The 114,440-nt window shown below is 64.3% G+C and carries 97 protein-coding genes and 13 pseudogenes (1 of these 110 running past the window's edge); 41 read left to right on the forward strand and 69 right to left on the reverse strand.

Features of this window, described 5'->3' with window-relative positions; all coding sequences use genetic code 11:
- Positions 1-192: 192 nt before the first annotated feature.
- The 5 genes and pseudogenes from WKW80_RS10540 to WKW80_RS10560 all read right to left on the reverse strand — a co-directional run.
- A pseudogene (locus WKW80_RS10540) lies at positions 193-1,115 on the reverse strand (aldehyde dehydrogenase family protein); the annotation flags it as partial.
- A 14-nt stretch (positions 1,116-1,129) separates the two neighbouring features.
- Entirely contained in the window at positions 1,130-1,855 is a 726-nt protein-coding gene (locus WKW80_RS10545; RefSeq protein ID WP_340363525.1) for a haloacid dehalogenase type II, read from the reverse strand.
- A 19-nt stretch (positions 1,856-1,874) separates the two neighbouring features.
- Positions 1,875-3,239, reverse strand: a complete 1,365-nt coding sequence (locus WKW80_RS10550; RefSeq protein WP_340363526.1) for an aminotransferase class III-fold pyridoxal phosphate-dependent enzyme — start codon at positions 3,237-3,239, stop codon at positions 1,875-1,877.
- A gap of 15 nt (positions 3,240-3,254) precedes the next feature.
- Entirely contained in the window at positions 3,255-3,596 is a 342-nt protein-coding gene (locus WKW80_RS10555; RefSeq protein WP_340363527.1) for a tRNA-binding protein, read from the reverse strand.
- A complete protein-coding gene (locus WKW80_RS10560) occupies positions 3,593-4,774 on the reverse strand; it encodes an FAD-binding oxidoreductase (protein WP_340363528.1) in 1,182 nt (393 codons plus the stop codon). Before WKW80_RS10560 ends, WKW80_RS10555 begins: the two co-directional genes overlap by 4 nt.
- A gap of 359 nt (positions 4,775-5,133) precedes the next feature.
- On the opposite strand from WKW80_RS10560, the gene WKW80_RS10565 reads away from it, so the two are divergent.
- The 5 genes and pseudogenes from WKW80_RS10565 to WKW80_RS10585 all read left to right on the forward strand — a co-directional run.
- Complete coding sequence (locus tag WKW80_RS10565) at positions 5,134-6,720, forward strand: PucR family transcriptional regulator (RefSeq protein ID WP_340363529.1); 1,587 nt, start codon at positions 5,134-5,136, stop codon at positions 6,718-6,720.
- Positions 6,721-6,750: 30 nt separating this feature from the next.
- A pseudogene (locus WKW80_RS10570) lies at positions 6,751-7,620 on the forward strand (metal-dependent hydrolase family protein); the annotation flags it as partial.
- A 32-nt stretch (positions 7,621-7,652) separates the two neighbouring features.
- A complete protein-coding gene (locus WKW80_RS10575; RefSeq protein WP_340363530.1) occupies positions 7,653-7,826 on the forward strand; it encodes an ATP-binding cassette domain-containing protein in 174 nt (57 codons plus the stop codon).
- A gap of 84 nt (positions 7,827-7,910) precedes the next feature.
- Positions 7,911-8,054 carry a hypothetical protein gene (locus tag WKW80_RS10580; RefSeq protein WP_340363531.1) on the forward strand — a complete coding sequence of 48 codons (144 nt, stop codon included), beginning with the start codon at positions 7,911-7,913 and terminating at the stop codon, positions 8,052-8,054.
- Positions 8,055-8,198: 144 nt separating this feature from the next.
- A pseudogene (locus WKW80_RS10585) lies at positions 8,199-8,363 on the forward strand (DDE-type integrase/transposase/recombinase); the annotation flags it as partial.
- A 19-nt stretch (positions 8,364-8,382) separates the two neighbouring features.
- Here WKW80_RS10585 and WKW80_RS10590 read toward each other — a convergent pair.
- The 11 genes from WKW80_RS10590 to WKW80_RS10640 form a co-directional block, all read right to left on the reverse strand.
- On the reverse strand, positions 8,383-10,770 hold the full coding sequence (locus WKW80_RS10590; protein ID WP_340363532.1) for a penicillin-binding protein 1A: 2,388 nt from the start codon (positions 10,768-10,770) through the stop codon (positions 8,383-8,385).
- Between the two features lie 243 nt (positions 10,771-11,013).
- Positions 11,014-11,781 carry a type 1 glutamine amidotransferase gene (locus WKW80_RS10595; RefSeq protein ID WP_340363533.1) on the reverse strand — a complete coding sequence of 256 codons (768 nt, stop codon included), beginning with the start codon at positions 11,779-11,781 and terminating at the stop codon, positions 11,014-11,016.
- Positions 11,778-12,494 (reverse strand): ABC transporter ATP-binding protein, encoded by a 717-nt coding sequence (locus WKW80_RS10600; RefSeq protein WP_340363534.1) that lies wholly within the window; start codon positions 12,492-12,494, stop codon positions 11,778-11,780. The genes WKW80_RS10595 and WKW80_RS10600 overlap by 4 nt, the downstream gene beginning before the upstream one ends.
- The gene (locus WKW80_RS10605; RefSeq protein WP_340363535.1) at positions 12,487-13,245 is read right to left on the reverse strand and encodes an ABC transporter ATP-binding protein; all 759 of its coding nucleotides are present in this window, start codon (positions 13,243-13,245) and stop codon (positions 12,487-12,489) included. The genes WKW80_RS10600 and WKW80_RS10605 overlap by 8 nt, the downstream gene beginning before the upstream one ends.
- Positions 13,242-14,204, reverse strand: a complete 963-nt coding sequence (locus WKW80_RS10610) for a branched-chain amino acid ABC transporter permease (RefSeq protein ID WP_340363536.1) — start codon at positions 14,202-14,204, stop codon at positions 13,242-13,244. Before WKW80_RS10610 ends, WKW80_RS10605 begins: the two co-directional genes overlap by 4 nt.
- Positions 14,201-15,061, reverse strand: a complete 861-nt coding sequence (locus WKW80_RS10615; RefSeq protein ID WP_340363537.1) for a branched-chain amino acid ABC transporter permease — start codon at positions 15,059-15,061, stop codon at positions 14,201-14,203. Before WKW80_RS10615 ends, WKW80_RS10610 begins: the two co-directional genes overlap by 4 nt.
- Positions 15,062-15,100: 39 nt before the next feature.
- Positions 15,101-16,303: an ABC transporter substrate-binding protein gene (locus WKW80_RS10620; protein WP_340363538.1), complete on the reverse strand. Its 1,203-nt coding sequence runs from the start codon at positions 16,301-16,303 to the stop codon at positions 15,101-15,103.
- A 71-nt stretch (positions 16,304-16,374) separates the two neighbouring features.
- Positions 16,375-17,634, reverse strand: a complete 1,260-nt coding sequence (locus WKW80_RS10625; RefSeq protein ID WP_340363539.1) for an NAD(P)/FAD-dependent oxidoreductase — start codon at positions 17,632-17,634, stop codon at positions 16,375-16,377.
- Positions 17,631-17,957, reverse strand: coding sequence for a 2Fe-2S iron-sulfur cluster-binding protein (locus tag WKW80_RS10630; protein ID WP_340363540.1), 327 nt, complete (start codon positions 17,955-17,957; stop codon positions 17,631-17,633). Before WKW80_RS10630 ends, WKW80_RS10625 begins: the two co-directional genes overlap by 4 nt.
- Positions 17,958-17,965: 8 nt before the next feature.
- Entirely contained in the window at positions 17,966-19,405 is a 1,440-nt protein-coding gene (locus WKW80_RS10635) for a glutamine synthetase family protein (RefSeq protein WP_340363541.1), read from the reverse strand.
- Between the two features lie 11 nt (positions 19,406-19,416).
- Entirely contained in the window at positions 19,417-20,739 is a 1,323-nt protein-coding gene (locus WKW80_RS10640) for a Rieske 2Fe-2S domain-containing protein (RefSeq protein ID WP_340363542.1), read from the reverse strand.
- Between the two features lie 264 nt (positions 20,740-21,003).
- Between WKW80_RS10640 and WKW80_RS10645 the strand changes: the two genes are divergently transcribed.
- On the forward strand, positions 21,004-21,741 hold the full coding sequence (locus WKW80_RS10645) for a GntR family transcriptional regulator (protein ID WP_340363543.1): 738 nt from the start codon (positions 21,004-21,006) through the stop codon (positions 21,739-21,741).
- 230 nt (positions 21,742-21,971) lie between these two features.
- Here WKW80_RS10645 and WKW80_RS10650 read toward each other — a convergent pair whose 3' ends face one another.
- On the reverse strand, positions 21,972-22,427 hold the full coding sequence (locus WKW80_RS10650) for an RrF2 family transcriptional regulator (RefSeq protein WP_340363544.1): 456 nt from the start codon (positions 22,425-22,427) through the stop codon (positions 21,972-21,974).
- Positions 22,428-22,496: 69 nt separating this feature from the next.
- Entirely contained in the window at positions 22,497-22,901 is a 405-nt protein-coding gene (locus WKW80_RS10655) for a group III truncated hemoglobin (RefSeq protein ID WP_340363545.1), read from the reverse strand.
- Between the two features lie 101 nt (positions 22,902-23,002).
- Here WKW80_RS10655 and WKW80_RS10660 point away from each other — a divergent pair, with 101 nt between their 5' ends.
- A complete protein-coding gene (locus tag WKW80_RS10660; protein WP_340363546.1) occupies positions 23,003-23,416 on the forward strand; it encodes a PAS domain-containing protein in 414 nt (137 codons plus the stop codon).
- Positions 23,417-23,686: 270 nt separating this feature from the next.
- Here the strand turns inward: WKW80_RS10660 and WKW80_RS10665 are convergent, their stop codons facing one another.
- Entirely contained in the window at positions 23,687-24,172 is a 486-nt protein-coding gene (locus WKW80_RS10665; RefSeq protein WP_340363547.1) for a hypothetical protein, read from the reverse strand.
- 701 nt (positions 24,173-24,873) lie between these two features.
- Between WKW80_RS10665 and WKW80_RS10670 the strand changes: the two genes are divergently transcribed.
- The 4 genes and pseudogenes from WKW80_RS10670 to WKW80_RS10685 all read left to right on the forward strand — a co-directional run.
- Positions 24,874-25,854, forward strand: a complete 981-nt coding sequence (locus tag WKW80_RS10670; protein WP_340363548.1) for an ABC transporter substrate-binding protein — start codon at positions 24,874-24,876, stop codon at positions 25,852-25,854.
- A 449-nt stretch (positions 25,855-26,303) separates the two neighbouring features.
- Complete coding sequence (locus tag WKW80_RS10675; RefSeq protein WP_340363549.1) at positions 26,304-26,639, forward strand: hypothetical protein; 336 nt, start codon at positions 26,304-26,306, stop codon at positions 26,637-26,639.
- 11 nt (positions 26,640-26,650) lie between these two features.
- A complete protein-coding gene (locus tag WKW80_RS10680; RefSeq protein WP_340363550.1) occupies positions 26,651-26,989 on the forward strand; it encodes a hypothetical protein in 339 nt (112 codons plus the stop codon).
- A 391-nt stretch (positions 26,990-27,380) separates the two neighbouring features.
- Positions 27,381-27,494, forward strand: a pseudogene (locus WKW80_RS10685) (aldehyde dehydrogenase); the annotation flags it as partial.
- On the opposite strand, the gene amrS reads toward WKW80_RS10685, so the two are convergent.
- From amrS to WKW80_RS10700, 3 genes are all read right to left on the reverse strand, one after another.
- On the reverse strand, positions 27,495-28,571 hold the full coding sequence (gene amrS, locus WKW80_RS10690) for an AmmeMemoRadiSam system radical SAM enzyme (protein ID WP_340363551.1): 1,077 nt from the start codon (positions 28,569-28,571) through the stop codon (positions 27,495-27,497).
- Positions 28,568-29,368, reverse strand: coding sequence for an AmmeMemoRadiSam system protein B (gene amrB, locus WKW80_RS10695; protein ID WP_340363552.1), 801 nt, complete (start codon positions 29,366-29,368; stop codon positions 28,568-28,570). The genes amrS and amrB overlap by 4 nt, the downstream gene beginning before the upstream one ends.
- A gap of 206 nt (positions 29,369-29,574) precedes the next feature.
- Positions 29,575-30,078, reverse strand: coding sequence for a hypothetical protein (locus WKW80_RS10700; protein WP_340363553.1), 504 nt, complete (start codon positions 30,076-30,078; stop codon positions 29,575-29,577).
- Between WKW80_RS10700 and WKW80_RS10705 the strand changes: the two genes are divergently transcribed.
- Positions 30,058-34,803, forward strand: a complete 4,746-nt coding sequence (locus WKW80_RS10705; RefSeq protein WP_340363554.1) for a RecQ family ATP-dependent DNA helicase — start codon at positions 30,058-30,060, stop codon at positions 34,801-34,803. The genes WKW80_RS10700 and WKW80_RS10705 overlap by 21 nt on opposite strands.
- A 143-nt stretch (positions 34,804-34,946) precedes the next feature.
- Here the strand turns inward: WKW80_RS10705 and WKW80_RS10710 are convergent, their stop codons facing one another.
- The 7 genes from WKW80_RS10710 to WKW80_RS10740 all read right to left on the reverse strand — a co-directional run bounded on the left by WKW80_RS10710 (position 34,947) and on the right by WKW80_RS10740 (position 42,927).
- Entirely contained in the window at positions 34,947-36,257 is a 1,311-nt protein-coding gene (locus WKW80_RS10710; RefSeq protein WP_340363555.1) for a porin, read from the reverse strand.
- A 199-nt stretch (positions 36,258-36,456) separates the two neighbouring features.
- Complete coding sequence (locus WKW80_RS10715; protein ID WP_340363556.1) at positions 36,457-37,428, reverse strand: DUF1177 domain-containing protein; 972 nt, start codon at positions 37,426-37,428, stop codon at positions 36,457-36,459.
- Between the two features lie 20 nt (positions 37,429-37,448).
- Positions 37,449-38,204, reverse strand: a complete 756-nt coding sequence (gene pepE / locus WKW80_RS10720) for a dipeptidase PepE (RefSeq protein ID WP_340363557.1) — start codon at positions 38,202-38,204, stop codon at positions 37,449-37,451.
- Positions 38,201-39,430, reverse strand: coding sequence for an aminotransferase class V-fold PLP-dependent enzyme (locus WKW80_RS10725; protein WP_422822894.1), 1,230 nt, complete (start codon positions 39,428-39,430; stop codon positions 38,201-38,203). The genes pepE and WKW80_RS10725 overlap by 4 nt, the downstream gene beginning before the upstream one ends.
- Before the next feature lie 2 nt (positions 39,431-39,432).
- The gene (locus tag WKW80_RS10730; protein ID WP_340363819.1) at positions 39,433-40,974 is read right to left on the reverse strand and encodes an OPT/YSL family transporter; all 1,542 of its coding nucleotides are present in this window, start codon (positions 40,972-40,974) and stop codon (positions 39,433-39,435) included.
- Between the two features lie 91 nt (positions 40,975-41,065).
- Positions 41,066-41,794 (reverse strand): IclR family transcriptional regulator, encoded by a 729-nt coding sequence (locus WKW80_RS10735; RefSeq protein ID WP_340363559.1) that lies wholly within the window; start codon positions 41,792-41,794, stop codon positions 41,066-41,068.
- Between the two features lie 635 nt (positions 41,795-42,429).
- Complete coding sequence (locus tag WKW80_RS10740) at positions 42,430-42,927, reverse strand: winged helix-turn-helix transcriptional regulator (RefSeq protein ID WP_340363560.1); 498 nt, start codon at positions 42,925-42,927, stop codon at positions 42,430-42,432.
- A 72-nt stretch (positions 42,928-42,999) separates the two neighbouring features.
- On the opposite strand from WKW80_RS10740, the gene putA reads away from it, so the two are divergent.
- Positions 43,000-46,779 carry a trifunctional transcriptional regulator/proline dehydrogenase/L-glutamate gamma-semialdehyde dehydrogenase gene (gene putA, locus WKW80_RS10745; protein ID WP_340363561.1) on the forward strand — a complete coding sequence of 1,260 codons (3,780 nt, stop codon included), beginning with the start codon at positions 43,000-43,002 and terminating at the stop codon, positions 46,777-46,779.
- 708 nt (positions 46,780-47,487) lie between these two features.
- Here putA and WKW80_RS10750 read toward each other — a convergent pair.
- The 13 genes from WKW80_RS10750 to WKW80_RS10810 all read right to left on the reverse strand — a co-directional run bounded on the left by WKW80_RS10750 (position 47,488) and on the right by WKW80_RS10810 (position 61,920).
- Positions 47,488-48,273: an alpha/beta hydrolase gene (locus WKW80_RS10750; RefSeq protein WP_340363562.1), complete on the reverse strand. Its 786-nt coding sequence runs from the start codon at positions 48,271-48,273 to the stop codon at positions 47,488-47,490.
- A 75-nt stretch (positions 48,274-48,348) separates the two neighbouring features.
- On the reverse strand, positions 48,349-50,760 hold the full coding sequence (locus WKW80_RS10755; RefSeq protein WP_340363563.1) for a spermine/spermidine synthase domain-containing protein: 2,412 nt from the start codon (positions 50,758-50,760) through the stop codon (positions 48,349-48,351).
- A 13-nt stretch (positions 50,761-50,773) separates the two neighbouring features.
- Positions 50,774-51,511 carry a protein-L-isoaspartate(D-aspartate) O-methyltransferase gene (locus tag WKW80_RS10760; protein WP_422822889.1) on the reverse strand — a complete coding sequence of 246 codons (738 nt, stop codon included), beginning with the start codon at positions 51,509-51,511 and terminating at the stop codon, positions 50,774-50,776.
- Between the two features lie 542 nt (positions 51,512-52,053).
- Positions 52,054-52,989 carry a dioxygenase family protein gene (locus tag WKW80_RS10765; RefSeq protein ID WP_340363564.1) on the reverse strand — a complete coding sequence of 312 codons (936 nt, stop codon included), beginning with the start codon at positions 52,987-52,989 and terminating at the stop codon, positions 52,054-52,056.
- 76 nt (positions 52,990-53,065) lie between these two features.
- Positions 53,066-53,356, reverse strand: coding sequence for a muconolactone Delta-isomerase (gene catC / locus WKW80_RS10770; protein ID WP_340363565.1), 291 nt, complete (start codon positions 53,354-53,356; stop codon positions 53,066-53,068).
- Between the two features lie 7 nt (positions 53,357-53,363).
- Entirely contained in the window at positions 53,364-54,518 is a 1,155-nt protein-coding gene (locus WKW80_RS10775) for a muconate/chloromuconate family cycloisomerase (protein WP_340363566.1), read from the reverse strand.
- A 19-nt stretch (positions 54,519-54,537) separates the two neighbouring features.
- On the reverse strand, positions 54,538-55,929 hold the full coding sequence (locus tag WKW80_RS10780) for an MFS transporter (RefSeq protein WP_340363567.1): 1,392 nt from the start codon (positions 55,927-55,929) through the stop codon (positions 54,538-54,540).
- Between the two features lie 68 nt (positions 55,930-55,997).
- On the reverse strand, positions 55,998-56,489 hold the full coding sequence (gene antB / locus WKW80_RS10785; protein WP_340363568.1) for an anthranilate 1,2-dioxygenase small subunit: 492 nt from the start codon (positions 56,487-56,489) through the stop codon (positions 55,998-56,000).
- Positions 56,486-57,880, reverse strand: coding sequence for an anthranilate 1,2-dioxygenase large subunit (antA, locus tag WKW80_RS10790; protein WP_340363821.1), 1,395 nt, complete (start codon positions 57,878-57,880; stop codon positions 56,486-56,488). The genes antB and antA overlap by 4 nt, the downstream gene beginning before the upstream one ends.
- Before the next feature lie 55 nt (positions 57,881-57,935).
- The gene (locus WKW80_RS10795) at positions 57,936-58,403 is read right to left on the reverse strand and encodes a bacteriohemerythrin (protein ID WP_340363569.1); all 468 of its coding nucleotides are present in this window, start codon (positions 58,401-58,403) and stop codon (positions 57,936-57,938) included.
- A gap of 38 nt (positions 58,404-58,441) precedes the next feature.
- Positions 58,442-59,464 carry a benzoate 1,2-dioxygenase electron transfer component BenC gene (gene benC / locus WKW80_RS10800; protein WP_340363570.1) on the reverse strand — a complete coding sequence of 341 codons (1,023 nt, stop codon included), beginning with the start codon at positions 59,462-59,464 and terminating at the stop codon, positions 58,442-58,444.
- A gap of 385 nt (positions 59,465-59,849) precedes the next feature.
- On the reverse strand, positions 59,850-60,872 hold the full coding sequence (locus WKW80_RS10805; protein WP_340363571.1) for an AraC family transcriptional regulator: 1,023 nt from the start codon (positions 60,870-60,872) through the stop codon (positions 59,850-59,852).
- 460 nt (positions 60,873-61,332) lie between these two features.
- Positions 61,333-61,920: a hypothetical protein gene (locus tag WKW80_RS10810; RefSeq protein WP_340363572.1), complete on the reverse strand. Its 588-nt coding sequence runs from the start codon at positions 61,918-61,920 to the stop codon at positions 61,333-61,335.
- 1,063 nt (positions 61,921-62,983) lie between these two features.
- Between WKW80_RS10810 and phaP the strand changes: the two genes are divergently transcribed.
- On the forward strand, positions 62,984-63,586 hold the full coding sequence (gene phaP, locus WKW80_RS10815) for a TIGR01841 family phasin (protein WP_340363573.1): 603 nt from the start codon (positions 62,984-62,986) through the stop codon (positions 63,584-63,586).
- A 240-nt stretch (positions 63,587-63,826) separates the two neighbouring features.
- Here the strand turns inward: phaP and WKW80_RS10820 are convergent, their stop codons facing one another.
- Complete coding sequence (locus WKW80_RS10820) at positions 63,827-64,177, reverse strand: hypothetical protein (protein WP_340363574.1); 351 nt, start codon at positions 64,175-64,177, stop codon at positions 63,827-63,829.
- Between the two features lie 189 nt (positions 64,178-64,366).
- Here WKW80_RS10820 and WKW80_RS10825 point away from each other — a divergent pair.
- The 6 genes and pseudogenes from WKW80_RS10825 to WKW80_RS10850 form a co-directional block, all read left to right on the forward strand.
- Positions 64,367-64,471 (forward strand): annotated as a pseudogene (locus WKW80_RS10825) (hypothetical protein); the annotation flags it as partial.
- A 62-nt stretch (positions 64,472-64,533) separates the two neighbouring features.
- Positions 64,534-65,004, forward strand: coding sequence for an aspartate-alanine antiporter-like transporter (locus WKW80_RS10830; protein WP_340363575.1), 471 nt, complete (start codon positions 64,534-64,536; stop codon positions 65,002-65,004).
- A complete protein-coding gene (locus WKW80_RS10835; RefSeq protein WP_340363822.1) occupies positions 64,917-65,210 on the forward strand; it encodes a hypothetical protein in 294 nt (97 codons plus the stop codon). The genes WKW80_RS10830 and WKW80_RS10835 overlap by 88 nt, the downstream gene beginning before the upstream one ends.
- Positions 65,211-65,261: 51 nt before the next feature.
- Positions 65,262-65,549, forward strand: a complete 288-nt coding sequence (locus WKW80_RS10840; protein ID WP_340363576.1) for a hypothetical protein — start codon at positions 65,262-65,264, stop codon at positions 65,547-65,549.
- Between the two features lie 27 nt (positions 65,550-65,576).
- Positions 65,577-66,701 carry a sensor histidine kinase gene (locus tag WKW80_RS10845; RefSeq protein ID WP_340363577.1) on the forward strand — a complete coding sequence of 375 codons (1,125 nt, stop codon included), beginning with the start codon at positions 65,577-65,579 and terminating at the stop codon, positions 66,699-66,701.
- 501 nt (positions 66,702-67,202) lie between these two features.
- A complete protein-coding gene (locus WKW80_RS10850) occupies positions 67,203-67,409 on the forward strand; it encodes a hypothetical protein (RefSeq protein ID WP_340363578.1) in 207 nt (68 codons plus the stop codon).
- A 202-nt stretch (positions 67,410-67,611) separates the two neighbouring features.
- Here WKW80_RS10850 and WKW80_RS10855 read toward each other — a convergent pair whose 3' ends face one another.
- Entirely contained in the window at positions 67,612-67,767 is a 156-nt protein-coding gene (locus WKW80_RS10855) for a hypothetical protein (protein ID WP_340363579.1), read from the reverse strand.
- Positions 67,768-67,942: 175 nt separating this feature from the next.
- Between WKW80_RS10855 and WKW80_RS10860 the strand changes: the two genes are divergently transcribed.
- Together WKW80_RS10860 and WKW80_RS10865 are read left to right on the forward strand one after the other, a co-directional pair.
- Complete coding sequence (locus tag WKW80_RS10860; protein ID WP_340363580.1) at positions 67,943-68,665, forward strand: Crp/Fnr family transcriptional regulator; 723 nt, start codon at positions 67,943-67,945, stop codon at positions 68,663-68,665.
- A 113-nt stretch (positions 68,666-68,778) separates the two neighbouring features.
- Positions 68,779-69,468, forward strand: coding sequence for a Crp/Fnr family transcriptional regulator (locus WKW80_RS10865; RefSeq protein WP_340363581.1), 690 nt, complete (start codon positions 68,779-68,781; stop codon positions 69,466-69,468).
- A 34-nt stretch (positions 69,469-69,502) separates the two neighbouring features.
- On the opposite strand, the pseudogene WKW80_RS10870 reads toward WKW80_RS10865, so the two are convergent.
- From WKW80_RS10870 to WKW80_RS10900, 7 genes and pseudogenes are all read right to left on the reverse strand, one after another.
- Positions 69,503-69,598 (reverse strand): annotated as a pseudogene (locus WKW80_RS10870) (3'-5' exonuclease); the annotation flags it as partial.
- Positions 69,598-69,779, reverse strand: a pseudogene (locus tag WKW80_RS10875) (cyclic nucleotide-binding protein); the annotation flags it as partial. The pseudogenes WKW80_RS10870 and WKW80_RS10875, both read right to left, overlap by 1 nt.
- Before the next feature lie 32 nt (positions 69,780-69,811).
- Complete coding sequence (locus tag WKW80_RS10880; protein ID WP_340363582.1) at positions 69,812-71,545, reverse strand: cation acetate symporter; 1,734 nt, start codon at positions 71,543-71,545, stop codon at positions 69,812-69,814.
- Positions 71,542-71,850 carry a DUF485 domain-containing protein gene (locus WKW80_RS10885; RefSeq protein ID WP_340363583.1) on the reverse strand — a complete coding sequence of 103 codons (309 nt, stop codon included), beginning with the start codon at positions 71,848-71,850 and terminating at the stop codon, positions 71,542-71,544. Before WKW80_RS10885 ends, WKW80_RS10880 begins: the two co-directional genes overlap by 4 nt.
- A gap of 2 nt (positions 71,851-71,852) precedes the next feature.
- A complete protein-coding gene (gene acs / locus WKW80_RS10890; RefSeq protein WP_340363584.1) occupies positions 71,853-73,904 on the reverse strand; it encodes an acetate--CoA ligase in 2,052 nt (683 codons plus the stop codon).
- 78 nt (positions 73,905-73,982) lie between these two features.
- Positions 73,983-74,492, reverse strand: a pseudogene (locus WKW80_RS10895) (zinc-binding dehydrogenase); the annotation flags it as partial.
- Positions 74,493-74,498: 6 nt separating this feature from the next.
- Entirely contained in the window at positions 74,499-75,020 is a 522-nt protein-coding gene (locus tag WKW80_RS10900) for a universal stress protein (RefSeq protein WP_340363585.1), read from the reverse strand.
- 127 nt (positions 75,021-75,147) lie between these two features.
- On the opposite strand from WKW80_RS10900, the gene WKW80_RS10905 reads away from it, so the two are divergent.
- The 3 genes from WKW80_RS10905 (at position 75,148) to WKW80_RS10915 (ending at position 77,418) form a co-directional block, all read left to right on the forward strand.
- The gene (locus WKW80_RS10905) at positions 75,148-75,396 is read left to right on the forward strand and encodes a hypothetical protein (RefSeq protein ID WP_340363586.1); all 249 of its coding nucleotides are present in this window, start codon (positions 75,148-75,150) and stop codon (positions 75,394-75,396) included.
- A complete protein-coding gene (locus WKW80_RS10910) occupies positions 75,389-75,637 on the forward strand; it encodes a DUF1488 family protein (protein ID WP_340363587.1) in 249 nt (82 codons plus the stop codon). The genes WKW80_RS10905 and WKW80_RS10910 overlap by 8 nt, the downstream gene beginning before the upstream one ends.
- Positions 75,638-76,167: 530 nt before the next feature.
- A complete protein-coding gene (locus WKW80_RS10915; RefSeq protein ID WP_340363588.1) occupies positions 76,168-77,418 on the forward strand; it encodes an NAD(P)-binding domain-containing protein in 1,251 nt (416 codons plus the stop codon).
- Between the two features lie 1,179 nt (positions 77,419-78,597).
- Here the strand turns inward: WKW80_RS10915 and WKW80_RS10920 are convergent.
- Both WKW80_RS10920 and WKW80_RS10925 read right to left on the reverse strand, forming a co-directional pair.
- On the reverse strand, positions 78,598-80,289 hold the full coding sequence (locus WKW80_RS10920; protein WP_340363589.1) for a type VI secretion system contractile sheath domain-containing protein: 1,692 nt from the start codon (positions 80,287-80,289) through the stop codon (positions 78,598-78,600).
- Positions 80,290-80,330: 41 nt separating this feature from the next.
- Positions 80,331-80,468, reverse strand: coding sequence for a hypothetical protein (locus WKW80_RS10925; RefSeq protein ID WP_340363590.1), 138 nt, complete (start codon positions 80,466-80,468; stop codon positions 80,331-80,333).
- A 167-nt stretch (positions 80,469-80,635) separates the two neighbouring features.
- On the opposite strand from WKW80_RS10925, the pseudogene WKW80_RS10930 reads away from it, so the two are divergent.
- Together WKW80_RS10930 and WKW80_RS10935 are read left to right on the forward strand one after the other, a co-directional pair.
- A pseudogene (locus WKW80_RS10930) lies at positions 80,636-81,774 on the forward strand (IS630 family transposase).
- A gap of 146 nt (positions 81,775-81,920) precedes the next feature.
- Positions 81,921-83,036 carry an OmpA family protein gene (locus tag WKW80_RS10935; RefSeq protein ID WP_340363591.1) on the forward strand — a complete coding sequence of 372 codons (1,116 nt, stop codon included), beginning with the start codon at positions 81,921-81,923 and terminating at the stop codon, positions 83,034-83,036.
- Positions 83,037-83,331: 295 nt separating this feature from the next.
- On the opposite strand, the pseudogene WKW80_RS10940 reads toward WKW80_RS10935, so the two are convergent.
- From WKW80_RS10940 to WKW80_RS10970, 7 genes and pseudogenes are all read right to left on the reverse strand, one after another.
- Positions 83,332-83,575: pseudogene (locus WKW80_RS10940) on the reverse strand (IS3 family transposase); the annotation flags it as partial.
- Between the two features lie 3 nt (positions 83,576-83,578).
- Positions 83,579-84,631, reverse strand: coding sequence for an amidohydrolase family protein (locus tag WKW80_RS10945; RefSeq protein ID WP_340363592.1), 1,053 nt, complete (start codon positions 84,629-84,631; stop codon positions 83,579-83,581).
- Positions 84,632-84,640: 9 nt separating this feature from the next.
- Positions 84,641-85,642, reverse strand: coding sequence for a branched-chain amino acid ABC transporter permease (locus tag WKW80_RS10950; protein WP_340363593.1), 1,002 nt, complete (start codon positions 85,640-85,642; stop codon positions 84,641-84,643).
- A 9-nt stretch (positions 85,643-85,651) separates the two neighbouring features.
- Positions 85,652-86,536 (reverse strand): branched-chain amino acid ABC transporter permease, encoded by an 885-nt coding sequence (locus WKW80_RS10955; RefSeq protein ID WP_340363594.1) that lies wholly within the window; start codon positions 86,534-86,536, stop codon positions 85,652-85,654.
- 22 nt (positions 86,537-86,558) lie between these two features.
- Positions 86,559-87,788 (reverse strand): ABC transporter substrate-binding protein, encoded by a 1,230-nt coding sequence (locus WKW80_RS10960; protein ID WP_340363595.1) that lies wholly within the window; start codon positions 87,786-87,788, stop codon positions 86,559-86,561.
- A gap of 50 nt (positions 87,789-87,838) precedes the next feature.
- Positions 87,839-88,567 carry an ABC transporter ATP-binding protein gene (locus tag WKW80_RS10965; RefSeq protein ID WP_340363596.1) on the reverse strand — a complete coding sequence of 243 codons (729 nt, stop codon included), beginning with the start codon at positions 88,565-88,567 and terminating at the stop codon, positions 87,839-87,841.
- Entirely contained in the window at positions 88,560-89,315 is a 756-nt protein-coding gene (locus tag WKW80_RS10970) for an ABC transporter ATP-binding protein (RefSeq protein ID WP_340363597.1), read from the reverse strand. Before WKW80_RS10970 ends, WKW80_RS10965 begins: the two co-directional genes overlap by 8 nt.
- Between WKW80_RS10970 and WKW80_RS10975 the strand changes: the two genes are divergently transcribed.
- The 4 genes from WKW80_RS10975 to WKW80_RS10990 all read left to right on the forward strand — a co-directional run bounded on the left by WKW80_RS10975 (position 89,314) and on the right by WKW80_RS10990 (position 92,700).
- Positions 89,314-89,439 carry a hypothetical protein gene (locus WKW80_RS10975; protein WP_340363598.1) on the forward strand — a complete coding sequence of 42 codons (126 nt, stop codon included), beginning with the start codon at positions 89,314-89,316 and terminating at the stop codon, positions 89,437-89,439. The two genes, WKW80_RS10970 and WKW80_RS10975, sit on opposite strands and share 2 nt — an antisense overlap.
- A 95-nt stretch (positions 89,440-89,534) precedes the next feature.
- Positions 89,535-90,857 (forward strand): histidinol dehydrogenase, encoded by a 1,323-nt coding sequence (gene hisD, locus WKW80_RS10980; protein WP_340363599.1) that lies wholly within the window; start codon positions 89,535-89,537, stop codon positions 90,855-90,857.
- Entirely contained in the window at positions 90,854-91,630 is a 777-nt protein-coding gene (locus WKW80_RS10985) for an SDR family NAD(P)-dependent oxidoreductase (protein WP_340363600.1), read from the forward strand. Before hisD ends, WKW80_RS10985 begins: the two co-directional genes overlap by 4 nt.
- A gap of 104 nt (positions 91,631-91,734) precedes the next feature.
- Positions 91,735-92,700 (forward strand): Bug family tripartite tricarboxylate transporter substrate binding protein, encoded by a 966-nt coding sequence (locus WKW80_RS10990; protein WP_340363601.1) that lies wholly within the window; start codon positions 91,735-91,737, stop codon positions 92,698-92,700.
- Positions 92,701-92,753: 53 nt separating this feature from the next.
- Here the strand turns inward: WKW80_RS10990 and WKW80_RS10995 are convergent, their stop codons facing one another.
- From WKW80_RS10995 to WKW80_RS11010, 4 genes are all read right to left on the reverse strand, one after another.
- On the reverse strand, positions 92,754-93,719 hold the full coding sequence (locus WKW80_RS10995) for a 3-hydroxyacyl-CoA dehydrogenase (protein ID WP_340363602.1): 966 nt from the start codon (positions 93,717-93,719) through the stop codon (positions 92,754-92,756).
- Positions 93,720-93,954: 235 nt separating this feature from the next.
- Positions 93,955-95,373: an LLM class flavin-dependent oxidoreductase gene (locus WKW80_RS11000; protein ID WP_340363603.1), complete on the reverse strand. Its 1,419-nt coding sequence runs from the start codon at positions 95,371-95,373 to the stop codon at positions 93,955-93,957.
- A gap of 33 nt (positions 95,374-95,406) precedes the next feature.
- Positions 95,407-95,718, reverse strand: a complete 312-nt coding sequence (locus tag WKW80_RS11005) for a DUF4387 domain-containing protein (protein WP_340363604.1) — start codon at positions 95,716-95,718, stop codon at positions 95,407-95,409.
- Positions 95,715-97,118 (reverse strand): acyclic terpene utilization AtuA family protein, encoded by a 1,404-nt coding sequence (locus WKW80_RS11010; RefSeq protein WP_340363605.1) that lies wholly within the window; start codon positions 97,116-97,118, stop codon positions 95,715-95,717. Before WKW80_RS11010 ends, WKW80_RS11005 begins: the two co-directional genes overlap by 4 nt.
- Positions 97,119-97,225: 107 nt before the next feature.
- On the opposite strand from WKW80_RS11010, the gene WKW80_RS11015 reads away from it, so the two are divergent.
- Both WKW80_RS11015 and WKW80_RS11020 read left to right on the forward strand, forming a co-directional pair.
- Positions 97,226-98,215 carry a LysR substrate-binding domain-containing protein gene (locus tag WKW80_RS11015; protein ID WP_340363606.1) on the forward strand — a complete coding sequence of 330 codons (990 nt, stop codon included), beginning with the start codon at positions 97,226-97,228 and terminating at the stop codon, positions 98,213-98,215.
- A 68-nt stretch (positions 98,216-98,283) separates the two neighbouring features.
- Positions 98,284-99,267, forward strand: coding sequence for a flavin reductase (locus tag WKW80_RS11020; protein ID WP_340363607.1), 984 nt, complete (start codon positions 98,284-98,286; stop codon positions 99,265-99,267).
- A gap of 245 nt (positions 99,268-99,512) precedes the next feature.
- Here WKW80_RS11020 and WKW80_RS11025 read toward each other — a convergent pair whose 3' ends face one another.
- Both WKW80_RS11025 and WKW80_RS11030 read right to left on the reverse strand, forming a co-directional pair.
- A complete protein-coding gene (locus tag WKW80_RS11025) occupies positions 99,513-100,949 on the reverse strand; it encodes a coniferyl aldehyde dehydrogenase (RefSeq protein ID WP_340363608.1) in 1,437 nt (478 codons plus the stop codon).
- A 65-nt stretch (positions 100,950-101,014) separates the two neighbouring features.
- Entirely contained in the window at positions 101,015-101,920 is a 906-nt protein-coding gene (locus WKW80_RS11030; RefSeq protein WP_340363823.1) for a sterol desaturase family protein, read from the reverse strand.
- A 157-nt stretch (positions 101,921-102,077) separates the two neighbouring features.
- Between WKW80_RS11030 and WKW80_RS11035 the strand changes: the two are divergent.
- Positions 102,078-102,203: pseudogene (locus WKW80_RS11035) on the forward strand (LysR family transcriptional regulator); the annotation flags it as partial.
- Between the two features lie 202 nt (positions 102,204-102,405).
- Entirely contained in the window at positions 102,406-102,987 is a 582-nt protein-coding gene (locus WKW80_RS11040; protein ID WP_340363609.1) for a substrate-binding domain-containing protein, read from the forward strand.
- 215 nt (positions 102,988-103,202) lie between these two features.
- Here WKW80_RS11040 and WKW80_RS11045 read toward each other — a convergent pair whose 3' ends face one another.
- The 3 genes and pseudogenes from WKW80_RS11045 to WKW80_RS11055 form a co-directional block, all read right to left on the reverse strand.
- The gene (locus WKW80_RS11045) at positions 103,203-104,969 is read right to left on the reverse strand and encodes a di-heme-cytochrome C peroxidase (RefSeq protein ID WP_340363610.1); all 1,767 of its coding nucleotides are present in this window, start codon (positions 104,967-104,969) and stop codon (positions 103,203-103,205) included.
- 274 nt (positions 104,970-105,243) lie between these two features.
- The gene (locus WKW80_RS11050) at positions 105,244-105,792 is read right to left on the reverse strand and encodes a DUF2726 domain-containing protein (RefSeq protein ID WP_340363611.1); all 549 of its coding nucleotides are present in this window, start codon (positions 105,790-105,792) and stop codon (positions 105,244-105,246) included.
- A gap of 692 nt (positions 105,793-106,484) precedes the next feature.
- Positions 106,485-106,724, reverse strand: a pseudogene (locus WKW80_RS11055) (FAD-dependent oxidoreductase); the annotation flags it as partial.
- Between the two features lie 450 nt (positions 106,725-107,174).
- Between WKW80_RS11055 and WKW80_RS11060 the strand changes: the two are divergent.
- The 6 genes and pseudogenes from WKW80_RS11060 to WKW80_RS11080 form a co-directional block, all read left to right on the forward strand.
- Entirely contained in the window at positions 107,175-109,226 is a 2,052-nt protein-coding gene (locus tag WKW80_RS11060) for a PKD domain-containing protein (protein WP_340363612.1), read from the forward strand.
- A gap of 554 nt (positions 109,227-109,780) precedes the next feature.
- Positions 109,781-110,053 (forward strand): annotated as a pseudogene (gene mauJ, locus WKW80_RS37295) (methylamine utilization protein MauJ); the annotation flags it as partial.
- 584 nt (positions 110,054-110,637) lie between these two features.
- Positions 110,638-112,014, forward strand: coding sequence for an MFS transporter (locus tag WKW80_RS11065; protein WP_340363613.1), 1,377 nt, complete (start codon positions 110,638-110,640; stop codon positions 112,012-112,014).
- A gap of 111 nt (positions 112,015-112,125) precedes the next feature.
- Entirely contained in the window at positions 112,126-113,094 is a 969-nt protein-coding gene (locus WKW80_RS11070) for a LysR substrate-binding domain-containing protein (protein WP_340363614.1), read from the forward strand.
- A 108-nt stretch (positions 113,095-113,202) separates the two neighbouring features.
- Positions 113,203-113,775 (forward strand): carboxymuconolactone decarboxylase family protein, encoded by a 573-nt coding sequence (locus tag WKW80_RS11075; protein ID WP_340363615.1) that lies wholly within the window; start codon positions 113,203-113,205, stop codon positions 113,773-113,775.
- Positions 113,772-114,440, forward strand: partial view of an amidohydrolase family protein gene (locus tag WKW80_RS11080; RefSeq protein WP_340363616.1) — the 5' portion only. 165 nt of this gene lie beyond the right edge of the window; the window shows 669 of its 834 coding nt (coding positions 1-669); it begins with the start codon at positions 113,772-113,774; the stop codon falls past the right edge of the window. The genes WKW80_RS11075 and WKW80_RS11080 overlap by 4 nt, the downstream gene beginning before the upstream one ends.

Here is a 114,440-nt window from a genome sequence, read left to right on the forward strand (position 1 = left end):
GCGCCATTGCGCAACAGGGTCCAGATGGTGGTTTGTAGATGTGGCTTCAAGACGTTCAACCTGTGGGCTCCCTCGGGAATCGAGAGAGCAAGTAAACGTCCTGCCGGCCAGGCTCCGATCTACGACGACGCCGAAATCAGCGCCTCAAACACCGGTGGCCAGGTGGAGCAGTTTGAGTGGCCATCGGGGGTCAGCGAACCGATCGTAAATTCCCGCCTGAACGTAGATGCGATTGGCACACACGCAAGTCTGGCCGCTGCTGCGGAACTTGCTTGCCATCACGCCTGCAATTGCGGTGTCAAGGTTCGCATCATCGAAAATGATGACGGGCGCGTTGCCGCCGAGTTCAAGGCTGACACGCTTGACGGTATCCGCACATTGACGCAACAGCTTCTTGCCCACCGCCGTTGAACCCGTGAAGGTCAGCTTGCGGACGATCGGGTTGCCGCTGAGCTCCGCACCGATGCCTTCGGGTGCGCCTGTCACGATGTTCAGGACGCCTTTGGGAAATCCTGCGCGTTCGCCGAGCTCGGCCAGCGCCAGCGCGGAGTAGGGCGTCAGGTCGGAGGGCTTCACGACGACCGTGCAACCGGCAGCCAGCGCGGGCGCCAGCTTGCGCGTGATCATCGCGTTCGGAAAATTCCAAGGCGTGATAGCGGCACACACGCCCACGGGCATCTTGCGAACGAATATCCGTCTATTCGCCTGCGGCGCCGGAATCGTTTCGCCGTATGAACGCACTCCCTCTGCCGCAAACCACTGAACGAAAGATGCTCCGTACAGGATTTCGCCCCTGGACTCGCTCTACGGCTTGCCCTGCTCAAGGGTCATGAGCAACGCGAGGTCATCGGCATGCTCGAGCATCAGGTCATGCCATTTCATCAGCAACGAGGCCCGGTCCTGTGCTGTCAGGAATCGCCACGCAGGGAGTGCTGCGGCCGCGGCCTCGATGGCCTCGCGGGTGTCAACACCGTCGCAAGAGGGACGGTGCCAATGCGCTCGCCGGTGGCAGGATTCACGACTTCCAGCGTCGCTCCCGAACGCGCATCGCGCCACTGACCGGCGAAGTACGCGCTCTGACGCAAGAGCGCGGGGTCCCTGAGTTGCATTTGCATGGCGTTGCGATCCCTCAGGCGGCGGCTTCGGCCTGATGGGCTCTGGCCATGGCGATCATGCTATCGAAGGTGAAGTCGAGCTTTGGCGTGCCGGGAGGAGGCATGGTGGCCCCCCAACCCTTGTTGGCGTGACGGCGATCGATCCACGCCGAGGCGAGGCCAAATTCGTTCGCAGGCGCGTGGTCGTGAAAGAGGCTCTGCGCGGTGTGCAGGATGTCCTTCCTGGTCAGACCGAAATCCGCTTCCAGGCGCTTGAGCATGTACTCGAAATTGCGCGGGCTTGGCTTGTACGAGCCGATGTCCTGGGCGGTGTAGATTGCGTCGAACACGACCTGCAGCCGGGCATTGCTCGAGCGGAACGAGAGGCGATCGACATTCGACAGGATCACCAGCTTGTAGTGCTGCTTCAGGTACTTGAGCGCTTCGACGCTGTCGGCGAACTCGGGCCAGTCCGGCACGGAAGCGCCGAAGACGTTGGCTTCCTCATCGGTCACATCGACATCCCATTCCGTGGCCAGGCGCTTGTAGACCATGGAGAGAAGCTGCGAATACACCATCGCAGGTGTCTCGGCTTCCTGCGCCGCTTCGTGCTGGGCATAGTTTTCAAGCACTTCGTCGCGGGTCTTGCCGGCGGCGCCTTTGGTGCGCAACGGCTCAAGTGCGTTGTAGATGCCGGTTTCCCAATCAATCAGGGTGCCGTAGCAGTCGAATGTCAGTACTTTGAAGTCAGAGAGTCTCATGGTTGTCCTCGTTGTGTGATCAGGAAAAAACGTGAGAGATGGAGGCGCGTACGCGATCGACCAGAACGTCGATGTCTGCCTCCGTGTAATTGAGAGAAGGCGCGAAGCCCAGGATGTCGTCGTTGAAGGCGCGAAACACGAGCCCGTTTTCGAAAGCGTGTTCCAGAACGCGTTGGCCCATGCGAAGGGTGGCGTCGGGCTTGGCCTTGGTCTTCTTGTCGGCCACGAGTTCGACTGCGGCCAGCATGCCGCGGATACGGACTTCGCCAACACATGGAAGTTCTTCGAGTTCTTTCAGCTTCGCTTCGAAGTGCTGGCCAACTCGCTCGCCGTTCGTCAGCAGGCCACCGTCCGTGTAGAGGTCCAGAACGGCATTTGCGATGGCGGCGCTGACCGGGTGCCCCCCGTAAGTCTGACCATGACCGAATGCCGTGCCGTCACAGCCACCTTCGGCAATGCCCTGGTACAGCTCTTCGGAGATCAGCGTCGCACTCATGGGGGCGTAGCCTGCCGTCAAGCCCTTGGCCAGCGTCAGTACGTCAGGCCTCACGCCCTCGGCGGCGCACGCGAACATGGGACCGGTTCGCCCGAAGCCGGTGATGACCTCGTCGACGATCAGAAGGATGCCCAGCGTGTCACATGTCTTTCGCATCGCGGCCAGGAAGCCCTTGGGCGGGATGATCACGCCGCCCGAGCCCTGGATCGGTTCGCAGATGAACGCGGCGACGTTGTCGGCTCCCAGTTCCGCGACCTTGCTTTCCAGGGCCCGAACCGTGCTGGCGAGCACGGCCGCGTCGTCCGGCCCGTCCGCATGGCGGTACGGATTGGGCGAGGGGATGTGGTGTTGTTGCGGGCTCGGGACGTCGAAGTAGCGGTGGAACAGGGGCAGCGCTGTCAAGCCGCTGCCGGCTGCCGAGCTCCCGTGGTAGCCGCGTTGCAGGCCGATGAAGTGTTTCTTGTCGGGCCGGCCGGTCGCGTTGAAGAAGTAGCGCACGCAGCGGATCGCCGTGTCGACTGCGTCCGAGCCGCCCTGCCCAAACAGCACCCGCGTCAGGCCCTTCGGCGCGTGTGATACCAGTCGACCGGCCAGACGAATCGCAGGCTCGCTCGCGAAGTGGAAGTAGCCAGTGGCGTAGGGGAGCTTGCGCATCTGGGCCTGGGCTGCTTCGATGACCGACTGCTGCCCATAGCCCACGTTCACGCACCACAGGCCGGAGAACGCGTCCTGGACACGATGGCCGTTGACGTCGGTCAGGTGGATGCCATCGGCGGAATCCCAGATGGTCGCGCCGCGTCTTTCATGCTGCTGTAGGGCCACGACAGGATGCAGCCAATGACAGCGATCGATCTCGGTCAGTTCGGCGACGGTATTTGGAATGCTCATGGAAGATCCTTTGAGTTAGAAGATTTCGCAGCCGGGTGAAACGCCTTGCTCCGGGATCAACAGCACCGGTACACCGGAGTCACTGCGTGCGCCCAGCACCAGAACCTGCGATTCGAAGCCTCCGATGCGGATCGAGCCGAGATTCATTGCACAGACGACGTCGCGACCGATCAGCTCCGCGGTATAAAAGTCGGTGTACTGGCCGCTCGATGTGCGCTCGCCGAGGTCACCGAAGGAGATGCGCAACTTGAAGGCTGGCGCGCGCGCCTTGGCATTCAGCTGGGCGTCGACGATGCGGCCGATTCGTAGCTCGAGCCGCTCGAAGGCTGACGAGTCGATGGATTTTGAGGACGTCATGATTTCAGCGCCTCGACGCATTCCAGGCGCGGGAGAAACTTGCCGGGATTCATGAGATTCTTGGGATCGAATGCTTGCTTCAGGCGCCAGGCCATTTCGAGTTCGACGCGCGATTTCACGTGCAGGAGCTCATCTCGCTTCGCGACACCAACACCATGCTCTGCCGAGATCGAGCCGTTCATGGCCATCGCGATCGCATCGACGGAAGTCGTGATGGCCGTACTTGTTCGCTGGAGATAGTCGGCTGCCGACTCGAACACCGGGCGCAAGGGGTTGAAGTGCACATTGCCATCGCCTACATGTCCGTAGATGACCATGCGGGAGTCGGGCGCGATCTTGAGCACACTCGCGCAAGCCTCCTCGATGAATGCGGGAATCTTCGACAGCGGGACGGAGATGTCGCACCGCACGCTGCCACCAGCGCGTGTCTGCGCGTCAGAGATTTCTTCGCGTATGCGCCAGAACGCCATTGCGTGGGCCTCGGCTGCAGCGACAGCCGCATCGAGAATCGACCCGTCCTCCAGGCCTTCCTGCATCACTTCATGGAAGTCGTTCTCCAGGTCCTCCGGGGTCCGGCTCGATGCCAGTTCGACCAGGACGTACCAGGGCGCACGCAAAGACAACGGGGAGCGCGCAGTGGCGAGGTGCGCGAGTACGAGATCCAGCGCTGTCGAAGAAATCAGTTCGAAGGCGGCAACGTCCTGGCCGACACGCTGGCGAAGCAACGTGAAGAATGCGAGTGCCGAGTCGGGGGACCTGAAGCCCAGGAAAGCGGTGGTGACGGAACGTGGCTTTGGAAAGAGCTTCAGAACAGCCGCGGTGACGATTCCGAGCGTGCCTTCGCCGCCGATGAAGAGGTGCTTGAGGTCGTATCCCGTGTTGTCCTTGCGCAGCGCCCGCAGTCCGTCCCACACGTCGCCGTCGGGAAGCACCACTTCCACGCCCAGCACCAGGTCGCGCATGTTGCCGTAGCGCACGACCGTGGTGCCGCCGGCATTTGTCGACGGGTTCCCGCCAATCTGGCAGCTACCCTGCGATCCGATCTGCAGCGGGAAGACCCGGCCTTCGGCTCGAGCCTGCTCGCGCGCTTGCAGCAAGGTGTCACCGGCTTCCACGATCATGGTGTCATTGACGGCGTCCATCGAGCGCACTCGGTTCAAGCGCGTGAGGCTCAGCACGATCGCGTCGCCAGCATCACACGGGACGGCGCCGCCCAGCAGAGAAGTGTTGCCGCCCTAGGGAACCATCGGCAAGTCGTGCGTGTGGCAGTAGGCCACCACACCGCTGACTTCGGCGTTGGTCGCAGGCCGCACGACGGCCATCGCACGCCCGCGATACACGCCGCGATAGTCGGTCGTGTATTGCAGCGTGCTCTCTGCGCCGTGAAGGCAGTTGGAGGCGCGACGATGGCCGCCAGTTCTTGGCTGTGGGTTGCAGGCATGGGCGCTAATTTAGGACGCACCGGCTGCCTGGTATATGTACGTTACGCAGGACTTGATGGCATCATTTTCGTATCTACCCTATGAATAGCTTTTGAATGACGCTCAACGAGGCGCTCGCGCTCGTACCGCTCGATTCCGCAAGGGTTGTCGCGGGCGCCACCCATCTCGATCGGGAAGTCACATGGGTACAGGTTGTTGATCACCCGGACATCGAGGCCTGGGTCGAGCGTGGCCACCTGCTGCTGAGCACCGGCTTCAACTGGCCAAAGACCGGCGCCACCGCCGCGCATCTCGTTGAAAAGCTTGCTGCCAAAGGCGCGGCGGGCGTTGTATTGGCAGTTCCCCACTACGTCGAGCACTTCCCGCAAGAAAGCATCGAAGCGGCCGAGCGCTGCGGGCTGGCTCTGATCGAGGTGCCTTGGGAGATCCCCTTCAGGGCGATCACGCAGGTCGCACACCGGGAGATCATCGACAGCCAGGGGCGGGCCCTGGCGCGCTCCGAGCAGATCCACCGGCAGCTCACGGAAGCAGCGGTGGCCGGTGATGGCCTGCAGGACGTCGCGGTCGTCCTGGGCGGTGTCCTGTCGCGCTGCGTGCAGATCTATTCGACTGAAGGGGTCAGGCTGGCCGATTTTGTTGTGCCTGAAATTGGCCTGGCCAGCCCATCCTTTTTGTCGGGCGCTCTCGTAGCGCTCGAAGCAGTGGGCGGGCTCAAGGCGATGGATGCGCAAACGCGTGCGATCCGCTGGCAGCCGCGTCCGTCGCGACTGGCCACCAAGGCGCAAAGCATCGTCGGCTGTGCCATACGCAGCCGCACCGAGCGGCTGGGCTATGTGCTGGTTGCGGAGGGCGCCCCCCCGCTCAACGAGATCGACCTTCGCGCTGTAGAACACGCGGGAACCGTCGCGGCGTTGCAGATCTCGCATCAGCGCCAGATGGCCGCGCAAGAGGCTCGCCTGGGGTACGCGCTCGTGGCATCCCTGATCGAGGGTCGTTTCGACGAGAAACCCGGGAGTCTCGAGCGCGCTCGCCTTGCGGGCTGGGATGAAAACGCCCAGTACCGCCTGGCGGCCGTACTCATGGACGAGCCCAATCCACTATCGAGCGAAGGCTTTGCCCGGCGTGAGGTCATCGCAAACAAGGTGCGCCGGGCAATGAAGCTGAAGGGTACGCCCGCGTTGATCAGTATGTCTGCCAACCAGGTCCACTCCTTGGTCCCTGGCAGCGTCCCTGTGGAATGGCTTTGGGCCGAGTTGGCGGCAGGCCGGGCAGCCATGGGCGTGAGCGAAGTGCACAAGGGCGTCGAGGGCATGAAGCTCGCAGGACGGGAAGTGGCCGATCTGATGGAGCATGTGCGTCCAGGAAGAATTCACCATTTCAGCGAGGCCGTGTTTCCCCGGGTGCTTGCCGGTGATCCGGCGGCGCAAAAGATTTTCCTGGATCGCCTGTTCGGCGCCATCGGTAGCGACAAGCGTGGAGAGCACCTGATCGAGACGGCCATCGCGCTGGCGGACGAAGGCTTCAATCTCCAGCGCGCTTCGCAGCGGATTGACATTCACATCAGCACGCTGCGCTATCGGCTCGCGAAGCTTGCGGAGGTGACAGGACTGGCGCTGGACACGGTCGAGGGCCGCTTCCAGCTCCAACTGGGCGTGAGGCTCTACGTCGCCAAACTCGACTGAGTCGGGTCGGCTGGCCCGCCCGGCTGATTCCGGCTGATCCCTAGCCCGCGAGCAGTCGCTTCACCAGATCCGCGTAGCGACCAGCTCGAGGCTTGCAGCTGTTCGTTTCGCATTGGCAACATCGGTCGGGTCGTGGATGGCGTTGACGAGGTCAGGCGTGCCGCTCGCGATGAGCTGACCCAGGGAGCGACGCAGATCAAGGTGATGGCGAGTGGCGGTGTCACCTCGCCAAACGATCCGATCGGCAACACCGGGTACTCCATGGACGAACTCAGGGCGATCGTCGCGGAAGCCGAGGCCTGGCAGACCTACTTGATGGCCCACGCCTACGCGCCACGGGCGATTCGCCGCGCGGTCGAGGCGGGCGTCCGTACCATCGAGCACGGGAACCTGGTGGATGAGCCGACAGCCCGGTTGCTCAAGGACTCGGGCGTGTTCGTGGTGCCGACGTTGATCACCTTCGACATGCTGTCCCTCGAGGGTGTGCAGCTGGGCCTGCCGCCGGAATCCGTCGCAAAGGTCGATGACGTTCGCCTCGTCGGGCGCGAAGCCATTGCCATGCTGCATCGTGTTGGCGTGAAGATGGGCTACGGCAGCGACCTGCTCGGGGAATCGCATCGCCACCAGAGCGAAGAGCTCCGTGTTCGAGCGGAGATCGTCGGCAACCTGGAGGCACTGCGCAGTGCCACGACCGTCTCCGCCGAGATCGTCCAGCACGCCGGCCGGCTCGGTGTCGTGAAGCCAGGCGCGATCGCCGACTGGCTGGTCGTCAAGGGCAATCCGCTGAAGGACGTTGGCGTGCTGACCGGCCAAGGCGAAGGTCTTGCGGCGATCATGAAGGAAGGCCGCTTCTTCAAGAACGAGATGGCAGCGCGCACCAGTGCCGCACTGGCAGGCTGACATGGACACGCTGCTCGAAGTCTCGGACGTGCGTGCCACCTTTCGGCGGGCTGCATGCACTCGATGGCGCCAGCTTCGCCGTCGCACGAGGAAAGACGACCGGTCTGATCGGCCCCAACGGCGCCGGCAAGACGACCCTCTTCAATGCGATCACCGGGTTGCTGCCCCAAGCCACTGGACGCATCTCCTTCAACGGCGTGATGTGATCCTCGGGCAGCGCGCATTCGTCTCGCGATCAGGCTTCGTTCAGGACGGCGTTTTTCGATTTCGAGCTTCTCGAGTCGATGGGATTGCACGTCGCGCTCAACGTGCCGGTCGTCGAGCAAGAGCGAACAGTTCGCACGCTCAACTTCCTGCGTGCGGCGCCAGCTTTCAATGCCCGCGAGCAAACCTCCATCGAAGCTTCCTTGGCCGCCTATGCTTTGCGCAGGTGAACATGTTTTGGCAGGCGGCGGACACCTGAGCGGATACGTCAATCGCCACGTGAGCGCTACCGTGCCAGCATCCGGCTCGATGAGGATGGTGTCGAGTTCGGCCGATAAGTCCTCGCGTTGTCCGCGCCGGGGGAAAGATAAATCTGGAGCATGGACTTTGTCGCAGACAACCTGTCCGACGGAAGGAGGCTGCGCATGTTGACCGTAGTCGATCTGTTCGCTCGCGAATGCCTGGCCATCGATGTGGGTCAAAGCCTCAAGGCAGAAGACGTGGTGCGCACGCTGGACGTCATCGCCCGAGGCGAGCCGGCCCAAGCCCTCCCTGTTTTTAGTTGCGGAACATGTCAAGAATCCGGCTGCGTTCGTCCGAAAACGACTCAGGCCTGGTTGTCGGGGCCGCCTCGGCTGGCGTGGGTGCGGACATCCCCCCGGGGTAGCCGAGCCCGGTGCCCGGCGCGTAGTCATCGTAGTACCACTCGCCGCCGACATGGACCACCCGGTCGGGCGCCTGAAGCTCAGCCACGGGCACACCCTTGATCGCGGTCTCCATGTAGCTGATCCAGATCGGCAGGCTCAGGCTGCTACCCGTCTCTTTGTCTCCCAGACTTCGAGGCGCGTCGTACCCCATCCATGCGATCGCGGTCATCGTCGGTTGGAAGCCTGCGAACCAGGTATCGATCGAGTCGTTGGTGGTTCCCGTCTTGCCGTAGATGTCGTCGCGCTTGAACGCCTGATACGCCTTCGCGCCGGTACCGCCCCTGACCACGCTTTGCAGCAGCGTGTCCATGATGAAGGCATTGCGCTCCGGAATGGCGCGCATCGTTTCGCTGAGCGGTCGTGGCTGCGGCTCGACCAATATCTTGTCCTTGTGGTCCGTGATGCGCGTGATCAGGTAAGGGTTGACGCGATAGCCGCCATTGGCAAACACCGAGTAGGCCGTTGCCATTTGCATTGGCGTGACCGCACCGGCGCCTATCGCCATGGGCAGATAGGCCGGATGCTTCTCGCGGTCGAAGCCGAAATTCGTGATCCAGTCCTGCGCATAGCGGATACCGATCGATTGAGCGACGCGAAGCGTGACCATGTTGATGGACTTCATGAGCGCCGTGCGAAGCGGTACCGGTCCGGAAAAGGTGCCTCCGTAGTTCTTCGGCGCCCATGGTTGCCCGCCTGTCGTGGCTGCATCGAAGTAGAGCGGGGCATCATTGACCACGGAGGCTGGCGTGAATCCCTTTTCCAGGGCTGCTGAATAAATGAACGGCTTGAAACTCGAGCCTGGCTGACGCCACGCCTGCGTGACATGATTGAACTTGTTCTTGTTGAAATCGAAGCCGCCCACCATCGCCTTGATGGCGCCGTCACGCGGATCCATCGCGACGAACGCTCCCTCGACCTCGGGTAGCTGGGCAATTCCCCACAAGTCTTTCGGCGTCTTCGCAAGGCGGACTATCGCCCCACGACGGATCTTGATGTCGCGCGGAGCCTTGTCCGCCAATCCCGACTGGACAGTCCGCAGCCCGTCTCCGATGACGTGCAAGGTCTCGCCGTTCGCACGGACGGCCGTGACCTCTTTGGCACTGGCTGCGAGCACTACCGCAGCAATCAGGTCACCGTAGTCGGGGTGCTCTGCAAGCGCGTCGTCGATCGCGTCCGCGCGTTCTTTCGGATCGTCAGGCAGCGCCACGAATCCTTCAGGTCCACGGTAGGTCTGGCTTCGCTCGTAACCCATGATTCCGTCGCGCAATGCCTTGTAGGCGGCCGATTGGTCGACCGCAGAGATCGAGGTGTAGACCTTGAGTCCGCGGGCGTAGGTGGCGTCGCCATACTGCGCGTAGATCAGCTGGCGCACAGCTTCGGCTACGTATTCGGCGTGCAGCCGGGCGGGGCCTGGAGGGTCGCGCAGACGAAGCTCCTCTTGCCTGGCCTGCGCCGCCTGCTCAGGCGTGATGAAACCGTTCTCCTGCATTCGGTCGATCACATACAGCTGGCGTTCTCTTGCCCGTGCGGAATTGTTGACCGGGTTGTTGGCACCGGGCGCTTTGGGCAAACCAGCCAGCATCGCGGCTTGTGCGATCGAGATGTCCTTGAGCGGCCTACCGAAATAGGCCTCCGAGGCCGCGGCGAAGCCGTACGCCCGCTTGCCCAGGAAGACTTGATTCAGATAGATCTCGAAGATCTGATCCTTGGAGAGGAGTTGCTCCAGCTTGAATGTGAGCAGGACCTCGTAGACCTTGCGGGTAACCGTTTTCTCCGAAGTCAAATACGCGTTGCGTGCCACCTGCATCGTGATGGTCGAGGCGCCTTGGCTCTTTACTCGGTTCAGATTTGCGTAGCCGGCGCGCACCATGCTTTTGAAGTCGACCCCATTGTGGTCATAAAAGCGCGCGTCCTCGGCGGCCAGCACGGCGTCCTTCATCAGCTTGGGAATTGTCGAGATCGGCGTGAATTCGCGGCGCTCTTCGCCAAATTCGCCAATCAGAATGCCTTCTGAGGAAAATACCCGCAGCGGCAGTTTCGGTCGATAGTCCTGAAGATCGGATATGTTCGGCAGGTTCGGATATGCGACCACGAGTGCAGTCAAGACGACGAATGACAAGCCCAGCGCCCCGGCCAAGGCGAGCCCTGTGAACCAGAACACCACGCGCAGGAGCCAGGATCGCCAAGATCTTGAAACTGGCTTGTCGGCGTGCTCCGAAAAATGCGATCGGTCGGCCATGACAGCATGCAAAAAGGCTCGGTTGCCAAGTGTCGCCGAAATGCCACTGGCCGCATATCCCGAGCAAAACGGACAATGACAAGACGTTCCACTGCGTTTTTTCCGCTTTTCGGCGTTGCTTGGTCCTGACCCTCGCCCATAGACCTCATCGACGAACGCAATATCCCGACGGCCGCCGATTCCGCCATTCGACCACGCCTGGTCGAAGCGCTGGACGGCGTGATTCCTTCACGGTTCGCTGCGTCAGCGGCAACGAGAGGTCCAGCGGGTGTACAGCCGCAGCAGCGGGAGGTGCATGCTTTGCGTGCGACGGGAGAGGTCCAGCAGAACGTCCTCGTAGCGGCTCGCAGCCGGGTTCGCCAATGCGTTCTCGCGGGCCAGTTGGTGGCCGTTTCGCTCGACGGAAAGATGCACCAGCGCCGGCGTCATTTCGAGATGAGACTGCACCAGCAGATGCAGGTCCCTGACGACGAAGGCCTGGTTGCGGCAATGCGCGCCGTGGGCCAGACGAACGGCGCCGGCGGGCGGCTCGAAGGTGTCCGCATGCCACTGGAAGGTTTGCAAATCCTGCCCCGCATGGGCGCCCCACCATTCATCGGCCGTCTGCGACGTTTCGGTGGTGATCCCGCACCAGCCGATTTCCGGCTGGCTGTGCCGGCGGACTTCGCCGCCCAGCGCAAGGGCGAGCAGCTGACTGCCCAGGCAATGGCCGGCGACCGGGATGCCGTGGCGGTCGGCATCCCGGATCAGCGCCAGTTCCTGCGCGATCCACGGCCACGAATCGTGCGCGCTCATGGAGCCGCCCATGAACACGAGCCCGCCAAACGCCGACGCATCGGAAGGCACCTCCTGGCCGTCGACGACGCGGACCACGCGTGCCTCGCGGCCGAGCGCCTCCAGCACGTCGATCACCGCGCCGGGGGCACCGACCTCCGTGTGCTGGAACACCGCGATCGGCTTGAATGTTGCGGGTGCATCGGTCCGCGGCGCAGACGAGTTGAGCCCGTTCATGCCGACACCGCGATGCCGACGCCAAGCAATTTGTCGAGCAGCGCCGCGTCGTTGGCGAGCGCATGGCTGGAGCCTGCGTGCACCACCGTGCCGCGTTCCAGCACGATGGCCTGGTGGGTCATCTCGAGGGCCAGTACCGGGTGCTGCTCGACCACGATCGATGGCAGCCCTTCGCGCTCGCAAAGCCGCCGGATCGACACGGCGAGTTCCTCGACGATGATCGGCGCCAGGCCTTCCATCGGCTCGTCGAGCAGCAGCAACTTCGGGTTGGTCATCAAGGCACGGCCAATCGCGAGCATCTGCTGTTCGCCGCCGGACAACTGGTTGCCGAAGTTGCCCCGCCGTTCCTTCAGCCTCGGAAAGAATTCGTAGACGCGCTGGAGGTTCCACCGACCCGGTCGCGCGACCACCGTGAGGTTTTCCGCGACGGTCAGCGATGGAAAGACTTCGCGTTCCTGCGGCACCCATCCCAGTCCCGCGCGCACGCGCCAATGGGCCGGCCAGCGGGTGATGTCCTCGCCGCACCAGCGGATGGCGCCGCGCATCACGCGCGTGTTGCCCATCAGCGTTTCGAGCAGCGTGGTCTTGCCGACGCCGTTGCGGCCAAGGACGGCAAGGCTCTGGCCCTGCTTCAACGAAAAGCCCAGGCGGTCGAGCACCACGGCATTGCCATAGCCCGCGATGACCTGGTCGAACACGAGCATCTCAGACATGGCTTGCTCCTGCATGGCCCAGGTACACCTCGCGCACGCGCGGGTCGACGCCGATCTCGGCGGGGGTTCCCTCGGTCAGGATCTGGCCGGCCACCAGTACCGAGATGCGTTTGGAGAAACGGAAGACGAGTTTCATGTCGTGCTCGATGAAGAGGATGCTGATGTCCTGCGGGAGTTCGGCGATGGCTTCGAACAACTCGCCGCTCTCGTCCTCGGGCACGCCGGCGGCCGGTTCGTCGAGCAGCAGGATGCGTGGGCGCGCGGCCATCGCCAGCGCGATCTCCAGCAGGCGCTGCTTGCCGTAGGCGAGTTCGGCCACCGGCACGTCCGCCAGCGCGTCCAGCTTGAGGCGGCCGAGCAGGGTGTGCGCTTCGTCGAAGAGCGCCTTGTTGCGCGTCAGCGGTCGCCACCAGACCGCGCCAAGCCCTTCGCGTTCGCTGATCGCCAGCACGACGGACAGCAGGGGCGTCAGGCTCGGGAACAGCGTATTGATCTGGAAGGTGCGCGCCAGGCCCATGCGGGCGCGCTTGTGGGCCGACAGCGACGTGAGTTCGCGGTCGCCCATGTGGATGGTGCCGCGGGTCGGCATGAACACGCCGGTCAGCAGGTTGATCAACGTGGTCTTGCCGGCGCCGTTGGGGCCGATCAAGGCCTGGCGTGCGCCGGGCTCCAGCGTCAGGTTGACATCGTTGACCGCGCGGAAGGCGCCGAAGGAGATGCCCAACCCATGGGTGCGAAGGGTGTTCGTCATGACGGCTTCCCGACCTTGACGAGCCGCGACAGCGCACCCATGACCCCGCCCCGTCCCAGCATGACGGCGCCGATCAGGAAAGTGCCGAGCCAGAACATCCAGAACTCCGGATTGAGGTCGGCAAACCAGTCGTGCACGAGCATGTAGACAATCGCGCCAATCAGGCCGCCATAGAGCCGGCCGGTGCCGCCGAGCACGAGGATGATCATTACCTCGGCTGACCGGTTGAAGCCGATCGACTCGATGCCGACGAACTGCGTGGTCTGCGCGAGCAGGGCGCCTGCCACGCCTGCCACGCCGGCCGACAGCGCATACGCCAGACGCAGTCGTGCATCGACCGGCGAGCCGATCGCCAGCATGCGCTTGCGGCTGTCGTGAATGCCGCGCAGCGTGAGCCCGAACGGCGAGCGCAACGCCAACCGCACCGCGAGGAACAGCACCAGCACCACACCATAGGTGTAGGCAAAGGCCGTCCGGCCGAACAGGTCGAAGTCGAACAGGCCGAGCACCGGCGCGATCGCCACGCCTTGCAGGCCATCCGAACCACCAGTGATCGATGCGAGCCGGTTGGAAAGTTCAGCCAGCAGCACGCAGACGCCCAGGGTGATCATCAGCCGCGTGAGGTCCGCGCCCCGAACGATCAGGTAGCTCAGCACATAGCCAAGTGCCGCGCAGACGATCAGTGCGAGCAGCAGTCCGCTGAAAGGCTCGGTCCATCCGTGCTTGCCGAGCAGCCCGGCGACATAGGCGCCGGTGCCGAAGAAGGCCGCATGGCCCACCGTGATGATGCCGGCGTAGCCGAGCGCCATGTCGAGCGACACGGCAAACAGCCCGAAGATCATGATCTGGCTCATCAGCGTGAGCTTGTCGGGCAGCAGGAAGTAGGTGGCGCCCAGGGCCAGCCAGAAGGCGATTTCGGCCGCGCGAAGGCGGGCCGGCGTGATGGGAACGGGTTTCATGCGAGCCCCTTGCGTGGAATGATCCCGTTCGGCCGCACCAGCAGCAGGGCGATCATGGCGACATAGATGAGGAAGGCGCCGGCCTCCGGCAGGTAGTACTTGCCGGCCACGTCGATGACGCCGATCAGCAGCGCCGCGATGAAGGGCCCGGCAATGGTTCCGGCCCCGCCGGTGCACACGACGATGAGGAAGTACACGAGGTACTTGAGCGGAAAGGACGGCTCGAGTCCCAGCATGCCCAGGCTCAGCGCACCGCCCAGGCCGGCGAGGCCGCAGCCCAGCGAGAAGGTCAGGAAGAAGAGACGTTGCACATGGATGCCGGTGCCGCCTGCCACGCGCTGGTTGTCGACGGCTGCGCGCACCATCGCGCCGTAGCGGGTCTTGCCGAGCACCAGCAGAAGGCAGGCCAGTACGGCAACGCCGCAGCCGATCAGGAAGAGGCGATACCGGCCGACTTCAAGGCCCAGCAGCGAGATGCGCCCCTCCAGCCACGCAGGCAGTTGGAACGGCTGGATGGTCGGGCCGAAGAAGTACGTGAAGACCGCCACCGAGACGAACACGATGCCGATCGACAGCAGGACCTGGTCGAGCGCATGCGCGCGATACAGCCGCCGGTAGAAGAAGAACTCCAACACGCCGCCGACCAATGCCGCCGAGACGAAAGCCGCTGCCAGCGACGGGAGGAAGCCGATGCCGAAGTGATTCATCAGCCAGCTCGCGGCGTAGCCCCCGACCATCGCGAAGCTTCCATGCGCGAGGTTGACGAAGTTCATGAGACCCATCGTGATCGACAGGCCGACCCCGATCAGAAAGAGGAGCATGCCGTAGGCCACTCCGTCGAAGAGGATGACTTGCATGTGCAGGCCCGGTTCATTGATTGGCGCGCAACGCTCGCATCAGTTGGCTTCCTTGGCCGGGTCCTTGACGCGTTCAAACTTGTCGAACTCGACGTTCACGATCTGTCCCTTGGCCCGTTCGGCCTTGCGGATGTAGACCGTCTGCACGATGTCGCGCGTGACGGGATCGATCTCGACCGGCCCGCGCGGGCTCTCGAAGCTGAGGCCCTTGAGCGCGGTCATGACCTTGTCGCCCGACACGTCGCCCTGGGTCTTTGCAAGCGCCAGATCAATGGCTTGCATGGCGTCGTAGGCTGTGACGGCGAAGTAGCTCGGTCGCAGCGTCGGGCCGAACTTGGCCGCAAAATCCTTCACGAACTTCTGGTTCTTCGGCGATGGATGCGCATACGAATAGTGGTGGCTGGTGATCAGCCCCAGCGCGACGTCGCCAGTGGCTTCGAGATAGCTGTCGTCGGTGGCGTCGCCGGTGGCGAACAGCTTGATGCCGGCTTCGTCCATGCCGCGCTCCTTCCAGACCTTGAGAAAGGCAGGCGGCATGACGCCGGAGGGAAAGAAGAAGAACACCGACTGCGGCTTCGCGTCCTTGATGCGCTGCACGTAGGCCGAGAAGTCCGGGTTGCTCATGGGTGTGCGAACAGAGCCGGAAACCTTGCCTCCGCCGGCGGTGAAGGCCTTCTTGAAGGCGGTCTCGGCATCGACGCCGGCGGCGTAGTCGGCAACGACCGTGTAGGCATCGTTGATGTTCTGCTTCAACATCCAGCGGGCCATCGGTTCGGTCACCTGCTGCACCGTGAACGAGAGGCGTGCGATGTAGGGCGAGCTGGTGGTGATGCCCGACGAAGCGGCGTTCATGACCAGCGTCGGAACCTTCGCTTGCGTCGCAATCGCGCTGACCGCGTAGGCGTTGGGACTGAAGTCCACGCCGGTGAGGATGCCGACCTTGTCGCGCACCACGAGCTCCTGCGCCATGCGCTTGGCCAGGTCGGGTGCGGGGCCGCCGGTGTCTTTCTTGATGACCTCTACCGTCCGCCCGGCGATCTTGCCGCCGTGCTCCTGCAGGTAGAGCGCGACGCCGGCGTCGAACTGACGACCGTAGTCGGCGTAGGGGCCAGAATAGGTCGCGATCAGGCCGATGCGCAACGGCTCGTCGGCGGCTTGTGCAGCGGTCGCGGCGCTTGTGGCGGCCAATGCGACCAGGCAGGTCAGTGTGTGGGCGGCAAGCCCTCGTTTCGTGGTGATCATCGTGGATGCTCCAAAGGGGGAAGCCGGACGGCCGGCAGGCTCGGTCAAAGGGTTCGAAGAGGGCAGCGGATTTACGCGGCCGCGGGATCAAGGGCTGTAATTGCCACTTTCCGGAGGTCGAAGGATTCGTCGGCGAGCTGGTCTGCGCTCAGGCGCACACCGGCACCGATGAGCTTGCGACTCTGGATGTGATCGGACGGCTTGTTGACCGAGTGCGCAGCCACAAGCACGCCGTCGCGCAGATAGAAGCAGCTGAAGCGGTCGCCCGCCATGTCGCCGCGCAGCACCGCGTGATCGCCCGGCTGCGGCAGCCCGGCCATCTGGAACTTGAGGTTGAACTGGTCGCTCCAGAACCAGGGCACCGCGGTGCACGGCTGCTCGTGTCCGATCAGCAGCGATGCAGCTGCCTTGGCACCGTCATTGGCGGCCTGGATGGATTCAAGGCGCGCTCGTGCCGGCTCCCCGGGTGCTGGTGGCCTTGCCATGTTGGCGACATCGCCCACCGCCAGCACTTGCGGCGCAGAGCTTCGGCCCAGCATGTCGACGACGATGCCGTTGTCGACGGTCAGCCCGGCGTCCCGCGCAAGTTCCACGTTGGGCAGTACGCCAATGCCGAAGACGACCAGGTCGCAGTCGACGCGGGCGCCGTCGTCCAGTTCCACTGCCGCGACGCGGCCCTGCAAGCCATGCAGCGCGCGCACGCCGCGGCCCGTCAGGACCTCGGTGCCACGCGAGCGGTGCGCGCCTTCGATGTAGTCGGACATGCGCAACGGGAAGGCGCGCATCAGCAAGCGCCGTTGCGCTTCGATGACAGTGACCGCGATGCCCCGCGCACGTAGCGCCGAGGCGACTTCGAGGCCGATGAATCCGCCGCCGATGATGCAGGCGCGTTGGCACCGGTCCGCGGCCTGGGCGACGTTCAGCGCATCGTCGAGCGTGCGCAGATTGAACACGCCTTCGAGGTCCACGCCGGGCAACGTGACGGGCCGGCAGCGGGCACCTACGGCCAGCGCGAACCAGCCGTAGTCCAGCGTGCTGCCATCGTCGAGTGCAACACGACGGGCATGGAGGTCCAATGCGTTGGCCCGGCGCCCGAGCATCAATTCGATCCCGTTCTCCTCATAGAACCCGGCGCCTCGCAATGGCAGTTGATCCAGCGTCGTCTTGCCGGTCAGCACGCCCTTGGAGAGCGGCGGACGCTGGTAGGGCAGGTGGGCTTCATCGCCGATGAGGATGATGCGTTCGGCAAAGCCGAGTTCGCGTGCGGTGGCGGCGAGCTGGACGCCGGCATAAGAGGCGCCGGCGATCACCAGCGGATTGGCGTTCGTCATACGCTTTGCGCCTCTGGCACGTGCACCACCAGGCCGTCGAGGTCGGCGGTCACCGTGAGCTGGCAGCTCAGGCGGCTGCCTGGCAGACGCTCGGACGCGACGCCGTCCAGCAATTCGTTCTCCATCTCGTCTGGTGGTGGCAGGCGCTCGAAGAAGGCGTCGTCGACATACACATGGCAGGTCGCGCAGGAGCACGAGCCGCCGCATTCGGCATCGATGCCGCGGACGTTGCCGCGCACCGCGTTCTCCATGACGCTGGTGCCGAGCCGGGCGTCGACGCTGCGGCGGCTGCCGTCCTTCAGGATGTAGTTGATCGTGGGCATGGCGCACCTCAGAACATGTCGAAGTACTCGCGGTGTTCCCACTCGCTGACTTCGAGGTTGAAACGTGCGATCTCTGCTTCCTTCATCTGGCAGAGGTAGTCGACGAAGGTCTTTCCGATCTGCTCGTTGAGCATCTCGTCGCGGCGCAGGCATTCGAGTGCGTCGCCGAGCGAGCGCGGCAGGTTTTCAGCCGGTGTCTCGTAGGGCGCATCGGCCGACGGCCCCGGGTCCGTCCTACAGCGCATGCCGTCAAGGCCCGCATAGAGCTGCGACGCAAGGTACAGGTAGGGATTGGCGGTCGGCTCGCCGACGCGGTTCTCGATGCGCGTCGCGTTCTGGCCCACGCCACCCAGCACCCGCAACATGGCGCCGCGGTTGTCGCGCGCCCAGATCGCGCGATCCGGCGCGAGCGAGAAAGGTCGGTAGCGCCGGTAGCCGTTGATGGTCGGGCTGGCGAGTGCTGCCGCGCCGCACGCGTGCTCCTTCAAGCCGCCGAGGTAGTGCATCCCGATGGCGCTCAGGTCCTGGCCGGCAACGTCGGGCATGAAGGCGTTGATGCCGTCGCTGCGGCGACGCAGCGACTGGTGCAGATGCCAGCCACTCGACATCACGTTCGGGATGCGCGGCCGGCACATGAAGGTCGCGTGGTAGCCGGCGCGCTGGCAGATCTGCTTGATGGCGCTGCGCAGCACCACCATCGTGTCGGCGGGCAGCACGCCGGCCGTCGGCCCGAAAGTCAATTCAAACTGGCTGGGGCCGTATTCGACCTCGAGCGACCGCAATGGCAGTTCGAGCGCGATGAGGTTCGAGCGGATCAGCTCCATCACCGCTTCGACGCGGTCATAGCGCAATTCGGTCAGGTACTGGTGCCCATGCGACAGCAGCGACACACGCGGCGGCTCGCCCGGCTGGCCCGAATCGGCAAGGGCCATGCGCTCGTCCTCGAGCTTGAACACGTGGAACTCGACTTCGAGCCCGGCGATGAAGTCCAGGCCCAGTTCACCCAGCTGGCCGACCGCGCGTTGCAGGATCTGGCGCGTGGCATAGGGGCAGGGCTTGCCATCAGACATGTACGCATCGCACAGTACCCAGCCCGTGCGCGGCGACCAGGGCAGCACCTTGAAGGTCGCGGGATCGGCCACGACAGTGAAATCGGCGCCGCCCTGGAAGCCCTCGATGGCGAACCCGCCACCACGTTCGAACACCGGAAACACCGTCTTGTGAGAGGTGTCCTTGGCCAGCAAGGTGGACGTCAGGTTGACGCCGTCCCACAGCGCGGCGCGCGCTTCGCTCGCCACCAGGGTCTTTCCGCGCAGCAGGCCGTGCTGGTCGGGCCAGGCGAAGCGCACGACGTCGATGCCGCCGGCATCGATGCGGCGAACCAGTTCGCAGGCCTGCGCCAATTGGTCATCGGACCAGAGACCGTAGCGTTCGACGAATGAGGTCATGGCGTCCGTCCTCAAGCCGCCAGCCGGGCAGAGGCCCAGTCGGATTTCAGGCGGCGTTCGCGATCGGCGCTCTGCCAGTAGCCATCGGTATCGGCCGTGGCGCCGATGCCGTCGATCGATGGCGGCCCGGTGAGCGTGCGGGCCTGTGCGTCGTCGATCAGCATCGGCGCGCTTTCGCCGGCCCGCGTGCTTTCGATCGCCTTCACCAGCATCCGGCGGTAGGCGATGATTCCCTTGTCGGTGCTGCCGAGGTGTTCGCGCGTGCGGTCCTGGATCGGCCCTTGTGACTCGATGGCCCACTGGTCGTGGACGTTGATGTCCTCGCCCATGCCGGTGTAGGTTTCGGTCAACTGCTCGTCGACGCTGAACCCGTAGTTGTTGCTCTTGTTCTTGCGCGAGGTGTAGTCGGGAAGTTCGTAGAGCTTGAGGCGCTGTTCGCGCATCTGCTGCTTGTCCACCGGGCCGGTGAAGCTGGTGAAGATGGCGTACCAATAGCAGTGCGTGTCGTCCACCGGCACGTGCCATTGCGAGATCGTCATCTCGGCGCTCATCGGGATCACGAAGGCCTGCGGGAACACCATGTTGGTCACGCGCACGTGCGTGCTGGTGTCGGAGAGCTTGCGCAGTGCGGTCAGACGCATGCCGTACTCGGTCGGCTCGACGCTGATCTCGGGGCGGTCGTATTCGCGCAGCACCTTGGTGATCGGCATGTCGGAATCGGCTGAGGCGCCGCGGAACTGCTTGCCGTAGCTGGCCGATGTGTCCTCGTCCTCGAAGAACCGATGCAGGTAGGACGCATGGGCCGGGTCGAGGCCGACCTCGAGCGCCTGCAACCAGTTGCATTCGAACAAGCCCTTGAAGGCGAAGGTGTGCGACTCGGGGGCGACGAAGCAGTCGAAGTCCGGGAAGGCCGGCGGCTCGCCTTCGCCGATGTAGGCGAACACGGTGCCGGCGCGTTCGACGACCGGATAGGCACCTTGCCGGATCCGGCTGCACAGCTTGCTTTGCGCCGGCTCCGCGGGGGTCTCGAGGCAGCTGCCCTTGGCGTCGAACAGCCAGCCGTGGAAGGCGCAGCGCAGGCCGCCATGCTCGAGGCGGCCGAAGGCCAGGTCGGCGCCGCGGTGCGGGCAGTCGCGGTCGAGCAGGCCCAGCTTGCCGCTCTCATCGCGGAACAGCACGAAATGCTGGCCCATGAGCTGGACCGGCCGCACCGGGCGCGGGCCCTCCAGGTCGACACTGAGGGCGATGGGTTGCCAATAACGGCGAAGCAGCTTTCCGGCAGGGGTGCCGGGCTCAACACGGCAGAGGAAGTCGTTTTGTTCGGCGCTGATCATGGGGAGTCCTTCTTGAGGGGCAGTTGGGTTTGTGATTGCATGCAATGGTATGCATTATTGAAAACGACGCAGCGATCGTCAACAGAAGACGCCCGTTCATCTGCAAAAGACGCGGGTAAACACCTATAAAAACGATGCATTTCGCTGTCTTGATCGCAAATTCACATCGTCATTGCATGCAATAAGAAGTGATGCAGCGAATCTTGTGTGCAGGAAGTCCTTGTTGCATACAATCGAGGCTCTCCTCGCTTCCACCGATCCTGTATGGACTCGCAACAATCCCGTGTACTCGTGCAACTCCGCGACCTGATCCTCAAGGGCGAATTCGTGCCGGGCGAGCGGCTGGCGGAGATACCGCTCGCTGACAAACTCGGCGCATCGCGCACTCCGGTGCGGCTGGCGCTGGCCAGCCTGGAACACGAGGGGCTGATCGAACAGTCGCCGGGCGGGGGCTACCAGATGCGTCGCATCACGTCGCGGGAGATTGCCGACGCGATTCGCGTGCGGGGTTTGGTCGAAGGCTTCGCGGCCCGGCTGCTGGCGGAAGAGGGCGCGTCGCGGCAGTTGCTGCGCGACCTCCATAGCTGCCTCGAAGAGGGTGACAAGACGGTCAACAAGCCCACCATGGACCTGGACGATTACGCGGCCTACGTCGAGGTGAACGACCGCTTCCACCAACTGGTCATGCAAGGCTGCGGCAATGTCGCCCTCCAGCGCATCATGGAGATGCTCGACCGCCAGCCGTTCGCCTCTCCCAGCGCCATGCTTCCGATGCAGTCATCGATGAAGGAGGAAGGTCACGAGTGGATGCGCCAGGCCCAGCGCACGCACCATGCGCTCGTTCAGGCCATCGAGCGAGGGCAGGGCTCGCGCGCACAGGCTCTGGGCGAAGAGCACGTCGAGATCGCGCGCATGAACCTTGAGTACGCGCTCGAGCGTCCCGAACTGGCCGCTGAACTGCTGCCAGGCCTCAAGCTGGTGGCGGACACGACGCGCGGCTGATCGCACGCAAGCCAGGCGGCGGCGCAGGATCTCCCTCCAAGCTCTGGCTGCAAGCTCGACCAGCTGCTTCCTGAGCCAGCGCTGCGACGGCTCATGTTCGTTGCGCTGGCGCCAGATCCCGCGTAGCGTGGCGCGCGTCGCCCGATGCGGCCGCTGCGCCGAATGAAAGCCCGCCGCGGTTTCCGCTGACTGCCGCTACGCAGTTGCGCGCCAGCAGAGCCAGAAGCGCCTCACGACAGCGCCCGACGATGCACTTTCATCGGGACCGCGCCGACGCTGACGGTTCCGGTCGTCCGCAGGGCGTCGGCCAGCGTAAAGCCGTCCAAATGCGCCAGAAATCGCTGAAGCGCATCGTCAAGGATGCCCGCAAGTCCGCAGCGACCCGTCAGCGCGCAGGTGCTGTCTGTCCCAAAGCAATCGACGAGCTGGAAGTTCGCCTCGACAACGCGCACCAGCGCGCCCAGGTTGATGTCTTCAGGGCGGTGGGCGAGCCGAAGCCCGCCGCCTTTGCCGCGCACGGTCCCGATCCATCCTTGCAAGCCCAGCTGATGGGTGACTTTCATGAGATGAGCTTCCGAGATGCAATGGGCCTGGGCGATCTCGGCAATCGTGCACAGGCGATCCGGACGTTGCGCGACATACATCAGCAGTCGCAACGCGTAATCGGTCATTGCAGTCAGCCGCATGGTTGCTCCGCGTTCAGCTCGGCGCCATCGCCGCGGATAAAAAGTGTCGCATCAGCAGTGTGGAGCGATTCAGCCATGCTGCAGTTCGGTGGGCACGGTCTCTGGACGGCGGCTTATCTGGTAACCGTACCAGAGGCTTTCGGCGATTCGCTGCGCCGTCTCATACGCCTGTTCGCCCATGGCGCGGTTTGGCTGCGCGGCGGTCGCTTCGCGAAACAAGGCCAGCCAGCGTTCGAACAGCTGCGCATTCAGATTGGGCAAGGCCACATGCTTGGGCATGGGCGTTCCGCGAAACCTGCCGCTGCCCAGGAGGATCGACGACCAGAAGTCCGTCAGCTTCAACAAGTGGTACTCCCAGTCACCGACGAAGGTGTTGAAGACTGGGCCGAGTTGTTCATCCTGGCGCACCGCGTCATAGAAGCTGCGCACCATGGCCGAGATTTCCTGTTCACTGCAGAGGTCAGACGGGCGCAAGGGACTTCTCCTTTGAAAGAATTATCTGTAATATATCTTATAGACGTCGAACGGACTGCGCAATCCGGGGCGTTGACGAATCGCTAAACGCGGACAAGAAAATGCCTTCCCACGATCCAATAGATGTCCTGGTCCTTGAGCAAGCGGCGGAAGCCGTCATCTACGCCAATAGAGCAGGCGTGATTGAGCGCTGGAATGCCGCTGCAGTGGCGATGTTTGGCTACACCGCTTCCGAAGCGCTGGGGCAGCATCTGGACCTGGTGATCCCCGAGCATTTGCGCAAGGCGCACTGGCGGGGTTTCGACGCCGCAATGGAGAACGGCAAGACCCGACTGGGCGGGCGTCCGATGATGACTCGAGGGTTGCACAAGACAGGCCAGAAGCTCTACCTGGAGATGAGCTTTGCCTTGGTGAGTGACGCCACCGGCTTGGCGCTCGGAGCGGTCGCTGTGGCCAGGGATGCGACCGAACGGGTCGAGCGCGAAAGGGCGGCAATGGCGGCGCAGCCGCGTTGACCAGTAAGGCATCCGCGACGGTGGCAATGCATCCGCAGCAGCAACCGACCGGGCTGATTCCAATGGATCGGTCTGCTGCATGACGCGCCGCGGCATTTGCGTAAGTCAGGGGTGCGCGCCGTAGCAAAGTTGAATAGACGCGAGTTGTGCTCCACGCGCAGTCCCAGACAACATCCAAGGCAGGGCTCCTTTGCACTGCGCACCCCTAACTTCTGGCTACTCTCCGAATGGCGGCACGGATGAATGCGTGGGTCATGGTCATGTGTGTGCTCAATCGATCGCCATCGCGGCGACGATTGCAAGGGCATTGGTGAGGATTGGGGTCGCCACGGCCAGCATGAAGATCGGCTTGTAGGCCTGCTTGTGCGTCAGACCGACGACGGCCAGCGCCGTGATGACAGCGCCGTTGTGCGGCATCACGTCCAGGCATGCGGTCGCGGGGCTGGCAATGCGGTGGATCGCCTCGGGGTTGAGACCCAGCGCCAGAAACTGTTTCGCGAAGAGCTCCATCGCGATGCCGAGACCGCCGGATGCCGAGCCCGTGATGCCGCACAGAAGCTGATCTTGGGGTGTGCACTGCAGCATTTCCTCAACCTCGGGCAGCGCGCAACCTAGCGTTTCGGTATCCGCGCTTTGGCGTCGGTGCTCAGAAGGATTTGCGGCGTCGGCACCCCAGCTTCTGGATACTCTCCGAAACCGAGATCGCCCCAGGGCGGCGACGCTGGTGGACTGCCTGCTTGACGCCGTTGTCGGCATTCCGCTCGCGTGGCGTGCGGAAGCACGAAGGAAATCGGGGGCCCCGGCCATCGGGACGCTGGGGGGCACTCAATTCCTTCCGACGGAAGCAATCCCAAATCTTGTTGCAAAAAAAGAGAGCCATCGGTGGGTGGTCCACTCTTGATGGCTCTGGAGAGCCGCCGACCGAAGGGGAAACACCGATCGACGTACTTGCAACCTTTTCGGTTGGAGCGCCAGGAGCGGCAAAGGTTCCCTATTTGTTTCTCGTTCGGCGCTCTACCCGGGACAGCCGGGGTGACCGGCCGGCTATTTCGTCTTTCTGACCGGAGTGCTCATTTTTCGTGCATGTATGGACCCGGCGCCTTTTGCAAGCTCTTTTCGGTGACGTCAAACGGTCTGCATGCATGTATACGGCTTGCCGATGGGCACGCCGAAACACGCCCGCAGCCTCGATGAGATCCGCACACCCTGTCCTCAGCAGATTGATGGCTTGAGCCTAAAGGAGCAGCCGGCACGAAAAACAGGCATCTGGGTGTTGGTCCAGCCAGTTTTGTCATCGCTTCCGAAAGCTTCGCAAGCCAGTGCTGGGGGTGTTTGCCTCCCGTATTACATGTGTTACGTGATCAAGTCGATCAGCGCTGTTGGCCCCGACCGAAAACAGTGAGGGTGGTGAGATTTCTGCCTTGCGCGCGCCCGTTGAAAGGCGCACGCTCACTTCCATGAAACGACGCATGGTCCTGGGTACCGCGTTAGCCCTTGCGTTGATGCAAAGCAGTTCGCGGATTCTTGCGGCCGACAGCAAGGTGCTGCGGCTCGGTTGGGTCACGGCACAGACGCAGGCCAGCCTGACGCCCTACATCGCGGCGCTGCGCGCGGCGCTGGTTCAACTGGGTTATGTGGAGGGCCGCAACCTGCAGATCGAGTTCCGATACGGCAACGATTCGGAAGAGAAGGTACCCGAGCTGGTCGAGGAACTCGAGCGTATTCCGGTCGACATCCTGCTGGCCCAAGGCACCGCGGTGAGCATCATCAGCCAACTTCCGGTGAGCGAGCCGGTGGCCTACGTCTTCAGTGGCGACCCCGTGATGGCCGGCTTCGCGCAAAGTCTCGCGCACCCAGGCGTCAACATGACCGGCCTCACTTTCATGGCAGAGGAGCTCAACGGCAAGCGGCTCGAGATGTTGCGCGAAATGGTGCCGGCCCTGCGCGACGTTGCCGTCGTGGCAAACCCAGAACACCCGGGCTCGCAGTTGGAGCATCACTACACCGACACTGCGGCCCGGCGGCTAGGGCTGCGCGCCCATTACTTCCCGGCCCGAACGCCCACCGAGCTCACTGCCGCACTGAACGCAATGGCGGCCTCGCCGGCGCGCGCACTGTCGATCTTCAGCGATGGTTTCGCGGTGGCGAACCGGAGGCAGATCATCGACTTCGCGACGACGCGCAAACTACCGGTAATGTCGGGCTGGCCCGTATTCGCCGACAGCGGGGCGCTCTGCACCTACGGGCCGCGCCTGGTCGATTCCTATGCGCGACTCGCTTGGTATGTCGATCGCATTGCAAAGGGTGCGAAGCCGGCGGATTTGCCGATCGAGCGGCCCACCACTTTCGAGCTGGTGTTGAACCTGAAAACGGCGGGTGCGATCGGGCTCACCATCCCGCAATCGATGCTGGTGCGGGCCGATCGGTTGATCCAGTAGATGAACGAAACACCCGAACTCGACGTTCAAGTCAGCCCCAAGGTTCCCGCAGCCGCCGTGGAAGCTTGCCTTGCATACTTCCATTGAACGCTGCACCCCAACTGGAAGGGGCCGCTCGTCACATCAAATGTGGAAGAACCATCCTTGCTACTTCACGACTATGGACGGCGCTATCGTCAAAGCCGAGCCCGAAATCTCGATGCGACGCGGGACTGCTCGAGATGGCCACGCAGCCCCACATTGGGCCGCTCTTACGAAGCGCGGGTCCCGTCGGCTCAGTCAAGCTGCCCGTCTCGCAGGTCGTCATGCCGTCCGCGAAGCATGTATGCGAAAGGAACTTGTGATGACTGACTCGACACGTCGGTCAAGTTGCGCAAGGGCGACTTTGCGGCCAATGAGCAACGCCCGATCCCCAGCCACCACCGGCCTCCGTGGGACACGAAGTCGCGTTGGCGATTCTCTCGGGGACCGCGGTGCTGGCCCTCCTCTACTTCGGACGCGAGGTACTGGTGCCGATCACCCTTGCGCTGATCTTGAGCCTCGCCATCGCGCCAATCGTCCGGCTCCTGCGTCAAGTCGGCCTCGGCCAGGTCGGTGCCGTGCTCGCCGCCCCCGCGGCCCTCGGCGCGCTTTTGGTCGGCATGGTGATGATGCACTTGCTTGTGCCAACAAGCGCCTCGTCGAAGTTGTTCAGCGGTGGGGCCCGATTCCCCGATTCGGCCGCCAGATCGTTGCAATGCAAGCGAACACGGCCTGCATTGGGTAGCATTCAAGGCAGTCGTTGAGGAGCTGCCCCATGAGCAATCGATCCATCATCGTTAAAAGCGACACCGCGCTTCGCGAAGCGGAGGCTCAAGAGTGGGAGGTCGTGGAGCCCACCAGAACCGCACCTTTCACAACCTTCGCCTACTCGATTACCGAGATTTCCAGTTTTGGCGGCCGAACCCGCGTCAAGTCCAGTACGACGCGGCTAACAGACGGCAAACTCGTTTCGGAGAAGTTTGACGGCGAGCTCGACGGCAGCGCTTACGAGCGAATGGCCATGCAGGCCAGCGAACAGTTCGCCAGTCAGCTGCGTTTGCTGATGCTGCCGTTCAGCTGGTTACTTCCGCGTTCTCGAGACCGAGACGAGTAGTCGAACGCCGGAGCGCCCCTCTTTGCCTCCGTCTTCCTGGACGGCAAGGCTGAACGCGGCCGAATGGATTCCTCTCGACCGAAAAGGACGGCAGCGTCTTCTTCCTCCAGAACCCGAAGGCCCGGGTACGCGGAGCGCTGTCGGTCCGGATGGCCATCAGGACGGAGCGACGGTCAGTCGTTCCGGGGCTATTGTTCATGTGACGAGGATGCAGTGTGATTTGGGGTGATCTCGGTTTCGATGCAATTTGTGGCGCTTGAGCGGATTTTCCGGTTGCACATCAAAGACCTGGGCCGAAGTTCGACCAGGGCAGTTCTCCAGCGAGTAGCAGGCCCTCGCCATCGCCAACCGCCACAAATTGCACCAAAGCCGAGCTCACACCACGCAGGGCGGCGGGTACCGCGAAATTGGCTCCCATGCCTGGAACCAGTCCGTGCGGCGCGCGACCAACACTATCAACTACTCGACCGAGCTGCCGTTCGCACAAGGCATCCAGTTCGGTTGACTACGCCGCCAGTCGCACCGGAATTCGCCGGCGCCCGAAGCCGCTCTTGAATGCGCCGAAGCGGCCGGCAATGGGCGTGCCGCAATGCGGACATGCGCCGTGTTCGTCGATTCGGCAATCCAGCACCAGGTACCAGTCGCGCTTCACCAGGGGCTCGCGGCACGAGGGGCAGAAGGTGGTTCCGCCTTCGACGTCGTGCACGTTGCCGGTGTAGACGTATCGCAGGCCGTTGGCGAGCGCGATCGCGCGAGCGCGCTTGAGCGTGGCCGGTGGGGTCGGTTCCACGTCGAGCATCTTGTAGTCCGGATGGAAGGCCGTGAAGTGCAATGGCACGTCGGGACCGAGATGGTCCGCGATCCATCGTGTCATCGCATCGATCTCGGCGTTGTCGTCGTTGTGGCCCGGAATGAGCAGCGTCGTGATCTCGAACCAGCAGCGGGTTTCGTGGCGCAGGTACTGCAGCGTATCGAGCACCGGCGCGAGATGCGCGCCGGTCTGCTGGAAATAGAAGCGCTCGGTGAAGCCCTTGAGGTCGACGTTCGCGGCGTCCATCCGGTCGTAGAACGCGCGGCGCGCGTCGGCGTGCATGTAGCCGGCGGTCACTGCTACGCTGCGAATGCCGAATGCGTGGCAGGCGTCGGCGGTGTCCATCGCGTACTCGGCAAAGATGACCGGGTCGTTGTAGGTGAAGGCCACGCTGTCGGCGCCGCTTTCGCTCGCGGCCTGCGCAATGCGCTCGGGGGATGCCGCATCCATGAGCCGGTCGAATTCGCGGCTCTTCGAGATGTCCCAGTTCTGACAGAACTTGCACGCGAGATTGCAGCCCGCCGTGCCGAAGCTCAACACGCTGCTGCCGGGCAGGAAGTGGTTGAGAGGCTTCTTCTCGATCGGGTCGATGCAGAAGCCCGAGCTGCGTCCGTAAGTGGTAAGCACCATCGCGTGATCGACGCGCTGCCGCACGAAGCACATGCCGCGCTGGCCCTCGTGCAGCCGGCAGTCGCGCGGGCACAGGTCGCACTGGATGCGGCCGTCGTCCAGGCGATGCCACCAGCGTGCGGGCGCGTCCATCGCACTCATGCCTCGAACGCGATCGCCGTGTAGCCGACCACGCGGTCATGGCCGCCGGCGGTGTCGCCGGAGTTACGCAGGTCGAGCAGGCGCGGCTTCAGGCCGTGATGGCGTGCAGCGCGCAGGGCACCGTTGATCGCCTCGCAGCCGCAGGCTTCGTGCGGCGTGAGTCCCGCATCGAACCGCAGGATGCGCTGCACGGTGGCATGGTCAACCGTCTTCGCCTTGGCGTACGGCAGGTAGTGCGAGAGGTCGGAGCTGATGACGATCAATGTCTCGTCGCCGCCCCAGAGCCGTTCGAGCACCTCGGCCACGGCCTGCGCACCTGTGTCGCCGACCACCAACGGCACGAGCGTGAACTGCCCGAGCGTCGCCTGCAGGAAGGGCAACTGCACTTCGAGCGAATGCTCCTGCGCATGGGCCCGGTCGCTGCGGATCACCTGCGGCAGATCGGCGAGGCGGTCGAGCGTCTCGCGATCGATGGGCACCCGCCCGAGCGGCGTCTGGAAGGCGTCGACCTCCGCTGCAGCGAGATCGTTCACCCACACGCGGTGCGCGGGCCCCAGTAGCACCACACGGCGAATGGCTGGTGTGTGCGTGCGTCGCAGCAGAGCATAGGCACTCGCGGCGATCGCGCCGGAATAGGCATAGCCCGCGTGCGGCGCGATCAGCAGCTTCGCGCGTGGATGTACAGCCTCGGCCTCGGGGCCGATGTCATGCAAAAAGCCCTCCACCTGTTCCCGCAGCGCGGTCGGCGCGGACGGATAGAACAGGCCTTCGACGGCGGCATGGCGCACGGCTGGCATGGAAGCGGCTCCTGCCACTCAATTTGAACCTTCCGGCCTCGAAAATCAATCCCTGGCGGCGGCCGCCGTGGCGGCGCTGCCCGCAAAAAGATCCGCCTTAGGTTTGCTGCGGCGCACACCCCTCGGATCTGGCTACTCTCATCGGGCAGCGAAGACCGCCCTCTTGTCGAAGCAACTCACTGTCTGATACAAGTGACCGCTTCCTCTCATGCCAGCCTTTGGCTGCGTTCCCGTTGGATACGCCTGTCGTCGATTCCTTGCGCGCTCGTGCTCGGCGCATTGCCGCCGAGGGTCGACTTGTTTCCATCGATGTCGAAGCTCATCCCGAACTGGGCAATCGGATCTTCGCCGTCGGCGCCGTGCGCTCCGACAACGCGGACGCTTTCAACGGCGCCTGTTCGCCCGCCAAGGCGTCCTCGGTTGTTGCCGCCCTGAACCGCTTTGCGCGCGAGGGCAGGGTACTGCTGGGGCACAACCTGCGGCGCCATGATTTGCCTCTGCTGCGCGAGCAATTGCCACAACTCGAATGCCTGCATTGGCCGGTGCTGGACACCCTCGAGTTGTCGGCACTCGCCTTTCCCAGCAATCCCTATCACCGGCTGGTCAAGGGCTACAAGCTGCTCACCGATGAGCGCAACAACCCGACAAGGGATGCGCGGGTAGCGCTCAATGTGTTCGAGGAGGCCGTCGTGGCGCTGCTGGAAACGCATGGGCAGGAGCCCTGGTGGCTCGCGCTCCTGCACTTCCTCTTGCGCGACGATGAAGCCATGGCCACGCTGTTGTCCCAAGTCCGGGAAGAGACGGCGCCCACCGGTGAGACGGCCGGGCACATCGTAGCGACCCGCTTCGCCGGTCGATGCTGCGCCACTCGCCTGCGCCAGCTGACGGCGGAAGTCGCGCAGCCATTCGACGGGCACGACCCGTGGTCCGTCGCCTTCGCCCTCGGCTGGATCCGGGTCTCCGGCGGCAACTCCATCCTGCCTCATTGGGTCTTTCACGAGCTGCCCGACGTCCGGCAGATGATCGCCGAGTTGCGCGAGATCGACTGCGGCCAAGCCGACTGCCCGTACTGCCGCCACAACCACCACCCCGAGTCGCTCCTGTCGGCGCTGTTTGGCAAGCCGGGCTTCCGGGCACATCCAGCCGCGACCGATGGCACGTCCCTGCAACGCGCCATCGTCAGCGCCGGCTTGGCGCGCGAGAGCTTGCTGGCCGTGCTGCCCACCGGTGGCGGCAAGTCCATCTGCTATCAGCTTCCCGCTCTGGTCCACTATCGCCGCTCCGGCCGTTTGACCGTCGTCATCTCCCCGCTGCAGTCGCTGATGCGCGACCAAGTGGAGAACCTCATGAAGGCCGACATCCAGTGCGCGGCCACTGTCAACGGAATGCTCACCCCGTTGGAGCGACGTGATGTGCTGGAGCGCGTGCGCCTGGGCGACATCGGCATCCTGCTGGTGTCTCCCGAGCAGTTCCGAAGTCGTACCTTCGTCGAGGCGATCCGGATGCGCGAGATCGCCGCCTGGGTGTTCGACGAGGCGCACTGCCTGTCCAAGTGGGGGCACGACTTCCGCACGGACTATCTCTACGTCTCCCGCTTTGTTCGGGAGCAGTTCCCGGGTCAGGCGCCCATTGCCTGTTTCACCGCCACGGCCAAGCCCGACGTCATCGAGGATCTGTGCAATCACTTCCAGGAAAGCCTGCAGATCGAGCTGAAGACTTTCCTGGGCGGCCACGAGCGAACGAACCTGTCCTACGCCGTGGTGCCCACCGCGGGCGGGGAGAAGCCCCAGCGCATCGTCGAGTTGCTGCGCGATGGCCTGCGCAAGGAAGACGCCGCCGTGGTGTTCTGCGCCACCCGAAAGAGCGCCGAGACCTTCGCGCGGATCGCTGCGCAACAAGGCATCTCCTGCGCCTGCTATCACGGAGGCCTGAGCTCCGAGTTGCGCAAGGACACCCAGCGCAGGTTCCTGGAGGGTGAGTTGCAGGTGATCGCGGCCACCAACGCCTTTGGCATGGGGGTGGACAAGCCCAACGTCCGGCTGGTCATCCACGCGGAGATCCCCGGTTCGCTCGAGAACTACCTGCAGGAAGCGGGCAGGGCAGGGCGCGACGGCACGCAAGCCCGATGCGTTCTGCTCTTTGATCCCCAGGACGTGGAAACGCAGTTCCGGCTCTCCTCGTCCTCCCAGCTGTCGCAGCGGGATTTCGTCGGACTGCTGCGCGCCCTGCGCGGCCAAGCCAGGAAGTTGGGCAAGGACGAGATCGTCGTCTCGGCCAAGGAGCTTCTCGCGCAAAGCAGCGGGACCGGGATCGACATCGACGCACCGGACGCCTCCACCAAGGTGACCACCGCCATCGCCTGGCTCGAGCGGAACAGCTTTCTCGCGCGCAACGAGAACGCGACCAAGGTGTTTCCTGCGAGCCTGCGGGTGGCATCGCTGCAGGAAGCCAAGGACCGCATCGACAAGGCCAACCTGTCGGCCAGCGTCCAGCAGAAGTTCCTGGCCGTCGCCACGGCGCTGTTTCGCTCCGACACGCCCGAGGGCCTGAGCACCGACGAACTCATGCTCGATGCCGGCATCCAGCCGGAGGAATGCTTTCGGATCGTCCACCAGCTGGCCAAGCTGGGGATTCTCGTCAACGACCTCGGGCTGACGGTGCGCCTGATACGCGGCGTTCGAGGGGCATCCGCGTCCCGCCTCGAGTTCCTCTGCGCCCTGGAAAGGGAACTCCTCGAGCTCATGGCGGAGTACGCACCCGACGCCGATCAGGATGATGCCCAACAGCACCTGAATCTGCGGGCCGTCTGTACGGAACTGCGCAGTCGGCTCAAGCATGAAGACGAGGCGGTGCAAGTGGACCCCACGCAGGTACGAGCCTGTCTGAGAACGATGGCCGATGGATTCGGCTCCGGCAATGACAAGCGCGGCATGATCCAGCTGCAAACGCTCGGTGACGACACCTTGCGCGTGACCTTGCGTCGCCCGTGGTCGCAGATCCGGCGGATCTGCGAACTGCGACGCGCCGTCGCTCAAGTCACCCTCACGCGGCTGCTGGCCGAAGTCCCGGACGGCGTCAAAAGCGCCTTCCTGGTGGAGTGCAAGGCGCAGGCGTTGATCGATGCGCTCACCGACGACCTGGCGCTCAAGGTCCAGCTGCGTGAGCCAGAGGTTGCACTGGAGCATGCGCTGCTGTACCTGCACCAGACGCGAGTTCTGGAACTGGACAAAGGGCGCTCGATCTTCCGCTCGGCAATGACCATCCGGATGGAGGGGGACACATCCCGACGCTTCAACCAGGCTGCCTTCGCGCCGTTGGAGGAGTTCTACAAGGAACGAACCCTGCAGACCCACGTCATGCACGAGTACGCCAAGCTCGGTGTGGAAGATCCGGCGCAGGCGCTGCGCCTGGTCAAGGCGTATTTCACTCTGCCGCACAAGCAGTTCATCAGGGAGTTCTTCCGCGGACGGACCGACCTGCTGGAGCGCAAGACCACCGATGAGTCCTATCGGCGAATCGTGGACGATCTCCAGCATCCTGTGCAAGAGGCACTGGTCACCCGGGCCAGGACCGGAAACCACCTGGTCCTGGCCGGCCCCGGGTCAGGCAAGACGCGGGTGATCGTGCATCGCATCGCCTACCTGTTGCGGGTGCTGCGCGTGAGCCCAGGCCGCATCATCGCGCTCGCCTACAACCGAGGCGCGGCGATCCAGCTGCGCCGGCGCCTGCTGGCCCTGGCCGGCGAAGACGCGCGGGGCGTGCTCGTCATGACCTACCACGCCATGGCGCTGCGCCTGACCGGCACCAGCCTCGCTGGGGCCGAGCGCACCGCAATCAACATCGACTTCGGCAAGATGCTCCAGGACGCCGTCGATCTTCTCGAAGGCAGGAGTTCGGCCCTGACCGACGCGGACGAGATCCGGGATCGACTGCTACAGGGCTATGAGTACATCTTCGTCGACGAGTACCAGGACATCGACGAGCAGCAGTACGCCCTCGTCAGCGCCTTGGCTGGGCGCCGGCGCGCCGACGCCGACACCAAGCTGAGCATCATGGCGGTGGGCGACGATGACCAGAACATCTATTCCTTCAAGGGCGCGAACATCGAGTTCATCCGGCGCTTCCAGAGCGACTACGAAGGCGAGCTCACCTACCTGGTGGAGAACTTCCGCTCCACCCAGAACATCATCTCGGCGGCCAATCACGTGATCCAGCGCGGGGCCGACCGGATGAAGATCGATCACCCCATCCGGATCGACGCCCGGCGCAAGGATGATCCGCCCGGCGGGCGGTGGGCCGAAGTCGACAAGGAGAGTCGCGGCGCGGTGCGCCTGATCACCAGTCCGGCCGATCCGAACCTCCAGGCCCAACTGGTCTACGCCGAGATCCAGCGCATCCGACGCATCGACCCGGCAGTCAAGCTCTCCGAGATCGCGGTGCTCTGTCGCACACACGCTCCGCTGGAGAAGATGAGGGCCATCTGCGATGTCGAAGGGCTGCTCTTCGAGGTCACGGGTCCGGAGGCAGCCAAGGGCCAGATCTCGCTCATGCGCACACGTGAAGGCTGGGCACTGGCCCGAGCGCTTCGACGGCGCCAGCTGCGCATGATCCGTCTTGGCGCATTGCGCAGGCACGTGAATTGGCAACGGCGGGCGCAACCGAGGAATACCGCGCTGCTGGACTTGCTGGACATCCTCGAGGACATCGCATCGACGCTTCAGGCGGACATCGTTCCCGCCGCAGAAGTGCTCGAACTCTTCTACGAGACGGCAGCAGAGATGCGACGAGACGGCCGGGAAAGCGCCGTCAAGCTGATGACCGCGCATGCAGCCAAGGGCCTGGAATTCGATCACGTCATCGTGATGGACTGTGCCGACTGGCGCTGGGATCAGGAAGATGAGCGGCGACTTCTCTACGTGGCCATGACGCGGGCGCGGCAGTCATTGACCTTGATGCGGGCGGAGGGTGGGCGCAATCCCTGTCTCGTCGATTTGGGGACGGTGGATGGCGTGCAGGATCAGTTGCCGGCTGTCCGACCTCTACATCGTGCGGACCTCGAGCGTCGGTATGTCATGCTGGGACCGGCCAGCATGGACATTGGGTTCGCCGGGCGCAAGGCGCCGACGGATCCAACTCACCGAGCGATCGCATCACTACGACCTGGAGATGCGGTGGAAGTGAAGGGGCGATTCGTCCAGGCGGTGTCGGGTCAGATCGTTGGCCGGCTGGCCACGAGCGTGGACGAGATCCCCCTTCAACGTGGGAACGCGTTCGTCGTCGCGGTGATGGTTCGAACGCGATCTCAGACGCCAGAGGACTACTTGCCGTCCTTGCGAGTGGATCAATGGGAGACGCCGCTTGTGGAAGTCCAACTGGCCGCCGGAGAAGCTGGCGGAGGCCGAACGGAAGGTCCGCTCTCCCGCTCTCCACGCTGAAGTGGAGCTGAACCGGCGAAACCTGACGCTCCGTGGATGGGCTCAAAGGGGGGATCTCGGTTTCTGAAAGCGGGCAGGGCGGGGCAGTGCACCCCCCCAGCTTCTGGATACTCCTATTGCGACAGCGGCCGCCAAGCGTCAGATCAGAAAGCGTGGCGGATACCGAAGTCGTAGCCGTAGGCCTTGTCAGCTTGGTAGCCACCGTTCGGGGTCAGCAGGAACGTGTTGGTGAACTGCGGGCTGGTCGACGAGTTGAAGGAGCTGTTGGCGGTCAGATTCAGGCCATTCTTGTTCTTGACGAACGCAGCCGTTGCGTACAGAGCGGTGCGCTTCGACAGGTTGTGCACGTAGCCGATCGCGAACTTGTCAGCCTTCGGGTCGCCCTGGTTCAGCGCTTGCAGCGAGATGGCAGCCAACGTCGGGGTCGACGTGTAGTTCAGTTTGACAGCCGAGTAGGCCACGCGGATCAGGCCAGGACCGACCGGCACGGTAGCGCCGAGCAGGTAGCCGTCACCCTTGAACGAGCCCGTGCCGAACACCGGCGTAACGAAGGTGGTCGGGTCGAAGTTGATGTCGTTCTTGGTGCGCGAGATTTCGCCGAACAGCTTGACAACGCCGAAGTCATACGAAGCGCCGAGGTTGGCCGTCTTGACCTTGGTGGTCGAGCCAGCGTAGTAGTCGTCGCCGGTCGTGCTTTCGCCGTAGGCAGCAGCAACGTCCAGGCCGCCGTTGGCGTAGCCGAAGCGACCACCGGCGTAACGACCAGCGCGCTGGCTGTTCAAGACGTTGGGAGTCGTTGCGCCCGGGGTGTACTTGATGGATTCGGCGAAGGCGTACTGCACCTGGCCATAGAAACCACCCAGGTTCGGCGGCAGGAAGTAGCCGACCGAGTTGCTGGCGCGGATGTAGTTGTTGTTCGAGAACAGACCACGATTGACGCTCACGCCGCCTGGGCCAACGACCAGCGAGCGCGGACCTGCGTTCATCGTGTAGATCAGGTTGGCACCAACGCCGTTGGTGTTGAACGAATCGAACACGGTGTCGTTCCAGAACGTGGGCGTGTAATCACGGCCGAGGCGAAGCTCACCGAAACCACCCGACAGGCTCACAGTCGAACGACGATCGAACGCGGCCAAGCCGACAGCGCCGCTGTCAGCAGTGATAGCCGATTCGAGCCAGAAGCTCGCAGCCAGTCCGCCGCCGAGGTCTTCCGTTCCCCGGAAGCCGACCTTGCTCGAGTTGTAGCCCGAGTTGGACAGAGCCCATTGGCTCTGCTTGAGGTCGCCGGTGCCGACAAAGTTGAGGACGGGTGTGCCGGCAAAGCCGACGAATTTGCTATTGGTTTGGTAATAGCTGACTGCCGCGTCAACCACGCCGAACAACGTGACAGACGACTGAGCCGAGGCGACACCAGCAACAGTCAAGGAAGTCAGAGCAACTAGGGATTTTTTCATTTGCAAGTTTCTTCAAGGTTGGAAATTGGGCTCCGGTGCAGCGGGCTCACCGTGGCTCGCATCCGTGGCTTCCACCACGGTATAGAGCTGCGAGGTCTTGAGGCTGCGAACATGTCCGGGCAGCAGGCCGCAACGGCGATGTTGCCGTCACCTGCGCATCGGGGGCTTCGTAGTTGAAGCCGAAAAGAGGGCCTGGGCCTCAGACCGCGCGGCCGTTGGTCTGGAACACCGACAAATCGACGTAACGCTTACGCATCAGGTCCCATTCCGCCAGGTTGAAGAAATCGCATCCATAGTTGGCGTCGTCGTTCGTGAAGCGTTTGCCGACCTCGATGCAGAAGCGCACGACCTCGGCAATGTCCACTTCATGGTTGGCGCTCGAGTCGCTGCCGCCCACGACTGAACTGGCCGTCACTGCCACCCCCACCACCGGTGCCTGAGTCGCCACGTGCGGCTGCATGATGCTGTTGAAGTGGTATAGGCCATTGCCGTAGGGCGTGATGTCCTGCAGCGTGATTGGGAACGTGACCGCGGATTGCCCGGTGGTCGATTCCATGATCGCCACGAGATCCGGCGCGACCCGCAGGATGTAGCCCTGCATTGCCGTCGGAGAAATCGCGAAGCCCCGGTGCTTGACGATGCGATTGCCCTTGGAGGCATCGATGGACAGGATCGCGTCCATCTCGGGCGTCACCTGGTAGCGGTTCATCGTTTCCGACGACACCGGCATGCCCATGAAGGGAATGCCCTCGTTGTTGGTGATCGACGCATTGGCCGAGACATGAGTGGTGACAAGCACGTCGCCGCGAAGGTGGTCGCCCCTTGCCTTCATTTGCGCAAGCTTGAGCGCTACCGCCAGTGCACCGATGGGACCGTCGGCGTCCGACACCATGCCTGTGCGGGAGGGCCAGGCCCCTGCTGCGCCGTTGCGGCCGACCACGCCCAAGGTGCGGGCGCTGCCTCCTTGGGATTTGCCGCCGGTGCCGGGAATCAGGATCGATATGAAGTCGGTGGTCTTGCGCGGATCTTCCGGCGCCTCGTTTTTCAACGTTGTCACGGTGACCTTCACGCCAGCGGCGGCATAGGGCGCAAACATGTCCGCGAATGTCTGGCCGTTGGCGCTGGCGCTGTCGAGCGCTTCATACACGGCAAGGGTTTGTTGCAGAGCCATTCTCTTGTCTTTCAGGTTGATCAGCGAGCAAACGCTGGCCCGTTGGCGCCAGCCGCAGGACCGCGTACTTGATCGAGGTCGAACGTAGTGCCCTCCGGCAGCGAACGGGTGCTGCCGTCGGATTCGAATACCAGCGCGGGCCGCTCGCCAAGCACGGTGGCGCGCTCGCCCGTGACGTGCAGCGCCGTGCCCTCGGGCAGTGCAAGCACCTGTTCCGGCGCATTGATGTGCAGGAACTCCGCCAGACGCTCCTCGCGGCTTTCACCGTTGTAGCCGACTGGCTTGCCGCTGACGAAATGCGGATTGATCTGGAAAGGCACCAGGCCCATCGCACTCAATGACGGCGGCTGCACGATCGGCATATCGTTGGTGGTCCTGATGGTCGGGCAGGCCACGTTGCAGCCGGCGCTCCAGCCGACGTAGGGCGTCCCTTCTGCCACTTTCGCGCGGATCGCGTCGACCAGACCCGCGCGATACAGGCGGTCAAGCAAGGCGAACGTGTTGCCACCACCTACGGCAATTGCATCGGCCTGTTCGATGGCACGCAGCGGGTCGTCGGCATGGTGAATCGATTCCAGCGCGTAGCCGAGGCGTTCGAACACGGGCTTGACCATGCCCTCGTACGTATCGAAGCTGAAGGTGACGCCGGCAAAGGGCACGAACACCACCTTGCGCGGCTCGTTGCGCAGCAATGCATGCAGTTGCTGGCCGGCGTGTTCGAGGTAGCCCAGCGTGTCCTTGCGCGAACTGCTCATGAGGAGGATGCGACGATTCATGAATGTTCCTTGGATGTCCTGTGGATGGGTTGAAGATTGCGGATCGCGCGGATCGCGCGGATCGCGGCCACCATGTGGTCGATGTCCTCGCGCGTGTTGAAGTAGTGCAGCGACACGCGCGCCATGGTCGACACGCCATAGCGCGCAAGAATCGCGTCCGCCATGAAGCCACCTGCTTCGATGATGCAATGCTGCTGTTCGAGCGCCGCGACGATGCGCGATGGATCGGTGCCCCGCAGGTTGAACGGCACGATGCCGATGCGGCCCTTGGCGTCAGGCGGGCCGTAGAGCTCGAAGCCATCGATGCCCGACAGGTGCCCGATCGCATAGGCGGTCAATTCCTGCACGCGGGCCTCGATCGCTTCGATGCCGATCCGTGTCGCATAGTCCAGCGCCGCGCCGAGGCCGACGATGGACGGCACGATCGGACAACCCGCCTCGAAGCGGCGCGCACCGGCCACGAAAGACAGCGCACCGGTCTGGCGGTCGTAGCTGCCATTCCACCAGCCGGCAAGGACGGGCTCGATCGACCCGATCAATGCCTCGCGGATGTACAGGAAGCCGGTGCCCTCGGTGGCGCGCAGGGCCTTGCGGCCGCAACCGGCCAGGAAGTCGCAACCGATGTGCTCCACGTCGACGCCGACCAGGCCGACGCTTTGCGACGCGTTGACCAGCGACCAGAAACCATGCTTGCGCGCCACGGCACAGATCTCCGCCGCCGGCTGGACCACGCCCGTCGAATTTGGAATGTGCGAAAAAGTCAGGAGCCGGGTGCGTGGTGTCACGGCCTGCGCAAAGGCCTCGGGGGACAAGCGCCCCTGGGCGTCGGAGGCCACCATCTTCACCACCACGCCGTGTGTCACTTCGAGCCGCCGCCATGGCAACAGGTTGCTGAGCATTTCGGTGTCGGCCACCAGGACCTCGTCGCCACGCTGCCAGTCGATGCCGCGTGCAATCAGCGAGATGCTTTCGGTCGCGTTCTTCGTGAACGCAACCTCCTGTGGCTGCGCTCCGAGGAACAGCGCGAGGCGCTGGCGGACGCCTTCGACGCGCTCATAGGTGGCCTTGCGGAATGCAGGCAGATAGATGCCGATGTGGCCCGTGTCCAGCACATAGGTGCGCACAGCGTCCAACACCGCATCGGGCGGCAGCGAAGCGGCCGCGGTGTCCATGTAGACGGTGGACGCCAGCAATGGCGTGTCTGAGCGGATGGCCTGGATGTCCACGTTCATTTCCCCAATTTCGATACCGAGCCGAAGAACCCGAACAGCGCGTCGCCGCCGATCACGCCACCAGCAAAGGTGTTCATTTCTGCGTTGAAGCGGTTGCCGTACATGCGCGCCAATCCCCAGCGGATCAGCAGGCCCGCAAGCACGGCCCATCCGGCGAGTGGCGCGGCGATCAGCATGCCGGTGGACAGCAGCACGCCGAGTTGCCGCTTCGCACCGCCGATGGCTTGCAGGATCGCGCCGGGAATCGCCCACAGCGCAAGGTTGCGCGCGATCTCCATGGAAGTACCGGCCTTGATCGACGCTGCATAGACGCGATCGATCGGTGGCACCAGGTTGCGGGCGAACAGCCCGTCGTGAAAGAAGAAGACGACCACCGCGGCGACCACGAAGCCCACCATCGCGGCGAAGAACTGCTGGCGGCGGCCTTCCAGTTCGGCCTGCATGTCACGACCTTCTCCGCGCAACAGGAACCCTGTCTTCAGGTCGTAGCCCATGTCCGCGAAGGCTGGTCCGGTCGCGGCCGAGAAGCCGGCAAGCATTGCCAGCGCGAACGGCGGAAAGCCGATCAGGATGCCGATAGTCAGCGTGATCAGCGCTACCGCGAAGGCCGGAAACCAGCCGGAGTGCATGGCGGCGATGCCGACGATCAGTTCATGCACGTAGGCGGCAACGGCCGCGTACACGATGAAGAGCACCAGGGTGCCGATGGGAAGCTCGGAGACGCGGCCGGTCATCAGCACGATCAGCAGCGCGATGACAAGGTATGCCACGAAGCCAGCGCCAAGGACGCGCGTTGCCTGTCGGGCGGGCACGTCGATGCCGCTGACCGGGCTCGTGGCCGACTGCGAGCGGCGGATTTCGACCACCACCTGCACCAGCGCCACCAGCCCCGCACCGATCATCAGGCCATGCGGAATGTAGGCCTTGGCGATGTCGATGCCGGCCACCGGCACCGAGTAACCCCGCACCAGCAGGCCGACCCCGAACATTGTCAGCGCAGCCAGGTTGCCAAGGAAGGCGACTCCGAATGCCGACATCGGGATACCGGCCCAGGCGCCGGCGACTCCGGCCACCAACCCGACCCCGAGGAAGCCCGCCTTGCGCCCGCCCTGGTCGCCGGCCCAGATCGTCTCGGCCGTGGCAACGCCGGCCGGCCAGGTGCCCGTGGCCGGAAATATCTTGCTGCCGAACAGCCGGTAAAGCATGGTCGCATCGACCACCATCGCGATGGCCACGCCGATCAGCATCGGCATCACCAGTTCCGGCATGCCCATCACGTAGGGAATGCCGATCGGGATCATGATCGAGTTGGCAGCGCCGAAGGTCGCCGAAGAGATGGCCGTCTGCGCGAGGTTCTGGCGGTCGAGCGAGCGAAAGCGCCGAGCGACAGCCATGGGCAGCCGGGCAACGACCATCGCCACCATGGCGCCGATGATCGACGTGTTGGCCGAGATGCCGAGCGACACGATGAGTTGCATGCCGATGATGGCGCCAAACACGGACAGCGCCGTGATGATGATGAGCACCGCCGGCTCCATGGTGCGCGCCGGCGTGGTGTCGCGGGGCGCCGTGTTGGCGGGTGTTGCGATGGATTGCACTGGGTGTTCCTTGGGAATTGACTGATGTTGTTCAGCGGTTCAGGGCGACCGCCGACTCGACGGTGCTGCGCGCTGTCTTGAGAAGGCCCAGCAACCGGGGCATCGCGTCCTCCTCGAAGCGGTGCATCTGTCCGGCGATCGACAGCGAGCCGATCACCGCGTCGTTGCGCGACGAGCGGATCGGGACCGACACGCCGGCAACGGCAGTGGCCGCTTCCTCGCGCGTGGCCGCCCAGCCGTCGGCGCGAATCTGTGCGAGCTGGCGCTCCAGCAGCGCGACGTCTTTCAGAGCAGCGCGGTCGCAAACCTCCCTGCGGAAGGCGTCGCCTTGGAAGGCCAGGATCGCCTTGGCATGCGAACCGGCGATGAGCGCGAAGCGTTGGCCCTGGTCGATCGAGAAGCGCAGCGTTTGCGGGCTCCTCGCCACGTTGATGCACAGGCCGTCGTGGCCGTCGAGCACCGATAAGAAAGCCGTCTCGCCACTCTCCTGCGCCAGGCGCTTGAGCGCGGGCTCGATGACCTCGTCAACGGAAAAGGTCTTCTGGACGATGTGCCCCAGCTCGAAAAGCTTCAGGCCCAGGGCATAGCGCCCCGCAGCGTCCTTCACCAGGAAGCCATTGTCGGCAAAGGTCACCAGCACGCGATGCACCTCTGAATGGTGCAGGTCGGCCTCGGCCGCGAGCTCGCGCACACCCCAGGTAGGACGGTCCACCGTAAAGCGGTTCAGCAGCATCAGGGCTTTGTCGAGAGTTTTAAGCATGTCTCTATAATCGGTACAGTGTCTCTATAAATGAAAGTTTAGACGAGGGGACGGAATTGCCTCATAGGGTTTGCACTTATCCATGGGACTCGGGTACGGGGTGGTGGCTGCTAGCCACTGAAGTACCGACGCACTGGGCTGGGTGGCGACGAAAGCTGGCGCCGTTCGTCGTGACCGTGAGCGTTGCTGGCCGCTATGCGCTGCCCGAGGAGCGGCGAACCGCCAAGGCGTTGTTGCAGCAGATCGCCGCGACTGGCTACGACGGAGTTCTGCGCGTACGCGTGACGTGGCGGTGGAGTCCGCCTACAACTGGTACTGGCTGGTCGATGGGCTTCAGGCAGCGGGCTTCACGGGTCGCGTCCGCGGGATGACAATTCGTCGGTCGTACAGCCACATTCAGCTCCCGCAGGGCCAGATACGCTCAGGATCAGGCTTGGTGCTCCTACACGGTCAGGCGACGTCGGGCGCAGGGTGGCGATGCTCAGGGGCGATGCTTGCAGCGCGTCTCAAACTTCTCGCAAAAGCGCCTTCGGTGGCCGCGACTCGCACGAACCAACATATGTGCCTCAACCTCGAACACTGGTCGAGGGCAGGCGTGAGTTCGTGATCAAGGCCCGGCTTCGCGCGAAGTCCAGCTACGGAAGATGCAGATGCGTCGAGTTCTTCACCTCTTCCATCACCGCATACGTGCGCGTCTCGCGGACGCCGGGCAACTGCCACAGCACGGTGCCCGCAAACTGTCGGTAGTCGTTCATGTCGGCGCTTCGCGTCTTGAGCAGATAGTCGAAGCCGCCAGCGACCATATGGCACTCCATGATCGCCGGTTGCATCTGCACGGCCACCTTGAACTCCTCGAATACATTGGGCGTGGTCCGGTCGAGCAAGATCTCGACGAACACCAGCATGCCCGCGCCGAGCAGGAGCGGATTGAGCCTCGCCTCGTAGCCGAGGATGTAGCCGTCGCGTGTGAGCCGCTGCACGCGCGCCAACACTGCGGTGGGCGACAGGCCGATCGCATCGGCCAGCCTCAGGTTGGTGATCTTGCCGTCTTCTTGCAGCGCCTTGAGGATCTTGACGTCGATACGGTCCAGGTCTGGAAGCCGCTCTACCTGAGATAGTGATTTACTCTGCATGTCTGTGAATATTCGAACAAATATTCTGGAGTTCTAGCCCCATTATCGACGTATTCACCACCAGCTACAGTCATGACACACAATCCCGTCCCAGTTGCGTCGCCCGCTCCTTTCTCGGCCTTCGCGGATGCGCTACAGGCGAAAGGCAGCCTCCGCGCAAAGATTACCGCCGCATATCGCAGCCCGGAACCTGAGGCGCTGCCACCTTTGCTGGAGGCCGCCCGGCTCGCCCCTGCGGCTGCCGGTAAGGCGCACGAGTTGGCGCACCGCATTGCCTCCCAACTGCGCAACCGCAAGAACGCCAGCGGCCGCGCGGGCTTGGTGCAGGGTCTGATGCAGGAATACGCACTCTCCTCGCAGGAAGGCGTCGCGCTGATGTGCCTGGCCGAAGCACTGCTGCGCATTCCCGACTCGGCCACGCGCGATGCCCTGATCCGCGACAAGATCGCCGATGGCCAGTGGCAGGCACATGCTGGACGCAGCCCGTCCGTGTTCGTGAACGCGGCGACCTGGGGGCTGCTGCTCACCGGCAAGCTGGTTGCGACGCACAGCGAGGCCGGGCTCTCGACCACGCTCACGCGCCTGATCGGAAAGGGCGGCGAGCCCCTGATCCGCAAGGGCGTCGACATGGCGATGAGGATGATGGGCGAACAGTTCGTGACCGGCGAGACGATCCGGCAGGCGCTGGCGCATGCGCGCAAGCTCGAGGCGGAAGGTTTCCGTTACTCCTACGACATGCTCGGCGAGGCCGCATTGACGGCCCAGGATGCGCAGAGCTATCGCGCGGCTTACGAACAGGCGATCCACGCCATCGGCAAGGCCTCGGCCGGTCGCGGGGTCTACGAAGGCGCAGGAATCTCCATCAAGCTCTCTGCGCTGCATCCGCGCTACGTACGTGCGCAGTACGGGCGCGTGATGGACGAGCTCTACCCCGTGCTGCGCGAACTCGCACTGCTCGCCAGGCGCTACGACATCGGGCTGAACATCGACGCCGAAGAAGCCGACCGCCTGGAGCTTTCGCTCGACCTGCTGGAGAGGCTTTGCTTCGAACCGGCACTTTCAGGGTGGAACGGCATCGGCTTCGTGATCCAGGCGTACCAGAAGCGCTGCCCCTACGTCATCGACTTCGTCGTCGATCTCGCGCGGCGCAGCGGCCATCGCCTGATGGTTCGCCTGGTGAAGGGCGCCTACTGGGACAGCGAAATCAAGCGAGCGCAGGTCGATGGCCTCGAGGGCTACCCGGTGTATACGCGCAAGGCCTATACCGACGTGTCGTACCTCGCCTGTGCCCGCCAACTGCTGGGGGCACCCGATGCGGTCTATCCGCAGTTCGCGACCCACAACGCGCACACGCTCGCCGCAATATATGAAATGGCAGACCCAGCGACCTATACGCCGGGTCAATACGAATTCCAGTGCCTGCACGGAATGGGGGAGCCCTTGTACGAGCAGGTCGTCGGGAAGTTCGAGGCCGGCAAGCTGGGACGTCCCTGCAGGATCTATGCGCCGGTCGGCACGCACGAAACGCTGCTGGCTTACCTGGTGCGCCGATTGCTGGAGAACGGCGCCAACACCTCGTTCGTCAACAGGATCGCCGATCCGACGATTGCAATTGACTCGCTGGTGGAAGACCCGGTGGCCACGGTCGGGCAGATGGCAGCCAGCGAGGGCACCATTGGCTTGCCGCATCCCTCGATCCCGTTGCCGCACGATGTGTACGGCGAGGCCAGGGAGAATTCGAAGGGCCTCGATCTCTCCAGCGACGACAGCTTGCGCGCGCTCCTGAAATCCCTGCAAGGCAGTGCAGCGGTAGCGTGGACTGCGGGTCCGCTGATTGCCGAGCCGCTGGATGGCTCCGAAGCCCGAACGACCGAGCCAGTACGCAATCCATCGGACCTTCGCGATCTGGTTGGGGAGGTGCAGGAAGCCGCACTGAGCGACGTCGATACAGCGATCGCCAGCGCGCAGCGGGTCGCGCCGGCGTGGGCAGCGACGCCGCCGGCCGAGCGCGCAGCGCAGCTCGATCGGGCCGCCCGACTGCTCGAGGAGGGCATGCCGCGACTGCTGGGCCTGCTGTCGCGCGAAGCCGGCAAGACGTATGCCAATGGCATTGCCGAAGTGCGCGAAGCAGTGGATTTCCTGCGCTTCTATGCAGCCCAGGCACGCAGCGAGTTCGCGATCGACACACATCGGCCGCTGGGCCCGGTGGTCTGCATCAGCCCATGGAATTTCCCGCTCGCGATCTTCGTGGGCCAGGTCGCGGCCGCGCTGGCCGCCGGCAACCCCGTGCTTGCGAAGCCAGCGGAGCAGACGCCCCTCGTGGCCGCGGAGGCCGTGCGCATGCTTTGGCAGGCTGGCGTTCCGCAAGCTGCCGTGCAGCTGTTGCCTGGTCGCGGGGAGACTGTCGGCGCTGCGCTGGTGGGCGACGCACGCGTGCAAGGCGTGATGTTCACTGGCTCGACCGAGGTCGCGCGCATCCTGCAGAAGACCCTGGCCGCACGTCTCGGCGCCGACGGCCGCCCGGTCCCGCTGATTGCCGAAACCGGCGGCCAGAACGCAATGATCGTCGACTCCTCCGCGCTGGTCGAACAGGTTGTCACCGATGTCATCGCGTCGGCGTTCGACAGCGCAGGCCAGCGTTGCTCGGCACTGCGTGTCCTGTGCGTGCAAGACGACGTGGCCGACCGTGTGATCGAGATGCTGAAGGGCGCGATGGCCGAAGGCCGCATCGGGAACCCAGCGAGCCTCGCGGTGGATGTGGGCCCGGTCATCGATGCCGAGGCGCGCGACGGCATTGAGCGCCACGTCGCGGCGATGCAGCAGCGCGGCCACAAGGTGTATAGGCAAGCACGCGAAGTCAACGGCGCCACAAGGAACGGCACCTTCGTCGTGCCGACCTTGATCGAAATTGACAACCTCTCGGAACTCAAGCGCGAAGTGTTCGGGCCCGTGCTGCACATCGTGCGCTATCGCCGCCGCGACCTGGGCACATTGATCGGCCAGATCAACGGCACCGGCTACGGCCTCACGCTGGGCGTTCACACCCGTATCGACGAGACGATCGAGCAGGTAGTCAAGCACGCGCACGCCGGCAACGTCTATGTCAATCGCAACATGGTCGGCGCGGTGGTGGGTGTGCAACCCTTCGGCGGCGAAGGCCTCTCCGGCACCGGGCCGAAGGCTGGGGGGCCGCTCTATATGTACCGGATGCTGTCAAGGCGGCCGGAGGACGTGATGGCGCGTGCACTGGCGGCCGCGGATCCTGGAAAGAATTCAGGGAAAGTCGACACCACCGAACTGCCTACTGCCCTGGCAGCCCTGCAGACGTGGGCTCAGCGCCATGGCAAAGACGCGCTGGCGAATCAATGCAAGCACTTCGCTGGCCTGTCGCGCAGCGGTCACGCACTCGCTCTTGTCGGACCGACCGGCGAGCGCAACGTTTACACGCTGCTGGCACGGGAAGCGGTGCTGTGCCTGGCCGATGACGAGGCCGATCGGCTGGTTCAATTGGCAGCCGTGCTCGCGGTCGGCAGTTCCGCGGTTTGGCCAGCGGATGCGAAAAGCGAGAACCTCCTCGCGTCCTTACCGCTCGAGGTCCGGCAGTCAGTTGCCAGCGCTCAAGACTGGCGCGCAGCAACGGTCAGCTACGATGCCGTCCTCCACCATGGCCATGACCCCTCGCTGCGAAGCGTCAATGAAGCCTTGGCGAGCCGTGAAGGACCGATCGTGGGCATTCGGTCACTCACACCTGGCGACACGGCCATCCCGCTGGAAAGCCTGATCGTCGAGCGCGCGCTGAGCGTGAACACCGCGGCAGCTGGAGGAAATGCGAGTTTGATGACCATCGGATAGTCCTCGTTGCAAAGCGGCCGATCCGGAATCACCAACTCGCCAACTCACTCCCTGGCGGCCACACAAATTCCCCCACTTGTGGCCACCTCGTTTCTGAATGCTCTGAAACATCCCCAAAAGTGGGGATTCCGGACTAGATATCACCGGTGACGATCACTTTGTCCGCAACAACCGTTTCCTAGCTGCCGTGGCGTCTCCGTCTGCCCATTCGTCCTCGCATTCAACTCCTCGCGTCGCCGCTAGAGCTCGGCGACCCGCGGCTGATGCCAATTCCGCATCCAGTGCCGCCGCGGAAGCGACCGTTCGCAGGAAGGACGATTTCGAGTACATGCAAAAGTGTTGCGATCGCGAGATCGAATCCATGCAGCGAACGGGACGGGTCGCTACGCCGTACTACTTCGAGCGCGTGGCGGTCCTGTGCCGAAAACGCAAAAACTACGCCGACGAGGTTCTCGTTTGCGAAAGGTACGTCAACGCTGTGGATGCACACTACCGCGCGCACGGAGGCGCCGGTGTGGACGATGTGCGGCGCGGGGCCCGGTACCTGGCATTGGTTGCGCGCCTTGCGCGAGCGAGGGTCTTGGCGACCGAGCGGACAGGAAATCCTGGGTCCAGCCGGCGGACGACTCTTCACGAAACGTGAAGCCTCCCTCGGTGGGGCTCACTCTCCTGCGGGCCGGCCAATGACTGCGGCCTGACCCCGGTCCATCAGCGCGAAGCGGGCTCGCCGAGCAGGAAGCCCAATGCGCTGCGCCACCAGGCATCGTCGACGTAGCGGATCCAGTCGTTGTGGTCGGCGGCGTGGACCACCTCGAGCCGCTTGGGTCCGGGCAGCGTCTCGTACAACGCCATGCCGAAGCGCGCCGGAACGATGCGGTCTCGCTCTGCGACGGCCACCAGCACGGGGCGGCCGATCTGCGCGAGGTGGGCGACGCTGTCGTAGCGATCGCGCAGCAGCCACCCGACCGGCAGCCACGGATAGTGGTGAGCCGCGACCTGTTCGAGCCTGTCCCAGGGCGTGATGAGCATCAGGGCCGCGACCTGCTCGCGTTGACTCGCGGCCGCCGCGGCGGCCACGCCAGCACCCAGGGATTCGCCGATGAGCAGCAAGGGCGGGCCGTGCAGCCGATGCGCCAGCGCGATGGTCTGCGCAGCGTCATCGACCAGGCTGCGCTCGCCCAGCGCACCGTCGCGCGGACCGTAGGCCGGGAACTCGGCCAGGATGACGCGCAACCCGAGGCGGGTGAGTATCGCGGCGTAGTAGCCGCGATGCCCGGCGTGCCCGGCATTGCCGTGGAACACGATCGCCGTCCCGCGCGCAGGGCCGGCCGGCTCCGCCACCAGGCCGCGGAATTCACCCTCCGCCGGCCAGGCGACGAGGCCGGCGGACGCCATCTCGGCGGCCGGCGCGCGCGCGGGGTGATAGAGAAGGCGGTCCTGGAACATGGCGGGTGCTGCCAGCGCGGCCGCGAAGGCAGTGACGAGCCAAAGCATGATCGCGGCAGGTTTCATCCTCTTCAGACAAGGCGCTTCGACGATCAATCATCCTTCGGCGAAGCCGATGCGCTGTCAAGCCCGCCCAGGGACCGCCGCGGCCGCCACGCCATAGAGCAGCAGCGCCGCGACGACCACGGCGGTGAAGCCGATGTGGATCGCGAGCAGCGTGGCCATCACCGCCGCCGTGACCGAGGCGCAGCCATTGATGCCCCAGGCCCAGGGAACGAGCCGGGCTTCGGCCGCTTCCACCCGGGCCAGGCCGAGCGGAAAGGGCATGCCCATGAAGAAGGCCAGCGGGGCGATGAGGGCCACCGCGATCAGGATCCGCGCCGCATCCGGCAAGCCCATCGCGTGCTCGAAGAGCCAGGGCAGCACGAGCAGGCTGAGCGCCGCCGACACCGCGATGCCGCCCGCCACCGCCACCACCGGGCATCCCTTGAGCCGAGCGGACACGCCGCTGCCGATACCGGCGAAGAGCAGGAACGCGAACAGCACGACGGCGATCGCGTACAGCGGATGGCTCAGGAACAGCACGAACTTCTGGATGAACGCGATCTCGATGAACATGAAGCCGAAGCCGATCGCGAGGAAGTAGACCAGCACGCGCCCGCGCGACACGCCGGACGTTGCGCTCACTCCGCGCAGCGCGCCGGACCGAGCAATCCATGCCAGCGGCAGCCCGATCAGCAGCAGGCTCGCGACCAGCGCCTGGACCAGCGTGGCGACGAGCACCGGATAGCCCCATTCGAGCAGCGGCAGGCCGCCCTGCTCCTTCAGGGCCAGCAGTTCGGGCAGCGAGCGCCACTTGAAGAAGTGGAAGAAGTGCGGCTTGTCGTCGGTGGCCGGCTCGATGTGGAACTTGTAGCGCGCCATGAATTCGCCGCGCCCCGCACCGAGCAGCGCCTGCGCGCCATCGAACAGGTCCGGCCCCTCGACCACGTTGAAGCGATTCGCTTCGCCTTGCCGCATGCCGGGGTAGAAGGCCAGGTCGAAGGAGCGGGCGACGCAGAAGGCCTTGATGGCCGCGATGTCCTCCTGCGTCAACGCGCCGTTCTTGACCAGCAGCGTGCTGGTTTTCCAGCTTCGTATCAATGCCAGCCGGGAAGCGGGGTCGCCGACGCCCGATCGCTCCAGCGCCACCACCGCGGCGGCGAAAAGCTTGAGTGCATCGCGCGCAGGCAGCGTGACCCAGCGCGTGACGGCGAGCAGGCCCTGGGGCTGCAGGTGGCGCAGGTCGTCCTGCAGGGCCTCGACGGTGTAGAGATAGTTCTCGGCCAGCGCGTAGAGACCGGCCGACGACGCACTGAACGAATCGAGCAGCGCGACCTGGATCAGGTCGTAGCGCTCCCGGCTGGCCGCGATGAAGCCGCGCGCCTCGGCCACGTGGACATGCGCCATCGGCCCGTAGACGCCACCGGCCGCGGCCGCGAACGGACCCTTCACCAGCTCGACGAGCTGCGGATTCAGCTCCACCGCATCGATGCGGCGTGCGCCGTGATAGTGCGCCTGCAGCACGTCCTGTCCGGCGCCGGCGCCCAGCACCAGCACGTGCGGCGCGTGAAGCAGGTGATAGGGCAGCGCCGAGCTGATCTGGTCCAGATAGGCGAGGCCGTCGCGCCGACCGTCGAAACGGGTCAGTGCATTGAGCCCCTCGCCGTCGGTGAACACGCCCCATTGCGGCGGCGGTTCGGTCGATGCGGTGAGGCTCAGGCCCGGTGCATGGCGCAGCGGGATGCGCGCGCTCTCGACCACGCTGACGAGGCCCAGGGGGCTCGATCGCTGCGCCACTACCCGGGTGCCCGGAATGCGCAGGGTCTGCGACAGCTCCTTGTAGGGCGACATCGCGGGCGCTATCCATTCCGAGGGCAGCAGCATGGGCACGCCCGCCAGCGCCAGCAGCGCGAGCGCCGGCCAGCGCCGGCGACCGCCGCATTCGATCCAGCCGACCGCCGCCGCGACGCATCCGAGCGCGCCGATCAGTTGCAGCGCGTCGCCCGGCGACAGCACGAACAGCAGCGCCACGATGCCCAGGCTTCCCGCGCCGGCGCCGAGGATGTCGACGCTGTAGATGCGCGACACCTGGCCGCGAAAGCGCGACAGGGCCATGCAGACGCAGGCGCCGGCGCACAGGAAGGGCGGCAGGAGCAGCAGGTAGACCGCCAGCAGCCATGCCGGCTGGCGCGGGTCCCAGAACATCTCCAGCGGATTGAACGGCACCCGCTGCGCCAGCATGAAACAGCCGATCGCACCGAGCCCGAAGCCCGTGGCGGCGGCGCAGAAGAGCGGAGCGAAATGCTTCTGCACCGCGCCTTGCGCGAGGGTCAGCAGCGCGCCGCTGGCACCCCAGCCGAGCAACGCGAGGCTGATGATCATGTAGGCGAAGTGGTGCCACAGGATGACCGAGAACAGCCGCATCAGCAGGATCTCGTAGGCCAGCGCAGCCGCCGACACCAAGGCCACGGCGATCAGTGGCGCGGCGGCCATCGACGCTCCGGGCTCAGCGCTTGCCGGTGAGCGGAACGAAGGCCACCGGCATGATCTGGCGCGTCGACACCGTTCCGTCCGGCTTCTTCTCGATCAGCATCAGTTGCTGCACCATGAACGCCGCGCCCACCGGGATCACCATCCGGCCCCCGGGCTTGAGCTGGCGAATCAGCGGCGGCGGGACGTGGCTGGCCGCGGCGGTCACGAGGATGGCGTCGAAGGGCGCATGTTCCTCCCAGCCGTGGTAGCCGTCGCCCAGCCGCACCTGGACATTGCCATAGCCCAGTTGCCGCAGGCGCCGCATCGCCTGCTGCCCGAGCGGCTCGACGATCTCGATGCTGTAGACCTCGCGGACCAGCTGCGCCATCACCGCCGCCTGGTAGCCCGAGCCCGTTCCCACCTCGAGCACCTTGTGGCCGGGCTCGGCCTTGGCCAGGTCCGTCATGAGGGCCACGATGTAGGGCTGCGAGATGGTCTGCCCATGTCCGATTGGCACCGGCCGGTTCGCATACGCGACGTCGATCTGCTCCGCGGGCACGAACTCGTGCCGCGGCACCGTGTCCATCACCTTCATCACGCGGGAGTCGAAGGCCGGCCGGCCGGTCTCGGCGCGGGTCTGGCGCGCCAGCGCCTCGATCTCCTGCGTCATCCGCCGGCGCTCGGCGGCGAAATCCGCGGCGCCCGCGGCCTGGGCTCCTGCCGCCGCCAGGAGAAGCGCCGCAGCCATGGCACGGACCCTCGGCGTGATCATCGCGCTTGTCCGGTTCGAGGCGCCGGGCCGCACTGCCGGCCGAGGCGCCCGCGGCCCAGTTCACCGCGAAGCAATGGAGCAGGCCATCGCCGCCCGTTCCGCGCCCGCACGAATCGAGGCGAGAACGCAGCACACGCAAGGGCCACGGTTACCGCTCTGCGCAACTTGATTGGCGTTGTCAACGCTTTACCAATGGGGTGGAGCATGCGGAGCCTCTCCTCGAGTTAAGCGACCTGGCATCCACTTCCGGAGGGCAGGCGATTCCATTGTCTTCCCTCCAAGAGGGATGGCGCCAATTCTCGATGAACGCCGCTTCGGGCGCCTCCGAACGTCTGCGTGCGCGGAAGGTCTCGATGATTTGCGTTTTTCACCTCGTGCACACGTCTTGCGCAGGGCGCAAATCTTCCAAGGAGTGAGAGGTTGCTCGCGCCGCTGTCGCATGCCATGTCTGTCGCTTGACAAGCAACAATGTCCACGCGCGAGCCATCTGCGATCGGCGTCGGGGCGCAGCGGGCCTACGCCGCTGCTCCCATCCCGCCAGTTCAGGCCAGGGCGCGAGCGACGCGGGCGTTGGGATTGGCTTCGCCCTCGTCGATTGCCGGCTGCATGACGAAATCGAAAGGAATCCGCGTGAACGGCTCCTTCACGCCGAGCGTTTCGTAGCCGCTGGCGGGCGTGTTCTTCTCGAGCTTCAGGATCAGCCCGTCGCGCGTCGCGAAGGCGAAATCGTCATCGATGAAGCTGTCGCCCGGAACATTGACTTGCGTCGTCAGTGTGCGCAGGCCTGGTGCCACCACGAGGAAGTGAATGTGCGCGGGGCGGTTGCCATGGCGGCCGAGTGCATTGAACAGCTCGGAAGTGGGACTGTTCGGAGGAATCGCATAGCCCGGCGGCAGGAAGCTGCGAAAACGATAGCGGCCGTGGGCATCGGTCTCGATGCGGCGGCGCAATGCGTACTCGGCCTGGTCCGGGTCGAAGTGCGAATAGCGGCCCAGTTCGTTGGCGTGCCACACGTCGATGATTGCGCCGGCCACCGGCTTGCCGTCGATGTCGAGCACGCGGCCCTCCATCACCATCGTCTCGCCGCGCTTGGCATCGCCTTCCTCGTCGACGCGCACTTCGTACTTGCCGAGCGGTGCACCGGCAATGTAGAGCGGGCCTTCGATGGCACGCGGCGTGCCGGCGTTGCGGCCGGCGCGTTCGTCGGCTTCGTCGAGGCGGATGTCGAGCAGGCGATCGAAGCCGAGGCCGGCGGTGATGAGCCCGGCCTGGCCGCTCGAGGCCAGGCGCGAGAGCCAGTCGACACCGGCCCAGAACTCGTCGGGCTGGATGTCGAGGTCATCGATCGCGCGAAACAGGTCGCCGACGATGCGGGCGGTGATGCTCTGCACGCGTGCATTGCCGTTCGGCCGATTCGAGTGCGTGACGCGCTTCAGCAGTTCGGCCTTGCTGAATTCGTTGGTGGAAGCTTCGTTCATGGTCGGTCTCCTGGGGTCGTGGGTTGGGGGTGGGTTGGGGGTGGGTCGAGGTAGCGGGAGGAAGCGGATGAAACAATCAGCGGTCGTCTTCATGGATCGACGAGGCGTGTCGGCACAGGGGCCGAACCTCGATCTCCATGTAGGGGAACAGGGGCAGGGTCATCAGCGTGTCGTGCAGCGCAGCGTTGTCCGCCACATCGAAGACGCTGACGTTGGCATAGCGGCCGGCGATGCGCCACAGGTGGCGCCACACGCCGTCCCGCTGCAGGCCTTGGGCGATTTCCTTCTCGCGCGCCTTGAGCTGGTCGGCTTGCGCCGGCGCCATGTCGTGCGGGAGGCGAACGGTCATCTGGACATGAAAGAGCATGCGGACCTCAGGCGGTGACGGCGACGGTGTGTGACTTGCGGTCGCGCCGGTAGAAGGACAGCTTGTCCACGTCGAGTTGCACGCCAAGCCCCGGCACTTGCGGAAGCTGCAGCTCGAAGTCGCGAAACTCGGGGCGTGCGACCACCACATCGTCCTTGAGCAGCAGCGGTCCGAACAATTCGGTGCCCCAGGCCAGGGTCGGGCAGGCGGCAAACACGTGTGCCGCGGCGATGCTGCCGACGCTGCCTTCGAGCAGCGTGCCCCCGTAGATGCCAATCCCGGCCGCGTCGGCGACGGCAGCGGCCTGCAGGGTGGACCAGAGGCCCCCGGCCTGCGAGATCTTCAGGGCATAGACATCGGCGGCTGCATCGGTGGCCAGATCGAAGGCATCGACGGCGTCGTGCACGGCCTCGTCCGCCATGATGGCCACGTCGAAACGGGCGGCCAGACGCTTCAGGGCACGGCGATTGCGCCGCGCCACGGGTTGCTCGATGAGGCTGACGCCCATGGCTTCCAGCGCCGCAATGCCGCGCACGGCGGTTGGTTCGTCCCAAGCCTGGTTGACGTCGACTGTCAGCATCACCTCATCCCCGAGGCCGCGGCGAATCGCCTGGACATGGGCGATGTCCTGCGCAAGGGGGTGGCTGCCGATCTTGAGCTTGAAGACCTTGTGGCGCCGCGCCTCGATCAACGCCAGCGCCTCGTCGACATCGCGCGTCGCGTCGCCGCTGGCCAGTGTCCACAGCACCGGCAAGGCATCGCGCACTGCGCCGCCGAGCAGCGCATGCACCGGCAAGCGCAGGCGCAGGCCCTGTGCATCGAGCAGCGCCGTCTCGATCGCCGACTTGGCGAACGAGTTGCCCTGCACCGATGCGGCCACGCGCTTCATGGCGAGGTTGACACGGGTTGCGTCCTGGCCGGTCAGCAACGGCGCGATGTGGCAGTCGATCGCGCTCTTGATGCCTTCGGGGCTTTGGTCCCCGTACGCCAGGCCGCCGATGGTGGTGGCCTCGCCGACGCCGACGATGCCATCGCTGCACACCAGGCGCACGATGACAAGCGTCTGCTGCATCATCGTCGTCATGGCGAGCTTGTGGGCGCGGATGGTTGGAAGGTCGACCAGAACCGCTTCGATGGATTGGATGGTGGGGTTCGCATTCATGTTTTTTCTCCTGGCCGGCCTACTGGCTCGATGCCGACGGCTGTGGCTGCGGCTGCGGCTGCGGCAGCGCACTGCCTTCCGGGGGGCGCAGCTCCCCGTGGTGCGTCGAGGCCGAACGCGAGTGGTTTGTCAGCAGGATCGCAATGCCCCCAAGCACAGCCGGGATCGCGATGGCCATGAAGTTCTGCTCGAGCGGCATCGCGATGCTCACCAAGGAGCCGATCGCGATCGGTGCCAGGATGGCGCCGGCGCGGCCGACACCCAGCATCCAGCCGATGCCGGTCGAGCGCACAGCCATCGGATAGAACTGGCCGACATAGGCACAGGTCACGATCTGGGTTCCGATCGTGCACGCGCCCGCCAGGGCCACGAACAGGTACAGCAACTCCTGCGGCATGCTGTGGCCCAGCATCGTGATCGATACCGCGGCCAGACCGAACATGCAGACCAGCACGTACTTGATGCGAAACCTGTCGGCAAGCCAGCCACCCACGACGGCCCCCGCGATGGCACCGGCGTTGAGCACCAGCACGAAAGTCAGGGCCGAGCCCAGGCTGTAGCCTGCGCTGATCATCAGCTTGGTGAGCCATGAGCTCAGGGCATAGACGATGAAAAGGCACATGAAGCAGGCGATCCAGAACAGGACCGTGCTGAATCCCCGGCCTTCCTGGAACAGATGCCGGATGGGGGCGTTGTCGGCCTTGTCCTCGGCGGGCACCACGAAGCGATCGCCAGGCTGCGGGACGTAGGATGGCTCGAGGCGCGAGGCGATCTGCTTCAGTTCATCGGTGCGGCCCTGTTTCAGCAGGAATGGCATCGACTCCGGCAGCGACTTGAGGACGAACGGAATCAGGAGCAACGGTGCCGCGGCCGCCAGGAACACGGACTGCCAGCCGTAGCTCTCGATCAGGCCCTTGCCCAGCAGCGCGGCCAGGATGCTGCCCACCGAGTAGCCGCTGAACATCAAGGTCACCATGAAGCTGCGGATCCTGCGCGGCGCGAACTCGGTCATGTGGGCGATCACGTTGGGCATGACGCCGCCGATGCCGATCCCCGCCAGAAAGCGCATGACGCTGAACGTGATCGGATCTTTCGCCAGCCCGGCCGCCGCGGTGAACACGCTGAACAGGGCGATGCAGATCGCGATGGCCCTTCGTCGGCCGATCCTGTCGGCCAGTGTGCCGAGCGTGATGGCACCGAACATCATGCCGAACAGCGCCGCGCTGACCATGAAGCCGGCACGCGTCGGGTCGACGCGCATCTCGTTCATGATCGAAGGCAGGGCGATGCCCACCACCGCCAGGTCGTAGCCGTCGAACACGATGATCAGCGCGCACCAGAGCAGCACCAATCCGTGAAAGCTGTTGAAGCGTGCCTCATCCGAGAGTTTGTGCACGTCGATTTGCCGCATGAATGTCTCCTTTGTTGTTTCGATTTATTGGCGCAAAGCCGCGCCGTCGACCGCGTGGTCCGCGGCGCTCATACGTGGTAGAAGTCCAGCACCGAGTCGATCGTGTCGTTGTGGAGCACCACGTGCTTCCTCAGGATCACCCAGCTGAACCCGGTCGGCTTCAGCCGATAGCTGGCGTCGCCATGAAAGGTTGACGCCTGGCCGAAGCGATAGACGTGCGTGACCCACTTGACCCTGGCTTCCAACTGCGAGTCGGAGACTTCATGGATCTGCACGTTGCTGATCAGGTGCAGCGTGCGCGGCAGCGGCATCGAGGCCGAGGACTTGCCCGTGCCAAGGCGGAAGACCCGGTCTTCCAGGCCCGACCGGTTCGCGTAGTACATCAGCGACATGCCGCGCTTCGGGTCGGTGGTGTAGACGTGTTCCGAATCCCACTGCGGGATGTGGAATTCCGAGTTCTCGTCGAAGAGTTCCAGGTAGTCCACCCATTCACGACGGTCGCACAGGTCCGCCTTGCGGTAGAGGAATTGCTCCACGCTTTGTTGCAGGTCGGTTCTCATTTCGTTGCTCCTTCCGCGTGGCGCACCTTCGCCCCCAGGCCCTTCAGCAGGGCGTCGCGCCAGGCGGTGTGCTGGTTGACGTACAAGCCCTCGTGCGTCAGTTCGGCCCCCGTGAGGATGGGCGCGATGCCGAGGGTCTCGGCATTGGGCGTGCTGCCCGTGATCCACTTGTCGCAGCCGCGGGAGATGTCGTTCCACCGCTCCATGCGGCCCTGGAAGCCGCGCTGCGCCTCGCGGAACTCCGTCAGGTCGTCCGGCGTGCCCATGCCGGAGACATTGAAGAAATCCTCGAACTGCCGGATCCGGTTCTCGCGGTCCGCATCGGACTCGCCCTTGACGCCGATGCACTGGCTGAGGATCTCGGTCTTGTTCCAGGCCACTGGCCGGATGATGCGTAGCTGCGAGCTGATCTGGTCCATGAAGAACAGGCTCGGATAGACGTTCAGGTTGCGCAGCCGCTTCATCATCCAGTCGGCCTTTTTTTGGCCATACTCCTCGACCAGCCGGGGCATGATCGTCGCGTAGCCGGACCGCACCTCCGGGTTCGGCATTTCGCTGAATAGCACGCTGTGGCCGTTGGGAAACGAGAACCAGCCATCGTCGGTGGCGGTGTCCCCGGCCCCCAGTTTGCGGTAGTCGAGCGTGTTGGGGACCTCCGCGCCGCTCTTGGCGTTGATCTCCATGCGGTGCGTCACGGTGGCCACGTAGTTGTAGTGCACCGTGCTCACGTGATAGCCGTCCAGGCCGTTCTCGTTCTGCAGCTTCCAGTTGCCCGCGAAGGTGTAGTGGCCCTTGCCCGGCAGCACCTCGAGTTCGCCTGTCGGCGACTGCGCGACCATCAGGTCCAGGAACACCTTGGCGTCGCCGAGGTAATCCTCGAGCGACATGGTGCCTTCTGTGTCCAGGTTCACGAAGACGAAGCCCTTGTAGCTCGCGATGCGGGCCTTCTTGAGGTTGCGCGACGAAAGATCGAAGCCCTCGGGGTACTCCGACGGTGCCTTGACTTTCAGGAGCTTCCCGTCCGATCGGAACGTCCAGGCGTGAAAGGAGCACACGAAGGTGGATTGGTGGCCGCGACTGACCCGGGTCAGCGTGGCGCCCCGGTGCGCGCACGCGTTGACCAGTGCATTGAGCTGGCCGTTGGCGTCGCGGGTGATGATCAACGGCTGGCGTCCGGCCTGCATGGTGACGAAGTTGTTCGGCTTGCTGATCTCGCTTTCGTGACATGCATAGATCCAGTTCTTCTCGAAGATCATTTCCATCTCGAGATCGAACAGTTCCTGCTCCGTGAACATGTCACGGGCCACGCGATAGATGTTGTCCTCCGGACGAAAGTCCAGGCAACCGGCGACGAACTCTCGCCAGTCATTCGCTGATCTTGCAATTGCAATCGGCATGTTGTCTCCGTTTGGAAGTAGTAGTGGTGCTGTCGGGGAAATCGTGTCGTTACGCTGAAGCCGTCGCCTCGGCTGCCGCATGCCGGCGCATCGAGCGGCGCAAGACGACGGGCGCGCCATTGGCCACCTTCTTGCTGACCCACGTGGCAAGCGCCGAGTCCATGTAGTCGGTGTGGCCCGGGAACCAGTCGGCCAGGGCCCTCGTGAGTTCGCGCCCAGTCTCTGCGTCGCCATTGGCCACCAGCGCCCGGACTTCCCGCACCGATGCGAGCACCCGGTCATGCTCCTCGATGTGGCAATCCCGCGCCGGAAAGCCATACTGGTCCATCAGCCGGCGCTCGGACTCGAAGTGCTCTTCGAGATGAATCGCGAACGAGTCAATGGCGGACGCGAAGGACGTTTCGTCGGCGCACAGCATGGCCTCGACAAGATCGACGAACTCCTTGTGCGTGTCGTCCATGGCCTGGTGTCCGACCAGGTAGCGGTCGTCCCATGAAAAGTCGTTGACGGCATTCATTTCTGCCCCTGCTTGAAGTTGAAGATCGCGGGCGCGCGCTAGCTGATGCTGGCGGCGAACTTTTCGAAGTGGAACGAGGCCGACTTCACATCGACGTCGCGCAGATACTGGGCGACGGCCTCGACCATGGGCGGTGGTCCGCAGAGATAGATATCGACGTCACCGTCGTTGAGGTGCGCGGGTTCGATGTGATGCGTGACGTAGCCCTTTTTTGGCAACTCGCTGTTCGCGTCGACCACGCAGGCCGCGAAGCTGAAATTCGGAATGAGCTTTGTGAAGGCGCCGAGCTTTTCGGTCTCGACGATGTCCCGGTCGGTATTCACACCGTAGAGAAGATGGATCGGATGCGCGCTGCCGCCGGTCGTCGCGATCTTCTCGAGCATGGCAAGAAACGGCGCGAGTCCGGTGCCGCCGGCCAGCATCAGCACGGGACGTTGAACCGGCCGCAGATAGAAGCTGCCGAAAGGGCCGGTCAAGGACATCGAAGCGCCGGGCTGTGCACGCTGGCCGAGGAAGCCACTCATCAGGCCGCCGGGGACGTTGCGAATCAGGAACGAGACCGTGTCGCTGCCAGCCTCCGACGAACTGAACGAATAGGCCCGATGGTGTCCGCCTTCGCCCGGCACCTGCAGGTTGGCGTACTGTCCGGGCAGGAAGCCGAGGTTGCGCAGGCTGTCGCCCCGCAGGACCAACGAGTAGGTGCTCTCCGAGAGGTGCCGAACGTCGACGATCTCGGTGGCGTAGCTCTCCTGCTTCGTGTTGCATGCCGTCGAAGCGGTGGGAACCAGCACGACGCAGTCTGACTTGGGACGCATCTGGCACGCCAGCGCGTAGCCGGTATCGGCCTCCACCTTGCTGAGGGCGTCCTCGATGTAGTCCCCCAGTGAATAGTCGCCGGATTCCACGCGGCACTTGCAGGTGGAGCAAGCGCCTTCCCGGCAGTCCATTGGAATATTGATGCCTTGGCGGTACGCTGCATCGACGACGGACTCCGTGTCGCCGCACTGGATGAAACGCGTCGCGCCATCTTCGAAATTGAGGGCAATCCTGTAGCTCATCAATCTGTCTCCGTTGGATGCACCGTTGGTTTTCAGGCTGCGGGTGATCCACTTCAGACCTGATACATCGCGACCACGGTGCGGTGTTGATATGGGTTTGAAGTCTAGGGATGGGGGGTGATTCGCTCTATCCGATATCGGCCGAGATGCAGCGTCCTGCGATCCAGATCTTGCGAATTCGGTCGCTGTGCTGCATGAAGCTCTGCAAGGCCGGAGCCGGGGCATCCCGCTTCGATCGCGCGCATTTGCAAGCGGATGCACGGCAGGCCGGACGCAGAGTCCGAATTCAGGGGGGGCACGGTGAGTCCCGCGACGTGCCTGCGCGGCTGACTACCCTCACTCGACACGGCGGCAAGCTTGCATTTGCCCCGCCGCTCGATGCGAGCTTCTATTGCGTGGACTTGACCTGCGTCTGCCGTGGCAGTTCGCCAAAGCGTTCGAAGTAGTAACCCGAGAACCGGCCCAGGTGGCCGAAGCCGAAGCTCAACGCGGTCTCGGTGATGCTCTGGTCCGGGAGCGCCCGAAGCCGAGCGCGCGCGGCGTCGAGCCGCATGTTGCGCAGCAACACCATTGGAGTGACGCCGTGATGCCGGTGGCAAAGTTCATTGATGGTACGAATGCTCACGTGCGCCGCGATGGCCAGATCCTCCAGCGACAAGGGAGCGCCGAGGCGGGCGTCCATGTACTCGAGGATCATGTTCATCCGCTTGGAATCCCCAGCCCCAACGAGCGACTCCTTCGCATCGCCAAGAGCTTGAAGCGCAGGAATGCCAGGTCCCCGCTGGATGCTGCAGGCCGGGTCTTGGTGCGACAACAGGAACAGCGCCACGTTGCGCTCGAAATGGTCGATCCACTTGCCGTGCAGGGCGGATTCGGCTGGCATCGCGAGCGCGTTCAGCAGCGAGTGTGCGATCAGGTCCCACTGCGAGCTGTGTCCGCGAGCCACCAGGAACCCCGGTGGCAGCAGCGTGTCGTCCTTGGCATCGGAGTCGGTGAGCTCGCGCAGAAGCGCGTGCGGGACCTTGGTGATCAGTTGCTGCGTCCCCGGATACCAGCGAAGCCGCACATGCGACCTCGGTGAGAGTACCGCAGTCCTGCCTTGTGCGATCACGATCTTTTGGCCGTCGCATTCGACTTCGGCACCGCCCACCAAGGAGGTGTGCACCAGGGTGAAGCCATCGAACGGCCGAGGCGTCACTTCGACTTCCGCGCCGTAGCGCAGAAGATAGATGCTCAGGCGCGACAGGCTGCCCTTGAACAGCGCGGCATCAGGTATTCCGCTCTTCCAACGCAGGACGTGATCCGCCAGTTCGCGACTGACAAGGTCATGGGCGTCGGCGCGTCCGTCCGACGTGAACAGACAGTTGCGATACAGCGGGGAGAGCACTTCGGCTTTGGTGGCCATGGACATCGCTCAGACTCCTCTTGGATCGTGATGCCCATGACGGCGGGCCTCAAACTCACTCTGCATGACTGCCTGCGGTTTCCACGACGATGGAACGTCGCTGAAAGAGTCGTGACAGCTCTTTTCTTCTGGCGGATGAAGTGTATGTATAAATAGTTTAAAGGTCAAGTATTTAGGGCGAAAGAAGTTGCGACGCGATCAAGAGGGCATCGCATCGCCCATCACCTCATCCCGCCGCAAGAGTGGCGGGGTCTGCGCTTTCAGAAATTCGACGAGCAAGCGCACCGCCGGTAGGTCAGAGCGCACCTCCTGAACGAGGAGCTGCACGCACCTTTCCGCGTTGGCATCCGCGCCTCGACGCTGATGCTCCGAAATCGTCGCGCAATCGAGACTAGCGCTCGCTCTGGACTCCAGCGCTTGAAGCCGAACATGCGTGCGCGGGGGTCTGCTTTCAGATACCCGCTTGTCAGTCCGGCATGGCTTCGAGCGACAGCAGCTGGCGGATTTGCCCGTCCCCGATAAACGCTCCTCCCTCCAACATGCGAAAAGCGGCCGGGGGTTGAAGCTTTTGCAACGCCAACGCCGGCGCCAGAAACTCAATCTGCAGAGAATGCGTCTTGCCGCGGCGCACGGATTCGCCGGGCCGGACAAACCAGCGCGCCGAGAACCCGTCATTGCCCACCACGAGTGCGCAACGGTGCTCGCCGACGGCGAGCGGTGCGTCTTCGCTGGGCAACTTCGCCGCACGCAATGTGATTTCAACCAATGCGTGCGGCTTGAAAGTGTCTGGCGCACCAAAAGTCTCGCTCCCCGGCGCGGGCGAACGCCGCATCCGCGCGACCAGCCAAGCGATGATGTTGCCGACGATCGGCAGCCACAGCAGCATCAGCAGCGTTCCGATGTCGCGCAGCATCGAGCCCTGCGCCGAGAACTGGCGCATCAGCGCGCCCCCTGCGGCCGTCCACAGCAATACGATCACGATCAGCTTGCGCCGGGTTTGTATGGTTGCCATGCATTTGATCGTATCGGGTTCGGTAACGACTTTTGTCTGCAAGTTGCGGATGACGCGGAAGGATGTACCTGAAAGGGCGCCTATATGCCTCGACGCTCAACGGCGAGATCGCACTGCGCTCGCCAATGCCGTTGGCCGCGGCCACCTCCTCGGACTTCTTCTTGCGGGGTTCATGCAGAGGCGTCCCTGCTGATCGGTGATTGGGGAATCCAACGCGCTCTGCCGTTCAGGAACTTTGCTGAAAATAGCGCCTAATGGCTCTTTGCATGGAAGTTGGGCTCATGACTCAGATGATCCTCGACGGAAAATTGCCAATGCATTTATCCAGGTGCGAGGTTCAAGACCGGCGAGATGCGGGCCACCTCAAGGTCACCTTCGGGCCTCTCAAGCAGAACCAGCGGACTTACGCCACCGTCACGGAGGTCACAACATTAGGTCGAGCGGAAATGCGGTACTTGGGGTCCGGGTTCGACACGCGCCGCTAGAGCCGCACCAATGCTTCCGCGCAGAGGCCTCGTCGTTGCCGTCCAGCAACTCGGACTGAGCGAATTCTCTTGGGCACTCGTGAGGCAACAAGACAGTCGCGGCCTTGCGGAGCGTATCGCTGCGTCATCGGATCTCTATGCGACCTATGAACAGGCGCTTGATGCAGGCTTCGCGGCGCTGGATGCGCTGCTCCTGAGAGGATCTCTTGGTTAGCGATCGATCAGGTCTGCCCAGTCGACCTGACCGATCATGCGCAGCGAGGTGATGATGTTGCCGACCGTGAATTGGCTGCGGCCTGAGCACTATGCGCGTCGGCGATCAGGCTCGGTCCACTTCACGAGGGCCGGCCATCCTGGCCGTGCTCGACCGGAAGGCGCTGCCACAGTTGGGTGAGGTAGCTTTCCTGCATACCGTGGCTTTGCAGCACACGGTAGTGCACGTCCGGGTCCTGCGCAGAGAGAGAGCGATTCGGCCGCATCCCACGCCGCGTGTGCGGCTCAGCACGTTGGAGTGCAACGCTGACTCAAATCGTCGGAATTCAAGTCTTGCCCAAGCGTGTGCATCATTGTGTTGCAGCGCAGCAATTATCGCTTGCATTGGGGGAAACCCGGAATAGACTTTGTCATGTTGCAGTGCAGCAACCTCGATCCCTCCCAACCTGATTAGAAAGCCCCTCATGATTAATTTCGACCAATTCGCCGCCCCCACCCAGGCCTCTGTCGACACGCTGTTCGGCCTGAGCGCGCAAGCTTTCGAAAGCGTGGAAAAGCTGACGGCGCTGAACCTGCAGACGATCAAGACCTTGCTGGCCGAATCCCAGGAGACCAGCCAGGCCGCGCTGCTCGCGAAGAGTCCGGCCGATCTGCTGAAGCTCCAGGCCGAAGCGCTGCAGGCCGCGCCCGAAAAGGCTGCCGCCTATGGCCGCCAGGTGCAGGCGATCTTCGCGTCCTTCGCGGCAGCCCAACGCGCTACCCTCGATGCGCAATTCGCAGATGTGCAGGCCAAGTTCCTGGATGCCGTCAGCGGTGTCATGAAGGATGCGCCCGGCACCGAGCAAATTCTGGCGCTGGCGAAGTCGGCTTCCGAGGCCGCGAAAAACGCCTACGAGGGCACGAACAAGGCAGCCAAGCAGGTTGCCGACGCCCTGACCGCCAACGCCGAACAGGTCACCGATGCCGTGGTGAAGAACTCGAAAGCCGCAGTCGCGACGACAGAGGCCTGACACCTCGAGTGCCGGATGCCGGGCGTGGCATGGAAAATCGCCAGGCTACTGAACACCAGCGTGACGACCGTCAGCGGCCGCAACGTATCGCTGTCGAGGTGGAGTGCAAAACGTCCGACCGCGGGAGTGGCGACACAGAAGGCGAGATTGCAGTCCTCGCGCGGCGGATCGCTCAGCGCCGGCCATGCGCAGCGGCCCCGCCGATCCCACAGCGACGCGGTTCAGCGAGTTCATTGCGTGTCAGTGTTCCGGTCTTGTCGACGCACAGGACATCCATCCCGGCTGCTTCATGGAGCGTTGAAAGGCGCATTGGCAAGACGCCGCCTCGCGCACGGCCCGCGCGCCAACCGTCGCTGCCAATGTGAACATCGACGGAAGTGCCAGCGGAATCGACGCCGGGATGGCAACCAGCGCCAACGGCGCGATCCGCACAAACGGCATCGCCAAATGCTCCGCAAAGCTGATCAGTAGGATGATCACCGCGCCGTTGAACAAGGCGAGATTGCCCACAACGCGAACGACGGCCTTCTGCTCGGTGCCTCGAATGGCAGGGACCCGCGAGACGTTGCGAATGACGGCATGGTGCGCCACCGCACAGATGACCGTGCCTGAACAGCGCACAGTCGATCGACTCAGATCGCAGAACGAACGCTCTCATGGCATTGCACCAGACCATCGAAACGCACGATCAGGTCATCGAGGACGTCTACTCCTCCGGCTCTTCCGAGCGGCGCTTGGGCGACCTTCGCGCTGAACTTCAGCCGGCCGGGCGGCGAGATCATTGCGCAGTACTACAACTTCCTGCGCCTGGGCCGCGACGGCTACCAGCGCATCCAGCAGGCCTGCTGCGATACCGCGCAATGGCTGGCGCAGGAGATCGACAAGATGGGCGCCTTCGAGCTGGTCTACGACGGCAAGGGCGGATTGCCTGCGGTCTGCTATTCGTCGTGGTCGGCACACGCTGGCTCGAATTGCCGGTGGGCGCGGCGGGCGGCATTCTCGCCGGCTCGCAAACGATGTCGGCGGCGGTCGGCTCGGCGGAACAGGCGATCACCTCCGGCGTGGTGCATGCAGCGGCCGGCTCCACGAGGGAGGCGGTGACCGCGATGATTGCGCTCTCCTACGGCATCACCTACATCTGGGGCACGGTCGGGATCATCCTGATCTCCAAGTACCTTCCGCGCTGGTGGCGCGTGGACGCGCGTGAAGCCGTGCATGCGTACGAGCTGGCGCACGGTGTGCCGAACCTGGACGACGCCGGTTTGAGCGGCTACGGCCTTTCGACCTGCGCGCTTACCGGCTCGACAACCCGGAGTTCATCGGCAAGACCATCGCGCAGTTTCGCGAACGCTTCGCCCAGTACCAGGTCGAGAACGTCGAGCGCGGCAAGCTGCTGCTGGGCGCGGACCCGACGCTGATGCTGCAACGTGGCGACGTGATCGCATTGGGCGGCAGTCTGGCGGCGCTGACCTCCCACATGGGCGTGCTCGGACCGGAAATGCCGGACGCGCGCGCCTTGGACATCCCGCTCGACCAGGCCGAGATCGTGGTGACGCATCGCGATGCCATCGGACGGGCGCTCAAGGATTTCAGCGGGTCGACCATCGCAGGCAAGTTCAACTGACCGGCATCGACCGGGGGTGGCGCACCGCTGCTGGTCGGTCTCGAAACGCGCTTGCAGCGCTTCGACGTCCTGCATCTTGTCGGACTGCGCAGCGCCATCGACAAGGCGGTATTGATCCTTGGCAAGGTGGCCCGCCCCAGCACCGCGACCGACTTGCTCACGCTGTCGCTGGGCATGATCCTCGGCTTCCTGATCGGCCTGGTTCAAGTGCCCGCGTTCGGGGCAACGGTGGGGCTGGGCAATGCGGGCGGGCTGCTGGATCGGCTTTCCGGTGGCCATGCGGTGTCAGGCATCCTGCTGACCGTGTTTGGCTACTTCGCCATGGTGCTCGCCGCATGACCGGCAAGAAAGCAAAGGAGGTGAAGCATGCGTAACTTTCTCAGCAACAACCGGGCGGAACTGGTTTCACGCTGCAAGTCGATGGTTGCGCAGCGGCCTCAGCGCGCCGCCACGGAACAACAGTTGGCAAACGGCATCCCGCTGTTCATCGACCAGCTGATCAGAACCCTCGAAGCGGAAGAAGATGACAAGCTCGCCGACAGTATCAGGATCTCAGGGCCATCTGGCGGAGATGCGCAGGCCTTGTCGGAAATGGGGGTGGGGGCCGCCGCCCATGGCAAGGCACTGCTGGAGCTGGGCTACACGGTGGACCAGGTCGTTCACGACTATGGCGACCTTTGCCAGGCGATCACGGACCTGGCCTTCGAGCGCGAAGCCCCGTTCGCGGTCGGAGAATTCCGCACGCTGAACCGGTGCCTGGACAATGCCATTGCAGATGCCGTCACCGAGTTCAGTTTCCAGCGGGATGCGCAGATTTCCCGCCAGCACAGCCTCGACGCCACCGAACGATTCGGCGTCCTGGTTCACGAACTCCGCAACTGCCTGGGGACGGCAACCCTTGCGATCCACGCCCTCGAACTGGGAAACATGTCAGTGGGCGGCGCCACCGGAGCCGTTCTGAAACGCAGCCTGACTGCCATGGGCAGCCTGGTCACGCGGGCGCTTGCCGAAGTGCGCAGCGGCCTGCCGGAGCAGCGCCAGACGTTCTCTCTCGCCGCATTCATCAGGGATGCGGAAAATGCAGGCCGTCTCGTGGCCAGCGCCGCAGGTTGCGCCTTCGAAGTGCCGCGTGTGGATCCGCGCCTGGCCATCCGCGGCAATCGCGAACTCCTGCTGGCCGCATTGGCCAACCTCTGGCAGAACGCCTTCAAATTCACCCACGCCAACTCCGAAGTCGCCTTGAAGGTCCATGAGTCCGGCGAACATGTCCTGATCGAAGTCGAGGACCATTGCGGAGGGTTGGCACCCGGGAGCGCCGCCCAGATGTTCGCGCCCTTCAGCCAGCACGGTCATGACAGGTCGGGCCTTGGCCTGGGACTTTCGATTGCGCGCCAAAGCATTGAGGCCGACTTTGGCGCCTTGACGGTTCGCGACGTGCCGGGCACCGGATGCGTTTTCACCATTCGCCTGCCGCGCCACCGGCTCCAGTGAGGGACGCCCGGATGACCCCTGCCGTTTTGAAGCTCACAGTCCGACAATGAGGTGGACGATGGGCCCGGTGGCGATCGCGGCCAGGACTCCTTGTTTGGATGACGAGTTCAGTGCCGGCTTTCCATGTGTTGCGCAAGCGCTGCGATGTAAAGCAAGCCCCCGAGCAGTTTGCCTTGGAAATTCGCGCAGTGCGCTGACATCAACACCGGCAAGCAGGGCGCAAAGTCGAACGATGAAGCCAACACACCATCTCCTTGCGGGCCTCGGCACGTTGACGGACCAGGACCTCATTGCTGCGACAAGACACTGGCAGACTCGGCGTTGCGAGCGAATGTCCGATGCCGAACGAGTGGTTTGGCTGTATGAGGACGAAATGAATAGACGCTTCGGCGGCACCACGACGGTGAAGTCGCCTCTGGGCAGCGATGAGCGACGCGAGGCCAAGCCTTGGTGGAGGTTCTGGTGACCCCCTCGCCGGGATTGGGGCCATCGAGACAGCTTATGAAGAACACGAGCTTTGAACACCACGGGCATCAGGTCACGACCGTCGCGTGGCAAGTCGGAACGCGGTGGAGTTGGTCGTATCAGATTGACGACCGGGAACCTGTCAACCTGGCAGAGTCGGGCTCGCGGTCCGAGCGGCAAGCGTTCCATGAGGCAAGGCACGAAGCCATCGCGGCGATAACGGCGCTGGACGCCGAGCGGTAGCTGCACAGGCAGCGGTGGCGTTTCGCCGTCCGCATCGCGTCATCGGCAGGGAGCTGAACGAAGTCTCCTATCAGCCCTCGCCAGCGCGCTCTTTGGCAGCCACATGACCCTGAGGGGTCACGCGCATCACTATGGCATTCCCGGTATGGGAGCCGCGTCCGCGCCATTGCTGCGTCAACGGCAGATCGGCGTCGATCAGGCCTCAGATCGCAGCATCACCAACCTGTCTGATCACGGCGACATACGCCATGTCCTTCAGCGGAGCGATCGTCGTGAGCGTATCAAGCATCTCGTCACCCGACGAGTTCAGGATGCCCAGGAAACCGGCTAGCGTCCCAAGCCCGTCCTCGACCGACACGCCGATTTGTGGGCGTGCACGCTAGGATCTCACTTCAGCCGCGACTCGCGTCGCGGGTACTGTGCGGCACCGCACACAGGCGTTGCCGCGATGCCTATACTGGCTTCATCGAGAGCGCCGCAGGGGGCGCGTTCCGATTGGTTTCCGGTGCCTGCCTTGCTGCGGAGTTTTCGTCATGCCCAAGTCCCCTCCCGATCCCCTGAAAAACCACCTTCTTGCCGCATTGGCCGACGCGGAGCGGCAGCGTTGGTTCCCGGAACTCGAGGCGATCGACATGCCGCTGGGGCAGGTTCTCTACGAGTCGGGCAGGGCGCTGAGCCACGTGTACTTTCCGACCACGTCGATCGTGTCGTTGCTGTACGTGATGGCGAACGGTGCCTCGGCTGAAATCGCGGTCGTGGGCAACGAAGGCATCATCGGCATCTCGCTCTTCATGGGTGGCGAATCGACGCCCAGCCGTGCAGTGGTTCAGAGCGCGGGCAAGGGTTTCCGGTTGAAGGCGGATCTCATGAAAGAGGAGTTCAACCGAGCCGGCCCCGTGCTGCACCTGCTGCTGCGCTACACGCAGGCATTGATCACGCAGATGGCGCAGACCGCGGTGTGCAACCGCCACCATTCGCTCGACCAGCAACTGTGCCGCTGGCTCTTGCTGAGCCTCGACAGGCTGGATGGCAGCGAACTGAAGATGACGCAGGAGTTGATTGCCAACATGCTCGGCGTCCGGCGCGAGGGCGTGACCGAGGGCGCGCTCAAGCTGCAACATGCCGGCCTGATCCGCTATGCGCGAGGCCACATCTCGGTGCTGGATCGCGCAGGGCTGGAGAAGCGCACCTGCGAGTGCTATGCGGTCGTCAAGTCCGAGTACGACCGCTTGCTTCCGGCGACCACCGCCACCTGAGCGCGTTGCAGCGAGTGTGCTGCTGCGAGGCATTCGCTGCTGTGTGCGCTGGCAGACAGTCAGGGGGCGCGGCGGCGTGCAGACTGTGGCGGCCGACACACCGTAAGCGTCCATTGGCCACTGCAGAGAACCATCTCATCGAATTGCTGCCCGGCGCAGACCGCAAGCGATTGCTTGCTGTTTGCGAGGCGGTTGAACTGGTGCTGGGCGACGTGGTGTACGAGTCCGGGGCGCAGACCCGGTTTGCCTGGTTTCCCGTCGACGGCTTTGTCTCGTTGGTCGCCCGGATCGACAGCCATCCGGGTCTCGAGGTCGGAATGGTGGGCCGCGAAGGCATGCTGGGTGTGCACCTGGCGCTTGGCGTCTCGACCACGCCATTGCATGGCTTGGTGCAAGGGCCGGGCATGGCCTGGCGTATCACGGCCGTCAACTTCAGGCGCGAGCTTGCGCAAAGCCCAGCGCTACGGCGCGAACTGGCCCGCTATACGCATGTCCTGATGACGCAGCTGGCCGCGTCCGCCGCCTGCCTGCGCTTTCACCTGATCGGGCCGCGCCTGGCGCGCTGGCTGCTGATGAGCCAGGACCGCGCACATGCCGACAGCTTCGGCATGACGCAGGAGTTCCTGGCCTACATGCTGGGCGTGCGTCGTGTCGGCATTACGGCGGCGGCTGGCGACCTGCAGCGCAAGGGGTTGATCGAATACCGGCGTGGCAACCTGAGGGTGCTGGATCGCGAAGGGCTGGAAGCAATGGCATGCGCTTGCTATGCCGCGGACCGGAAGGTCTACGCTGAATTGCTGTGAGGACGTTTGCCGAGTCGGCGGCCAATAGTTGCTTCATGTTTCGCAATTTCACAAAAGCCGGCCACGCCATCACGGCGTCATTCAGCGCATCGTGCGCAACGCGCAGCGGCAGCCCGAGGTCTTTCATGGCCCTTCGAACTGCGAAACGTGGCCCTTGATGACGACGAACAGGTGCAGCGGCTCCATGCCGGGCGCCCGCAGCGTCTCCCGGCGCGGAAGTTGGCGATGTCGACGCTGTCGCGAACCATTCCCTGCTCGGTGGCATCCAGGCAGTCGAATGGCGAGGCCGTGAAGTCGAACGCATTGGGCATGCTGCCGATGATGGCGCCGCTCGACGAGATTGTCAGTGGCCGGACGCGCCCTCTGCACCAATGCCCGTTTCAGAGCGCACCTGCTGGCTCAGGAAGCCGCCACGGTCCTTCGCTGCGCGCGCACTGTGGTCCATGATGGAGAACAGCCAGATGCCGACGAAGCCGATGGTCATCGAGAACAACGCCGGCGACGCGTACGGAAAAAGCGCCGACCCTGCGGGATGCCCCAGTGTTGCCTCCCACACGGCCGGTGAAACGATGGTCAGCGCAACGGACGAGATCAGCCCCAGGAAGCCGCCGATCACCGCGCCGCGCGTGGTGCAGTCTTTCCAAAGCACCGACATCAGCAGCACCGGGAAGTTGGCCGACGCGGCAATCGCGAAGGCCAGGCTCACCATGAACGCGATGTTCTGCTTCTCGAACACGATGCCCAGCACCACCGCGACGATGCCGAGCGCGACCGTGGTGATGCGCGACACGCGCAGTTCCGACGCGCTGTCGGCCTTGCCTTTTTTGACCACGGTCGCATAGATGTCGTGCGACACCGCCGACGCGCCCGACAGAGTCAGGCCCGCGACCACGGCCAGGATCGTCGCGAACGCCACGGCCGAGATGAAGCCCAGGAACACGTTGCCGCCCACGGCCTTGGCCAGGTGCACCGCCGCCATATTGCCGCCACCGAGCAGTCCGCCCTTGGGGTCGAGAAACTGTGTGTCAGTCAACACGAAAGCGATCGCCCCGAAGCCGATGATGAAGGTCAGCACGTAGAAATACCCGATCCACGTGGTCGCCCACAGCACCGACTTACGCGCCTCCTTGGCGTTGGGCACGGTGAAGAAGCGCATCAGGATGTGCGGCAGGCCGGCGGTGCCGAACATCAACGCGACGCCGAAGCTGATCGCCGAGATCGGATCCTTGATGAAGCCGCCCGGCCCCATGATCGAGAAACCTTGCGTCGCTGCGTCGATCTTCGATTGGCCGGCATCGGTGGCGAGCGCCGTCTTGACGTCGACCGCCCTTGCAAACATCGCCTCGGGGCTGAAGCCGAAGTTCCACAGCACCATGAAAGCCATGAAACTTGCGCCCGCAAGCAGCAGGCAGGCCTTGATGATCTGCACCCATGTGGTGGCCGTCATGCCGCCGAAGAGCACGTAGACCATCATGAGCGCGCCGACGATGACCACCGCGATCCAGTACTCCAGCCCGAACAGCAGCTTGATGAGCTGCCCGGCACCGACCATCTGCGCGATCAGGTAGAAGGCCACCACCACCAGCGTGCCCGATGCGGCGAACACGCGCACCGGCGTCTGTCCGAAGCGGAATGCCGCCACGTCGGCGAAGGTGAACTTGCCGAGGTTGCGCAGCCGCTCGGCCAGCAGGAAGGTCACGACCGGCCAGCCGACGAGGAAGCCGATCGAATAGATCAACCCGTCGAACCCGCCCACCATCACCGCGGCCGAGATGCCGAGGAAGGACGCAGCCGACATATAGTCGCCGGCGATGGCCATGCCGTTCTGGAAGCCGGTGATGCCGCCGCCGGCGGTGTAGAAGTCGGCTGCACTCTTGGTCTTGGCCGCCGCCCACTTGGTGATGAACAGCGTGCCGACGACGAAGGCGCCGAACATGCTGATGGCCGTCCAGTTGGTCGGCTGCTTCTCGAGTTGGCCGAGGTCCGCGCCGGCGGCGCAAGCGACCGTGGTCACCACGAAAAAGGCCACGAACAAGACTGCCGCGCTTGGGGTCCTGCCCCAGGATGTGATTGTCATTTCAGCGCCGCCTTCGCAATGAGCGCGGTCAGCGCGTCGTATCGACCGTTGGCGCGGTTCACATAAATGCCCGTGATGACGATCGTGAAGATGATCACTCCCAGCCCGATGGGCATGCCGATGGTGGTGACGCCCGCGCCCAGGCGCGTCAGCAGAAAGCTCTTGTCGAACGCCACCAGCAGGATGAAGCCGTAGTACACGACCATCATCGCGCCCGCCAGCCACCAGCCGAAGCGCGAGCGGCTGGACTTGAGTTCCTGGTAATTCGGGTCGCGCAGAATGCGCGAGGTCAAATCGTTTTCCATGATCAGTTCCTTTCCATGAGCTGGTCGAGAACAGCCGGGTTTTCAAGGGTCGAGATGTCTTGCGTGATGGGCTCGTCCTTGGCGATCGAGCGCAGCAGGCGCCGCATGATCTTTCCGCTGCGTGTCTTGGGCAGGTTGTCGCCGAAGCGGATGTCCTTTGGCTTGGCGATCGGGCCGATCTCCTTGCCGACCCAGCTGCGCAACTCGGCCGCGATCTTTTTCGCGGCGTCGCCCGTGGGTCGAGGACCCTTGAGCACGACGAAGGCGCAGATCGTTTCGCCGGTGGTCTCGTCGGGACGGCCAACCACGGCTGCCTCCGCGACGAGTTCGGTGCAAGAGACCAGGGCCGATTCGATCTCCATGGTTCCCATCCGATGACCCGACACGTTCAGCACGTCATCGATGCGGCCGGTGATGGTGAAGTAGCCGGTGGCCTCGTCGCGGATCGCGCCATCGCCGGCGAGGTAGTAGCCCTTGAGTTCCCGCGGGAAGTAGCTGTCCTTGAAGCGCTCGTCCTCGTTCCAGATCGTGCGGATCATTCCTGGCCACGGCTTCTTCACGACCAACATGCCGCCCTGCCCGTCGGGCACGTCGTTGCCGATGTCGTCCACGATCGCAGCCGCGATGCCGGGGAAGGGCAGGGTGCAAGAGCCGGGGAGCAGCGGTGTTGCGCCCGGCAGCGGCGTGATCATGTGGCCGCCGGTCTCGGTTTGCCAGAAGGTGTCGACGATGGGACACCGGCCGCCTCCCACATGCGCGTGGTACCACTCCCACGCGGCCGGATTGATGGGTTCGCCCACCGAGCCGAGGATGCGCAGGCTCGACAGGTCGTAGTGCTTCGGGTGCGCCGCGTCGTTGGCAGACACCGCCTTGATGAGCGAGCGGATGGCGGTCGGCGCGGTGTAGAACACCGTGACCTTGTGGTCCTGGATCATCTTCCAGAAGCGGCCCGCATCCGGGTAGGTGGGCACGCCCTCGAACACCACCTGGGTCGCACCGATGGCCAGCGGGCCATAGGCTATGTAGGTGTGGCCGGTGACCCAGCCGATGTCGGCGGTGCACCAGAACACGTCGTTATCGTGCAGGTCGAAAGTCCATTTGGTCGTGACCGCCGCATGCAGCAGGTAGCCGCCGGTCGAGTGCTGCACGCCCTTGGGCTTGCCGGTCGAGCCCGAGGTGTAGAGCAGGAACAGCGGATGCTCTGCACCGACCCATTCGGGTTCGCAGGTATCCGGCTGGCCTTCGGTGGCCTCGTGCATCCAGTGGTCGCGCGACGGGTGCCATGCGATCTTGGCGCCCGTGCGCTTGTACACGATGACGTCCTTGACCGCATCGCATCCGCCCAGCGCGATGGCCTCGTCGACGATGGCCTTCAGCGGCAGTTGCTTGCCGCCGCGCAACTGCTCGTCGGCCGTGATCACCATCACCGCGCCGGCGCCTTCCATGCGGTCGCGCAGGCTCTGCGCCGAGAAGCCGCCAAACACCACCGAGTGGGTGGCGCCGATGCGGGCACACGCCTGCATCGCGACCACGCCTTCGACGCTCATCGACATGTAGATGACGACGCGGTCGCCTTTCTTGACGCCGCGCGCCCTCAGCACATTGGCCAGGCGGCAGGTGCGCGCCAGCAGTTCGCTGTAGGTGACGCGGCTCACCTGGCCGTCATCGGCCTCGAAGAGGATGGCGACCTTGTCGCCGAGTCCGCGCTCGACCTGGCGGTCGAGGCAGTTGTAGGAGACGTTGAGCGTCCCGTCCTCGAACCATTTGAAGAACGGAGCTTCGCTGTCGTCGAGCGACTGGGTGAAGGGTCTCTTCCACGTTACGAACTCGCGCGCCAGCCGTGCCCAGTAGGCGCTGTGGTCGGCGCCGGCTTCGGCCACCAGTTCTTCGTAGGCGGACATGCCTGACACGTGCGCCCTCTTCATGACGGGCTCCGGTACGGCATAAAGACGGATCTCGCCGCTTGCCTTTGTCCCTTTCGCGCCGTCGTTCTCTGCAAAGCCCTGGACCTTGCCGCCGAGCGCGACCGTTGCGTCGTGGCCGTTTGTCTTCATGATGTCTTCTCTGTTGGTTAACCTCTTACCCTGCGCGCACCGGGGCGCCGGGTCTGTGCGGTAGCACACCAAGAGGCGTCACGCCTCCACGATGACCTTCAGTGCCTTGGTGTCGGCAGCGTTGCCGAAGATGTCGTAGGCCTTCAGGATCTCGGCGAACTTGAAGTGGTGCGTGATCAGTTGCTTTGCATTGATGCGCCGGGACAGCAAGGTCTTCATCAGCATCGGAATCGACAGCGTGTCGACCAGCCGCGTCGTGATCGTGATGTTGTGCGAACACAGCTTCTGCAAATGCAGATCGACCTTGCAACCGTGCACGCCGACATTGGCAATGGTGCCGCCGGCTGCAACGATGTCCTGGCACAGCAAGAAGGTGGCGGGAATGCCAACGACCTCGATGGCGGTGTCCACGCCATGTTGATTCGTGAGCTTCATGACCTGCTGCGCCGCGTCGCCGGCGCTGCTGTTCACCGTGGCCGTCACACCGAAGCGCTTGCCGGCGGCAAGCCCGTTGTCGTCCAGGTCGATCATGATGATCTCGGCCGGCGAATGGAACTGCGCGGTGAGCAGGGCTGCCAGCCCGCATGGCAGCTGCTACTGTGTCGCAAGCGCACCAAGGGGCATGTTCAGGTGCACGGTCCCTGCGTTAGGTGCGGTCGACACTCCGGGCTCCGCCGCGCGCACCAGCAGCGCGGGTACCGGCGAATAGCGCAGGATGTTCTCCGCGCTGCTGCCCACCAGCACGCGGCCGACGCCGCGGCGACCGTGGGTGCCGAGCACGATCAGGTTGGCCGGCCAACTTGTTGCTTCGGCCGTCACCGCCATGTGCACCGGGCCCAAGAGGTCGTCGTTCAGCACCGTCTCGACGCCGACGCCCGAGGCCACGACGACGGCCTTGCCCTGTTCCAGGACGCATTTGCCGGCCTCGCGCATCGCGCCGAGCCGGTCGCCGTCATGTCCCGCACAGGCATCCATGCTCATGGAAAACGAAACCTCGTCGATCACATGAATCAGGCGCAGGCGACCCTTGGTCAGCACCGCCAGCCTGATGGCTTCTTCGAGGCCTCTCGTGGAGGTGGGACTGCCGTCGATGGCTACAAGAATTCGCTGGTACATGAGAGATCCTCAAACTCTGCGTTGTAGGCTTGTTGCAGCGTCTGTTCTGTGCGGTGCCGTACCGACCCGGCACGCCAAGCGACCTATAACGGGTCTTTGGGGGATCACCCCGTTCAGAGCAGGCAGCATGGACTACGACCACGACTCAGTCCGCCTCCCGTATCACGGATGGGAAGTGCGCAGCCACCTCACGCAGGTTTCCGGCCAGGGCACGGTAGCGGCCGGCGCGATGCTTTACTTCGGCGAGGCGTGCAAGTGCCACCTCGTTTCGTGCATGCAGTTCGCCGATGGCGGCGCTGCCATCCGGTCCATCGAAGACAAGGCCACGCGGTGGATCGACGCCCGTGAATCTGCTTCGGAGTCCCGCCATGTCTGACCCTCCCGTCTTTCATGAAGCTTCCGGCACCGTCCGCTTCTGGGTCCTGATCGACGGCGCGCACGTGGGGGCCAGCATCGGCAAGGAGACGCTGCACTACCACTACCGGCCCACCGCCAGCGACGACACGCCCCTCGAAACGTTCGAACTCCACGCAGCGGAGATCGATGCGGCGGTGCGCAAGCGCGTGCTCGGTGGCTCCAAGGAGCCGGTGATGCTGCGGGAACTCGACCTGAAGTAGCAGCTTCTGGATGCCGCCTGGTCTCAGGCACATGCGTGACTTGGCTCCGGTGCAGGCCCTGGCGTCCGGTAGGCTACCGACCTTTGTAATGTGAAGGCTGAACGTAGCGAAGAAAGTCCGGCGCATGGCTGAGCTATTCAAAGGTCGGCACTTCGAGCGCGTTTCCGCCAACTCGGAACAGCCCCGTGACAGTAACCAAGGGACACGAGCGAGCACTCACGAGCGAAACAGCAGTTGACCGCAATGACAGACCATCGCATATTTCGCGCAAAGCATTGAGGGAGACTTGGAAACCCAAGCCAATGAATGGTGTTGGATGCCGGCCGGATGAGTGCTCCGGCTTGCGGAGGAGGACATCGCGATGTACAGCGTTTCGTTCGGTGCACAGGCGCTCTTGTGCCCTTGTGAGGCGGTTGCCTCTGACGCGCGCTCTGACGGCAAGGCTGGTGCGGGTTGGCGCAAATTCTCGGTGCAGTTGCGGTCGCGCGGGAGCACCTTCCTTTGGCCGCACCAAGTCCCTGGGGCCCGGCATGTCCACTGAGCGCGTCGAAACCATCGTGATCGGCGGCGGTCAGGCGGGATTGGCCATGAGCTACCACCTGGGGCGACTGGGCGGTGAGCACGTCGTGCTCGAGCGCGGAGAACTTGCAGAGCGTTGGCGCAGCGAGCGCTGGGATTCGTTGCACTTCCAGTCTCCCAACTGGAACATGAACCTTCCGGGTTGGTCCCGGATGACAGCCGACCCGCAAGCCGACCCTGATGCCTTTTCGCCCCTGCGCGAGGTGACAGGCTACATCGAACGCTATGCGGCGAACATTCGCGCTCCCGTGCGCACCCAGTGCGCGGCGCTCTCGCTCACACGCAGGCCGGGGTCGCGCGAGTTGCAAGTGCAGACCGACGGCACCCTTTACGTGGCACACAACGTCGTCGTGGCCACGGGCCCCTATCAAGTTCCGCGCGCGACACCTCCACTTGGCGGGGGCGTGTTCGAGCTCCATTCGACCCAGTACCGCAATCCCATGCAACTGCCTGCCGGAGCTGTGCTCGTGGTCGGCAGCGGGAACTCCGGCGTTCAGATTGCCGAGGAATTGTGCTGCGCCGGACGGCGTGTGTTCCTGTCCGTCAGCTCGCACGAGCGGATCCGGCGTCGCTATCGCGGGAAGGATTGCATATGGTGGCTGATCGCAACAGGCTCCGCCGATTCAACGCTTCGCGAGTGGAAGGGCGCTCGCCTGTCTCGTTTGATGACCGGTGTGAGTGGCGGGTATGACATCGACCTGCGCCGATTGGCGGGCCAAGGGATCGTGCTGATCGGCCGCGTAAAGGCCGCCGAAAATGGCAGGATCGCCATTGCCGACGATCTGGCCTCCAGCATGGCTCACGGCGACGAATCGCTGAATGCATTCACTCGTCGATGCGACGACGCGGTTCGCGTGCAGCAATTGGATCTGCCTCCGGCGGATCCGTCGCCCGACCCGACGCCGGATCCGCCGGAGATTCAGAAGCCCATCCGTTCCGTCGATCTCGTTCGCGAGGGCATCAACTCGGTGATTTGGGCCAACGGCGCGCAGACGGAGTTCAGCTGGATCGACCTTCCCGTCTTCGACCAGTCGCCCGGATCAAAGAGGACACCTTTGCACGAGCGCGGAGTGACCGCCGAGGCCGGTCTGTATTTCTTGGGCCTGCCTTGGCTGCACAAATGGAAGTCGGCCTTCTTGTTCGGCGCGGACGAGGACGCGGCCTTCCTGGGGGCGCATATCGTCCCGCAGAAGAGGAACTGATCGAGTTGGCATGGAGACGCCAGTTTGCCTGGTTCTGTCGCAAGAGCAGTGCCGGGCGAAGTTAGTTCGCGCCGTCCAGGTCGCTCATCAGGCGCCAGCCAGTAACTTCATTGCTGCGGACGAGGCTTGGCTTTCACGGCAGTCCCACTGCCATTCCTGATCATGTGGATCGTCGATGCTGGCGATGAGCGCTCGCAGCGGGGTGATGGGCCGCTCGCTCGGCTTCCATGACCCGGACTTCTGGATCTGTTTAGGGTTGTGAGATACCTGCCCGGAGACTGGCGCAGCGCGAAGGTGACGACGATCCGGGGGCAGGTGTCGCACAAGTATCGAACGACTGCTACCTTGGCCACCCAACCGGAGGTCAGGGCCCGGTGCAGTCCTTCGCGTTCGATTCAACAACGGCAGGTATGCCCCTACGAGCTGACATCGATTCTCGCGCGCAAATGAATGCAAGATTGCCGTCAGCCGTCAGCCGTCAGCCGTCAGCCGTCAGCCGTCAGCCGTCAGCCGTCAGCCAATCATGTGCACCAGGGCAACTTCCGGCTCTTTGCGGTCGGCGATGCCGGCACTGGCGTGCAGGGCGATGGCATCCCAGACCAGTTGAGCCTTTGCCTCGGGTAGCCCTCTGCATTCAAGAAGCGGCTGGCGGCATCCGCTCCGTCGACCTCAAATCGGCTGTCCGCTGCGTACTCTTCGATGAGCCCCAGGTCGTGAAGAAGAGAGGCGAGGTAGACGGCTTCTCGGTCGTACTTCAGGCCGCGTTTCCTGCCAAGGAACTCAGAGAACCACCAGGTCCGGTGCAAGTGGTTCTTCATCGTCTCCGAGTGCACTCGATGCACCAGCGAGACGGCCTTGCGAGCAAGCTGCGTGTCCGGCGTTGTGATTCCTCTGACTGCGACTAGTGAGCTCATTTGGAATGCCTCGGATTTGGCTGACTCGGGCTCAAGTCTAGAAATCAGAAGGTTGGCACAAAAGACAATATTCAGACGATTTGTGCCAAAAATGAGTTTTGGTCTCTCTTCGGCCCTGCCCTCGATGCCCTGCGTCTCTGGGTAAACGAATCGGTGAGCTCAAGAAGCGTGATCCGCAGAAAGCACACCAACTCGATCATCTGCCGGCATGGCTTGCTCTCGCGTGTCTTTTCGCGGAGGCTCTTGGCTTGAGTCAGGCCGACAATCAAAGGTCCTTGAGAAGCGCGGCTAGGGCGGGATCGATGGCGCCATGGGGGGGCGTCGGCTCGGCATCGGTGCTGTCCTTGAGCGCTGCGAGCAAGTCATCGAGTTCGGCGTCGGCTGCCGGCTCGGCTGCGGGGGGCGCGCTGACAGCAGCTGCGCTCGGCGGCACTGGATCGTCGGCCGGTTCGGGCAGTCCATTGGCCGGCGTCCACGGGCCCGCGAGTGGCGTGCCGGCCAGCGACAGGAAGCCGCCAAGGCGAAGCTCCGGGCGGCCCCGGATTGCCAGCACGGGGATGAAGCCCAGGCCGTGCACCTGGGCCGCTGAACGTTCGCTCAGCAGTCGCTCTGTGCCGGGCAGCGCCACTGTCTCGCCGTCGGGATCGGTGTGGAAGAAGAAGGGCATGTCGCCAACGCTCAGCAGCCGGCCCGGCGCCTGCCGGACGCCAGCAGCGCGGGCGTGTTCGCCCAGCAGCACCGCAGCGAGCACGGCCGGGTTGCCCCAGAGCAGGGTCTTCAGTCCGGCCTGCGCGTCGAACTCCTCGAACGCGAAGGAGTCGATCGGATCGGTACGGGCCCCATACGGCGTTCGCAGCAGGAAGCGCGGCACGGTCAAAGCGAGGAAACGTGCCGCCGGCAGTTCGCGCAGCGCCTTCCACGCGGCGACGACGCGCGGGTGCATGTCCTCCACCTGCATGCCGATGCAGTCACGCCCCACCGCCGCAATGAACGGCGCGCGGGCGCGGGCCGCGATGCCTGCGATGCGCCCGAGCAGTTCGGCATGCGGCGGCGTCATCTCGAAGCCGTAGTGGCCGATCAGCGCCGACAGGGATCCCTGATGCGCGTCCGATGCGGGCTGCTCGACCAGCAGTCGGTACAGGCCCGTGTCTTCGATCTGGTCGGTTGCGCTGAGGTCGGCGGCGAACTCCTCGGCGCTGATGTCGTAGAGCACGATCTCGAGCGTCTCGTCGGTCTCGACGCGCCGTACGATGAAGTCCAGGGATCGCCAGGCGGCCTCCAGGCACTGGAAGTCCGGGTCGTGCAGCACACCACGCATCGCGGCCGACAGCGCATCGTCGACGGCGGCCGTCAGGCAAGGCGCGTCGGGCGCGGCAGCCTGGACCACATGCGGTGCGACGATTCGCTGCAGCAAGGCGTCGATCGGGCCGGGTGGCGGCGCGAAGGCCGCCGGCAGGCCGACGAGACGGGCGAAATCACTGAGCTTGGCGTCCACGCGCAGCGTGTTGCCGCGGGCTCGCGACGGCGCGACGGGGGCCGCAGCGGCGGGCGCGGCGGCAGCCCATGCCCGGACCTCGGCCGCCGCGGCTGCGAAGGTTCGGGGATCGGCCAGCTGCTGCCGGAGGCGGGCCAGCCCGGAGAAGAGCGAGAGGTTTGAGCCGAGAGTGTCGGGATGCAGGTCGTCGAGCGAGCCGAGCCGCAGCTCCATGCCGCCCTCAGCGGGACCACCCAGCGGCAGACGCAAGGTGGTGCCGAACGACGCGATGACCTTGTCGATGGAGTCCACGTCGAGCCGCAGCGGCTTGCAGTGTGCAAGCTCGTCGCTGCTGCGCCGTTCGCCGCGGTGAGCACGGCCCGAGAAGTCGCCCAGCAAGGCAATGCGGAAAGCCCCGGACGAAACCACGCTCGGGGCCGGTTTGCCGGCCCGGAGCCGGCCGAAATTGAAGGTGGTGCCCATGCCAAATGTTCCTCCTTGGCACGCGAAGGGACAAGTGGCCGTCAACGCGGCGTGCGGCAGGTCGGCCCAGGCATTGGCGCGCCACGCGCCGCGGGCGGCGCGAACAGCAGATGCTGGCGATGGCGCGCGTGGTGGTTGGCGAACTCCCGGCCGCGGCTGGTCAGGCGCCGCTTTTTCATATCGAGTCGTTCGACGTTGCCGACGCGCAACTTGTACAGTCCGACCGCTGAAGAATTTGAAACTGCCGGTGGCCGCGCCAACTGGTACGTCGTTTCGTTAAAAGATTTACTTGAATTCGCTCGTGTGCAATCATGAATGCCCGGCGATTCCACTTGAAGGCGGGGACATGGCACGACGCACGGGGCGCGCGGCATTGAAGTTGAGCGAGGAAAACAAGGCGATGCTCGACGAGCTTGCTGGCTCGCGTACCTCTCCGGCGCGTGAAGTCAAGCGCGCCAGGGTGCTGCTGGCGTATGCCGATGGGCAATCGCCCACGCAGATACAGCGCGCGCTGGGCACGTCCAGGCCGACGATCTACAAGTGCATCGACAAGGCCTTGGCGGCGGGTGTAGCGACGGGGTTGCAGGATCGCTACCACCGACCGCATGCACCGCAAATCACCGATGACGCTCGCGCCTGGGTGGTGGACTTGGCTTGTCGCAAGCCCAAGGACCTGGGTTACGACGCGGAGCTTTGGACGCTGTCGGCGCTGGCCGAGCACGTCAGAGCCAGCGCGCACAGCGCAGGCTTTGCGCGACTGGCTCGCGCGGGCAAGACCACGGTATGGCGCATTCTCCGCGCCCATGAACTCATGCCGCATCGGGTGCGCTATTACCTCGCGAGGCGCGACGCGCGGTACGAGCGCAAGATGGCGGAAGTACTGGTGCTCTATCGCGATGTGAACCTCTACCGCGCTGACGCGGTCCTCGACGCGCGTCCCGCGCCGATCTACACCGTCAGCGTCGATGAGAAGCCAGGCGTGCGGGCACTTGGCGTGACTGCGCCCGAGCTGCCGCCGGTGGCCGGTGTGCATCCCGGGGTGGGGCGTGACCATGACTATGAGCGCCACGCCACCTTGTGGATCCTCGCGGCGCTGGACCTGCACAGCGGGGAGATCATCGCCAGCGTCGAGCCGCGCCATCGCAGCCGCGAGTTCGTCGCCCTGCTCGAACGCCTGCATGAGCACTATCCGGGAGACGCCGTCATCCGCGTCGTGCTGGACAACCACAGTGCCCACGTCTCCAAGGAAACGATGGCCTACCTGGCAAGCCGCCCCGGACGCTTCGAGTACGTCCATACCCCCAAGCACGGCTCCTGGCTCAATCTCGTGGTGTCGACCTTCTCCAGGATGGCTGATCGTTCCAGCGCCACATCCGCATCGCTTCGCTCGACGAACTCAAGCAACGCATCCTCAAAGGCATCGACGAGATGAACATCCAGCGCAGCCGCTTCCAATGGAAGAGCTTCGACTTCCAAATGGCCTGAACGTAAAGCTTTTAAAGAAACGATGTAAGGAGAGTGACGCACTCGGTTGCGTGTTAGCCGACCGGCGCGCGTGGCCGCGTCTATCTTGCGGAACCGATTTGGCTCGGCCTGAGGCTCTCATCAACCACTCACGTGAGGAGATTTCAATGTTCGACCGACGCACTTTCGCCGCCTGCTGCGCGCTAGCATTCCCGTCCGCCGCCTGCCTCGCGCAGAACACCTTCCCTGCGGACCAGTACTTCGACAACCGCTGGTACATCACCCCCTTCGGCGCGTACGTCCATCCGGACAGCAATCGAAACGCTCAGAACGGCTGGGGCGGAGGACTCGCCGTCGGCAAGCCGATCAACCCCTACTGGAACATCGAGTTGCGCGCCCAGTATGAGGAGCTCGATGGCAATGTTGGCAGCGCCTTCGGCGCCTTCAACACCACCAACAAATACAAGAACTGGAGCGGCACGCTCGACGCGCAGTGGTTCTTCCTGGGCCGCCAAGGGCTGAATCGCTGGCAGATCAAGAGCGTGCAACCCTATCTGGTGGGCGGCATCGGTGCCATCGACAACAAGGTGGAGACGGCGTTCGCCGCCAGCAGCAGCCATACGAGTTTCATGGCCAATGCGGGCATCGGTGTCGTCTGGCCGTTTGCTTCCTGGGGCCGCTTGGTGAGCGACGTGCGCTACCGCTATGTCGACAACGCCAACAACACCAGGCTGGCAAGCCGGAGCAGTTCGAACGACTGGCTGTTCACGGTGGGCCTGCAGATCCCCCTCGGCGCCGCCCCACAGGTGGCGCAGGCAGCCCCGCCGCCGCCTCCTCCTCCGCCGCCGGTGGCCCCGCCGCCGCCGCCACCACCGCCACCGGTGCGCAACTTCGAGATCTCGGCTGACGGCACGTTCGAGTTCAACAAGGCGGTGCTGACCCCTGCCGGCCGCGCCCGGATGGACAGCGTGATCCAGCAACTCAGGGCCGCCGGCTTCCGGGCACGCTCGATCCTCGTCGTCGGATACACCGACCCGATCGGCAAGCCCGACTACAACCAGCGCCTGTCCGTGGCACGCGCGAACGCCGTGCGCGAGTACATGGTGAGCCAGGGCGTGCCGCCCAATGTGATCCAGACCGAAGGCCGCGGCGAGACGGATCTCAAGGTGACGGAAGCCGATTGCAAGGCCCAGGGCAATGCCAAGACCCGCAATGCGCTCATTGCCTGCCTGCAGCCGGATCGCCGCGTGGAAATCCGCGCCACGGGCGAGCAGACGCCTTAGGGGGTCTGAGGTCTAGAGGTGCGCGGGCCAGCGCTGACCATCCAGCTTGCAGGATCATCCGCGGGCTGGTAGGAGTGCTGGCGCGCCCGGCGGATGCGGGCCCGGATACGAACCGCCTGGCAGCACTCAATTCATGATGCGCTGTCTTCTCTCATATGAGATCCACGGATGTCTAGCTGAGTTCACCCGCCACCGCTCTGACCTGTCGATGCGTCTTCGATCGCACGCCTATTGGCCGAGACTTCATCTTTCAATTGCCGTTCTTGCTTGCATTGCCTGGACGGCATCAGCCCGCAGGTGCATTGTCCCGGCAGTCGCCCCGACGGCTCATGGAGGACTTCATCCCGCAGGTCGACCCATAAACACCTCCATGGTCAAAGGTGTTGCGACGACCAGTTGAATCCGCCCTGGCTGCCCCGATCCGAATGGACGATCAGTCCCGGCGCAGGATGGCGCCGAAACCAGGCCATGCGCAACGCATCTGTCACAACGCTCGCTTGCATGTGCTCTCTCAGGCTCCAGCCCGCCCCTTGGCGACTGATTCACCGATCGGCGGCCTTCAGGTCGAGTCGGTAGACGCGCGTCGCAGTCCCGCGGAAAAGCGCATCGCGCTCGCCGGAGGAATAGCCGGCCGCAAGCCTTTTGAAGGCGTTCCACAGCACGAGGTAGCTGCACATACCCTTGTCCACGGGGAAGTTGCTTTCGAACATGCAGCGCGCTGGCGTGAAAGAGTCGATGCATGCATCGACGTAGGGGCGCCACGCGGACGCAAGCTCTTCCGACGCCACGGGCGCTTCCGCCGAGGCGAAAGGAAAGCCCGTGCGAGGCATGCCGAGCCCGCCCAGCTTGACGACGACATTGCCGCACTGCCCGAGGTCGGTCATTCCTGCGCGCCAGACCTCGAAAACCTCTTCACGATGGCCCTCGAAGGGTCCGATTCCCAAGGGACCGCCTACGTGGTTCAGCACGATCCGCGCTTCCGGGCAATCGCGTGCGAGCTGCACCACGTCGGCCAGTTGCGTGTGATAGGCCCACACGTCCAGGCTCATGCCCATGCGGCTCAGGACATTCACGCCGGCCTGGAAGACCGGGTGCCTCAGCACCCCTTGCGGCGGGCCGTCGGCGGGGCCGCTGAGCGCCGGGTTGTCGCTCCAGGCGGCGCGGCAGCGGATGCCGCGAAACCGGCCTTTGCCAGCCTCGACATGGGCGTGCAATACCTCTTCGACCTTCGGGCCGAGCGTCAGGTCGGTCCATGCCACGATGCCCTGGCAGATGCTCACCCCCCGGCTGGCGGCGCGCTCCGCCTGCGCCACGGCAAACTCGGTCTCGCCCACGGGCCGCAGGTGCGCCGGCCCCGTCGTCCGGTAGCGCGCCTTCCCTTCGACCAGGACCGTCGCCTCGACGGCATGACCGCCACCGATGTCATGCAGCAGTTCGTCTGCGTGGTAGGGTGCGAATTCCTCGTCCCAGAGGTGATGGTGCGAGTCGACGATGCGCTGCTCCGGCTGCAGCACTTCTTCCTGGCGCAGCGCCAGCCAGTCCGGTCGGATCTTCGGAAAGTTGCTCTTCTTGTATTGGGGATCGAACTGTTCCATGGCGTGCGGTCAGGCCTTTGCGATGACGGGAGTTTCCGGCGGGATGGCCGGCAGCGTCTTGCGCCGCTGCCAGAACGACTTCGACGTGCCCACGATGCCTTCGCGGAACATCAGCACGCAGGCCATGAAGATGAGGCCCATGATGAGCGTGACCCACGATCCCAGCCCGGCCAGGTGATGCTCCAGCGACACGATCACCACGGCACCGACGAAGGGTCCGAAGATGGTGCCCAGGCCGCCCACCAGTGTCATCAGCACGGCCTCTCCGGAGGTCGACCAGTGCACGTCGGTCAGCGTCACGAGTTGGAAGACCAGTGTCTTCGTGGCGCCGGCCAGGCCCGCCAGTCCGGCGGACAGCACGAAGGTGACCAGCTTGTAGCGCTGCACGTCGTAGCCCAGCGAAATCGCCCGCGGCTCGTTCTCGCGAATTGCCTTGAGCACCTGGCCGAAGGGCGAATGCACGATGCGGTACACGGCGTAGAAGCCGAACACGAAGATGGCCAGCACGAAGTAGTACATCGCGTAGGTGTTGTCCAGGTCGATGAAGCCGAGCAGCCGGCCGCGCGGTATGCCCTGGATGCCGTCCTCGGACCCGGTGAATGGCGCCTGCAGGGCGATGAAGTAGACCATCTGCGCGAGCGCCAGCGTCACCATCGAAAAGTAGATGCCCTCGCGCCGGATGGCCAGCCGGCCGACCACGAAGCCGAGCAGGGCGGCCGCGCCAGTGCCGGCCAGTATGCCCAACTCGGGCGGAAACCCGAGGCTCTTCACCGCATAGCCACAGACGTAGGCCGCGCTGCCCAGGAAGGCCGCGTGCCCGAAGGACATCAGCCCGGCAAAGCCGAACAGCAGGTTGAAGGCGCTGGCGAACAGTCCGAAGCAATAGATCTTCATCATGAAGACCGGGTACACCACCAGCGGCGCCAGCAGGCCCAGCAGCAGGAGCAGGCCGATGGCCGGGCCGCGCAGGCGGGCGCGGGTGGAAGGCGCCTCTTGTGTCGGCAAGTTCATGGCGATTCCTTATCTTTGTTGGCCGAACAGGCCGGAGGGGCGGACCATGAGCACCACCGCCATGATCACGAAGATCACCACGTTGGATGCCGGTGGGTAGTAGACGCGGGTCAGGCCCTCGACCACGCCCAGCATCAGCCCGGTGACGATGGAGCCCAGGATCGAGCCCATGCCGCCGACCACCACCACCGCGAACACCACCACCACGATGTCGGCCCCCATCAGCGGGCTGACCTGCATCACCGGTGCCGCCAGCACGCCTGCAAACGCGGCCAGGCCGGCGCCGAAGCCGTAGGTGAGGGTGACGATGAGCGGCAGGTTGATGCCGAAGGCCTGCACCATGCCGGGGTTCTCGGTGCCGGCGCGCAGGTAGGCGCCCAGGCGGGTGCGCTCGATGGCATACCAGGTCGACAGGCAGACCGCCAGCGACGCCAACACCACCCAGGCCCGGTAGTTGGGCAGGCGCATGAAACCGACATCGGTGGCGCCGCGCAGGAGTTCCGGCGGGCTGTAGGAGAGGCCTGTGACGCCGTAGTAGTTGCTGGCCAGGCTCTGCACCACCTGGGCCATGCCGAAGGTCAGCAGCAGGCCGTAGATGGGGTCGAGCTTGCGCAGGTGGCGGATCATGGTGCGCTCGAAGAAGATGCCGAAGCAGCCGACCAGCAGGGGCGCCAGCAGCAGCGACATCCAGTAGTTCACACCGAGGTAGTTGAGGCCCATCCAGGTGACCAGCGCCCCGAGCATGTAGAGCGCCCCGTGCGCGAAGTTCACGACGTTGAGCAGGCCGAAGATGATGGCCAGGCCAAGGCTGAGGATGGCGTAGAACGAGCCGTTGACCAGCCCGATGAACACCTGCCCCAGCAGGGCCTGGTGGGGGACGCCGAAGATTTCCATGGGTTGCCCGGATGAAGTTGGCTCAGGATTTCTTGGTGACGAGGCTGCAGGTGCTCTTGGACAAGGGCTGGAAGGCCTGCGCGGCGGGAATGGTGGCCAGGATGTTGTAGTAGTCCCAGGGCTTCTTCGATTCGCTGGGCTTCTTCACCTGCACCATGTGCATGTCGAAGATCATGCGGCCGTCCTCGCGGATGGAGCCGCCGTGGCCGTAGAAGTCGTTGACCGGCATTTCCTTCATCTTCTTCATGACCACCGCGGCGTCGTCCGTGCCAGTGGCCTGGACCGCCTGCAGGTAATGCGTGATCGACGAATAGACGCCGGCATGCACCGCGTCGGGCATCTTCTTGAAGCGGGCGAAGAAGCGTTCGGAGAACTTGCGGGTCTCGGCGTTGGTGTCCCAGTAGAAGGCCTCGTTGAGGATCAGGCCCTGCGCGGCCGTGATGCCCAGGCTGTGGATCTCGGGGATGAAGGTCACCATGGCGACCACCTTCTGCTGCTTGTTCAGGCCGAACTCGTCGATCGCCTTGAAGGCGTTCACCGAGTCCGAACCGGAAGCGATCAGCGCCACCACCTTGGCCTTGGAGGCTTGGGCCTGCAGTACGTAGGAGGAGAAGTCCGGCGAGTTCAGCGGGAAGCGCACGCTGCCCACCACCTTGCCGCCGGCTGCCTTCACCGCGTCCATGCCATCGCGCTCCACGCCCTGGCCGCCGGCGTTGTCCAGCGTGATGAAGAACCAGCTGTCGCCGCCCTGCTTGGCGACGGCGTTGATCAGGCTGTACGACTGCGAATAGCTGTCCCACGAGGTGTGCACCGTGTTGGCATTGCAGCTGTCGTTGGTGATGCGCGAGGTGCCGGCGCCGTTGACGAAGGCGATCTTGTTCTTCTGCTTGGCGATCTCCATCACGGCCAGGGCGATGGGCGAGCTGGCCAGGTCCAGGATGACGTCGACCTGCTGGGTGTCGAACCATTGGCGCGCGGTGTTGGCGGCCAGGTCGGGCTTCATCTGGTGGTCGGCGGAGACCATGTCCACCGGCATGCCCAGCACCTTGCCGCCGAAGTCCTCGATCGCCATCTGCGCGGCCAGCACCGAGCCCGGCCCGGCGAGATCGGAGGTCGGGCCCGCCATGTCGGTCAGCACGCCGAAGCGGACCTTGCCGTCCGTCAGCTTGGGCGCGGGTTGGGCATGGAGTGCGCAGGCGAGGGAAGCGGCGGTCAGGCCCAGGGCGAGGGAACGCAGGGGATTCGAGTTCATGCTGGTTGTCTCCGTGTCATGGTTTGTGGATCGCAAGGAATACGGGTTGCCTAGACGCCGAGCCATTGGTGCAGCTCATCGGCGCGCTCGGCCACTTCCTTCTTGTCGAGCACGGCCTTTACGCGGCCGTGCTCGATGAAGTAGTGCCGGTCCGCCAGGCCTGCGGCAAAGCGGAAGTTCTGCTCGACCAGCACGATCGTGAAACCGCGCTCCTTCAGCAGCCGCAGCACCCGGCCGAGCGACTGCACGATGACGGGCGCGAGCCCTTCGGTGATCTCGTCGAGCAGCAGCAGGTTGGCGCCGGTGCGCAGGATGCGGGCCAGGGCAAGCATCTGCTGCTCGCCGCCGGACAGCCGCGTGCCGGGACTGTGGCGGCGCTCCAGCAGATTGGGGAACATCTGGTAGATCTCGGCCGTGCTCATGCCGCCGTCCTGAAGCACCGGCGGCAGCAGCAGGTTCTCCTCGGTCGAGAGCGACGCGAAGATGGCTCTTTCTTCCGGGCAATAGCCCACGCCCAGCGGGGCCATGCGATGCGGCGCCATGGCGATGGTCTCGGTGCCGTTGATCACGATGGAGCCGCGCCGTTCGCCCACCATGCCCATGATCGACTTCAACGTGCTGCTGCGGCCGGCGCCGTTGCGACCGAGCAGCGTGACCAGTTCGCCGCGGCGCACCTCCAGGTCGATGCCGTGCAGCACATGCGATTCGCCGTACCAGGCATTCAGGCCGTGGATCAGCAGGGGGACGGCGGCGTCCTGCCGCGAGGTGGGCTTAGGCATCTTCCGTCACCCCCACATAGGCTTCCAGCACTTGCGGATTGCGCGACACCACGTCGTACGGCCCCTCGGCCAGCACGGAGCCGCGCTGCATCACGGTGATGGTGTCCGACAGCGTAGACACCACGCCCAGGTTGTGTTCCACCATCACGATGGTCCGGCTTGCCGCGACCTTGCGGATCAGTTCGGTCACGGTATCGATGTCCTCGTGGCCCATGCCGGCCGTGGGCTCGTCGAGCAGCATCAGTTCGGGGTCCATCGCCAGGGTGGTGGCGATCTCCAGCGCGCGCTTGCGGCCGTACGCCAGGTTGACCGTGGAGGCGTTGGCGAAGCTGGCCAGGTCCACGTCCTCGAGCAGTTGCATCGCCGCCGCATCGAGCTTGTGCAGGCTTTGCTCGGAGCGCCAGAACTGGGTCGCCAGGCCGGCCTTGCGCTGCAGCGCGACACGCACGTTCTCCAGAACCGTCAGCTTGGGGAACACGGCCGAGATCTGGAAGGAGCGCACGATGCCCTGGCGTGCGATCTGGCCCGCGTTGTCATTGGTGATGTCCTTGCCGTTGAAGTGGATCGTCCCGCTGCTGGGCGGCAGGAATTTCGTCAGCAGGTTGAACAGCGTGGTCTTGCCCGCGCCGTTCGGTCCGATGACGGCGTGGATCGTGCCGCGCCTGACGCGCAGGTCCACGTCGCTCACGGCGGCGAAGCCCTTGAACTGCTTGGACAGCCCCTTCGTCTCGAGGATCAGGTCGTCCATGGCTCAGCGCTGGACGCTCGTTGAATGGCGCGAAGGGCAGCGCCGCGGCCCTGCGGGCAAGCTGTATGTCATGGGTGTCTCCGTTCGTTGTGCAGCCGGTTTCGTGCTGGTGGAGAAAGTGTGAAATCGCGTCGCGTTGCTCGCAACCGATAGCTGATATGCGCGAATCGCAGCCTGATGGCCGGTTCAATCGGGGCCATCAACCAAAAGGAGATACCCATGATTCGCTACCTCAAGCGCGGACGCGATGTCCAGGCCCGTGCGGACGACGACGCCAAGGTCCGCGGCACCGTCGAGACCATCATTCGGGACATCGAGACGCGTGGCGACGAGGCCGTGCGCGAGTACAGCAAGAAGTTCGACAACTGGGACCCGGCCGACTTCAGGCTGTCGCAGGCGAACATCGAGAAGGCCATCAAGAGCCTGTCGGCGCGCGAGCTGGAGGACATCCGCTTCGCGCAAAAGCAGGTGCGCAACTTCGCGCAGATCCAGCGTAACTCGATGCTCGATGTCGAAGTCGAGACCCGTCCCGGCGTCTTCCTCGGGCACCGTCACATACCGATAAATGCTGTCGGCTGCTACATCCCCGGCGGCAAGTACCCGCTGCTCGCATCCGCGCACATGAGCGTACTGACGGCCAAGGTCGCCGGCGTGAAGCGCGTGGTGGCGACGGCGCCTCCGTTCCACGGCGAGCCGCATCCGGCCATCGTCGCTGCCATGCACCTTGCCGGCGCCGACGAGATCCTGGTGCTCGGCGGTGTGCAGGCCGTCGTTGCGATGGCCGTCGGCACGCCGAGCATCGCGCCGGTCGACATGCTGGTCGGCCCGGGCAACATGTTCGTGGCCGAGGCCAAGCGTCAGCTGTTCGGCCGGGTCGGCATCGACCTGTTCGCAGGGCCGACGGAGACGCTGGTGATCGCCGATGACTCGGTCGACGGCGAAATCTGCGCGGTCGACCTGCTCGGCCAGGCCGAGCACGGACTGACCACGCCGGCCGTGCTGCTGACCACCAGCGAAGCCTTGGCCCACGCCACCATGGCCGAGGTCGAGCGGCAGTTGAAGATCCTCCCGACGGCCGAGATCGCTGCGAAGAGCTGGGCCGACTTCGGCGAGGTCATCGTCTGCGACACCGACGCGGAAATGCTGCAGAAGGCCGACGAGCTTGCGTCCGAGCATGTGCAGGTCATGACCCGCGACCCGGACTATTTCCTCAACAACATGACCAACTACGGCGCGTTGTTCCTCGGTCCGCGCACCAACGTCGCCTTCGGCGACAAGGTGATCGGCACCAACCACACGCTGCCCACCAACAAGGCGGCGCGCTACACCGGCGGCCTGTGGGTCGGCAAGTTCCTGAAGACCTGCACCTTCCAGCGCGTGGTGACGGACGAGGCCAGCGCCATCATCGGCGAATACTGCTCGCGCCTGTGCCACATGGAGAACTTCGCAGGCCATGGCGAGCAGGCCAACATCCGGGTGCGCCGCTACGGCACGCGGGCCGAGGTGCCGTGGTACGAACCGGTCCCGGCCCTGGAGGCATGACGGCCATGCCGGCCTTGCCGGGCTTCGGCGGCTTCCGGCTCGAGGGCAAGCGTGCGCTGGTCACCGGCGCGGGCCGCGGCCTGGGGCTGGCCGCCGCTGCGGCGCTGGCCCATGCGGGCGCGCAAGTCACGCTGGCCGCGCGCTCGCAGCCCGAGCTGGAGGCCGGCTGTGCGGCCATTCGCGAGCAGGGTGGCGTCGCTGACTTCATCGTGCTCGACGTGACCGATTCCGAAGCGGTTGCCAAGGCGATCGGCTCGCGTGCGCCTTTCCATGTCCTCGTCAACAACGCGGGCATGAACCGGCCCAAGCTGCTCGTCGACACGCAGGACGAGGATATCGACGCGGTGTTGGCGCTGAACGTGAAGGCGACGTTCTACATGTCCCGCGAAGTTGCACGTTCGCTGCAGGCGGCTGGGGAGGCCGGCTCGATCATCAACGTCTCGTCGCAGATGGGCCATGTGGGCAGCCCGCGACGAACGCTGTACTGTGCGACCAAGCACGCGGTCGAGGGCATGAGCAAGGCGCTGGCATGGGAACTCGGGCCGTCCGGCATCCGCGTCAACACGCTGTGCCCGACCTTCATCGAGACGGCCCTCACCGCACCGATGTTCGAGGACGCCGCCTTCCGACGCTTCGTGGTCGACCGGATCGCGCTCGGGCGCCTCGGGCGGATCGACGAGGTCATGGGTCCGATCGTGTTCCTGGCCAGCGACGCGTCCAGCCTCATGACCGGCAGCGCCCTCATGCTCGACGGTGGGTGGACGGCCGCATGACGCATATCAGGTATCGGTAAACCACTGCAGACAACTGCAGATACTCATTCAAGCATGTGCGATAGCGCACAGATGCGCTCATCCAAACGGAGACAAGCAAAGACATGAAGAACCTCAAGACCGCTGTTGCCTCGGCAATGCTCCTGCTCGCCACGGTGGCGCACGGCCAGGCGTACCCGAACAAGACCATCAAGCTCATCGTGCCGTACTCGCCAGGCGGTGCGGCGGACCTCTCCGCGCGTTGGCTGGCCGAGGGGCTGACGCAGCAATTCAAGTACACGATCATCGTCGAGAACCACCCCGGCGCTGCCGGCAACATCGGCACGCGCGCGGTGGCCGCTGCCAAGCCCGACGGCTACACGCTGCTGCTGGGCTACGACGGCACGCTGACCATCAATCCCTCGGTGTATCCCAACGTCGGCTTCGACACGCTGAAGGACTTCGTGCCGGTCAGCAAGATCGCCGATTCCACGCTGCTGCTGGTCGCCAACAACAACCTGCCGGCGAAGGATGTGAAGGAAATGATCGCGCTGGCCAAGGCCAAGCCGGGCTCGCTCGACTACGCCACCACCGGCGTGGGCAGCACGCCGCATGCGGCTGGCGAGATGATGAACATCCAGTACGGCATCGACCTGCGCCACATCCCCTATGCGGGCGGCGCGCCGGCCATGACTGCCGTCATGGGCGACCACGTCAAGATGGTCTACACGGCGGTGGCCACGGCGTATCCCTTCGTCGTGTCGGGCAAGGTGAAAGCGCTGGGCGTCTCCGCCCCCAAGCGTGCAGCGGCGCTGCCGAACGTACCCACCTTCAGCGAATCGGGCGTGCCGGGCTTCGACCTGAACTCGTGGTTCGGCATCCTGGCCCCGGCCGGTACGCCCAAGCAGATCGTCGACCAACTGCAGGGCGCCATCAAGACCGTGGTCGAGACGCCGTCCTACCGGGAGCGCTACATTGCCGCCGGACTGGAGCCCGTGGGCAATACCTCGGAGCAGTTCACCGGCCAGATCAAGGCCGACCTGACGCGCTGGGATGCGATCGTCAAGAAGGCGAAGATCAGCGCCAACTGATCATCACCCGCAGCACCTGCAGGATCCGCCATCGACGCGGATCCTGCGGCGCTTCAGCCTTCCGGATGCGTGCTGCGGCGCGCAGCGGCGAAGGCCATCAAGCGCTCATCGCGCCAGGCACGGCGCGATTCCAGATCCCCATGCTCCAGATGCTCGCGGCGCTGCGTCTCCACCTGCTTGATCAAGGTCTCGTCCCACGGCTGTTCGTGCTGGCGTGATGCCGCGATGCGCTGGTACAGCGGCCCCAATCGCACGGCATAGTCGGCCACGCCGCCGGGTGCATTCAGGTCGATGGTCTCGAAGGGGCCCATGAAGGACCAGCGCCAGCCCAGGCCGTCGCGCACCGTCTTGTCGATGTCCTCGCAGCTGGCGACGCCTTCGTCGACCAGCGCCCAGGCCTCGCGCAAGAGCACAGCCTGGAGGCGGTTCAGCACGAAGCCCTCGACCTCCTTGCGCACATGCACCACCGTCTGGCCGACCGCCTTCATCAGCGTCTCGGCGAATTCGACGGTGGCAGCGGATGTCTCCGGCGATGGCACCAGCTCGACGACCGGCACCAGGTAGGGCGGGTTGACCGGATGCACGATGAGGATGCGCGGTGAAAGCGACAGCCCCAGCGCGAAGGCCGATCCGGGGATGCCCGAGGTGGAACTGCCCACGATCAGGTCGGGCGATGCGATCGCGTCGAGGTCGATCATCAGTTGCCGTTTCACGTCGACGCGCTCCAGCACCGATTCCTGCACGTAGGTAACGCCTTCGACAGCCTCGGCCAGTGTCGACGCCGTGGTGATGCGCGACAGGATGGTGGCAGGATCCTCCTCGATCAGGCCATGGCGATGCAGTCCGGCCAGTTGCCCCTCGATGAGCGGAATCGATTTGCGCGTGATCTCCGGATTGGCGTCGAACACCTTCACCTTCAGTCCGGCGCGGGCGTAGACCACGGCCCAGCCTGCGCCCACGAGGCCGGCCCCGACGATGGCGACCGTGTTGCTGGCGCCGGGTTGTTGAATGTCCTTCATGTCGTTTTTGCTCCTGTGGTTGTATCAATCAAGTCATGACCAAAGGCACGTGCCGCATCTCGCTACGGCCGAGCCCCTTGGCTGCGCATGACTTGTCGGTCAAAAGAAAAGCCCCGCAAACAGCCGCAAGCGTTCGACGCAGTACGGCTGTTGAGGGGCGTGATGGGCCAGGTCGCAACCTGGCCGGCCGGGAGCGCAAGGCCCCCGCTCTATGGCAAAGCCGGGGTGCACGACTTCATGCAGCAGCAACCGCCTTGACACCCTTGTCGGCCGCTGCCTTCGACTCCGGCCCGCTGAGGCGCTTCCAGTCGCCGCTCTTCGGCGCTTCCAGCCCGAGGTGGCCGCGCAGGGTGGTGGTCTCGTATTCGGTGCGCACCAGTCCGCGGCGCTGCAGTTCCGGCACCACCATGCGCACGAAGTCCTCGTAGCTGCCGGGCATGTGCGTGGGCGACAGCACGAAGCCGTCGCAGCCGCCTTCGGTGAACCACTTCTCCATCTCGTCGGCCACGGTCTTCGGCGAACCGATGAACACGTTGAACTCGTTGAGCCGCGCGCGCTTGGAGAACTCCACGAAGTCGCGCACCGAAGGGTTCTTCTTGCCCGACAGCGTGACGACACGGTCGCGGAAGGTCTGCCAGCCCGAGATGGCGGCCATGTCCTCGTCGGAGAAGGGCTCGTCCATGTCGCGGGTGGCGAAGTCGGTGTTGAGCACTTCGCAGATCAGCGCCAGGCCGTCGATGGGTTGGGCCAGCGAGTCGATGTACTCGAACTTCTTGCGGGCAATCTCGTCGGTCTCGCCGACCACCACGTGGCAGGCGGTCGCGATGCGCACCTTGGCCGGGTCGCGGCCCGCTTCGGCGATCGCGCCCTTCATCTCGGCGTACTGCTTCTTGGCCATGGCCAGGTTGGGGTAGACCACGAAGAGCAGTTCGCCCCAGCGCGCCGCGAAGGCACGGCCGCGGCCGCTCTGGCCGGCCTGGATCAGCACCGGCTGCCCCTGCACCGAGCGCGGCACGGTGAAAGGCCCGCGCGAATTGAAGAAGTCGCCGCGATGGTCGAGGCGCTTGACCTTGTCGGGATGGGCGAACTCGCCGGTCTCCTTGTCGTTGATCAGCGCGCCTTCCTGCCAGGTGTCCCAGTGGCCCAGCGTGGTCTCGAGAAACTCGTCGGCGCGGTCGTAGCGCAGGTCGTGTTCCAGATGCTCGGCATGGCCGAAGTTGGCGGCTTCGGAGTCATTGAGCGAGGTCACCACGTTCCATGCCGCACGGCCCTTGCTCATGAGGTCGAAGGTCGCGAAGGTGCGGGCCACGTGGTACGGCTCGTAGTAGGTGGTGGAGTAGGTCGCGCCCAGGCCGAGTCGCGTGGTCACCGCGGCCATGGCCGACAGCACCACCAGCGGGTCGAGCTTGATCGCACGCACGCCAGCCGCCACCGTCTGCGCATGGTCGCCGGAGTAGATGTCGGGCATGGCCAGGCGGTCGTCGAAGAAGGCCATGTCGAACATGCCTTGTTCGAGCACTCGGGCGATGTTCTGGTAGTACTCGGGCGTGAGGTAGCTGGGGTCGGTCGCGACGTGGCGCCAGCTGCCAGGGTAGGTGGAACAGTTCTGCGCCTGCATGAAGCCGATGAGGCTGATCTTGCGGTCTTGGGTCATGGGGTGTCTCCTGGAGTGTCGGTGGGCAGCGTTTCAATCGGGGATGTCGACTTCGAGCAGCGGCGCGTGCTGCTGCGCGCCGTAGACATCGCTGTCGCCGAAGGCGCCGGCGGGAATCAGCCGCGGCAGCGTGGCCTTGAAGGCGCGTGCCGGGGCATAGGGCATGAACAGCACCTGCGACTCCTCCACGCGGTAGAGCTTCGCGAACAGCGCGGCGTTGAGGATGCCGGTGGACTGCACCCGCTCGAAAAGTTCGTCGGAGCCGAAGATGACGTCGATGGTCAGCTCGAAGGGGCCGGCGTTCTTGCTCTTGCAGACGCTGGCGAGGTCTCGGATGCGGGTCATGGCTGCAGGCCTTTCACATGGGCGTGTTCGATGGGGAACAGGTGGTAGGGATCTTCCGCGTCGACGATGTGATAGACGCTGAACTCGTAGGACGCGCCCAGTTCCACGTCGGCCGGCGAGAAGGGGATGCCCATGTTTCCCTCCTTGCACAAGCGCCCCGGAAAGTCGGCATGCAGGATGGTGGTGCGCGAGATGGCGATCACCGCGTTAGCCACTTCCTGCGTGGGCGCCATGGCCTCCAGGATGAAGCTCAGCTCGTGCGCCGTGGTGGTGGTGACCGGCTCGCGCTCGCCCATCACGCCATTGAGACCGTAGCAGCGGATCGCCAGCTTGTAGCCGCCTTCGGGCACGCCGAAGTTGCGGGTCTTCTCGTCGACGATGCCGCGCACGCGCACCAGGTAGGCATCGATGTCGCGGATCAGCACCGGGTCGCGGGTGGCGCACATGGCGATGGCGCGATAGCCGACGCGCTCGACGCCTTCCATCTTGATGGTGTAGATGTCTGCCGGATGCCATTGCATGCCGCTGACGCGCACGATGCGGTCGGTCAGTTGCTCGAACTTGCAGGCGGAGGTGTCGAGCATGCCGCCGGGTTCGTGGTGGTGGACCGCGCTGGGGTTCTCGTGCAGCGCGAAGTTCGCCACCGACAGGCGGGTGCAGGCTTGCTCGGGATTGGTCGGTTCCAGGTCCACGTGGTCTTCGAACACGCGTGCCAGCAGGCAGCCGTCGCGCTTGGGCGCAGCCGGCTCGGCGCCGCATTCCAGCATCTTGCCGGCATACCAGCCCACCGCCGGCGAGAGGCCGCCGCGGATCACGCCAGCGGCCCAGGGGGCAGGGTCGGTGCTGCGGCCGGCCAGGATGACCTGGGCACCTTCGTCGAGCGCACGGATGTAAGGCTCGGGGCCCATCAGGCCCACGATGCGCTCGGCGCGATCGACCTGTTCGTCAGTCAATGGCGGGCGCTTGGAGGCGGACTTCACCTTGCCGTCGGCCAACTGGCGCTTGATGAATCCAGGGTCTTGTTCGGCATGGATCAGTGCCAGCTTGAAGTCGAGCTTTTCTTCGCGGGCGATCTCCCGCACCAGATCGGCCATGAACTGCAGGTGCGGTTCGCCGCCGGCGCCGCCCGCGGTGCTGATCAGCACCGGGATGCCGCGCGGCACGGCCGCCAGCAGCATCAGCCGGGTGTCTCGCTTGATGGCCAGGCGCGAGCAGAAGGCCTTGCCTGCCCCGAGGTAGTAGGGGCCCGGATCGGTGCTGCCGGCGTCCGCGCCGATCAGGTCGGGGTCCCGGGCCATGCCGGCCTGCAACGCGGCTTCGGGGAAGCCGTAGCCGAGGATGGAAGTCACCGACAGCAGTCGGACCTCCTTCGGTGAAGTCGTGTCTTTCGTTGTGTTCATGGCTCGAAGTTCTTGGATAGGAGCGGCAACTATCTGTCCATGGCGCAGGTCGCGACAACGGATAACAGGTATGCGTTCGATGCCGAAAATCGCCCGCAGGCCCTACCATGCGGGCCAGCACCAACCACCTGGGGGCCGCAATGGACCTGCGCCAACTCCGCTACTTCATCGCCATCGCCTCGGCCGAGAGCCTGTCGCGGGCATCGGTCTCGGTCGGCGTCACGCAGTCGGCGCTGACCCGGCAACTGCAGTTGCTGGAGGAGGAACTCGGCCTGCCGTTGCTTCGCCGCACCGGCCACGGGGTCACGCTGACCGAGGCTGGCGACCGCTTCCTCGTGTCGGCCACCGACGTCGTGGACCGGGCCGATGCCGCCGTGCGCGACATGCAGGCCTTGCGCAAGACCACGACCGGCAGCGTGGTGCTCGGCATTCCGCCGATGCTGGCCGAGACGTTGCTGGTGCCGCTCGTCACGCGCTTCCGTCAGGACTTTCCCGACGTGTCGCTGCGCGTGCGCGATGCCATCAGCGGCTACGTCCTCGAATGGCTGATTACCGGCCAGGTCGACGTGGCGGTGGTTTACAACGCGCCCAAGCGGGCCAAGCTGGCGCTCGAGACCTTGATCTCGGACGAGCTGATGCTGGTCGGCGCCGCCGGCCAGGGGGCGGTGCAGTCGGACGCGCCCATCGACCTGGCCGAAGCGCTGAAGCTGCCCCTGGTGCTGCCCAGTCCGCAGCATGGCCTGCGTGACGTGATCGACACCGCAGCGGCATCGATCTCGGTCCAGCCCAACATCGCGCTCGAAGTCGAGGGCATCCATTCGCTCATCCGCTTCGCCGAGGAAGGCTATGCCTACACCTTCCTGCCGTTCGGCTCCGTTTCGTATCACGTGGCGCAAGGACTCCTGGGAGCGCGCCCGATCATCAACCCGTCGGTGCCCAGCGTGCTGTCGGTGGCCATGTCGACCTTGCGGCCCGCGACCAAGGCCATGAAGCAGTTGTTCCGCTACATCCGCGAAGACGTCGCCCGATTGCTGGAGACCGAGGTCTGGCAGCATCGCAAGCCGCCATCGGAACCTCCCGCGACCGATCCGCGATAACTGCTATGCGCTCCTCTGGCGGGGGCGGCTCCTACACTTTCCAGGACCGATTCCCCTGGAGACAAGACATGAGCACAACGCAGCAAGATCCCACCGCCAAGAGCTTCCGCCATGCCCTCGGCTGCTTTCCCACCGGCGTCGCCGTCATCACCACATCCGATGCGCAGAAGCAGCCCGTCGGGCTGACCTGCAACTCGTTCAGTTCCGTCTCGCTGGACCCGCCGCTGGTGCTCTGGAGCCTGCGCAACAACAGCAAGTCGATCGACATCTTCCGCCAGACCGAACAGTTCACCATCAACGTGCTGTCGCACCGGCAGGACGGTCTGTCGGGGCGTTTCGCGAGCAGCAGCAAGACCATGGCCCAGAAGTTCGACGGCGTGCCCTATGCCGAGGGCTGGGGCGGCTCGCCGGTGCTCGAAGATTGCATCGCCAACTTCCAGTGCAGCGTGTTCGCCCGCCACGAGGCAGGCGACCACGTGGTCTTCATCGGGCAGGTGCAGGACTTCGAGCAGAGCAGCGACGAGGATGCGCTGGTCTTCTACAAGGGCGCCTACATGATGCTGGCGCAGTCGCTGCACGCCCTGGCCTTGAAGAGCAACGATTCCGAGGCGGAACTCGTGCAGGCCCGTGCGGCGGTGCACGTGAGCCTGGTGCGGCTGGCCAGCGAGGCCGCCGAGCAAGCCGACTTCGAGGCGATCGAACAGAATCTGCGCGCGCTCGACCGTTACGCAGCCGATGGCGACATGGTGCACCGCGCGGAGGCCGCGATCACTTTCTTCAAGCAACTGACCACTGCCGCGCACAACGAGATGCTCGCGGTGGTGGCGCAGTCGCTGACCACGATCCTCGAGTACATGGTGTCGGAGCACCTCGCGCGCTCGCAGGCGCCCACGCTCTACCTGCCGGCGCTGAACCCCTTGCGCTGGCAGGTGTTGTCATGCCTGCGCGCGCGGGATGCGGATGGCGCTGCTGCAGCCATGTCGGAATACTTCGGATTGGTGGCCTCGTCGCGGGCGGCGGCGGCGAAGGCGCTCAGCACGGCGGATGCGTAGTCGCGGGGGCGGTTCATTCGGCAAGCACCCTGCGTATGCGCACGCTTCCAGGTCCGCCGGGCATGCGGTGCGCGCCGAGCGCCTTCACTGCGCCGGCCGCTTCGCGGCTTTGCTTGCCCGGTCGTGGCGACCTCGCCATATTCGATCGGCGTCCTGAGATTGCGGTTGCCTTCGCGCATGCCCAGCCTTTGCGTGCAGGGCAACCTGGTTTCACCGTTCCATTCGGTTCCGCGCGCGTCAGGCGCTCAACGGGCCAGAAAAGCAAGCATCCGTTCTGCAAATTTGCCGTAAGGAGGTGCGAGGAATTTCATCGCGCTGAAGCGTGCCTGGTAGAAGACCGGTCGCAGCTTCGAGAAGGTCTGGAAGCCGTCGTAACCGTGATAGTGGCCCATGCCAGAGGCGCCGACGCCGCCGAAGGGCAGGTCGTGCTGGGCGACGTGGAACAGCGCGTCGTTGACCGACACGCCGCCAGACATGACACGGTCGAGCAGCATTTGCACTTGCGCGGCGTCGTTGCTGAAGGGATAGATCGCCAGCGGACGATCGCCGGCATTGATCGCCTCGATCACGCTGTCGAGCTTGGTGTAGCCGCGCAACGGCAGAATTGGGCCGAAGATTTCGCGCTGCAACAGAATGCTGTCTTCGGGGGCGTCGAGAACGATCTGAGGAGCAATCTTGCGCGTGCTGCGATCGAAGGCAGCGCCAGGCGTGAGCTGGATGACCTTTGCGCCGCGCGCGCGCGCGTCGTCCAGGGCTTTCAGCAACCGGTCGAACGAACGCTCGTCGATGATCGACGTGAAATCCGGCGATGCCAACTGTGGATAGCGCGCCGCGACGATCTCGCGCGCCAGCGTCACAAAGCCGTCGATGTGCTGCGCGGGTAACCACGCATGGTCGACCGTCGTGCAGATCTGTCCCGCGTTCAAGTACTTGACGAACAGGATGCGTTCGGCCGCTTTTCGCAGCGGAAAATCTTCGCACACGATGGCCGGCGCCTTGCCGCCGAGTTCGAGCGTGACGGGACAGAGGTTCTGCGCTGCGGCGGCCATCACCGAGCGGCCCGTTTGGCCTGACCCCGTAAACAGCAGATGGTCGAAAGGCAGCTTTGAAAACTCGATGCCCACACCGCCGGTTTCCTCGAAGATCTGAAGCTTTTCCGGCGGAAAGTACTTTGGCATTTCCCGCATCAGGAGCTTGGTGAGGTGGCGCGAATTTTCGCTCATCTTCACCATGGCGCGGTTCCCTGCGGCAAAGATGTAGGTGAGAGGGACCAGGCTCAGATTGATCGGGAAGTTCCACGGCACGATCACACCGACCACGCCGAGCGGCTGGGGAATCACACGATTGCGAGCGCCAAAGAAATTCTTCAGGTCCACGCCGCGACGTTGCGGCTTCATCCAGCCGCGAAGGTGCCTGAGGGTGTGGTTGATGCCGTCGACGACCGGGAAGATCTCTGCCAGCAGGCTTTCGTGGCGCGAGCGATTGCCATAGTCGGCACTGATGGCGTCGCACAGCGCGTCCTTGTGATCGCGAACGAAGCGCTGCAGCGTGCGCAGGTCTTTCGTTCTCTCCGCCAGTGTGGGGACAGGGTGAGCGAGATACGCTGCTTTCTGCATCGCCAGCGCATCGGCCATTCGGGCCGCGCTCGCGAGCTCAGCGACTTCTTGAGGGGTTGTGTGCATGGTGTGATTGACTCGGTTGCTCAGGTTGGTTTGCATGGCGGGCCATGGGCTGCTCGGAACGGTACTCACGTCTTGCTCACCGCTGCGCGAAGTCCAGGCATGGCATCCCCGTCGACCTCAGTCTCCGCGTACGCCCTGCCGCCGGGCACGAGGGCCGAGTGGACGCGTCGCGAATGGATCAGCGGGTAGAACATTTCCACGAACCAACGCTCCTTGCCGAAGACCAGGTCGTCCGGCAGACCGACCTTCGCGGGGTAGCGGCGGGTGATCTTGGCAGTGCCGAAGATCAGGTCCCACACGAACAGCAGATTGCCGAAGTTGCCCTTGTAGTGGCCGATGCCATCGTCGTTGGTGAGTGCGTGGTGCGCCCAGTGCGTGGCCGGCGTCGAGACTGTGCGTTCCAGCACCCAGGCAAGGGGGTGCAGCCACTTCGTGCGGTAGAGCGGCGCATCCCACGGCACGGCACTGTGCGCACCCAGGATCACCGTGAGCTTGACCATGATGTAGACGAGGTAGGCATCGCCGAAGCCCAGGTAGATGAGCACGCCGGAAGCCCACAGGCCCGGCATCATCAGGTAGTAGAAGAAGTTGTTCCGGTAGGTGATGCGGATGCTCATGTAGTGCGCTGTGTGGTGCGCACGATGCAGTGGCCACAGCAGCGGCGAGTGCGAGATGCGATGCCACCAGTACTGCGTCATGTCATCGGCGAGCAGCAGGATCGCGCCCATGGCCCACCACGGCAGGTGCGCCCACGCGCCGCGCTGGCCGGGCATGGCCAGTTCGCTCAGCTTGGCCGTCACCCCGAAGATGAAGGGCTGCGACACCGCCAGCAGCGCGAGGAACATGAACAGTTCCAGCTTGGTGTCGTCCTTGGTGGCGTTGAAGCGTTCGTGCTTGCCGGAGCGGATCTCCAGCACGGCAAAAAACAGAATGATCGCGACGAGCACGACGTTTTGGATGAGATTCACCAGGTTGTCTCCTTGGTTTTGATCGGCAGGCCGGGTCTTGTGTCTGAACGCCGGGGCTCTTGGAATAGGCGCGATTGTTCAGGTGAACCTCGATTGAGTCCAATGCATAGTTGGTCAAGAATGAATGCAGTGGATGCATTTGCAAATCATGGAGCCGCTCATGGACCTCAAGCGCTGGGCACACATCGTCGCGGTCGCCGACCGGCGAAGCTTCATCCGCGCGGCGGAGCAGGTGCATCTCAGCCAACCGGCCCTGACGCGCAGCATCCAGGCGGCCGAAGCCGAGCTGGGACTGCAGTTGTTCGACCGCGGAACGCTGGAGGTGGTCCCGACCCCGGCGGGTGAATTCGTCGTGGCGCGGGCCCGGCAACTGGTGTTCAACAGCCGTTGCCTGGAGCGCGACGTCGAGCTCTATCGCAGTCGCGGGCTGGGCGACACCGCGTTCGGTGCCGGTCCGTTTCCCGCGTCCACCTTCCTGAAGCCAACTGATGGCTGCGATGCGGAGCGAGTTTCCCGGCATCAACCTGCGCGTCGAGATCAGCAATTGGCAGTTGCTGCTGAAACGCCTGCTCGAGGAAGACATCGAGTTCTTCATTGCCGACCACAGGGACTTGCCTTCGGACCCCAACCTGCATATCCGGCCGCTGCGCAGCGATCCGGGTGGCTTCTACGTGCGCGCCGGCCATCCATTGACAGAGCGCGGCGCCGTCACGCTGAAGCAGGTGTGGACGCATGGCGTCCTCTCGGTGCGGCTGCCTGCCGAAGTACGCGCAGTGCTCTGTCGTCTTCTTGGCATCGGATCGTCGGCGGAACTCTCCCTAGCCCTCGAGTGCGACGACGTCGAGGTGCTGAAGGACGTTGCGCTCGCCTGTGACTCGGTTCTTGCCGCGCCGCATATCGCCGTTGCAGCGGATGTCGCGGCGGGCAGGCTTCACCCGCTGAAAGTCACGGGCCTGCCGTCCCTTTCATCGGAAACGGGTGTGGTCACCCTTCGGGGCCGCACACCGTCGCCGATGGCTGAACTCATCATCAGTCGGCTGCCGGCCTCGAGTGCAACGGCCGCAGACTGAGGTTGTGACGATTGAAAACGCCTGATCTCTGCGGTCGATGAGTGACTCGCGTTTGGGCGAGGCTGATCAAGCCACTGTTTTTTGTTGAACAGTCACTTCGACTTGAGAATCAAGTCCCAACCCGTCCGCGCAACAGGGTCAAGTCCATCTCGATCCGAAGCGGACCTCCAACGGGGGGCCAAAGCGGCCCGCGCGCAACAGAAAATGAGCACCACTCAGCGAGGCGGCGCCTTTCCCCAAGGTTGATTGCCCGTCTTTGCATCGGCCGGTCCCCCAAAGGGCGTGACCCGTCCCGCTTCCTCTGGGATCGACTTCAAGTATTCGACCAGCGCCCAGCGTTCATCGTCGGTAAACTTCCGCCCGACAACCCCGTTGCCTAAAGGTTTGTCTTCAAACGAGTGGCCGGCATTCGAGTTTCCACGCACACTCGTATCCAAGAGGAAGCCCGTCGATCCGCTGGTGTCGACCCCTACCTTCACCGGGTCGAATTCGCGACCGACGTAAAACTTCTTGGTACGCTCATCCGCCGGAACGAGCATCTCGTACAAATTGGGCACAGAACCGTTGTGCATAAACGGCGGCGTAGCCCACACTCCGTCGCGAGGAGCAGCTTTGTAAACCCTGTAAGGCGGCGGCGGCAACGGAAACTCGCGATAGCCATTGATCTTGATTAATTCTTCCTCACTCAGCTTGAGTTTCGCCACGGCGGCAGCATCGATTCTTTCTTGCAAAGAGACGTAGAGCACGCCCGTCGGAGCGATTGGTTTGTCCTTGTAATCCCCAAGAAGGTAGGGCGCGAGTTGCTTGGTAAGCGCGTACGGCAACGTGTCAGCGAATTGCCCAGGATCGGTGCCAACGTAGGTCTGTGGTACCAGGCCCACTTCTATCCACCGCTTGCCGTACTTGTTGGGTTCGGTCCATCCGTACGGCCACTTGTTGTGGCACTTCGCACAGTTCTCGGCGAACAAGGCTTCGCCCGCGCGCACCTTTCCGCGGTCCAGTTTTCCAAGTATCTCCTCGGGCCATTTCGGAGGCGCGAGACGGTTCAAAGCATCTTCGATCTTGGCGACATTGAGCAGTTCGGCAGCGGAATTGAAAAGGCCTTCTTCTGGCGTTTTCGAGCGCAGGTCCATGAACAGAAAGACGCCGCCCACTTCGACCATGTTGCGACGGAGCGGACTTTGCTGCTCAGCGCGCCATTGGACCCATGAACTCTGCGGGGCATTCCACAAGAACGGAATCTTGGTCGGTGCAAGGGAAGGGAACCAGTTTTCGCGGATGCCGGGTTCGGTCATGGTAAGACGACCGATCAGCGAACTGACGGCGTCCATCCGGTGAGGGCCATACACAAGAGGAGTCTGTATGGTGACGCTCCGATATTCATGGACGCGAGCGGCGTCCCGTTCCGCGCGCTGGCGCAGTTCGCTCTCGGCGGCAGGGGTTGATATACCGATCGCTTTAGCGAGGCGTGCGAATTTCGACGCGTCGGCGATCGTGGCTTGCATCGCATCGTCAAGCGCCCCGACATATCCCATCATATCGAAGGCACCAACCCCGCCATCGATGCGAATGCGCTTGCCTTTGTAGTTCAACTGCGAGTTGTGGCAGGCTGCGCAGTTCAGGCCGGCGTACGTGCCCTTCCAGCGTGGCTCCGTCACAACCGTCTTGGTCACGCCGACAGGCAATGCATCGGGGTTGGTACGCGGGTTCGCGGCTTGGGGGGTTAAACCGAACCGCTCCGAGTTTGCATTGGACCGAAAGAGTTCCTGACTCCCTGCAACCTCCAGGTTGAGATAGATGTCGTAAGACATAGCGGCCGAGCCCTGCGACGTCTGGTAGTACATCTCCCGATCCGCCTGCGACCACCCTTGATTGAGATAGATGACCGAGTCGTTGCCCGATTGGGCCGCGGCACTGACAGACCACGCCACCGCGCACAAACCGCCGGCGGCCACGATGATTCGATTGAGATCAATCCGCATACGGGTCCTTCATGGCAGGGCTTGAAGGGCGACCGTAACCGCAACGCGGCAAGGGCACCATCCCGGCGTCCACCTAACTTCACGTACGTGGAGTCCACCTTTCTCCACGGGGAAGGATTGCCGTGAGCGAACGGCTGATGGCCGTTCTGAGACACCGGCGTCCCAAAATTGAGCACTGCAAGCAGCCTGCTCGGCGTTGTGGTTGGCCACCGTCTCCCCTTGGGTCCCCGAAGCGATGGTTCTCGCACTCGGAGGCTCCTTGATCCGGCAGAGGTCAGGCTAATTCTGAAGCACTGTTTGCCGGTACTTTGGCCTCGAGGCTCCACGTGGGATCGAGCCTAACCCGCCCCTCTTGGTCCGGGGTGGGGGGCGGCGGAGGCGGCGCAAAGTCCGATTGCACTCGGTCAATGTTGGGGATGCCCCGATAGCGCAGCACGCGGTACCCAGCAGCCTGGAGCAGGGCATCGCGCTTCTCGTCGCGGGCTTTCTTGCCGTCGTGGCTGCTGTCGTCCAGCTCGACGATCGCGACGACCTTGAACGACTTCTCGCAGATCACGAAGTCTGCTCGTTTCCTGTCGAACGTATTGCGCACTGCCGCGGACCTGGCAGAAAGCAAGGCACCAAACGAGACTTGTGAAAGCACGATGAGATCCGGCAGCGCACCTTGCAGTCGAAAGTACATGGCCTGTTCGTTTCGGGTCAGTGGCCACGCGGCTCGCGGCACCTCGTTGGAACCTCCGCGACGTGGCAAGAGCCTGGCGATGACCACCAGGGCCAAGAAGCCAAGCGCCATCGCGATCAATAAAGACCCGTTTCCCTTCATCCTCGCTCCGTGAGTATTTGCGGACGGAGTATGCAACGGGGGCTCGCGTCCGCCTTGGGTCTCACCCTTCACGGGGTTCGGAACTGTGCCGGGTTGCACACCGTCCACGCCCGAACGGACCCCGGAGGGTCCGCTGCGCATTAGAGGAAGGGGTGTCAGATCGAGGGGCACATGTGCCACCGGTCGCGGACCTGGGGCCGTTCACGCTTGGTGCGGCCCAGCGCGTATGCGCAGGCGTGTACCAGCTCGGAAGGGTGGTGATTGAAGGACGCCTGAATCATCAGACGCCGCCTTCGAGAGGAAATCCCTACTGGTGCGAAATCGGACCGCAATCGTATATCCGCTTCGGGGCCCTAGCCCACGTTTGGCTCACTTCTCACTTGATTCGACGCTCGAAAGCAGTCGCTGACGCCGGTGGCAGCTTGCCTGGACTCCACTCTTTCTTTACTGGCGAGCGAGGTACATCTTCATTTTGGCTTCCATGTCTTCGATCAACTCGCCCGATACGAATGGATGGGGCAAGGGTTGTGGGACATCTTCATCAGGGCTCAAGCGCCTCGACTTCAGGGGGCTTTTCGCGCAAGAAGGCCGATCCTATTCGTAGAACGCTGGCGATAGCTTCTGGTTGTCTCGCTGCGCCTTGTCGTGGTTGCCAATACCAGCTTGCCCGCTTGTCACGCTGCCCGCGGGCGTGCGTCTTCGGAGGCCCTGACCAGGCGCACGGCCTCGGCTTCGCCGAACAGACGTCGCAGGGTGAAGTACTTGGCCGACCAGGTCAGCAGGCAGCCGCCGTTGCGCCCGCTGGCGCCGGCCCCGCACAGGTCGCTCTCCAGGATGACGATGTCCAGGTGTGACGCCTGCTGCTTGGCCAGGATTGCGGTCCACGGTCCGGTGAAGCCGCCGCCGACGATGCAGACGGGTTCCAGCGTGGCGGGGCCGAACAGGCCGCGCCGGAAGGGCAGGCACCGGTACTTCAGCTCGCTGATGAAGCGCGTGATGTAGTCGAGCCGGTTGGTGCACGCTGCTGCTCACCGACGTCGTGACGCCCAGGTGAACGGGCCCAAGCTGAGCGGTCGCCTCGCGCCGGGGTTGGCGCATCCAGCACTCGCGACCCGTGTGGCCAGCTCCTCCACGGTCAAGGGCTTGCCGATGAGCTGCATCCGTGATCGAGCACACCGTGGTGCGCCGCCGCGTTGCGAGTAAGCCGGAGGTGAACACCCCCAAGTCCTGGACCCTTGCAATGCTCAAAGATGAGCCCGATGACGGCCGATTAAGCATTTAGTGCCACTTTTTTCACATTGCGTGGGGGTTTGACCAAGGGACGCTTGGGATTTTTAGATACATTAGTTCACAACTTGCATCATTTAGAAACGGAGTGAGACATGGATCGATTAACAGACGGGCGCTCAATCAACTTGCTGGCCGCGGCCTGGGTGTGCGCCTTGGCGCTCGCCGGCTGTGGCGGTGGTGGCGGTGGTGGCGGTGGTGGCGGTGCGCCCGGCGCGCTCGGCGCTATAAGCGCGCTAGGCGCTACCGGCGCTACCGGCGCTACCGACGCTACCGACGCTACCGGCGCTGTGAACGCGCCCGACGCGACCGGCGCTATGAGCGAGACCGGCGAGACCGGCGCGACCGGCGGGACCGGCGCTACGAGCACGACCAAAAGCGCCAGCGACAGTGGGGCCGGGACCGTCAACGTCGCCCCGGTCGCCGCGGTGAGCACGTCAAGCGGCGCCCAAGCCCCCGTGAAGCTCGCCGTGACCTTCGACGGCACGGGCAGCGCGGATGCCGATGGCGATGCCTTGAGCTACCGTTGGACCCTGGCATCGCGCCCTGCGGGCAGCGCCGCGACACTCGACGCCAGCGCAGGCCCCACGGTGAACCTCACACCCGATGTGCCCGGCGACTTCGTCGTAACCCTTGTGGTCAACGACGGCAAGGTCGACAGCAGTGCGACCTCGGCCACTTTGAGTGCCGCCAATGTCGCGCCCGTGGCCAACGCCGGATTCGACCGCTCCCTCCAAATCGGCGAAACCGGAGTGCTCGACGGCTCGGCCAGCTCCGACCTCAACGGCGACGCCCTGACCTATGCGTGGTCGGTAACGGCGCGGCCGAGCGGAAGCACGGCCCCGGTGACCGATGCCACGCAGGCGTTCGCGCACTTCGTGCCCGACGTTGCGGGCGACTACACGTTCGGCCTGGTGGTGAATGACGGTGCGTTGGCCAGCGCGCAAACCACCGTGCGGCGGACGGTGGTCGCGAGCGGCTCGAACCGGGCGCCGACTACTGACGCCGGGATCGATCAGAACGTGCCCCTGGGCACGGTCGTCACGTTGGATGGTAGCGCCAGCTCGGATCCCGACGGCAACCCGATCACCTACATGTGGACGCTGGATTCCAAGCCGGCGAACAGCACGGCAGCCATCGTCGATGCCTCGTCGCCGCGTCCTTCGCTGACACCTGACCAGGCCGGGACGTACATTGCATCGCTCGTGGTCACCGACAGTTTCAATGAGAAGAGCGTCGCCGACCAGGTGGTCGTTACCGTGAACCCGGTGAACAAGAACAATGCCCCTGTTGCGGTGGCTGGCCCCGCTCAGAACGTGCTGGTCGACGCAACCGTTGAACTCGACGGCAGCGGCAGCCTGGATGCCGACGGTGACCTTCTTTCCTACAGCTGGAGCATCACCTCCAAGCCGGCAGGCAGCACGGCTCAGCTCTCCTACATCGATGGCGTGGCCGACGATCCTGCGCCGACCTTCGTGGCCGATGTGCCGGGGGTCTACGTGATCGGGCTCGTCGTCGGCGATGGCAAGGCCTACTCGACGCAGGCATCGGTGACGGTGACCGCAGCGCGGGGTAACGTGGCGCCGGTGGCCAGCGCGGGCGATGACGTGTCGACGGTCGTTGGCACGGCGGTAGCCCTCAGCGGCGCGCTAAGCAGCGATGCGAATGACAACGCGCTGACCTATTCGTGGACGCTCGTCAGCCGCCCGGCCGGCAGTGTCGCCGTGCCAGTTCCGAGCAGCGCGACCGCAACGCTGACGCCCGACGTGGCGGGCATCTATGTCGTCGAACTCGTCGTGTCCGACGGCACGCTCTCGAGTGCCCCGGACACCGTCGTCGTGACCGCCGGCGCCGCGGGCGTCAACCTGGCGCCTGTTGCGAAGGCCGGACCGCGTCAGCGCAGCGCAATCGGCCAGACCGTCACGTTGGATGGCTCAAAGAGCTACGACCCGAACGGAACCGCGGTCACGTACGCCTGGAAGTTCAAATCGAAGCCGAAGAAGAGCACGGCGACGTTGATGGGTGCCACGACCGTCGCGCCGACCTTCGTCCCCAACGTCCGAGGGAACTACGTGGTGCAACTCGTCGTCAGCGACGGGCAGCTCACGAGCGTGGCCAGCACCGTGATGATCCAGGTCAGGCGCTAGCCTGGATCTTCCGAGGGTCCGCGCGGGGCGGACCCTCTCCCCGATGAGCCACGCCATGGACGGGGCGTCCGGAGGAGCCCTGTGTAATCGCGGTTCTTCGGCATGTCCCGATGCTTCCACCGGACCGGCTATCTACCCAGCGCATCAGCTGGAGGATGCCGGCAAAATCCGGCATGCTGGCCGCGTCCCTGACCCCGGTCCGGCGGAGCCCCATCTCAGTCGTTGCTGCGCGAGGCGTCCCCAGACCTGCAGCGAGCAGTCCCTGGCACTGCTGCTCAACCGGCGAGAGCCGACCTTCACTTCGATCTCAGCATTCGAGCGAATTTATCTGCCGTGAGACGGCTTTGCAGCGCAGGACTGATATGGTCGCTCTCGTCAAGGAGGTTCGTGCTGGTTTCATGAAGGGTCGTGAGACATGTGCCCGGCATCCGCGCTGCGGCAGAGCGACCGCGACCCGAGGGCAGCTGTCGCACTGAAGTCGACTGGATTAACAAAGACATTTCGCGCGTTTCGGATAGTCGAGCTGTTGAGCGGACAACGAGCTACTTACTGTCACGAGTGATCTCGGAGACTATCTGTATGTTCAAGGTCGATGCGCCATTGCTCACGCAAATGGAACACCCATCGTGAGCTCCGACGACTACGCCGACACGCGGCGACTATGGATGGATCTGCCTGTCATGACGGAACTTGCCGCAACCTGCATTGAGCATGAGTTGAGCGTCCTCTCAGGCAGCACATTCTGGGCGCGGCAACGCACTGTCAACCTGCCATCGTCTGAGATCTTCACGCGTATCGATGCGGCCCGACGGACGAGCCGTTTATAGCTCGTCCAAGCGAGACGTATAACCCTTCGTTTCAGCGGACTGCGTACGTACGGCAGCCGCTGAACTCAAACGTTAAAGGACGGGTTCTCGGACAAGGGGAGAAGGGGATGTCGGCTCTCGGCCACCAGCACCATTGCCGGCCGTGCCTAGCAGCTGACCTTCGAAGTGATCGCCCGGTTTGTGACTGACTGCTATCGGCGAGTTTGGCGAACGAGCAGTCCCGGCCCACAACAGGTCATTCGTCCCGCGAGCTTCAACGACCGGGTCCGCCAGCATTGCTGTCGAAGTCGGCCAAGGTCGCACAACAATCGCGCTGACGTCGGCTGATCGACAGCAAGAGTCCAAAGGGGACTCAAGCCAGGCGCTGCTGTTGACCGAGCCGTAGCCTGTCGCATTGCAGCGCAAGCCGACTAGCGCTTGAATCTCCGCGCTCATAGCAGCTATGCGCCTCGGGCGATGTCTCGCTGTCGTTCGATCGCCAGAATTCGTTGAACCAACTGGCAGTCACCAGTTGGCCGGGATAGCGATTCATTTGACGTGACCGGCAAAGGTCGCGTCGAACCGACCTACAACGGAGACAACCCATGAGCAGCCAACAGGCGCATGCGCTTCCATCTGATCCCGGCGACGTCATGCGCCAGCGATCGCAGAACATCAATGCCGATGCCGTGTACCGGAAGGTGCTTTGGCACCTGCTTCCGATGCTGGTGATCGTCTACATCATCGCCTACATCGACCGCTCGAACGTCGGCTTTGCCAAGCTCGGGTTCATGCGCGACCTGAACTTTTCGGACACGGTCTTCGGCATCGGCGCCGGCGTCTTCTACGCCGGCTACATGATCTTCGAGATTCCCAGCAATCTCATGCTGGCGAAGGTCGGCTTCCGCAAAACGCTGCTGCGCATCATGCTGCTCTGGGCCGCGTGCTCGGTGCTGCTGGCCATCATGACGAGTCCCAACTCGTATTACTTCGCGCGCTGCCTGCTTGGGGCCGCGGAGGCCGGACTGTTCCCGGGCGTGTTGCTCTATCTGACCTACTGGGTGCCGGCTGCAAGGCGGGCGAGTTTCACCGCGGTGTTCATGGCGGCCATTCCGCTTTCCGGCGTGATCAGCGGGCCGTTGTCCGGGATGATCATGCACAGCATGGACGGCTGGCAGGGGCTCAAGGGCTGGCAGTGGCTTTTCCTCATCGAGGGGGCGCCTGCGCTGCTGTTCGCGATCGTCGTGTTCTACTTTCTGAAGGACACGCCAGCCTCCGCGCCATGGCTCAGTAGCGGGGAGCGTGACTTGATCGAAGCCGACCTCGAGGCGGACCGCAACAGGACCGGTGGCGGTGGACATCATTCATTCATGGATGCGTTGCGCTCGCCGCGCTTCTACCTGCTCGTCGGCATGGGCGTCGCGCTGCTGGCCAGCGCATCGAACATCTCTTTCTGGCTGCCCACGATCATTCAACGCTCCGGCGTCACCAGCACCTGGATCATTGGCCTGATGGCCATGGCGCCCTACATCGTGGGCGTGGTTGCGCAGCAGTGGGTGGCCCGCCGCTCCGACGTGCGCGACGAACGCCGCTGGCACGCCGCCGCCTGCGCCATGGTTTCCGCGCTGGGGTGGATCCTGTTGCCGATGGTGTCGAGCAATCCCGTCCTTTCGCTGCTCGCGCTGATCGCAACGGCCGCTGGCACGTTCGCGGCCATGGGTCCGTTCTGGTCGATGCCTGCGCTCTACCTGAGCGCAAAGGCCGCACCCGGTGGCATCGCACTGATCAGCACGCTGGCGGGCATTGGAAGCCTGATCAGTCCCGTGATCATCGGATGGTTGAATGAGTCCACCAAGACCCTCGCCGCGGGGCAGTACTACCTTGCTGCACTGATGATCGTGGGTGCCGTCACCGTCGTCGCGATCGGTCACCACAACCGCAGCCATGCGGCCGGTGGCCCGCGGCTCAGGGTGGCTGCCTGACCCCGAGGCAGGGCGCGCCGGGGGCGCTCTGACGGATGAGGGAAAGCCGGCATTGGCCTGCCGCCCGCACGCGGGACAATCGCACGCATCCGACGCTGCGAGCAAATTCCCATGCAATCCGGCAAAGCCACCCAGATCAAGCTCGACATCACATCCGACCTCCAGATGTGGCGCGCGTTTCTCGCCATTGCCGAACTCGGCAGTCTGACGCGCGCGGCGCTGTTTCTGGACAGCAACCAGTCGCTGCTGAGCCGCCACCTGAATGCGTTGGAACGGGGATGCAAGGCACGCCTCTTCACGCGCACCGGCCGCGGCGTGGCACTGTCAGACGTGGGCCAGCGGATCTTTCCGCTGGTCAAGGCCCTGCTGTCGGATGCCGAGCAACTCGAACTCGAAATTCACGGTGAAGCGCGCGAACCTTCCGGCCGGGTCACGATCGGATCGCTGCCGTCGATCACCAATCCGATCGTCGGCCGCCTGTTCAAGCAGTTGCGCGAGCGTCACCCGGGCATTCAACTCAAGATCCTCGAGGGCTCCAGCGGCCAGGTGGAGGAATGGCTGGCCGATGCGCGCGTCGACATCGCCATCCTGTATCGGTACGGCAACGCGCTGCACGAGCAGGAGCAAGCGCTGGCCACCGTGGACAGCTATCTGATCGGTCCGGCAGGCGACCGGCTGACGAAGGTGCCCGAGATCCCCTTCTCGTCGCTGCACGAATTGCCTTTCATCCTGCCTGGCGCGCCGAACGGACTACGCACAGCACTCGATGCGATGGCACGCCAGGAGCACATCACGCTGGCGCCGGTGCTGGAGGCCGATTCTCTTCCGCTCATGCGATCGACGGTCGCCGAGGCCAGGCTCTACACCGTCTTGCCCATTCATGCGGTGTGGACGGAGGTGCAAGAAGGCCGACTGCAAGCCGCCAGGATCACTTCGCCACCGCTTCAGCGGATCGTTTCGATGGCGTTGGCGCGCACCAAGGGGCCTGGCCGGGCCGTGTCGGCCGTCGCGTCGGAGATCGTCAGCATCGTGGAAGACAGCGCTCGCAGCGGCATGTGGCACTTCGGCGGTCCCGAATAGCCCCTGGTTTTCACGCGCACGCATAGCAGCGTTGCGCCGCGTGCGGATGCATAGCCGTGGCCTCTCCCCTAAGCTCGTTGGCAACGACAGCACACAGGAGACACGAGCATGCCAAGAATTTCCCTGCCCGCGCCGGAGACCATGAGCCCCGAGCAGCGCGCCGTCTACGACAAGATCATTTCCGGCCCGCGCGGGCGCATCCAGGGTCCGCTGCGGGCCGCACTCCACAACCCGGAGCTTGCGGACAAATGGCAGGCCATCGGCGCACTGCTGCGCTACGGCACGACCCTGCCACCGCGGCTTTCCGAGATCGCCATCCTGGTCACCGGGCGCGCCTGCAATTCGCCTTTCGAGTGGTACGCGCACCGCGTCGAAGCCGAGAAGGCCGGCATCGAGCAGCCGATCATCGAAGCGCTTCTCGCGCAGACCGAGCCGCCCGGCATGTCGGCAGACGACGCGGCTGTCTATCGCTACGCCGTCGAGCTCAATCGCCACAACTCGGTTTCCGATGCGACCTACGCGGTCGCCCTTGCACGATTCGGTGAGCGCGCCGTGGTGGAGCTGACGGCGCTGGTTGGCTACTACACGATGGTCGCGATGACGCTCAACTGCCATGAGATTCCGCTGCCCGAAGGCGTGGCGCCAGCGTTCCCGTTGCCTCAAAGGGCAGCACTGTCATGAGCGAACCGGAAAACGCGGACGGTGTCGACGCCGGTTGGGATTGCCATGCCCACCTGTTCGGCCCTTACGATCGCTTTCCGCTGGCCCCCGAGCGCAGCTACACGCCGCCTGAGGCTGTCGAGTCGGCGTATCTGGCGCTTCTCGAACGACTTGGTCTTGGCCACGGTGTGCTGGTGCATCCAAGTGCGTATGGAAAGGATCACTCGCTGCTGTTGCATGCGCTGGCCGCGCAACCCGCCCTGCGTGGCGTGGTTGTGGTGCAACCGGGCGATCCACTGGCACTTGGCGGATTGCGTGAACGCGGCGTGCGTGGCGCACGATTCAGCCATCGCAGCGGCCCGGGCACCAACTTCGCCGGCAGTGCGTCGTTCGACGACCTGTGCGTCCTGGCCCCGGCATTGGCCGATGCGGGCCTGCACGCGGAGCTGTGGACAGACTGCAAGGCATTGCCGGCCATCGCTGCGCAATTACTGAAACTGCCGGTCCCCATCGTGATCGACCACATGGGCGGCTTCGACGTCAATGCCGGTGTCGACGATGCGGGATTCCGCACGGTGCTCGATCTGCTCGCGACCGGCAAGGTCTGGGTCAAGCTTTGCGCCTATCGCAATCTGCTCGGCTCGTCCGCCTGGGAAGTGGGAAGGCCGTTCCAACAAAGGATGATC

It is taken from the genome of Variovorax humicola (genome assembly GCF_037889915.1).
Taxonomy (GTDB): Bacteria; Pseudomonadota; Gammaproteobacteria; order Burkholderiales; family Burkholderiaceae_C; genus Variovorax; species Variovorax humicola.

Coding starts and splice junctions, on each gene's coding strand:
- WKW80_RS10955 (WP_340363594.1), bottom strand. CDS start 86,536: ATGGAAATCTTCGGCGTCCCCCACCAGGCCCTGCTGGGGCAGGTGTTC.
- WKW80_RS10595 (WP_340363533.1), bottom strand. CDS start 11,781: ATGAACGGGCTCAACTCGTCTGCGCCGCGGACCGATGCACCCGCAACA.
- WKW80_RS10775 (WP_340363566.1), bottom strand. CDS start 54,518: ATGAATGCGAACCCCACCATCCAATCCATCGAAGCGGTTCTGGTCGAC.
- WKW80_RS11065 (WP_340363613.1), top strand. CDS start 110,638: ATGAGCAGCCAACAGGCGCATGCGCTTCCATCTGATCCCGGCGACGTC.
- WKW80_RS11020 (WP_340363607.1), top strand. CDS start 98,284: ATGAGCACAACGCAGCAAGATCCCACCGCCAAGAGCTTCCGCCATGCC.
- WKW80_RS10600 (WP_340363534.1), bottom strand. CDS start 12,494: ATGTCTGAGATGCTCGTGTTCGACCAGGTCATCGCGGGCTATGGCAAT.
- WKW80_RS10650 (WP_340363544.1), bottom strand. CDS start 22,427: ATGCGGCTGACTGCAATGACCGATTACGCGTTGCGACTGCTGATGTAT.
- WKW80_RS10910 (WP_340363587.1), top strand. CDS start 75,389: ATGTCTGACCCTCCCGTCTTTCATGAAGCTTCCGGCACCGTCCGCTTC.
- WKW80_RS10660 (WP_340363546.1), top strand. CDS start 23,003: ATGCCTTCCCACGATCCAATAGATGTCCTGGTCCTTGAGCAAGCGGCG.
- WKW80_RS10645 (WP_340363543.1), top strand. CDS start 21,004: ATGGACTCGCAACAATCCCGTGTACTCGTGCAACTCCGCGACCTGATC.
- WKW80_RS10805 (WP_340363571.1), bottom strand. CDS start 60,872: ATGTCCATGGCCACCAAAGCCGAAGTGCTCTCCCCGCTGTATCGCAAC.
- WKW80_RS11015 (WP_340363606.1), top strand. CDS start 97,226: ATGCGGGCCAGCACCAACCACCTGGGGGCCGCAATGGACCTGCGCCAA.
- WKW80_RS10670 (WP_340363548.1), top strand. CDS start 24,874: ATGAAACGACGCATGGTCCTGGGTACCGCGTTAGCCCTTGCGTTGATG.
- WKW80_RS10635 (WP_340363541.1), bottom strand. CDS start 19,405: ATGACCTCATTCGTCGAACGCTACGGTCTCTGGTCCGATGACCAATTG.
- WKW80_RS11000 (WP_340363603.1), bottom strand. CDS start 95,373: ATGACCCAAGACCGCAAGATCAGCCTCATCGGCTTCATGCAGGCGCAG.
- acs (WP_340363584.1), bottom strand. CDS start 73,904: ATGAAGACAAACGGCCACGACGCAACGGTCGCGCTCGGCGGCAAGGTC.
- WKW80_RS10985 (WP_340363600.1), top strand. CDS start 90,854: ATGACGGCCATGCCGGCCTTGCCGGGCTTCGGCGGCTTCCGGCTCGAG.
- WKW80_RS10610 (WP_340363536.1), bottom strand. CDS start 14,204: ATGAAACCCGTTCCCATCACGCCGGCCCGCCTTCGCGCGGCCGAAATC.
- WKW80_RS10630 (WP_340363540.1), bottom strand. CDS start 17,957: ATGCCCACGATCAACTACATCCTGAAGGACGGCAGCCGCCGCAGCGTC.
- WKW80_RS10590 (WP_340363532.1), bottom strand. CDS start 10,770: ATGGCCGACCGATCGCATTTTTCGGAGCACGCCGACAAGCCAGTTTCA.
- WKW80_RS10750 (WP_340363562.1), bottom strand. CDS start 48,273: ATGCTTTGGCTCGTCACTGCCTTCGCGGCCGCGCTGGCAGCACCCGCC.
- WKW80_RS10965 (WP_340363596.1), bottom strand. CDS start 88,567: ATGCCTAAGCCCACCTCGCGGCAGGACGCCGCCGTCCCCCTGCTGATC.
- WKW80_RS10920 (WP_340363589.1), bottom strand. CDS start 80,289: ATGGGCACCACCTTCAATTTCGGCCGGCTCCGGGCCGGCAAACCGGCC.
- antB (WP_340363568.1), bottom strand. CDS start 56,489: ATGAGAACCGACCTGCAACAAAGCGTGGAGCAATTCCTCTACCGCAAG.
- WKW80_RS10960 (WP_340363595.1), bottom strand. CDS start 87,788: ATGAACTCGAATCCCCTGCGTTCCCTCGCCCTGGGCCTGACCGCCGCT.
- WKW80_RS10885 (WP_340363583.1), bottom strand. CDS start 71,850: ATGGAAAACGATTTGACCTCGCGCATTCTGCGCGACCCGAATTACCAG.
- amrS (WP_340363551.1), bottom strand. CDS start 28,571: ATGAGTGCGATGGACGCGCCCGCACGCTGGTGGCATCGCCTGGACGAC.
- pepE (WP_340363557.1), bottom strand. CDS start 38,204: ATGAATCGTCGCATCCTCCTCATGAGCAGTTCGCGCAAGGACACGCTG.
- WKW80_RS11070 (WP_340363614.1), top strand. CDS start 112,126: ATGCAATCCGGCAAAGCCACCCAGATCAAGCTCGACATCACATCCGAC.
- putA (WP_340363561.1), top strand. CDS start 43,000: ATGACACACAATCCCGTCCCAGTTGCGTCGCCCGCTCCTTTCTCGGCC.
- WKW80_RS11025 (WP_340363608.1), bottom strand. CDS start 100,949: ATGCACACAACCCCTCAAGAAGTCGCTGAGCTCGCGAGCGCGGCCCGA.
- hisD (WP_340363599.1), top strand. CDS start 89,535: ATGATTCGCTACCTCAAGCGCGGACGCGATGTCCAGGCCCGTGCGGAC.
- WKW80_RS10975 (WP_340363598.1), top strand. CDS start 89,314: ATGGCTCAGCGCTGGACGCTCGTTGAATGGCGCGAAGGGCAGCGCCGC.
- WKW80_RS10740 (WP_340363560.1), bottom strand. CDS start 42,927: ATGCAGAGTAAATCACTATCTCAGGTAGAGCGGCTTCCAGACCTGGAC.
- WKW80_RS11050 (WP_340363611.1), bottom strand. CDS start 105,792: ATGAAGGGAAACGGGTCTTTATTGATCGCGATGGCGCTTGGCTTCTTG.
- WKW80_RS10935 (WP_340363591.1), top strand. CDS start 81,921: ATGTTCGACCGACGCACTTTCGCCGCCTGCTGCGCGCTAGCATTCCCG.
- WKW80_RS10850 (WP_340363578.1), top strand. CDS start 67,203: ATGAAGAACACGAGCTTTGAACACCACGGGCATCAGGTCACGACCGTC.
- WKW80_RS10860 (WP_340363580.1), top strand. CDS start 67,943: ATGCCCAAGTCCCCTCCCGATCCCCTGAAAAACCACCTTCTTGCCGCA.
- WKW80_RS10680 (WP_340363550.1), top strand. CDS start 26,651: ATGAGCAATCGATCCATCATCGTTAAAAGCGACACCGCGCTTCGCGAA.
- WKW80_RS10665 (WP_340363547.1), bottom strand. CDS start 24,172: ATGCCGACAACGGCGTCAAGCAGGCAGTCCACCAGCGTCGCCGCCCTG.
- WKW80_RS10605 (WP_340363535.1), bottom strand. CDS start 13,245: ATGACGAACACCCTTCGCACCCATGGGTTGGGCATCTCCTTCGGCGCC.
- WKW80_RS10715 (WP_340363556.1), bottom strand. CDS start 37,428: ATGGCTCTGCAACAAACCCTTGCCGTGTATGAAGCGCTCGACAGCGCC.
- WKW80_RS10755 (WP_340363563.1), bottom strand. CDS start 50,760: ATGGCCGCCGCGCCACTGATCGCCGTGGCCTTGGTGTCGGCGGCTGCG.
- WKW80_RS11005 (WP_340363604.1), bottom strand. CDS start 95,718: ATGACCCGCATCCGAGACCTCGCCAGCGTCTGCAAGAGCAAGAACGCC.
- WKW80_RS11060 (WP_340363612.1), top strand. CDS start 107,175: ATGGATCGATTAACAGACGGGCGCTCAATCAACTTGCTGGCCGCGGCC.
- WKW80_RS10550 (WP_340363526.1), bottom strand. CDS start 3,239: ATGAGCATTCCAAATACCGTCGCCGAACTGACCGAGATCGATCGCTGT.
- WKW80_RS10795 (WP_340363569.1), bottom strand. CDS start 58,403: ATGAATGCCGTCAACGACTTTTCATGGGACGACCGCTACCTGGTCGGA.
- WKW80_RS10915 (WP_340363588.1), top strand. CDS start 76,168: ATGTCCACTGAGCGCGTCGAAACCATCGTGATCGGCGGCGGTCAGGCG.
- WKW80_RS11040 (WP_340363609.1), top strand. CDS start 102,406: ATGGCTGCGATGCGGAGCGAGTTTCCCGGCATCAACCTGCGCGTCGAG.
- WKW80_RS10990 (WP_340363601.1), top strand. CDS start 91,735: ATGAAGAACCTCAAGACCGCTGTTGCCTCGGCAATGCTCCTGCTCGCC.
- WKW80_RS10950 (WP_340363593.1), bottom strand. CDS start 85,642: ATGAACTTGCCGACACAAGAGGCGCCTTCCACCCGCGCCCGCCTGCGC.
- WKW80_RS10700 (WP_340363553.1), bottom strand. CDS start 30,078: ATGCGTTTCCAGCAGCGCCACGACGGCCTCCTCGAACACATTGAGCGC.
- WKW80_RS10735 (WP_340363559.1), bottom strand. CDS start 41,794: ATGCTTAAAACTCTCGACAAAGCCCTGATGCTGCTGAACCGCTTTACG.
- WKW80_RS10565 (WP_340363529.1), top strand. CDS start 5,134: ATGACGCTCAACGAGGCGCTCGCGCTCGTACCGCTCGATTCCGCAAGG.
- WKW80_RS10620 (WP_340363538.1), bottom strand. CDS start 16,303: ATGATCACCACGAAACGAGGGCTTGCCGCCCACACACTGACCTGCCTG.
- WKW80_RS10640 (WP_340363542.1), bottom strand. CDS start 20,739: ATGATCAGCGCCGAACAAAACGACTTCCTCTGCCGTGTTGAGCCCGGC.
- WKW80_RS10555 (WP_340363527.1), bottom strand. CDS start 3,596: ATGACGTCCTCAAAATCCATCGACTCGTCAGCCTTCGAGCGGCTCGAG.
- WKW80_RS10905 (WP_340363586.1), top strand. CDS start 75,148: ATGGACTACGACCACGACTCAGTCCGCCTCCCGTATCACGGATGGGAA.
- WKW80_RS11010 (WP_340363605.1), bottom strand. CDS start 97,118: ATGAACACAACGAAAGACACGACTTCACCGAAGGAGGTCCGACTGCTG.
- WKW80_RS10880 (WP_340363582.1), bottom strand. CDS start 71,545: ATGACAATCACATCCTGGGGCAGGACCCCAAGCGCGGCAGTCTTGTTC.
- WKW80_RS11075 (WP_340363615.1), top strand. CDS start 113,203: ATGCCAAGAATTTCCCTGCCCGCGCCGGAGACCATGAGCCCCGAGCAG.
- WKW80_RS10845 (WP_340363577.1), top strand. CDS start 65,577: ATGCGTAACTTTCTCAGCAACAACCGGGCGGAACTGGTTTCACGCTGC.
- WKW80_RS10545 (WP_340363525.1), bottom strand. CDS start 1,855: ATGAGACTCTCTGACTTCAAAGTACTGACATTCGACTGCTACGGCACC.
- WKW80_RS10615 (WP_340363537.1), bottom strand. CDS start 15,061: ATGCAAGTCATCCTCTTCGACGGAGTGGCCTACGGCATGCTCCTCTTT.
- WKW80_RS10925 (WP_340363590.1), bottom strand. CDS start 80,468: ATGAAAAAGCGGCGCCTGACCAGCCGCGGCCGGGAGTTCGCCAACCAC.
- WKW80_RS10730 (WP_340363819.1), bottom strand. CDS start 40,974: ATGGAGCCGGCGGTGCTCATCATCATCACGGCGCTGTCCGTGTTTGGC.
- WKW80_RS10780 (WP_340363567.1), bottom strand. CDS start 55,929: ATGCGGCAAATCGACGTGCACAAACTCTCGGATGAGGCACGCTTCAAC.
- WKW80_RS10765 (WP_340363564.1), bottom strand. CDS start 52,989: ATGAACGAAGCTTCCACCAACGAATTCAGCAAGGCCGAACTGCTGAAG.
- WKW80_RS10945 (WP_340363592.1), bottom strand. CDS start 84,631: ATGGAACAGTTCGATCCCCAATACAAGAAGAGCAACTTTCCGAAGATC.
- WKW80_RS10970 (WP_340363597.1), bottom strand. CDS start 89,315: ATGGACGACCTGATCCTCGAGACGAAGGGGCTGTCCAAGCAGTTCAAG.
- WKW80_RS10710 (WP_340363555.1), bottom strand. CDS start 36,257: ATGAAAAAATCCCTAGTTGCTCTGACTTCCTTGACTGTTGCTGGTGTC.
- WKW80_RS11045 (WP_340363610.1), bottom strand. CDS start 104,969: ATGCGGATTGATCTCAATCGAATCATCGTGGCCGCCGGCGGTTTGTGC.
- WKW80_RS10760 (WP_422822889.1), bottom strand. CDS start 51,511: ATGATCACGCCGAGGGTCCGTGCCATGGCTGCGGCGCTTCTCCTGGCG.
- catC (WP_340363565.1), bottom strand. CDS start 53,356: ATGCTCTTTCATGTCCAGATGACCGTTCGCCTCCCGCACGACATGGCG.
- amrB (WP_340363552.1), bottom strand. CDS start 29,368: ATGCCAGCCGTGCGCCATGCCGCCGTCGAAGGCCTGTTCTATCCGTCC.
- WKW80_RS10625 (WP_340363539.1), bottom strand. CDS start 17,634: ATGACGAACGCCAATCCGCTGGTGATCGCCGGCGCCTCTTATGCCGGC.
- WKW80_RS10900 (WP_340363585.1), bottom strand. CDS start 75,020: ATGTACCAGCGAATTCTTGTAGCCATCGACGGCAGTCCCACCTCCACG.
- WKW80_RS10995 (WP_340363602.1), bottom strand. CDS start 93,719: ATGAAGGACATTCAACAACCCGGCGCCAGCAACACGGTCGCCATCGTC.